The organism is Clostridium sp., from assembly GCF_050717535.1.
GTDB lineage: Bacteria > Bacillota > Clostridia > Clostridiales > Clostridiaceae > Clostridium_AD.
On the sequence record NZ_JBOITM010000028.1, the window covers coordinates 57672 to 173014 of the forward strand.

Sequence of the window (115343 nt, forward strand, 5' to 3'; positions counted from 1 at the left end):
CGAAACCTGTTACTATAGCTATACATGAAATTTATGAAGGAGCTATTGTGGCTATTACAACAAAAGAGGGAATAAAATAGTATGGAAAATACAAAGACAGTAGTTATTGGTGTAACAGGTGGAATAGCTGTTTATAAAGCTTTAGATGTTATTAGTAGATTAAGAAAAGAAGATGTTTGCGTACATGTTATCATGACTAAGGCAGCATTGGAGTTCGTAAATCCCATAAGCTTTCAAACATTAAGTCAAAATATTGTGATTCATGACATGTTTGATGAGCCTAAGGCCTGGGAGTTGCAACATATATCTCTTGCTAAAAAAGCTGATTTAATGGTTATAGTTCCAGCAACTGCTAATATAATTGGTAAGGTTGCAAATGGTATAGCGGATGATATGCTTACTACTACTATTATGGCAACAGTGGCACCGGTAATTTTTGCCCCAGCAATGAATGTGAAAATGTATAATAATCCTATAGTACAGGGTAATATTAATAAACTTATGGATTATGGCTATGAGTTTATTTCGCCTACTTCAGGAAGACTGGCCTGTGGTGACATCGGACAAGGCAAATTAGCACAAACTGAAGATATCTTTGAAATAATTATGAGTAATTTGTATCCTATAAAAGATATGATTGGTACTAGTGTTTTAGTTACAGCGGGACCAACTATAGCGCCTATTGACCCTGTAAGATTTATAACAAATAGATCAACAGGTAAAATGGGCTATGCAATAGCTAAAGAAGCTAGAGATAGGGGGGCTGTTGTAACTTTAATATCTGGTCCATGTAATGAAAAAGCGCCTTTTGGTGTAACTCTCATAAAGATAAATACTAATGAAGAGATGAGGACTGTTGTATTAAGTAAGTTTGAAGATAGTGATATAGTTATAAGTGCAGCAGCTGTAGCAGATTTTAAACCTAAAGTATACTCTAGTAGTAAAATTAAAAAAGGTGAAAATGGATTAACCTTAGAACTTATACGCGATAATGATATTTTAAAAGAATTAGGATTACATAAGAAGAATCAAATATTGGTAGGTTTTGCAGCTGAAAGTAATGATTTACTTCAAAATGCAAAAGCAAAACTTATGAATAAAAATTTAGATTATATAGTTGCTAATGATATAACAGCTGCAGATATTGGTTTTGGAACTGAGGATAATAGAGTGACTATTTTAAGCAAAGATAATGATCCAATTGCAATAGATAAAATGACAAAAAAACAAGTCGCTAGGGAATTGTTTAGTTTAATAAATAAAAAGCGCTAATGCGCTTTTTTATGTTATAGAAAATTACAAAATCAAAAGGGTGATTGTGTGTATCAGTATGCTGGAGTTGTGGTGAATAACGATTCGGTTCAAGTAGATAAAATTTTTACATATAAAATACCTGTTAGTTTAATAGGTAAAGTTCTTTTAGGATTCAGAGTTAAGGTACCATTTGGTAGGGGAAACAAGAAACTGGATGCTTTTGTATTGGAATTGTATAAGCAATGCGATAATGTTAATAATATTAAGGAGATAGCCAGTATTTGTGATGAAATGCCACTTCTTAAAATAACTGATATTGAACTTGTTAAGATTATGAAAAAAAAATATCTTTGCACTTATTTAGAATGCATAAAAGTTATTATTCCAAGAGGGATAACAAAAGGTATAAAGAGCAAAACTGCACAGGTGTTAACTATAGGTAAGGAACTAGAAGGCAAATTTTTAAAGAAACCTTATAAAGACATTTATGAGCAAGTACAAATAAATAATATGAAATACAACAAAAATGAATTTAGTATTACTTTCAGTAAGTCCTTGTCATCAATTAATACTATGATTAAACATGGATTCTTATTCACGCAAGAGATTGTAATTAATAGGTATAATGAAAAAAACTATGCTAGGTATGAAGAGCGAATACTAAATGAAAAGCAACAACAATCAGTGGATTTTATAATTAATTCTGGATATAAAAAATTTTTAATACATGGAGTTACGGGTAGTGGAAAGACTGAAATATATATGAATTTGGTTAGTTATATGTTAAAAGAAAATAAACAATCTATAATACTTATACCGGAAATATCGCTAACACCTCAAATGGTTGAAAGATTTAAAGGCCGTTTTGGACGTGATATAGCAGTTTTTCATAGTAGACTATCGGATGGAGAACGTTTTGATGAATGGATGAGGGTAAAATTTGGAAATGTTAAAATTGCCATAGGGGCCAGATCAGCTATATTTTTGCCTTTTGAAAATTTAGGCCTAATTGTTATAGATGAGGAGCAGGAAGCAAGTTATAAATCAGACAGTAATCCAAAATTTGATGCTAGAGAAATAGCCTACATTAAATGTGAACTGGAGGATTGTAAATTAGTACTTGGTTCGGCTACACCATCTATTGAAAGTTATTATAAAGCTTCAATGAAGGAGCTACAACTGATTACTATTAATGAAAGGGCGGATGGGGCGGCCATGCCCAGTGTAGAAATTGTTGACATGAGGGAAGAACTCATGAATAATAATCGTTCAATTTTTAGTAAATCACTGCATGAAGGCATTATAGAAGCTTTAGGTAAAAACGAGCAAGTAATATTATTTTTAAATAGAAGAGGATTTTCAACTTTCGTGTCTTGTAGGAAATGTGGCTATGTTTTTAAATGTAAAAAATGTGATATCTCATTAACCTATCACAATTCAAGTGAATACTTAACTTGCCATTACTGTGGGGAGAAGGAAAAAATAAGTAAAACATGCCCTAGATGTGGAAGTAGTTATGTGAAATATTTTGGTGTTGGGACAGAAAAAATTGAACAAGAAATCAACAGAATTTTTCCAAGTGCAAAAACTTTGAGAATGGATTTTGACACAACACGGAGAAAAAATTCTTATGAATACATATATAATACCTTTAAAAACAAACAAGCAGATATTTTGATTGGAACTCAAATGGTGGCTAAAGGATTAGATTTTGAAAATGTTACTCTAGTAGGTGTTATAGCTGCAGATTTATCATTGAATTTGCCTGATTTCAGAGCTTTTGAGAGGACATTTCAACTGTTAACTCAGGTCTCAGGAAGATCCGGTAGAGGTAAAAAAGAAGGCAAAGTAGTCATCCAAACTTATAGTGCGGATAATCTTACCATACAAAATGCTGCAGCTAATGATTATGATAGCTTTTATAAAAATGAAATTATGCTTAGAGAACTTATGGACTATCCACCTTTTACCAGTATTCTTGTTATATCTATGAGTTCTGAGGATGAAAATTTGTTAATAAAAAGTATACAAAATGTTGGCATAAATTTAAAATATAAACTTGGAGATAATGATAAAATTAAAGTACTAGGACCATGTCCCTCTGGAATTTCTAAAATTAAAAATTTTTATAGATGGCAAATTATCATTAAAGGAAATCTTAAAGGAACTATTGCGCAGGAGATAAAGGATTTAGTTTATGAATCGGTTAAAAATATTTATAATAGTGTAAGGGTTAGTATAGATATTAATCCTAGTAGTATGAGTTAAAAAGGAGGTTTTTTCAATGGCTATAAGAATCATTAGAACTTATGGAGATGACATTTTAAGAAAAAAAAGCAAAGTAGTAGATGAAATTAACCCAAGAATTTTATTGTTAATTAAAGATATGAAAGAAACTATGTATAATTCAAAGGGGATAGGTCTTGCTGGCCCTCAGGTTGGTATTTTAAAAAGAATAATAGTTATTGATATTGGAAATGGACCTATGGCACTTATTAATCCAGAGATAATAGAAACTAATGGCGCAAATATATCTAATGAAGGGTGTCTAAGCATACCAGGGGTACAAAAGAATGTAGAAAGGCCTAATAAAGTAACATTGAGGGCTTTGGATGAAAATGGAGAAACCATAGTTTTGAATGGAGAGGGTCTTCTTGCAAGAGCATTCTGCCATGAAATTGATCATTTAGATGGCATATTGTTTGTAGACAAAGCAATAGATGATGAGGAGAAATAATATGAATATAATTTTTATGGGTACACCAGAATTTTCGGTGCCATCCCTTGCTAGACTTATAAATGAATTTGAAGTTTCAGCTGTTTTTACTCAGCCTGATAGACCAAAAGGAAGAGGCAAAAATTTAGCAATGCCTGCTGTAAAACAATTAGCAATTTCATATAATATTCCAGTATATCAGCCAATAAAAATTAAGAAAAACGAAGAAATCATAGAAATAATTAAGAATTTAAAACCAGATTTTATTGTAGTAGTGGCTTTTGGGCAGATTCTTCCAAAGGAAGTATTAGAGATTCCTAAATATGGGTGCATAAATTTACATGCATCATTATTACCCCAATATAGAGGGGCCGCTCCTATTAATTGGTGCATAATTAATGGAGAGACTAAAAGTGGAAATACCACCATGCTTATGGATGTTGGTCTTGACACTGGAGACATACTTCTAAGGTCACAAGTAGAACTAACCAATACCATTACCGCGGGTGAATTGCATGATATTCTTAGCATCAGTGGTGGTGAACTTTTAGTTAAGACATTAAAGGGCATAGTTAATAATGAGATAGTGCCAGTAAAGCAAGGAAATGAGGCTAACTCATATGCGTCTATGCTAAATAAGGAAATGGCTAACATAAATTGGTCGGATAGCAATGTTAATATTCATAATTTTATAAGAGGATTAAACCCGACGCAAGTTGCATATACTCATTATGAAAATAGAGTGATGAAAATATATAAATCAAGAGTAATCCATGAAACATCAAATAAAAGCATTGGAAGTATTATAGAGGTTTCAAAAGAGGGATTAAGGGTATCAACTGGTAGTGGTGTTTTACTTATTGAAGAAATACAATTTCCAGGTAAAAAGCCATTAAAAGTTAAGGACTATATAATAGGAAATAAGATAGATGAAAGTGTTATTTTAAATTAAGAGAGGCGAATGAATATGTTTTTTTATGATAGTACTATGCTTATATTATTGCCAGCTATAATTATATCGGCACTCGCACAACTTAAAATTAAATCTTCTTTTAGTAAATATTCTAAGGTAAATAGTGCAAATGGTTACACTGGTGCAAAGGTAGCTAGAATGTTATTAGATGATGGTGGCCTTTTTGATATACCGGTGGAGTTAGTGCGTGGGAAACTTACTGATCATTACGATCCTTCAAAACGAGTTATGAGGCTCTCTCAGGAGGTTTATAATGGAACTTCAGTAGCATCTATAGGTGTTGCTGCTCATGAGACAGGGCATGCGCTTCAAGATAAAGAACATTATGCACCTTTAAAAATAAGGAACGCAATCGTGCCGGCAGTTAATTTTAGTTCAAATGCATCCTGGGTATTATTTTTAATAGGAATAATTTTAAGTATTCAGTCTTTAATATATGTTGGTATTATATTATTTTCAACAGTGGTAGTATTTCAGCTAATTACACTACCAGTTGAATTTAATGCATCTAGTAGAGCATTAAATATATTAGAATCTAGAAATATACTTTACGGAAATGAAATAAAAGGCGCTAAAGCAGTATTAAATGCTGCAGCTATGACGTACGTAGCGGGAACACTTATGGCCATTTCTCAGCTTATAAGACTTCTTCTATTAAGTCGCGATAGATAAAAATTAAATAGAAAATTGAGGTAATAACATGAATAATAGTAGACTAGTAGCAATTGTAGTTATAGAAAAAGTAATAAATGAAAATGCTTATTCTAATATAGTTTTAGGCCTGGAACTTAATAAATCCGATTTATCTGATAAAGATAAAGCGCTAGTTACAGAGATAGTTTATGGTACTTTAAAATATAAATATACTATAGACAAAATATTGAGCAGGTTTGTAAAAAAAGGTTTCGAAACTTTAGATAGTTTTGTTTTAAATATACTCCGAATATCGGTTTATCAAATTAGGTTTTTAGATAAAATTCCTAGCTTTGCTGTTGTTAGTGAGGCTGTAAACTTAACAAAAAAGATTAGTAATGTTGGAGCGGCACAACTTGTTAATGGAGTACTTAGAAACTATTTAAGAGAAGACAATGCACCCTACTATAATGAAAAAAATGATATTGAAAGATTATGTTTTGAGTATTCATTCTCTAAGTCTTTAGTTAAACTCTTTATAAAGCAATATGGACTTGTTACTGCTGAGGAAATTCTAAGGGGCTTAAATTATAGACCTGATGTTACGGTTAGAGTAAATACACTGAAATTAACTTATGAGGAGATATGGCAAAAACTTATAGAAAATGGTTATAATATAGAAAAAGGGTATGTATGTTCTGACGCAATAAGAATTATAAAAGGTAGAAATATAGAGAATAACCTTTTATTTAATGAGGGAAGTATAACAGTTCAGGATGAAAGTGCCATGCTTACAGCTCACTCTATGGATCTTTTGCCGGATTTAGAAGTATTAGATCTTTGTAGTGCACCAGGGGGAAAGACAACACACATTGCAGAAATTATGAGAAATACTGGACATATTTCAGCATTTGATTTACATGAAAATAAGTTATCATTAATAAACCAAAATTTAAATAGAATAGGAATTATAAATACAACTTGTAATGTTATGGATGCTACGATTTATGATTCGAATTTATTTAAGTCCGCAGATAGGGTACTTATTGATGTACCTTGCTCTGGTCTTGGAATTATTAGAAAAAAACCTGAGATAAAGTGGAGTAAGCATATAAAGGATATAGAAAATATAGTTATCACACAAAGAAAAATAATGGAGAATGCTTCTAAATACGTAAAGAGTGGTGGAGTGCTTGTATACTCAACCTGCACACTTAATAAGGAAGAAAATGAAGGCAATGTTGATTGGTTTATAGAAAATCATCCGGAGTTCAAGGTTCAGCCTGTATTTTATGGTAAGCGGAGTAATATAAACTATAGTGATGTAGGTTATGTAACTATATTGCCAAATGAGTACATGGATGGATTTTTTATAGCCAAAATCATAAAAGCGCGGTAGGTGTATAAAATGATAAATATTTTAGATTTAAATTTAGTAGAGCTAAAACAATGGATGAAAAATAATGGGGAAAGTGAGTTTAGAGCTAAACAAGTATCAGACTGGATTTATAAGGATATTTGGAAGTTTGAGAATATGAATAATATTCCACAAACTGTAAAAGAAAAGCTTCAAGATAATTTTTATATAGGAATACCTGAGTTAATTTCCGAGCACACTTCAAAACTAAATGATACAAGAAAATATCTGTTTGCGTTAAATGATGGTAATTTAATTGAATGTGTTGTTATGAAATATAAACATGGAAATTCAATATGTATATCCACTCAAGTTGGATGTAGGATGGGTTGTAAATTTTGTGCTTCTACCATCGGAGGAATGATTAGAAACCTAACACCTGGAGAAATGTTGTCTCAAATAATGAAATCACAACACCTAATTGGAGAGAGAATTTCTAATGTGGTACTAATGGGCAGTGGGGAACCTTTTGACAACTTTGAAAATGTAATGAAATTTTTAGAAGTTGTGAATTCAGAAAATGGGCTTAATATTGGTCAAAGACATATAACTTTATCTACTTGCGGAATTGTACCGAAAATCAAAGAGTTTGCTGATTTTCAGTTGCAAACAACACTAGCTATTTCACTTCATGCAGCTACAGATGAAATTAGAATGGTGAGTATGCCAATTGCAAACAAGTACTCTATTGCAGAAATTATTGATGCATGTAAGTACTACATAAGTAAAACCAATAGAAGAGTATCGTTTGAATATGCCCTGGTGGAGGGTCTTAATGATAGCAAGAGAGATGCAGAAAAGCTAAGTGTGTTATTAAATGATATGTTATGCCATGTTAATTTAATTCCAATTAATGAGATAGAAGAAAATGAGCTAAAAAGATCATCAAATGATAGTGTTAATGAGTTTAAGAGGGTACTAGAAAGTAATAATATTCAGACAACAATAAGACGTGAAATGGGCCTTGATATTAATGCGGCATGCGGACAATTAAGACGAAGCTACATTAAAGGAAATAACGTAAATGAGGGGGTGTAACAATGCTTGGGGTTTTATCTGATGTTGGAAATGTTAGAAAAACAAATGAAGACTCTGTAGGTTATTTTGAAGCCAGTGATTTTGATATTTATGCTGTAGCAGATGGTATGGGGGGACATAATGCAGGTGAGGTTGCAAGTGAACTCGCTATTAAAATTATTATAGAATATATAAAGCAGAATCATAAGGAAACAGATCTTAAAAAAGTACTTTCTGATGGAATTAAATCTGCAAACAAGAAAATTTATGATATGTCTATTGTAAGTGATTCCCTTAAAGGCATGGGCACAACTATAACAATTTGTTTTAAAAAGGGAGAAAAAATGGTTGTTGCAAATGTAGGAGATAGTAGTTGCTATGTTATTGATAACGAAAGAAAATTATCGAAAATTACAAGAGACCACTCTTTAGTACAACAGCTTTTAGATAATGGTACTATAACAGAAGAAAAAGCTAGAAATCATCCGAATAAAAATATTATTACAAGGGCACTTGGGACAAATGAGGAAGTGGAAGTTGATTTATTTGATGTTGATTTGACTAATATAATCAAATGTATTTTGTGTACAGATGGGCTTACTAATGATGTGACTTATTCAGAAATGTATGATATTATTATGGAAAATGACAATATCTCTAGCTGCAAAATGTTAGTTGATTTAAGCAAATCTAAGGGTGGACGCGATAACATATCAGTTATCGTATTTGAAGGAGAGTGCAGAGATGATAGGAACCATATTAGGGAGTAGATATGAACTCCTTGAAAAAATCGGGGAGGGGGGAATGGCAATAGTATATAAAGCTAAATGCCATTTGCTCAATCGGTACGTTGCTGTAAAAATACTAAAAGAAGAATTTTCAAATAATATAGATTTCATGGAAAAATTTAAAAAAGAAGCTGCATCTGCAGCTAGTCTTTCGTCAAATAATATAGTTAATATATATGATGTTGGACACGAAAAAGATATTAATTATATTGTAATGGAATATATAAAAGGTAAAACATTAAAGCAAGTTATACTTGATAATGGTAGCATGGATAATAATAAGGTAATAGATTATGGTATTCAAATTGCAAAAGCACTTGAGTGTGCCCATAAGAATAACATTATACATAGAGACATCAAACCTCATAATATTTTAGTTACTGAAGATGGAACTGTTAAAGTTACAGATTTTGGTATCGCGAAAGCTTCCAGTTCTGTAACTATAACTAATACTAGCACAGTGATGGGGTCAGCTCATTATTTTTCACCAGAACAAGCTAAAGCAAGTTTCGTAGACTTTAGAACGGATATTTATTCTTTTGGAATAGTACTTTATGAGATGTCTACTGGGAGAGTGCCTTATGATGCAGAAAGTCCAGTATCTGTAGCCTTAAAACATATACAAGAGCCAGTTGTGCCTCCTAAGGATATAAATGACAATATTCCTGAAAACCTAAATAAATTGATATTAAAAGCAATAGAGAAAGAACCTATAAAGAGATATCAAACTGCAAAAGATATGCGTATAGACTTGCAGAGAATACAAAACAATAGTGGGTATACTATTGCAGCAAGAGCTATGGATAATGAATATACTAGAGTAATGGAGGCTGTAAATGTAGATGATTATGAAAAAGAAGAAGTAACTGGAAAAAGTAGAAAGAAAAATGTAAATAAAAAAAATAAAACTAAGATAATAGTTTCGGTTGCAATAATTTTACTAATTGTTCTAGCTACTGTTTTAGGGCTGGTATATAAAAACAAACTGTTTGGTAATAGTAGCAAAGGCGATGCTTCCGGCAAGATAGTAGTGCCTAAAATTATCGGTTTAGATAAGAGTGATGCAAAAAAAATAGTTGAAGCTGAGGGCTTAACTTTTACAGAGGTTGCACAAGAAAATAGCACCCAAACGAAAGGCACTGTGACGGTATGTTTTCCTGAGGTGGGAACAGAAGTGAAAGCTAAGAGCGAAGTAAGAGTTAGAGTGAGCAAAGGGCCGGAGACTTTTGCAGTTCCTCTTGTTAAAGGCTCTGATAGAAATTCAGCGAAAACCCTTATTGTAGGAAGTGGCTTGGTACTAGGCGATGTTAAAGAGGAATTCAGTGATTCAATACCTAGTGGCATAGTAATAAGTCAAGATCCAAATGAAGAAAGTTTAGTTCAAAAGGGTGACAAAGTAAATTTAGTAATAAGTAAGGGAGCGGAAGTTAAAAATACATTAGTGCCAGATTTATCTGTATCATCAAAAGACGAAGCACAAGGCTTACTACAAAATTCAAATTTAAAAATAGGTGATACAAAAGAAGTAATAACTGATGATAAATCCCAAGGTGGCAAAATATTCAATCAAACAATTGCTCCCAACACTACTGTTAAAGAAGGTAGTTCAGTAGGGTTTAGTTATTATACCTATAAAGAATCTGTAAAAGGACAATTTACGGTTCCAGACTTTATAGGAAAAACAGTTAAAGAGGCAAAAGATAAAGCTGCAAAAGATAATATAACAATATCAACTTCTGGAAGTGACGAAGATATCATTGAATCTCAAGATAAGCAGGCAGGGACGGAGGCCAATGTTGGAGATACTATAACTTTAACATCCAAGGCTGTAGTAACACCTGACACACCAACATCTAATCAATAAAAACAAATGATAATAAGTTAATTATATGAGATGTGTCTAAAAGACATAAATTCAAATGTAAATTATGGAGGTTATATGCTAGGAGTAATTATAAAGGGTATAGGCGGATTATATTTTGTGAAAGTTGATGACAAGGTTATAGAATGCAAGGCAAGAGGTAAGTTCAGATATGCTGGACTTACCCCTGTTATTGGTGATAAAGTCGAAATAATGTTAGAAGTAGATGAAAGCAAAGGTGTAATAGAAAAAATATTTTCCCGCGATAATGAGATGATACGTCCTGCAGTTGCTAATGTTACTCAAGCTTTTGTGGTTTTTGCATTTAAACAACCTGATTTAAACATGGATCTCCTAAATAAATTTTTAGTGCTTTGTGAATTTTATAGGCTGAAAATAGTGCTTTGTTTGAATAAGTTGGATTTAGTCCAGGAAGTTAATGATGACCTTGTAAAAGAATTAAAGAGCATTGGTTGCGATTTAGTATTTTTAAAAGCAAAGGAAGGTCAAGGTCTAGATGAACTTAAGACAAGAATAAAAAATAACATTACTGTTTTTTGCGGTCCTTCTGGAGTGGGAAAATCAACAATTCTCAATAGTTTACTTGGAAGAGAAGCTATGAAAACCGGAGATATAAGTAAGAAATCTCAAAAGGGTAAGCATACAACTCGTCATAGTGAGCTTATTGAATATGAAGAGGGATTTTTGCTAGATACACCTGGATTTTCAGCATTGTGTTTAGATTTTATAGATAAAGAAGGGTTACAACATTGTTTTCCTGAATTTGAAAAGTACCAGGGTCAATGTAGGTTTTCTAATTGTATGCATTATAAGGAACCCAACTGTAGAGTTAAAGAAGCTGTAGAAAATAATGAGATTTATCAGGATAGGTATAAATTTTATATAAAAACATTAGAAGAAATTATTGCTAGGGGGAATAGAAAATGATAAAAATAGCACCATCCATATTGTCAGCAGATTTTTCAAGACTAGGACAGCATATAAAGCAGCTAGAAGCATGTGGTGCTGATATGATCCATATTGATGTAATGGATGGTATGTTCGTACCTAACATTTCTTTTGGTATTCCTATCATCAAAAGTATTAGAAAACTAACAAAATTACCATTTGATGTACATCTTATGATAGAAGAGCCCTCTAGATATGTAGAAGATTTTGCAAGGGCAGGTGCCGATATAATAACTGTTCATTACGAAACTGATAGACATATTGATAGAACTATTAATTACATAAAAAGTTTTGGTGTTAAAGCTGGAGTTGCATTAAATCCAGCTACTTCTGTAGATTGCATTAAATATTTAATAAGTAATCTTGATATGGTACTTATTATGTCTGTAAACCCTGGATTTGGGGGGCAAAAATATATTGACTATTGCTCGGATAAAATAAGTGAAGTTAGAGCCCTTGCAGATAGTCATAATAAAGACATTATGATTCAAGTAGATGGCGGAATTGATGAAACTAATATCAGAAGTGTAGTTAATAGTGGTGCTAATGTTATTGTAGCAGGGTCCGCTGTATTTAAAAATGATGAAATAGATAAAAACATAAAAGCATTAAGAGCTGGAATTTAGTATGAAGGTCATAATAATATCAGGTGGTAATCCGCCTTCCAAGGAATTGCTCACAAATGAAATTACAGAAGATACATTTTTAATTGCAGCAGATAGTGGTGCTAACTGCTTATATGATTATAATATAGAGCCTGATTTACTCTTAGGAGATTTTGACTCTATTGATATAGTGGTATTGGATTATTTTAAAAAGTGTAATTGTACCATAGATATTTATCCTACAGAAAAAGATTTTACGGATACTGAAATTGCAGTTAAAAAAGCTCTTTGCATGAAACCAAATGAAATAATATTCCTAGGGTGTACTGGAAGTAGGGTTGATCATCTGCTTGGGAATATTGGAATGCTTAAGATTTGCTTAGAAAATGGTGTCAATGCCTTTATAAAAGATGAAAACAATAGTATTAGGTTGACTAATGCCTCAATATCATTAAAGGGCACTGTGGGCCAAATATTCTCAGTACAATCATATGGCAATGAAATAATTGGGCTAACAATTGAGGGCGCTAAATATCCTTTAAACAATTATAATTTGAAAATTGGTGAGAGCATAACTATTTCTAATGAATTTGCTGGGCCCCAGGTAAAACTTAAATTTAAATCAGGGATGCTCCTATTAATATTGCCTTTGGATTAATATATAACAATTATTTAAATACAAACTATTTTTATTGATAAACTCAATAAAAATAGTTTGTATTTTTTTGGAACATTACTGAAAGTCATTCATATAATAATATTGGAATACTTTTGGGGGGGTAACTTATGAGAAGACATTTTAGGCATTTAGGAAACCAGCTTGGAGTAATTGTTACCTGTGTAGGCATTGGAATTTTATCAGTGGTAATACTTCCATTTTGGTGGTGGCTAATTGCTGCGGGAGGAGCAATTGTTTATTGCGGTTTTTATATAATGAATCACAACAATCATTGTTAGTGATATGAATATAGATATATGCTCTATAGCTTACGACTAGGAGGGGAGAAAAATGAAAATTGTGGCTATCAAATTACCGAGATTTATATCACGAATAATTAAATTTTTTCTTAGAAAATAACATAGAAAATAAAGAAATGCAGCTATGCAAGCTGCATTTCTTTATTCAATAATTATATAGCACGTTGTACTTTACCTGAACGAAGACATCTAGTACATACGTGTATAGATTTAGGTGTTCCGCTAACTATAGCTTTAACCTTTTGGATATTTGGAGCCCATTTTCTTTTTGACTGACGGTGTGAGTGACTATATTGAACACCAGAAATAACACCTTTATCACATATTTCGCATTTTCTTGACAATGAAAACACCTCCTTAAGACTACGAAGAACAAAATCTTCTCAATTGAAACACGCATTATTGTAACATAGAAACTACTACTTTTGCAAGTGCATTGCAAAAACATTCCTGTCTAAATTAATTATATAATAAATTTTCTTGAATAAATCAGTGTTATAATATAAAATAATCTATATAGCGTTTATAAGGAGGAATTACAATGAAAGGTAACATTACGAATAAGAATGGTATTATATATTATTCAGAAGAATCGTTAGCTAACATAGTTGGCATTTCTACAATGGAGTGTTATGGAGTTGTGGGCATGGCACTTAAAGATGCTAAAGATGGATTTTGGCAATTAATTAAAAGTGATGGTTTAAATAAAGGAGTTAAAATTCATTCTAAAGAAAACCAGCTATTTATTGAATTGTATATAATTGTGGAATATGGCACAAAAATTTCTGTAATTGCAAATAATATAATTCAAAAAATAAGATATAATGTTGAAAATTATACAGGACTAAAAGTGGAAGCAATAACAGTAAACGTACAAGGTGTAAGGGTTTAAGGGGGTTTAGACAGTGGAATACTTAAAAATTAACGGACAGCATTTCCGAAACATGGTAATAAATGCATCTAATAGATTAGAAGAAAAAAAAGAATACGTAAACTCGCTAAATGTATTTCCGGTTCCAGATGGAGATACAGGCACTAATATGTCGATGACATTTAAAGCGGCGGTGCAAGAAATTGAAAACGTGTCAACCAAGTCTATTAGTGAGATAGCGCAAAAGATAGCTAGAGGCGCGCTGATGGGTGCTAGAGGTAATTCAGGTGTTATATTATCACAGATATTTAGAGGCATTGGGAAAGGCCTAGAGGGCCACGATGAAGTTGATTCTAAAGAATTTGCTAAAAGTATTTTAGAAGGTGCCACTTTTGCATATAAGGCTGTTATGAGGCCAACTGAGGGAACAATTTTAACCATTATTAAGGCTGCAGGTGAAAGTGCAGTTAAAAGTAGTGCAACAAATTTAGTTACTCTTATGGAGGAAGTCTGTAATCAAAGTGAAATTATGTTAGATAAAACTCCAGATATGCTTCCAGCATTAAAAGAAGCAAAGGTAGTTGATGCAGGTGGCATGGGGCTTCTAATATTGTTTAAAGGGATGTATGAAGCTCTAAGTAATAATATGGAAGCTACAATTAGCAAAGCAGATAAGCAAAGTAATAAATCCGAAACAATATCACCGGATGCATTAAATAAGCCGGTAGACATAAAGTTTGGATATTGTACTGAATTATTAGTTGTTGTTAAAAGTGTAGATACTAATGAGTTAAAGAACTATTTAGAAAAAATTGGGGATTCCATGGTTGTGGTTTCACAAGATGAATTTCTTAAGATTCATATACACACAAATGATCCAGGTCTGGTGCTTTCAAAAGCAGTAACACTAGGAGAACTTTCTAAAGTTAAAATTGAAAACATGAGAGAACAACATAGAAGTTTACTTGGTATTGATGATGAAATAGCTCAAGAAATTACAAAAGAAGATATTATTGAAAATAAAAAATATGGATTTGTTTCTGTTGCTCTTGGAGAGGGTATTAAAAATATTTTTAAGGATTTAGGTGTGGACGTTGTAATAGAGGGCGGCCAAACTATGAATCCGAGTACACAGGATATATTGGATAGTGTTAATAAAATTAATGCAGATAATATATTTGTACTTCCTAATAATAAAAATATACTTATGGCAGCACTTCAAGCGGTGGAACTGACAGAAAAAAATGTAATAGTTATACCTTCTAAAACTATACCTCAAGGAATAACAGCTGTAACAATGTTTAATGTAGAAGCTAGTGTAGAAGAAAATGAGACTACGTTAAAAGAAGCAATTAAAAACGTTGCGACTGCTTCTGTAACATATGCAGTTAAAGATACTGAAACTGATGGCATTGTAATAAAACAAGGAAATATTTTAGGCTTAGTTGAGAACAAAATTAAAGAAGTTGGAACAGATATTTATAAAGTTTGCTCTGATATTATAGAGAGTATGATTACAGAAGGTAGTGAACTTGTTACAATTTTCTATGGTGAAGATTGTGTAACAAGCGAAGTAGAAGAGTTTATCTCTGGGTTAGAGAAAAAGTATCCAGATATAGACATTCAACATTATAATGGGAAACAACCATTATATTATTTCATTGCTTCAGTTGAATAAAAGCCCTAGGGCTTTTTTTCTTATGGTTACCTATTTAATGGTGTTTTAAGCCTCAAAATGAAATAAATTTTTTTAAAAAATTAGATTTGGAGTGGTATTAGTGGATATTTATAGTGATATAAAATATATAAAGGGTGTTGGACCTAAAATGGCAGAAACTTTGAATCTGTGTGGAATTTTTAACGTATTAGATCTATTGCTATATTTTCCACGAGATTATGAACAAATATCTGCTGGAAAAAGCATTCTAGAATGTGCAGAAGGTGAAAAGATTATTATAGAATGTAATGTTTTAAGTATATTAAGGGACCTTAGATTAAAGAATAATAAAACCCTTTCTACCATAGTCTTTTGCCAGGGTGAAACTGAATTTAAAGGTAAATGGTTTAATCAAACTTATGCAAAAAATAGCTTTAAAATTTCCAATAAATATATTATCACAGGCAAAGTTAATAAGTTTAAGGGTGAAATTACAATGATGAATCCTAAAATAGTAAAAAATACCTCCATGGATACTGAAGATTCGATTGACACAAATACATCAATGGATACAAACAAAATTATTGCAACCTATCCACTTAAAAATAATATTACAAATAATTTTTTTAATAAGATTATATCCGATGTGCTGTGTAATATTGAAATAACAGAGAATTTACCTAAATGGATCTTGGAAAAATACGGTTTTTGTTCTTTGAATGTTGCTATTCGAAATATACATAGTCCTAAAAATTTAGAACTTCTAAATGCATCAAAGAAGAGACTTAAATTTCAAGAGTTATTTACATATTCATTAAAAATACTAATGTTAAAAGAGTTTATAAAAGCTCATAATGAAGGTATTCAATTTAAAATAGCTCCAGAACTTACAACCTTAAAGGGAAAACTTCCCTATGAGCTTACAAAGGCACAAAGTAAAGTTGTAAGGGAAATTCTAATAGATCAAAAGAAAGATAAAGGTATGAATAGGTTACTACAAGGGGATGTTGGAAGCGGCAAAACTATAGTTGCTATAATTACAATGTTTAATGTGGTTAAAAATGGTTATCAAGCAGCCATGATGGCTCCAACTGAGATATTAGCAAAACAACATTATGAAGAAATACAAAAAGTATTAAAGGATTTTCCGCTTACAATACAACTATTGTGTGGAAGTACATCACTTAAAAACAAAGAATTAATTAAAAGGGAGTTAAAAGAAGGAACTATTGATATTATTATTGGGACTCATGCACTTATAGAAGATAATGTAGAATTTAAAAACGTAGGTATGATTGTTACTGACGAGCAGCATCGTTTTGGAGTGTCGCAAAGAAATAGATTTTCTAATAAAGGTAAAAATATTGATATTCTTGTAATGACTGCCACACCTATTCCAAGAACACTATCACTATATTTATATGGAGATTTAGACGTATCTATTATAGATGAATTGCCACCAGGAAGGCAGAATATTGACACAAGCTATGAAAATATGGACTCAAGTAAAAAAGTCTATGAATTTGCTTTGAATGAAATAAAAAAGGGAAGACAAGTTTACATAGTTTGCCCACTTGTGGAAGAAAATGAAGAAATGAATTTAACTTCAGTGCAGGAGCTTTATGAAAAATTGAAAGAAGAGCATTTTAGTTCCATAGAAATAGGAATGGTATATGGTAAAATGCCTAGTAAACAAAAAAATGAAATCATGGACAAATTTAAAGCAGGAGAAATTAAAGCGCTAATTGCAACTACAGTAATTGAAGTTGGTGTAAATGTACCTAATGCTACAGTTATGATAATTGAAAACTCTGAAAGGTTTGGACTTGCACAACTTCATCAACTTAGAGGAAGGGTCGGAAGAGGGGTTCATAAGTCTTATTGTATTCTACTTGCTAACATAACAAATAAGATAGTGAGAAAAAGATTAGAAGTACTGATAAAAAGCAACGATGGCTTTTTTATTGCTGAAGAGGATTTGAAAAATAGAGGTGCTGGAGAATTGTTCGGATTTAAGCAATCTGGGGAAACAGGTCTGCTTTTAGCGGATGTAATCGAAGATTTTAACATCCTAAAACTAGCAAATAGTGAAGCTAAGCAGTTAATAAAAAGTGATAATATTGAAGATGTAAAGGTAAAAAATGAAATATTAAAAAAAATAGATCAAAGTTCTAATTACATTTGTTTTAATTAGGAAAAAATATCTTTGTATATATTGCATTTATATGATAAAATATTATCGAAACTGGCTAGATGGAGGAATAAACATATGAGAATTATTGCAGGAAGTGCACGAGGAAGAAAGTTGTTGTCCCCTGTTGGGATGGGAACGCGGCCTACATTAGATAGAATAAAAGAATCAATATTTAATATAATACAAGACAGAACAAGAAATGCGGTAGTGGTAGATATGTTTTCAGGTACTGGTAGCTTAGGTCTTGAGGCAGCAAGTAGGGGAGCTACAGCATGTTATCTAATTGATATGGGCGATACTACCTTTGAGATGTTAGAAAAGAATGTAGAAAATTTAAAGTTTACTGATAAATGTAAATGCTTCAAAGGAGACACATATAAGTTTATGCAACAATTTGCAGATGAAAAAATTGTGTTTGATTTGATTTTTATAGATCCACCATATGCTAAAGATATGATCCCACCTGCTATTGAAATTATTGCAGCGAATAGACTTTTAAGAGAAGACGGAATGATTGTTTGTAAAATAGATACTTCAGAAGAGATATACGAAGGGAATTCTATTATTCAACTTTCTAATTCGAGAAAATATGGAAACACAACTGTATTGTTTTACGAATATAAGGGGACTAATAATTAAAAATTATTAGTTAGCCTAAAGAAAGACATGGAGGAGTATCATGGAGAGAGCAATCTGCCCTGGAAGTTTTGATCCAATAACAAATGGACATTTAGATATTATTGAGAGGGCTTCTAAAGTTTTTGACGAACTAGTTGTAGGAGTACTTGTTAACCCAGAGAAAGAAGGTCTCTTCACTGTAGATGAGAGAGTAGAACAAATAAGAAAAATAGTGAGAAATATGCCTAATGTAAAAGTTAAAAAGTTTAGTGGGCTACTTGTTGACCTAATGAATAAAGAGGGTGCTGGAGTCATTGTAAAAGGACTGAGAGCTGTTTCAGATTTTGAATATGAGTTTCAAATGGCCTCAATGAATAATAAATTGGATCCAAGTAAGGAAACAATGTTTATGATGACAAAAGCAGAGTATTGCTATCTTAGTTCATCATCAGTTAAGCAGGTGGCAATGTTTGGGGGTTGTATTAAAGGATTAGTACCTGAAGAGATTATTCCAGATATTATGAGTAAAATGAGGAAAATTAATTCTAAATAGGGGGGAAATATGGATATTATTAAGCTTTTAGAATATCTTCAAGAGATTATTGAAAGTTCATCTAAAATACCCGTTACAGGAAAGGCAGTTATAAATAAAAGAGAAATATTGGATATAATTGATCAAATTATAAATCATTTACCGGATGAGTTTAAAAAGGCTCAGTGGATTTGTGATGAGAAAGAACGAATTCTTGTTGATGCAAAAAAACAAGCTAAGATTTTTGAAGAAGAGACTATTGACAAAATAAGAAGAAGAGTTGAAAAGCAAGATCTAGTTAAAGAGGCACAAACAAGAGCTGAAGAAATTATAGCTTCAGCTCAGAGAGATTCTAAAATTATGAGACTAGGTGCTAAAGACTATGCTGATGAAATATTATCTCAATTAGATAAAGAGATTGAATTAAAAGGTCAACAAATGCTTCATAAGATTAAAAGTGATGTTCAAACATTCTTAATATCTCTACAAGAAGAGGTTAGTGATACTACAACTTCGATAAGAGAAAATGTAAAAGAATTAAGAAGTATGAAATAGCTTTATTATATTTGTAAAAAATATTGGAATAATTAAAATTATTAATATTGTAAGGTATAAATTATTGCTCTTATAGGAACTTGTGTTATTAAAGGTGAAGACGGAAGCGGTCTGCTCAAAAACATAATATAGAATTAATGTTAAAACTCCGGAAATTAAACCTTGAATAAATTTTCCAGTGATATACTTTTTTAAAGAAACTGCATATTTATAGGTATAGCTGTAAACTTGAGAAATTATAGATAAACCGCTAAAAGCAATTAAAAAGCTTAAAATTGGAAGTTTTACATATAAATTTGAATTGCTAGAAGCTATTAAGTAGCATCCATTAGTTACTTCTAGCATCCCCAGTAATAAACCCTCTATGAAGTTTATAGAAGGACCAATAATTAGAGAGAGCTTATCAAGGGCAATGTGAAATATCACATTGTCTTTAATTATTCCTGTTATTACAGAGAATATTACTACAAAGCCACCTATATTTAAGGAGTTTTTAAGAGCATCTTCAATACTGTTTTTTAATACTATACCAATATTGCTTGTGGAGGTTGTTTTTGAAGAAATTTCATTCTTTTTTTTTATTTTAAATGGAGGATTTTTAGCGGGAATAATAAATCCCATAAATAAGCAGGATAGCATATTAGATAGCAATAATATATAACCAATTTTAGCATCTGACATCATAGATGCACCTACTGCCCCTACAATAAACAGTGGACTAGAGTTAGAAGCTATATTTAACAATCTTTCGCAAGTATTTAAGTCAATTATGTTTTTTTCATACAATTCACAAGTATATTTTGCGCCCAAGGGATAACCGCATAGTAAACTGACTAACAATGCAAAGTTGCATTCTTTTGGCAGCTTTAAGGGTCTACAAATAAAATTGCCTAATAATTTAGAATAAATATTAATGCCATCGTAGCTAATTATAATATTTATTACAACTAAAAAAGGGAAAAGAGAAGGAAAAACAGAATTGAAAAATAATCTAGCGCCAGATAGAGTATATTGGATACACATATTTGGTGTTAATATTATTTGAAGAATAACTAGGGAACACAGTATTGTTATTCCGTAATTTATATTTAAAGATTTAAATAATTTAAATAGTAAGAAAATTATGAAAAACAATAATATAATTAATAGAAAATTCAATTTCAAACTCCTTTTAAAGTACTACTGTATTAATATATTTAAATATATTTAAACTTATGTATTGGAGGGGTTAATTATAAGTAAAATTAAAGCTATTATCTATATATGAGATACTAGCTTTTACTTTCACTTTACAATTATTGGGGATATCAAATGATCGCTATTTGGATTTATACTGCTATTTAGTATGCTATAAGCTCTTGTAGACTGGATATCTAATAGTAAGGTGTCATTGCACTCTTTAGGAAGTTTAGTAATAAGTGGGATACTGCTATTTGACTTTATAGATTTTAGAATTGACCTTCCATTAGAGTTAAATCCTAAAACATGAGCATACGGACAAGGCATTGCTCTTAAAGTCTTACTATCAAAGCTATCAAATCCTATAAAGTATTGACATAATATTCTACTAATTCGGGTATAGGTATATCTTTTGCTTTTAATAGCTTCCATTGTAGCGTTGTAGCTTAGATTATTTTGCACGGATTTAATAATTCTATTATCAAGACCCTCGGATACATCTGGTAAATTAACTAATGAGTTTTTTGATGTAATGGATTTATGTTTTATGTATGGAAACATTGAATCTTCAAAGGGAAATTCATAATTTTTTGAGTGTAAATTTAAGAGCTCAGTTAGAACAGAACTAGGAACGTGACCTTCTAGTTTCGCTATGGATCCATTTTCTTTGATGAATTTTCTTATAGCTGTGGCACTTGAAAATTTATTATGCAATATATCACTATTATACATTGCACCTTTTCTTTTTAATGTGTATGGTTTAATGGTGCTATTCAATTTAATTAAACTTTTACAATACTCAATACCCAATATATTATTAGAGGAATTCAAAAAATCATCTAATAATAAGTTTGATATGTTATTGTTTGAATTTATTAAATAATCATAAAGTGCTTTGGCTCTGGCAAGGGGGTAAACAATACCTTCCGATAAATAAGATTTTAATAGTGATTTAAATTCAATGGGTTCATTAACAAGTATTTTGGAAATATTATATATATCACTACTATCACCATGTTCGCTACCAAAACAAATATTATTTACTATTCCCAGGCTGTTTAAAAGACTAACAGCACCGGAGGAAAAAAATTCTGCCGATGATACACTGTAGATAGCTGGTAACTCTATTACTAAATCCACTCCACTACTTAAGGCCATTTTAGTTTTTGTCCATTTGTCTATAATAGATGGAATTCCACGTTGAGAAAAATTTCCGCTCATAACGCAAATTAAGGCATCGCAATTTGTGAGCTGCTTGGTTTTATTAATGTGATATAAGTGCCCGTTATGTAATGGGTTATATTCTACGATTATACCTGAAATATTCATTAAATCACCTCCTGATAGTTTATATAAATATAAATTTTTATTAAAAATTGATTAAAGTTTTGATTATTTAGATATATTATATAATATAAAGTAAATAAAAGCATATATATTTGTATGTTAAAAAGAAAAGAGTGAAAATTATGAATATATAATGTATAAGATTTATATCAGATTTTGCTGTTTTAGGTTGAAATGTATAGGGATAATGGAGTATATTGTTAGTGTGTATTATTAATGTGTATAAGTTGATAATAACTGAAAGGGGAAATAAAAATGAAATTCATAGAGAAAATATGTAAGATGGCACAAGCAGATAAAAAAACAATAGTACTTCCAGAAGGCGAAGAAGAAAGAACTATAAAAGCTAGTGAAATTATCAAAAATGATTCAATAGCTGAGGTAATATTATTAGGCGATAAAACTGTAATAAATGCAAAAGCAAAGAAACTTGGAGTTAATATTTCTGGAATAGAAATCGTGAATCCTAAAACTTCTGAAAAAACGGATAGCTATGCAAAGGCATTTTATGAACTAAGAAAGCACAAGGGAATGACACTAGAAAAAGCAGCAGAGACATTGCAAGATCCGCTTTATTTTGGAACAATGATGGTTAAAATGGAGGGCGCTGATGGTTTAGTATCAGGAGCAGTACATACTACAGGAGATTTATTAAGACCTGGAATGCAAATTATTAAAACAGCACCAGGAATTAAGGTTGTTTCAAGTTTCTTTATAATGGAATTGCCTACTAGTGAATATGGAGAAGACGGACTACTTTTATTTGCAGATTGTGCTGTTAATCCAAACCCTAATGCAGAGGAATTAGCATCGATAGCAATAAGCACTGCAGAAAATGCAAAAGCACTATGTAATTTTGAACCTAAGGTTGCAATGTTATCTTTTTCAACTATGGGAAGTGCAAAGCATGAATTAGTTGATAAAGTATCAAAAGCTACTGAAATTGCAAAAAATGCTAGACCAGATTTACAAATTGATGGAGAACTTCAACTAGACGCAGCTATAGTAGCATCTGTAGCGAAACAAAAGGCACCTAGCAGTACTGTAGCTGGAAAAGCAAATGTTTTAGTGTTCCCAGATTTGCAATCAGGAAATATTGGATATAAATTAGTACAAAGATTTGCTGGAGCTGAGGCTATTGGACCAGTATGTCAAGGATTCGCTAAGCCAATAAATGATTTATCAAGGGGTTGCAGCGTACAAGACATAGTTAATGTTGTTGCTGTAACTGCAGTTCAAGCTCAAATTCAAAAATAGAATTATATTTTAAGTATTAAAAGATAAAGTCTAGGGAGGCATATTTAATGAAAATATTAGTTATAAACTGTGGAAGTTCATCATTAAAGTATCAATTAATCAACATGGAAAATGAAGGGTGTTTAGCACTGGGACTGGTAGAAAGAATAGGAATAGAAGGATCAATATTAACTCAAAAGGTTAATGGAAATAAATATATTATTGAGCAGCCTATGAAAGACCACACAGATGCTATTAGATTAGTGCTTGGTGCACTTGTTGATGCTGAGCATGGTGTTATTGCGGATTTATCAGAAATAGGTGCTGTAGGGCATAGAATAGTTCATGGCGGAGAAAAATATGCTAGTTCAGTTATGATTAATGATGAAGTAATGAAGAACTTAGAAGAATGTGCAAAACTTGCACCATTACATAATCCTGCTAATATAATTGGAATTAATGCTTGTAAAGCATTAATGCCCAATACACCTATGGTAGCTGTATTTGATACTGCATTCCATCAAACAATGCCAGAGGTTGCGTATATATACCCACTTCCATATGAACTATATACTAATAATGGTGTAAGAAAATATGGATTCCATGGTACATCGCATAAATATGTTTCAGATAGAGCTGCAGAAATGATGGGTAAAGACATTAAAGATTTAAAATTAATAACTTGTCACCTAGGAAATGGGGCAAGTGTTACAGCAGTGCAAAATGGTAAATCAGTAGAAACAAGTATGGGATTTACTCCACTTGAAGGAATAGCTATGGGAACAAGATGCGGAAGTATAGACCCGGCTATATTAACGTATGTAATGAATGAATTAAACTTAACAATTGATGAAGTAAGTGATTTAATGAACAAGGAGTCAGGAGTACTTGGAATATCTGGAATTAGCAGTGACTTTAGAGATATAGAAAAAGCTGCATGGGAAGATGGAAATCATAGAGCTCAGTTGGCACTTGATATATTTACTTATAAGGTTAAAAAATTCATAGGATCCTATGCTGCAGTAATGGGTGGAGTAGATGCAATTGTATTTACTGCAGGACTTGGTGAAAACTCTCCAGAAACAAGAGAAGACATATGTAGTGGATTAGAATTTTTGGGAGCAGTTTTAGATAAATCAAAGAATAAAGTAAGAGGAAAAGCAGTAGAAATAAGTACAGATGAGTCTAAAACTAAAATATTTGTTATACCAACAAATGAGGAATTAGTAATCGCAAGAGACACGCAGGCCTTAGTAAAATAAAATTATTGCTAGTTTTTATGATAAATAATTCTGTCAAGCATTTTTGAAAATGTCCCAATAAAAGTTAAACATTAGCACCAGTTTTTCTGGTGCTTTTACTTTATAATCCACTTTATTTATGGGTTCAATTAATAAACCTCGAGTTATCTTTCAAGAATAAAAATTGTAATATTAATTTTTTAAGCCACTTGTTCTTTCCGGTGAGCCTGCTTTTTAAGAAATTTTTCGAAAGAAGCCTGTTTCCACGGATGGCTCATAGGTGGAATATATCGTTTTTTTGGTTTCTGCGGAGCAGCTGTGTAATCAAAGTTTTTTGATGATAATGCATGTTTTGGCAAAAGATCTAATCCATATATGGTCTCGTTCACACAGAAATATAATTCACTGTCTAAAGCTCGTATAACCGTTCCGCTAGTTCCTTTGCGATAATGAACGGGATATCCATTACTGTCAATTGGAAGATAGTAATTCTTATTAAATTTAATGCAACTTCCATTATCAACTTTTCTACTGGCTAATACAGCAAGTGTAAGATTGATTTTTTCAGAATCTGGTTGTGTTTCAAACACAGATTTGTTATTATCAATAGGTAAAGCAAATTGCTGATTGAATTTCTTTATGTAGGAGTTTAGAAATTCATTCGCTAGGGTAATCGTATTTACACCAGCTAGGCGCATTTCAAGGGGTAGGCGAGACTGTAAGGTTTGAAACATTCTTTCTACGCGTCCTTTGGCTTGTGCGACACTGCTGGTTTGTATTTCTATCCCAAGCTGTTTGCAAGCATAACCGAATTGAGTAAAAGTATCTTCTTCAACCGAAGGAGATTTCTTTTGCTTGTATTCAAATACGGTACGTCTGTCAGTTAAAAACATGTATGGGATACCATAATCAACAAGAACCTGTTGTAGAACATGATAATAGCCATTCAGAGTTTCCTGTTCGTCGAAGTATGCACCTACAATAGAACCCGTACAATCATCTACCGCGATATGTAGCTGGCTTTTCCCAGTACCAAACCAAGGATGAAGAGAAGCATCCATCTGAAGCATTTCACCAGCATAGGCACATCTGGGACGTCTTGGATGTGCATCTTCTGCATTAAGGATCGCTAATTGTATTTCATTTACTTTCTTTTTTAACTTAGTTGATTTAGCTAATTCTTTTAATTGAACTTTGACCCTTTTTCTAGTAGAACGGTTCGCCTTAGGAGACAGGATGAATTCCTGCATAAGGATAGAATGAACTGTGCTGGTTGATATATGAATGTTATCGTGTTCTGCCAAAAGTTCAGTAAAGTGAGTAAAGTTAGCTTCTGAGTTATACTTTGTGCGATACAAATCAATAATATTTTGCTTTGTATTTTCATCAAGTGTGTGGACTGGTTTTCTACCACGATTGCCATGTACAAAGAATGCCTTCCCTTCCTTCTTATAACCCGCTATCATACGGTTAACATGCCGTTTAGAGCAATTGATTGTGAGAGCAGCTCTTTTCTTATTTCCATTTGTATCAACTACCTTTTTAATGATTTCATATTTTTCGTTTTCTTCCATAGTTAAAATCACCTTTCTAATTATTCCCACCTCATTTCTTGTCATGAGGTATAGTATACTATAAATTTTGAAATTTGGGACATATTCAAATGTGGTTCACTAAGACATTATCATAAATCAATCATATTGCTAGTTTTTATGATAAATAATTCTTGACTTTTTACTGTATTGTTTATATAATAGTCTGTGTTTGATGTAAGTAAAAAACAATTTAGTTAGGAGGGACGCAGAAGCTTTGCTCGAGCTGTATAATTCTTTTTATACAAGGTATAAGGATCTTCTTTATATGAGGAAAATTGAATGAAATTTAGTTTTTCAGAGTGAATAGTATGGTAATAGATGTTTCAGAACTATTTAGCAATAAAAAAATGAGAAAAAAAATTCAATTAGATTTAGAGAAAGATAAGTTTTTCTATGATAATGAATTTATACAATTTTCAAAACCAGTTAAGTTAGATTTGATTTTAAAGCCCAGTGGTGATGAAGTAGATTTAATTGGAAGTATGGAGACAGAGCTATTACTTACTTGTTCTAGGTGTCTTGAGGTATTTCCACATTCAATAAATATTCAATTGAATGAAAAAATGTCGAAAACTCTAAAGAGTGAAGATGAGGATATTATTTTTATTAATAATGATAGATTAGATTTAGATGAGATTATTGAAAATAATATCATCTCTATGTTGCCTATAAAAAGAATTTGTAATGAAGATTGTAAAGGATTATGCCAACATTGTGGAATTAATCTAAATCAAAGTACATGTAAATGTGCTATTGATGATGTTGATCCAAGGTTGGCAAAATTAAAAGAAGTGTTTTTAACCGATTAAGGAGGTGTTACAATGGGAAATCCAGCTAGAAAATTTTCTAAAGGTAGAAGAGATTCTCGAAGAGCGCAAACATTTAAACTTGGTTTACCAGGAATAGTTGAGTGCCCTCAGTGCCACGATATGAAACTTGCTCACAGAGTATGTAAAAACTGTGGTTATTACAAAAATAGAGAAGTTATTGTTATGGAACCAAAATAAAAAGAAAGTCGAAAGACTTTCTTTTTATTTTTTAATGTAATAAAATAAAATTATATTCAATTCTAATATTAATAATACTAGAAATATTTGCTCTAAATAGTATATAATATAAATAAATATAAAAAGCATAGGCAAATTTAAAGTGAGGGTTTGAAATGGTAGTTGTTGTAGATGGTATGGGTGGAGATTTTTCTCCAAGTGCTGTGGTTGAAGGTTGTGTTGCTGCAATAAAAGAGTATGATATAGATATATTAATAACTGGTAATGAAGACTTGATTCGCCAGGAATTAAAGAAGTATACATATGATTCTAATAAAATAAAAATTGTTGATGCCAGTGAAGTGATTAGTACAAGTGAACATCCGGTAATGGCTATTAAGCGTAAAAAAGATTCAAGCCTTGTAAAAGCACTGAATCTTGTTAAAAGTGGAGATGCTGATGCAATAATTTCAGCTGGAAGTACAGGAGCTTTTTTAGCTGGCTGCACCCTTATAGTAGGCAGAATAAAAGGCATAGATAGACCAGCCTTGGCTCCTATAATGCCAGGTAAGAAAGGACCTTTTATGATAATTGACTGTGGAGCAAATGCAGAATGTAAGCCCCATTATTTAGTGCAATTTGGACTCATGGGGAAAACTTATTTTGAAAATATTTTAAAAGTAGATAATCCCACAGTTGGTCTTGTGAATATAGGGACTGAAGAGGAAAAGGGCAATGAACTTTCTAAAGCTGCTCATAAACTACTAAATCAAGCAAACTTAAATTTTGTGGGTAATGTGGAAGCTAGAGAAATTCCAAGTGGAGAAACAAACATTTTGGTATGTGACGGGTTTGTAGGAAATGTAATTTTAAAATTATATGAAGGGGCTGCTTTTAATATATTTGATATATTAAAAACTGGGATAATGAGCTCCTTTAGAACTAAACTGGGGGGAATACTACTAAAACCAGTGTTTAAAAAATTGAAAAGTGATTTTGATTATAAAGAGTATGGTGGAGCTGCTTTCCTAGGAGTAAATGGTATTTGTATAAAAGCTCATGGAAGTTCAGATGGTAAAGCTTTTAAAAATGCAATCAAACAGGCTACAATATTCTATGATAATAAGGTTGTAGAAAAATTAAAATTAGAAATTGAGAAATTATCACAGCAAGAAAAAAGAACAAATGACAATTAGACATAGTTGTTGTTGTTTAGCATAGAAAAATGTAAGGAGGTGAAGATATTATGTTTGAAAAAATAAGAGCTACTATAGCATCACAATTAAGTATAGATGAAGACGAAATAAAAATGGAATCATCTTTTATGAATAATTTAGGCGCTGACTCTCTTGATATTGTAGAGCTAATCATGGCACTAGAAGAAGAGTACGAAATAGAAATTCCTGATGAAGATGTTGAAAAAATTGTCACTGTTGCTGATGTAGTAGAATATATTAAAGCACACACTGAAGCATAATATAAGGCTCCGCATTACTGCGGGCCTTTAGCTTTTTCAAGCTTATTTTTGAATTTATTATAAAAAGTAGGATCTAAATACTAGTTCTAGCATTATTAAGTAAACTGAATAATAAACTTGAAATTTTATTACAAAGTAAATTTATAGACAATAATAAGTATAGCAAATGATAAAAATATTTAAATAAACATTCTAAAAGGAGTAATGATTATTATGTGTAATATAAAATTGCAGGAGCTTGAGAGTGAACTAGGACTTAATTTTAGTGATAAAGAACTATTAAAAACTGCAATAACCCACAGCTCCTATGCAAATCAGAAAAAGAAGGTTGAATTCAATGAGAGACTTGAGTTTTTAGGGGATGCTGTATTACAACTTGTAATATCGGAATATCTATATACAAATTTTATGCAGGAGTATGAGGGATTTTTAACTAAAATTAGATCTTTGATTGTGTGCGAAAATTCACTGTGTGATATTGCAAACGGTTGGAAACTTGGGAATTACATGAATATGAGTAAAGGTGAGGAAATAACTGGAGGCAGAAATAGAGTTTCAATATTAGCTGATTGTGTTGAAGCGGTAATTGCTGCTATATATTTGGATAAAGGAATAGAATATTCTAAGCTATTTATACTTGATAATTTTAAGGTAATCATTGAGAAAGCAATTAGTAATGAGATAATTTTGGATTATAAGACCAAATTTCAAGAAATATTGCAGCAAAATGGTGAAGTGCATATTTGCTATGAACTTGTGAAATTTGATGGCCCACCGCATAAAAGAAAATTTTTCGTTAATGTATTAATAGATGGTTCTGTAAAAGGTTCAGGGCATGGTTACAGTAAAAAAGAAGCAGAACAAAATGCAGCTAGAGAAGCTATAGTTAATCAGGAGGGTTTGCATGAGTAATTTGCATTATATTATTCCTATATTTGTTCCACATGAAGGTTGTCCACATGAGTGTGTGTTTTGCAATCAAAATAGTATAACAGGCACCAGCGAAAAAGTTAATGCCGGGTATGTGGAGACAACAGTAAATGAATATTTAAAAACAATAAATAATGATGAGGCTATTATTGAGGTATCATTTTTTGGAGGAACCTTCACAGCTATAAAAACAGAAAAACAGATAGAACTTTTAACTGTTGCTAAGAGGTTTAAAGATGAAAACAAAATAAAATTCATTAGGTTATCTACAAGGCCTGATTATATCGATGATAGTGTACTTATCAATCTTAAAAAATACTCTGTAGATATTATAGAACTAGGAGTTCAATCATTAGACAATGAGGTGTTATTAAAATCAGGAAGAGGTCATACTGCAAAGGATGTGGAAAAGGCTTCAAAGCTTATAAAGCGATATGGGTTTACCTTAGGACTTCAGGTTATGTTAGGGCTTCCGGGAGATAATATAAATAAAGATATAGAAACAGCTAAAGGTGTTATTGCTCTTAAGCCTGATAATTGTCGAATATATCCTGCTCTTGTAATTAAAGATACACCTATGGAGAAAATGTATGTAAATCAGCTATTCAAACCTTATTCATTAAATGAAGCAGTAAATATAAGCAAAGTTATTTACAGTATGATGGTAGCAAACAAAATAAATGTGATTAGAATAGGATTACAACCAACTGCTGAAATTTCAGAAGGACATGATTTAATTGCAGGACCATTTCATCCAGCATTTAGAGAATTAGTTGAAGGAAGTATATATAATGATTTATTATATGATCTTATCTTAAATGATTTTAAAAATGATATTAATAGCAAAAGGGCTTTAGTGAGATTAAATCCAAAAGATATTTCAAAACTTTATGCTAATGGAAAAAGCTTTTTTAATGACATGAAAAAACAAATTAATACAATTTCAATAGAAGTATTTCAAGACATTACAATTGAGCGTGGAAGCATTAGTGTATGCATAAGCGAAAAATGTATTATTATGACCATATATGAATATGTGTGTGCAAAATATAAAGAAGGAATTTAATTTACTATATAGAATATAGTGTCTATAGTATTTGTAATAACGAACGCAGTAGGGGGTAATAATAATGGACGTATTAAAAGTATCAGCAAATTCACAACCTAAATCCGTAGCGGGAGCATTAGCTGCAGCATTAAGAGGTAACTCAATTGCAGAATTACAAGCTGTAGGGGCAGGGGCTGTTAATCAAGCGGTAAAAGCTATTGCTATTACTAGAGGGTTTGTTGCACCGAATGGTATTGACTTAGTAGTAATTCCTGCTTTTGTGGAAATATCCATAGATGGTGAAAAAAGAACAGCTATTAAATTTATAGTTGAGCCAAGATAAAAAAACCGTGCATGCACGGTTTTCTTAATTAATTGATACTTTTATAATTAATTGATATTTTCATGTGAATGCTATAAACTATATAATAGAGAAAAATATACAATAGAGAAAAACAGATTATTATATAAACTAAAATATGAGGTGAATTATGAATAGGAAAAAGAGAGATAAAATGCAAATGATATTAATTTATGCAATAGTAGTGATTTTTACTTTAAGTTTTGTATTACCAATGTTATTCCGCTAAAATAGGAGAGTGTTTCCATGTTCTTAAAATCTATTGAAATAAGAGGCTTTAAATCCTTTGCAGATAAAACAGAGTTAACATTTAAAAAGGGTATTACAGCAGTAGTTGGACCTAATGGTAGTGGCAAAAGTAATATATCTGATGCTGTTAGATGGGTGCTTGGAGAGCAAAGTGTAAAAAATCTAAGAGGAGATAAGATGGAAGATGTTATATTTGCAGGCACGCAGTTCAGGAAACCAGTTAGCCTAGCACAGGTATCTTTAACTTTGGATAATAGTGATTGTGAATTAGATATTGATTATTCTAATGTGGCTATATCCAGAAGATTGTATAGGTCAGGAGAAAGTGAATATTTAATAAACAATACATCCTGTAGGTTAAAAGATGTTCAACAACTTTTTATGGATACAGGTATAGGTAAAGAGGGATACTCTATTATAGGACAAGGCAAAATTGATGCTATTTTAAGTGGAAAAACTGAAGAAAGAAGAAAATTATTTGAAGAAGCTGCAGGAATTGTAAAGTTTAAGAGTAGAAAAGAAGAAGCAGGTAAAAGATTAGATAGTACCCAGCAGAATCTTATTAGAATAGAAGATATTTTGAGCACTTATGAAGAACGATTGGAACCACTAATGAAAGAAAGTGAAAAGGCGAAGAAATTTTTAAAATATTTTGAAGAATTAAAGGGTAAAGAAGTTAGCCTTATTATTGATTCTATTAATAAAGTTGAAGAGAAAATTAAAACCACACATGAACAATGTGATAAATTAAATGTGGAAGTTGTAAGTGTTACTGAGGAAAAAAGGCAGTTGAAGAGTGCTGTTGAATATTGGAACAGTGAATTTGAAAAATTTGAAAATAAAAATCAAGAAGAGAAACAATTATATTATAATAATAAGATAATTTACCAAAAAAGTGTTTCAGAGATAAATATTCTAAATGAAAGAATAGAGAATTTAGTTAAACTCATAGATAAAACATCAAATGAGAGTCATACCACATATGAAAAACTATTAGAATTTAAAAATAATCGTCATGTATTAGAGAATTCACTAAGTAATACAAAAAATACACAAATAGAAATAGAAGAAAAAATCAATGCTGAAGAGTTAAAAATAGAAAAAATTCAAGAAAATGTAGCAGTTGAAAGTGATGAAGTTGAAACTCTTAAGGTTGAAGAACAAAAGAATATTGAGGGAACTAGTACAATTGCTAATAGATTATTAATTTTAAACAATAACATAGATGGTGCCAGTAAAAGAATAGATGCCTTAAAAGATACTATTGAAAACTATTCTAATTTAATGAAAAACAACATAATTAAAAAAACAGAATTTGAAAACAAAATGAGTGAGTTTAAAAATAAGATCTTTAATTGTGAAAGTGCTCTTAAAGAAAATAAAGAGAAAATTAATAAACTTCAAAAGGACTTAATTAGCAATGAAACAACCATGAGAAATTGTAATTATAAAATTAATAAAACTGAAGCTAATTTTAATGTGCTTACTAGTTTAGAAAGAAAACATGAAGGCTATAATAAATCAGTAAAAAATTTAATGCAACATATTAGTGAAGGTAAGGTAGGTAACATTAAAGAGTGTTTTGTACTTGGAGAAATTATAAAAGTTGAAAAGACACTAGAAGTAGCTATAGAAATTGCATTAGGTGGTACTATATCACACATAATAACGAAGAATGAAGCTGTAGCTAAAACACTAATTGTTTATTTGAAGGCAAATAGCTTAGGAAGAGCAACGTTTTTGCCATTAAATATTATTAAGGGGAAAAACATTTCAATTGACAATGGAACTAAAAATCATCCTGGATTTGTTGGAATTGCAAATGATCTAATAGGTTATGAGGATAAGTTTAAAGAAGTTATCTCATTTATTCTTGGTAGAACTATTATATGTAGGGATATGGATTCGGCTCTTCAAATTTCTAAAAGCAATAATTATAGATATAAAATTGTTACATTATCAGGAGAGGTTATAAACCTTGGTGGATCTTTAACTGGTGGAAGTATTTATTCAAAGACTTCAAGTATAATTGGGAGAAAAAGAGAAATTAAAGAATTGGGTATAGATTTGAATTCCTTAAAAAATGAATCACTTATTTACTTAGAAAAAATAAAACAAATTAAAACTGAAATTGCGTGTTTAGATCATAAAAACACAGAATTAGTGGAGGATGCTCATTTCCAAAACATTGAAAAGACGAAGATGGAAGCTAAAATAAGTGCAGTAGAGTATGAAACAAGTAGATTGAAAAATAATGTTACTACTTTAAGCGGTGAAAAATTGTCGGAAGAGATAAAACTTAAATTCGACAATAAGGAAATAGAGGAAAAAAATACATCCGTGGATAAATTAACATTGGAAAAAGAGAAAATACTGGCAACTCTTACTAAAGTTCAATTTAAATTAAAAGATAAATTACAAGAGATTGAGAATATAAAAGAATTAATTATTGATGCTAAGATAAAAAAAGCACAGATTGATGAAATTATAAATAATAAGGACTTTGAAATTCAAAGGATAGATGAAGAGATGACAGTGCAAGGCGAAAAAATCATCATATTTTCTAAAGAAATAGAAGAAGCTATGAATAATAAAAAAAGAAGCGCTGGCGAAATATTAATTCAGAAAGAAAAATCAAATGAAATAAAGAAAAGTTTAGAAAAAATGGAAAAGTGCTTTGAAGATAATGAAATTCAAAGAATTAAAATTAAACAAAAAATAAAAATTAGCATAGAAGGACTAGATAATGTTTCATTAATAGTAGAAAAAAGTGAAAAAGATTTGTATAAATATGAATTAGCCTTTGCAAAGGTAGGAATGGAAAAAGATACTTACTACCAAAAATTGAATGAGGACTTTGAATTAACATATGCAGAAGCATTGCAATTTAAAAATGAAATAGAGGATATTGATAAGCTGAAAAGTGAAATAGCAACTTTAAAAGGTGCTATATCAATGCTTGGTAAAGTTAATGTAGGTGCTATTGAAGAGTATAAAGAGGTCAAAGAAAAATTTACTTTTATGGATGATCAAAAGGAAGATTTAGTGTTAGCTAAAAATGAGTTAACAACAGTAATATCTGAAATGACTAAAAAAATGAAGGAGATATTTGCAGAAAACTTTGAAATATTAAGACGAAATTTTCACGAAACTTTCATAGAATTATTTAAAGGTGGAAGTGCGGATCTGATACTTACCGAAGGCGATGAACTTACATCTAAAATTGATATTAATGTACAACCACCAGGAAAAAAACTCCAAAATATAAGCCTTATGTCTGGAGGAGAAAAAGTTTTATCTGCAATCGCTTTATTATTTGCTATTTTAAAGATGAAACCAACTCCGTTTTGCATTTTAGACGAAATTGAGGCGGCCCTTGACGATGCGAATGTGGTTCGATATGCTGAATTCTTAAAAAAATTCTCTGATAATGTTCAGTTTATTATAATAACTCATAGAAAAGGAACTATGGAAGCTAGTGATGTTCTATATGGGGTTACCATGGAAGAAAAAGGAGTATCGAAAATAGTGTCTGTAGATTTTAATAAGTAAAAAAAGGAGAATTAGAAATGTTTGGAGAATTTTTTGATAAGTTAAAAGGCGGATTAGCAAAAACTAGGAATAGCATAACAGAAAAAGTTAGTGAAGTATTAAACTTAGCCATTACAATTGATGATGAATTATATGAGGAACTAGAAGAAATATTAATTACAGCAGATATAGGTGTAGGGACATCTATTGATGTCATTGAAAAACTCAAAATTGTGGTAAAGCAAAATAAAATAAAAGATCCAACAGAGATTAGACCTTGTTTAAAAGAAGTTCTCATTGACGTATTAGATTGCGATAAAAATCCAATGAAGCCTAATAGTTTACCAAAGGTGATTTTAATAATTGGAGTTAATGGAGTTGGTAAAACTACTTCTATTGGTAAAATTGCTGCAAATCTAAAATCAGAAAAATATAAAGTGCTAATTGCTGCAGCGGATACATTTAGAGCAGGAGCAATTGAACAGCTTGAGGTATGGAGCAGTAGAGCAGGTGTAGACCTTATAAAACATCAGGAGGGATCTGACCCTGCTGCAGTAGTTTTCGATGCTGTTCAAGCAGCAAAAGCAAGGAAAGCTGATGTCTTAATTTGTGATACGGCTGGTAGACTTCATAATAAAAAAAATCTTATGGAGGAACTTTCAAAGATAAATAGGGTAATTAATCGGGAATATAGTGAGGCTTATTTGGAGACTTTACTAGTGCTTGATGCTACAACAGGCCAGAATGGTGTAGAACAAGCTAAGCAATTTATGGCAATATGTCCTATAGACGGTATAATACTAACTAAATTAGACGGCACTGCAAAAGGTGGAGTTGTAATATCGATAAAAAAACAGTTAAATATACCAGTTAAATATATAGGCGTTGGAGAAGGAATAGATGATTTACAAGAGTTTAATGCAAGAGATTTTGTAGAGGCATTATTTTAAAATGTTTGCTTGGGATACTGGGTTATATAAAAAAATTAGCCTGTTAAGTAAAATTACTTGACACTGTATTCAAAGTCTGATATTATATGACTTGTGAGCAGGGTGATGAAATGGAAAAAAGATTTGAAATTTCCCTATTGTTTGATTTTTATGGTGAATTGCTTACTGAAAAACAAAGAAATATTATGGATTTGTATTTTAATAATGATTTGTCTTTATCAGAAATAGCAGAAATAAATAATACTAGTAGGCAAGCTACTTATGATACCATTAAAACATGCGAAAAAATGCTTTTAGTATATGAGGAAAAATTAAAATTATCAGAAAAAGACATTAAACTAAAAGGAACAATAAAAAAAATAATATTGGAATTAGATAACTTACAAACAAACGTAAAAGATGAAAAAATGAATCAACTTATATATGATATAAAGACTCAAATTATCGAAAAAATTTAGGAGGTTTATTATGGCTTTTGAAGGGTTATCTTCTAAGTTACAGGATACCATTAAAAAATTAAAAGGTAAGGGTAAGCTTTCTGAAAAAGATATTAAAGAGGCTATGAGAGAAGTAAAACTAGCATTACTGGAAGCCGATGTCAATTATAAAGTAGTTAAGGATTTTATAAAAAATGTTAGCGAAAAGTGTTTAGGCAATGGGGTATTAGAAAGCTTAACTCCAGGTCAACAGGTTATTAAAATTGTTAATGACGAGTTGACTAATTTAATGGGTAATTCAGAAAGTAAATTAGAGTTTTCAATAAAAGGATTAACGGTTATAATGCTGGTGGGTCTTCAAGGCGCTGGTAAAACTACAATGGGTGGAAAACTTGCACTAATGCTTAAAAAGAAAAATAAAAAACCGCTTTTAGTTGCTTGTGATGTATATAGGCCGGCTGCAATTAAACAATTGCAAGTAGTAGGAAAACAAATTGATATTCCGGTATTTACTATGGGAGACAAAGTGAGCCCTGTAGATATAGCAAAAGCATCTATAGCCTTTGCCAAGGAAAATGGTAACAATGTAGTAATAATAGATACAGCAGGAAGACTTCATATAGATGAAACACTAATGGAAGAACTTCAAAATATAAAATCTAGTGTGCAGCCAAGCGAAATAATGTTAGTTGTAGATTCAATGACAGGCCAAGATGCAGTTAATGTAGCTGATAGTTTTAATTCACAGCTAGATATAACTGGGGTAATATTGACTAAATTGGATGGAGATACAAGAGGTGGTGCTGCACTATCTATTAAAGCTATAACTGGCAAACCTATAAAATTTGTTGGTATTGGTGAAAAAATGAACGATTTAGAAGTCTTCTACCCAGAGAGAATGGCATCAAGAATACTTGGCATGGGTGATGTTCTTTCTTTGATTGAAAAAGCACAACAGTCTATAGATGAAAAAGAAGCAAAGGAACTTGGTAATAGAATGCTTTCTCAAGAATTTAATCTAGAAGACTATTTAGCAATGATTCAACAAATGAAAAAATTAGGACCCTTGGATAAATTAATTGAAATGATGCCAGGTGCTAATAAAAAAGAATTGCAGGGTGTAGACCTCTCTAAAAGTGAAAAAGATATGGGAAAAGTTGAAGCCATTATAAAATCAATGACAACTTCAGAAAGAAAACATCCTAGTATAATTGCTAACAATTCTTCTAGAAAAAAAAGAATTGCTAACGGTTCGGGTACTTTGGTACAGCAAGTAAATAAGCTTTTAAAAGATTTTGAGATGGCGAAGAAGTTCATGAAGCAAGCAAAAGGTTTCCAAAAACCTGGTAAAAAAGGTATGTTTGGTAAAATGCCTTTTTAATAAAAAAATTGATTATTAACTAAATTTAAGGAGGTGATATTACATGGCAGTTAAAATAAGATTAAAAAGAATGGGTGCTAAACATGCTCCATTTTATAGAGTAGTGGTTGCAGATTCAAGAGCGCCTAGAGACGGAAAGTTTATTGAAGAAATAGGATACTACAATCCAACAACAGAGCCAACAACTATTAAAATTGATGTTGAAAAAGCAGCTAGTTGGATAAAGAATGGTGCACAACCTTCTGATACAGTTAAAAGATTACTTAATAAAATAGCAGTCAACTAGAAAAGTTTGTAAGTAATGAATGGAGGAGTTTTCCATGAAACAATTACTTGAAGTATTGGCAAAGTCTTTAGTTGATAAACCGGAAATGGTAGTAGTAAATGAAGTAGCCCATGAGCATACTGTAGTTCTTGAATTATCAGTTGCCCATGAGGATATGGGAAAAGTTATAGGCAAACAAGGTAGAATAGCTAAAGCTATTAGAACTGTTGTAAAGGCAGCTGCTGTTAAAGAAAACAAAAAAGTAGTTGTTGAAATTAAGTAAGAGTTAGGCTTAACCTAGCTCTTATTTTAATTAAATATTGGGGCTTATTTTTAAGGCATATTCAAATAAATAATAGCTGTTCATATAAGCGATTTTGAAAGGAGAATTTTAAATGAAAGATTTTATGAGTGTAGGCCAGATCGGTAAGACACATGGTTTAAAGGGTGAAGTAAAAGTTTTTTCATTAACAGACTCATTGGAGAGATTTAAGGAATTAAAAAGTGTGTATATCGACGGGGAAATTAGAAAAGTCGAAGGATGTAAGCTTCAAGCAGATAGAGCGATACTAAAAATTGAAGGTATAGATACAATAGAACAAGCTGAATTATATAGAAACAAGTACATTATGGTTAGTCGTGAAGATGCTATTGAATTGCCTGAGGGTAGTTATTATGTAGCTGACTTGATAGATTGCAGTGTTTTCGAAGAAGGCGGAGAAGAACTGGGGAAAGTATTTGATGTTCTTAGTACACCAGGTAACGACGTATACTGGGTTAAAGGAAAAAAAGAAGTGCTTATTCCAGTACTTAAGGATATCGTGGTTAGTATAGATATTGATAAACGCGAGATAATAATTAAACCAGTGAATGAATGGTTAGAATGAAAATTGATATATTAACTCTATTTCCTGAAATGTTTGAAATTTTTAATCAAAGTATAATTGGAAGGGCCATAGAGAAAAACATATTGGAGATTTCACCTCGCAATATTAGGGATTATTCACTAAATAAGCATAAAAAAGTAGATGATTATCCTTATGGCGGTGGTGCCGGTATGGTAATGCTAGCTCAACCATTAGTGGACAGTATTAAGGATGTTAAATTACATAATAACGGAAAGGTAATATTTTTGGGACCGAGAGGGAAGACATTTACTCAGGAAATTGCAAAAGAGCTATGTAAGGAAAGTGAATTAATATTTATATGTGGTCATTATGAAGGCATTGATGAGAGAACCTATGATTATATAGATATGGAGATTTCGCTGGGTGATTATGTTTTGACTGGTGGAGAAATGGCATGTATTCCTATTGTGGATAGCATTTGTAGGTTAGTCCCAGGGGTTTTATCTTGTAGTGAGAGCTACACAGAGGAATCTTTTTATGATGGAGTATTAGAATATCCTCAATATACAAGGCCTGAATGTTTTGAGGGTAGCATGGTTCCTGAGGTATTGACATCAGGACATCATGAAAATGTAAGAAAGTGGAGGCGGTTACAGTCGCTTTTAATAACTAAAGCAAAAAGACCGGATATGTTTGAAAAACTTAGCCTTACTAAAGAAGATAAAAAACTATTAGTAAAAAATAATAAATAGGCTAACATATTGATTTGTTATTTATTTGAATGTGCCTTAAGCAAAAGTGCCAAAAAACAGGATATTGCCTTGAAAGTTATATAAAGTTAAGAAATATCTTATATATAAGCATAAAAGATATTTTTATGTTGATATATATATATATTTATGATAGAATGTAGCTTGTGCTAGTACGGGCGGTCCTCTGTCATATTACAATGAGTATGAACGTCACAATAAAATTTTAGGAGGGAATGCACATGTTAGAAATTATAAGAACAATAGAATCAGAACAAATTAGAAAAGACTTACCAGATTTTCACGTAGGTGATACTGTTAAAGTTCACATTAAAGTTAGTGAAGGTAACAAGGAAAGAATCCAAGTATTTGAAGGAACCGTTCTTAAAAGACAAAACGGCGGGTTAAGAGAAAGTTTCACAGTAAGAAGAGTAGCATCTGGTGTTGGTGTTGAAAAAACATTTCCAGTAAATGCTCCAGTTATTGAGAAAATTGAAATTGTAAGATTAGGTAAAGTTAGAAGAGCTAAACTATTTTACTTAAGAGATAGAGTTGGTAAGGCTGCAAAGGTTAAAGAAAGAATGAGATAAAAATATAAAATTGGGGCTGAGAAGTCCCTTTTTATATTTAAGCTGATTTTTATAAGGAAAAGCTTTTATAAGGCTTTATCCATTCGATAATATAGGAAGGATTAGATAAGTATGAGCATGACCATAAATTGGTTTCCAGGTCATATGGCGAAAACTAGAAGACAAATTCAAGAGAGTTTGAAACTTGTTGATGCTGTAATAGAAATTAGAGATGCAAGAATAGTTAAATCTAGTGCAAATCCACAAATTGATGAGATTTGCAAAGATAAGCCTAGAGTCATTTTATTAAACAAAAGTGATTTAGCAGAAGATAAAGTAACTAAAGAATGGATTATAAAACTTACAACAGATACTGTAAAACCGTTGTCTGTAAATAGTATTACAGGTGAAGGTCTAAAAAGTATAAAGCCTATTCTTGAGGAGTTATTGAAAGAAAAGCACGACAGACAAAGGAAAAAAGGATTAGTTAATATAGTTACAAGAGTTATGGTAGTTGGTATACCTAATGTTGGTAAATCCTCTTTTATTAATAAGTTAGCCAAAAACAATATTGCAAAAACAGGAGATAGGCCAGGGGTTACTAAAAGTAAGCAATGGATTAAAACTAGCTTAGGCATAGAACTAATGGATACTCCGGGTGTGTTATGGCCTAGATTTGAAGATGAAGAAGTTGGGCTTAATTTGGCATTTACAGGAGCTATAAAAGATGAAGTTATGGATATAGAAGAACTAGCCCTTAGATTGGTAGAAAGGCTTCAGACTAATAATGCGCAAAGACTTATGGAAAGATATAAACTTTCAGAAATTATGGAGAACCCTATAGACAATATGGACAATATAGGAAAGAAAAGAGGAGCGGTTATTTCTGGAGGTAATATTGATTATAATAGAGTAGCGGTGATGCTTCTAGATGAATTTAGAGGCGGGAAATTAGGGGCTATATCTCTTGAACGAGTATAATTCTAAATAATTATTTAAAGACAGTCCTGACTAATTTAAAATATATTAAATACACAACTTTATGTTTAAAATAGATGAAAAAATAATTAGTTAGTGGATTGTCTTTTTTATACTATTAATAAGGACAAGTTATAGTGAGATAAGGAGAAAATACCATGGAGTTTAATATTGATTTCTCAAATATGAACCATAAGCAAATATGTAATTATGTGTTAAAAATTGAAAACGATATCAGTTATATTAATAGAGATTCTATAATTAGAAAACTTTTACAAGACCATAGGAAAACTGTCCAAAAATTAGGAAGTAAAATGGTTAAAAATAGAGAGCTAAAAGAAAAAGAAATACAGAGAGTAAAGAAAATGTATGAGTTTGACAGAAACTTTGGAAACTATAAATATGTGGCTGGAGTTGATGAGGTAGGACGTGGGCCATTAGCGGGGCCAATAGTAGCAGCGGCTGTAATATTAGACCTAAATGTTTATGAGGAAAAAGATTTAATCCTAAGAGCAAACGATTCTAAAAAATTATCAATAGCTGTAAGGAAAGAATTATCTCTAATTATTAAAGAAAAAGCAATAGCTTATAAAATATGTGCTATTGATAATAATAAAATTGATGAAAAGGGGGTTGGTTTTTGCAATAATCAAGTATTTTTAGATTGCTGTGAGGAAATTTCTATTGTGCCAGATTTAGTTTTATCTGACGGATACAAAATAAAGAACTTTTCCAATTTAAATGAGTTTGTAATAAAGGGAGATACTAAAAGCATAAGTATAGCCTGTGCTTCCATAATTGCAAAGGTATACAGAGATGAACTTATGTTACAGTATCATTATAAATACCCGGATTATGGTTTTGATAGGAATGTCGGGTATGGCACGGAGGAACATGTGCTTGCAATAAAAAAATATGGAACTACTTTAATACATAGGAATAGTTTTCTAAGAAATATCCTTGAGAACAACAATAATTAACAAAAAATTTACAACTATATTTTACAACTTATAGTTGACATATGTATATTTATGTTTCCGTTTCACACACCTAAAAATTTACAATTGAAACGCATCCTGGATATGGTTAACTAAAAAATTATTATTAGCACTATTTAAAGTCACTTCCATAACATCAAATCTGAAATTAAAGTTAATAATATTTTTGTACATTATGTATACCTGAGCTGTTTTATAAATTTTCTTCTGCTTAGAAAAAACAACTGATTCAGCGGGTAATCCAAATTTTGTTCCATATCTAGTTTTCACTTCTATAAAGCAAATATAACCATCTTTTAATGCTATTATATCTATTTCACCGCATTTACATTTAAAATTCATTTCTAAAATTTTATATCCTAAATTTTTAAGGTAATTTTCTGATATTTGTTCACCAAGTGCTCCAATATCTTTATTGAAAGCCTTCATGTAAAAACCTCATTCCATAATTTTATTTTGTATTAATATTAAATTATAAAAATACAAAAAGCAATATATTGTTTATAAATAATGTTTTTCAAAAAAAATTTTAATAATAAAGTTTACTGTGAATTATTTTGTCAATAATTATGTAATGACAAATAATAAGGGGTAAGGTGATTTTATGGCAATACAAATTATGTCTGCAGCATTTACAGGAATTAAAGGGGTTATAGTTACGGTGGAAATTGATATAACTCGCGGTCTGCCAGCTTTGAATATTGTAGGGCTTGCAGATGTTTCTGTTAAAGAATCAAAAGAGAGGGTACGTTCTGCAATACTAAATTCTGGTTTTGATTTTCCAGTAAATAGAATAACTATAAATTTAGCACCAGCGGACTTAAAAAAAGAAGGATCTCTATTTGATTTGCCTATAGCTATAGGTATATTACTAGCAACTAAACAAATAATGGTTAATGATATTAATGACTATCTTTTTATAGGGGAATTATCACTTTCTGGTAAATTAAAAAAAGTAAGAGGCTCACTTCCTGTGGTCATAGAAGGAATAGAAAATAAAATCGAGAAGTTTATAGTTCCTACAAATAATGCAAAGGAATGTAGCCTTGTTAAATCTGCAAAGATATTTCCACTAGATGATTTAAATCAAGTAGTGAATTTTTTAAATTATAAAGACTTACTGCCTTATAAGCAAGATGCTGATGTAGAAATATTAATTAATGAAGAATTAGATTATGAGGACGTTATAGGACAAGAAAGCTCAAAACGTGCCATTGAAGTAGCAGCTGCAGGGGGGCATAATCTACTTATGTATGGTCCCCCTGGTTGCGGGAAATCCATGATGGCTAAGAGGATTCCAACTATATTGCCTTCTTTAAGCCATGAGGAATCCTTAGAGGTTACTAAAATTTATAGTGTTTCTGGAAAGCTTGGTGATAATGGCGGGATTATTTTGCAAAGACCCTTTAGAAGTCCACATCATACTATTTCAAGAATTGCTTTAGTTGGTGGTGGAAATAAAGTAGTACCTGGAGAAATCTCTTTAGCACATAAGGGGGTACTATTTTTAGATGAAATTTTAGAATTTAAAAAAGATGTAATTGAAATATTACGGCAGCCATTAGAAGAAAGAAAAATTAATATCTCAAGGATTAATGGATCGGTAGAATATCCATCTAACTTTATGTTTGTGAGTGCTCTAAATCCATGCCCTTGTGGATACTATGGATCTTATGAAAAGCAATGTAGTTGTAGTGATTATGAAAGACGAAGGTATTTAAGCAAATTATCGACTCCATTACTAAACCGGATAGATATTTTTACGGCAGTGAATTTATTGCCTTACAATAAGATAATTAATGGAGTAAATAGCGAAAAATCTGTGGTGATTAAAGCGCGAGTAGAAATAGCAAGAAATATTCAAGAAAAGAGATTTAGAAAAGAAAAAATTCATTGTAATGCAGAGATGAGTCAAAATCAAATCAAGAAATATTGTGGTTTAGATAAGGATGGTAGTAAAATTATGGAGATTATTTATGATAAATTCAATCTAAGCACAAGAGCTTATTCTAGGATTCTTAAGGTAGCTAGGACTATTGCAGATTTAGATGGAAATGAAAATATTTTAGATAAACATATAATTGAAGCTATGCAGTATAGAAAATTTATAGATGAAAATATAATTTAATAAAAAAATAAGATATTGGAGGTATAGTAAAAGCAATGAACGATTATGATATATGGTTTTCACTTGTAAAATTATCACCTAAAATAAAATTAAAGCTAATAAATGATTTCCATAGTACCGAGGAAATATGGTATTATGGTGTACGTAGTAAAAAAACAGAATATTTAAAAAAAACATTAATTGACGTTTTGACAACTGCATGGAATGAAAGTGAAATTGATAATGTAAAAAGGAATTTAGAAATTAATGAAATAAAATCTATTGCTTATTCTGAGGAAAAATATCCTAAGAAATTAAAAAACTATGATGATGCACCCTTTATATTATTTTATAAAGGGAACATAATGCCATTAAATCAGGGATATAATATCTCCATAGTAGGATCAAGAAAGTATTCAAACTATGGTAAGGATGTTACAAAAATTATATGCAGAGATCTATGTGCTAATAATATTAATATCATCAGCGGAATGGCTAAGGGTATTGATTCCTTTGCCCATGAGAGTTGCTTAGATAATAAAAGCTATACTTGTGCAGTTTTAGGTTCTGGGCTGGATATAGTATACCCTAAAGAAAACTTTAAAATGTTTCAAAAAATTGTGGGAAGTGGTTGCGTTATATCAGAATTTTTACCAGGAACACCACCATATGCTTATAACTTTCCTTTAAGAAATAGAATAATAAGTGCACTAAGTGATATTATTATTGTGATAGAGGCGGGAGAAAAAAGCGGATCCTTAATTACTGCAAATTTGGCACTTGAACAAGGAAAGGATGTAATGGCTGTTCCAGGTTCTATATTTTCTAATGAAAGCAAAGGAACAAATAAATTAATTAAAGATGGAGCCTTTCCCCTAACTTGCGTTAATGATATATTTAATTTAATGGGAGTAGAAATGAAAAATGAGAAAAAGGTAGTTATAAGCTCCTTTAATAGTGAGATTCATAAAGGTATATATAGCATTATAAATGATAGCCCAGTACATATTAATGATATTATTAGAGTAACTAACATTGACATAAAACAATTATATGAGGTATTATTTGAAATGCAGATTAAAAATGAAGTGTTATGTTTATCAGGAAACTATTATGTAAGAGTAAATGACAAAATATAAGTAAGATAGAAAATACATTGATGGAGGGGATAAGATGGGACAAAAACTTGTTATAGTTGAGTCACCAGCAAAAGCTAAAACTATAAAAAAATATTTAGGAAAAAATTTTGTAGTGGAAGCGTCCATGGGACATGTTAGAGATTTACCAAAAAGTCAATTGGGGGTTGATATAGAAAATAACTATCAACCTAAATATATAACTATCCGTGGTAAGGGTGAACTCCTTGATAAATTAAGAAAAGAAGCAAAAAAAAGCGATAAAGTTTATTTGGCAACTGACCCTGATAGAGAAGGGGAAGCTATAGCTTGGCATTTGGCGAAAGCCTTAAAAATAGATGAAAATGATAAGTGCAGGATAGAATTTAACGAGATAACTAAAACGGCTGTTAAAAATGCCATAAAATCTCCAAGAGTAATAAATGCACCTCTTGTGGATGCTCAACAAGCAAGACGTATACTTGATAGATTGGTAGGATATGAAATTAGTCCTATACTTTGGAGAAAAGTTAAATGGGGACTTAGTGCTGGAAGGGTTCAATCAGTTACACTTAAAATAATCTGCGACAGACAAAAGGAAATAGAAAAATTCATAACTAAAGAATACTGGACAGTAGAATGTGAGTTACACAAAGATGGAGATATACATAACTTAGATGTTAAATTAACTTCAAAGAATGGAAAAAAAATGGAGATAAATTCTAAAGAAGAAAGTGATGATATAATTAGTTCGCTTAATGAAAAAGAATTTATTGTAAGAAAAATAAAAAAAGCTTCTAAAAATAAAAATCCACTTCCACCATTTATAACAAGCACACTTCAGCAAGATGCTTATAGAAAACTTAATTTTGCAACTAAAAGAACTATGTCTATAGCACAACAATTGTATGAAGGTATAGAAATTGAGGGACATGGAGTAATAGGATTAATCACATATATGAGAACTGATTCTACTAGAATATCTGAAGAAGCGCAAACCAATGCAAAGGAATTTATTGTAAATAAGTATGGTGAGAAGTATTATCCTGAAACTCCTAGAATATTTAAAAGTAAAAAGAATATACAGGATGCTCATGAAGCTATTAGACCATCAAATGTTGAAATAACACCAGAGATAGCAAAAAAGACACTTAAAGCTCCACAACAAAAATTATATACCCTGATTTGGAATAGATACGTGGCTAGTCAAATGGAAACATGTTTACTTCACACTATATCTATGGATATAGAAAATGGGGACTATATACTTAAGGCATCTGGCTCTAAAGTAGTTTTCGACGGATTTAGAAAAATTTATAATGAAGACTTAGAAGAGGATGAAAACAATTTAAAACTTCCAGAACTTACTGAAGGCGATATTTTATGCAGTGAAAAAATTGAAGGGAAACAGCATTTTACGTTGCCACCTGCAAGATTTTCTGAGGCATCTCTTGTTAAAACTTTAGAAGAAAATGGAATAGGAAGACCTAGTACCTATGCACCAATTATTACAACACTTCTTAGTAGAAAATATGTAGAAAAAGACAATAAAACACTAGAAGTAACAGAACTTGGGAATATAGTAAATAATATTGTCAGTGAATACTTTAAACAGATAGTGGATATTGAGTTTACAGCACAAATGGAGAATAATTTAGATACTATAGAAGAAGGACAAGAAAAGTGGGAAAACATAGTAGATATTTTCTTTACACCCTTAAAAAAAGATATTGAAATTGCTGAGAAAGAGATAGCTAAAATTACAATTGAAGATGAAGTTACAGAAGTAGAATGCGATAAATGTGGTAAGTTCATGGTAATAAAACATGGTAGGTTTGGCGATTTTTTAGCATGCCCTGGATATCCAGAGTGTAAAAATACCAAAGCAATTACAAAAGAACTTGAAGTTCCTTGTCCTAAATGTGGAGGTAAAGTTTTAGAACGAAGAAGTAAAAAAGGTACGAAATTTTACGGCTGCAGTAATTATCCTGAATGTGATTTTGTAAGTTGGTTTGAACCCACTGAAATAAAGTGCTCTGTGTGTGGTACATATATGGTAAAAAGGTATAGTAAAACTAAAGGTGACTTTATGGAATGTTCTAATAAAGAATGTAAAAATAAAGAATATAAAGCAGAGGAAAACAAGGAAGAAAAGTAAAATTAGTATACTAATTAAAATAATTAGTTGAAGAATGATTGACTGAAGAATAATAAATAATATGTCGAAATTTATGAAAAAGATGTTGATATAGCATGAGTATTGTGATATCATTAATTCGAGAAGAAACGATTCTAAAAATTTGAAATATTTCGAATTTTATTTATTCTGAAGTGCTTCTTGAAAAAAGTTCTTTATGATTAGATTTAAATAATATAGATTGTGTTTTATAACATAAACGAGGAGGAGTATTGTGTCACTATTAGCTAAAACAAGAATGTTGAACAAAATATTACAAAAATCAGGAACAGAGCCTGTAGTTTTTGATGATATTTGTAATTTATTAAGTGAAGTATTGCAATGTAATGTGTACATTGTTAGCAGAAGAGGGAAAATATTAGGTTATAATTTATCAAGTGGGTTTGAATGCGATATCGTAAAAGATGAAATTATAAAGAATATGAGATTCCCAGAAGAATATAATAATAGTTTGCTTAATATTAATGAAACAAGGGAAAATCTTACTAATAAAAATATTTGTGTATTCCAAGACGATAAGGCTTGTGAAGTAGATAATAAAATAACTACTATAGTACCGATAAATGGAAATAGAGAAAGATTAGGCACATTAGTACTTGCAAGATTTGATAAAGATTTTACAGATGATGATTTAGTCTTAGTTGAATATAGTGCTACTATAGTGGGCCTTGAAATTTTAAGATCTAAAAATGATTTGATAGAAGAAGAAGCAAGAAAGAAAGCCGTAGTACAGCTTGCTATTGGTACATTATCTTATTCAGAACTTGAAGCAGTGCAACATATTTTCAATGAATTAGATGGTATTGAGGGATTGCTTGTAGCATCTAGAATAGCAGATAAAGTTGGAATAACAAGATCTGTTATAGTGAATGCACTTAGAAAATTTGAAAGTGCTGGAGTAATAGAATCAAGATCACTTGGCATGAAGGGTACTCATATTAAAATATTGAATGAGAAACTTCTTGATGAACTAAAAAAAATAAAATAAAATAGATTGAGTCAGAGAAAAGCTTCTCTGACTCAATTTTTTTTAAATTTATAAAGTATAAATATGTAATAAATGAGAATATTAATAAATGTATGATTATCAAATTTTTTAAAAAGACTTTAATTTATTAAAAATATTTATTAAAAATATTTAGTTTTACTGAAAATTTTTATTGAATACACGAGTATCATGTGATACAATAAATTCGTAAGAAAATACACACATTGCTTAATTATGGAAGGGTGCCAATATTGGTCTTCAATAAGATGATGGTAATGGAGGTAAAAACCAGGGAGGTTATTATTAATGGCAGTTATTTCAATGAAACAATTATTAGAAGCGGGTGTTCATTTTGGACATCAAACTAGAAGATGGAACCCTAAAATGGCTCCGTACATATTTACAGAAAGAAATGGTATATACATTATCGATTTACAAAAAACAGTTAGAAAAATCGATGAGGCATATGATTTTATTAAATCTGTATCTGAAGAAGGCAAGGACGTTTTATTTGTAGGAACAAAAAAACAAGCTCAAGAAGCTATTAAATTTGAAGCTGTAAGATCAGGTATGCATTTTGTAAACAATAGATGGCTCGGTGGAATGCTAACGAACTTTAAAACAATCAAAACAAGAATAGCAAGATTAGAATCATTATATAAGATGGAAGAAGATGGAACATTTGAAGTTCTTCCTAAAAAAGAAGTTAGTCACCTTCTAAATGAAAGAGAAAAACTAGAAAAGAATTTAGGCGGAATTAGAAGCATGGATGCAAATAAAATTGGAGCTCTATTTATTGTAGACCCAAGAAAAGAAAAAAATGCAATTTCTGAAGCTAAAATTCTTGGAATTCCTGTAGTAGCAATAGTTGATACAAACTGTGATCCAGATGAAGTTGATTATGTAATTCCAGGTAATGATGATGCTATAAGAGCAGTTAAATTAATAACTGAAAGATTAGCTGATGCTATTATAGAAGGAAGACAGGGCGAACAATTAGCTGAATAATAGTAACTATATTTATCTAATAAGAATAGTAACTAGATTTATCTAATAAGATAATTATTGATACAACAGTTGGGAGGTAGGTGGAAGTTAATTCTTTCATTTACCTTTTAAGTTAGATAGGAATAGGAGGAAATAATAATGATTACTGCAAGTATGGTTAAAGATTTAAGAGAAAGAACTGGAGCCGGAATGATGGATTGCAAAAGAGCTCTAAGTGAAACAGATGGTGATATAGATAAAGCAATTGAGCTTTTAAGAGAAAAAGGGTTGGCAGCAGCTGCTAAAAAATCTGGAAGAATAGCTGCAGAAGGATTAGTATGCACATATATTTCAGAAGATATGAAAGTTGGATCTCTTGTAGAAGTTAACTGCGAGACAGATTTTGTTGCTGATAACGAAGGTTTTGTTACACTGGCTAAAAACGTAGCGAAGCAAGGTGCACAAACGACTTCAACTACTATTGAAGAATTTGTTTCTGAGAAATACATAGCTAATAAGGATATTACTATTAGTGATGCTGTTACAGAACTTATAACTAAATTGGGTGAGAACATGTCTGTAAGAAGATTCCAAAAGTTCTCTATTGAAAATGGTATAGTTCAAAGCTATATTCATGGCGGTGGAAGAATAGGTGTTTTAGTTGAACTATCCTGTGCAAAACAAGATGATGTATTAGCTCAGATAGCTAAAGATGTTGCAATGCAAGTTGCAGCTGCTAGTCCGCTATTTTTAGATAACACATGTGTTGATAATGAAACTTTAGAAAAAGAAAAAGAAATATATAGAGTTCAAGCATTAAATGAAGGAAAACCAGAAAAAATTGTTGAAAAAATGGTTATGGGAAGAGTAAATAAATATTTCAAAGAAGTTTGTCTTCTTGAACAAATTTGGGTTAAAAACTCTGACTATACTATTACAAAATATCTTCAGGAAGAATCTACAAAACTTGGTGCTGAAATAAAGATAACAAGATTTGTAAGATTTGAAAGAGGAGAAGGCATAGAAAAGAAGGTAGAAGATTTTGCTGAAGAAGTTCGAAGACAAGTAGAAGGTAAATAAAAATTAGAGGGGACACTGCGTGTTCTCTTTTTTAAAATAAGTAATACTTTAAATTTGGAGGTATAATGTTTATGGAGGTTGCTAAATATAAAAGAATTATGTTAAAGATTTCCGGAGAAGCACTAGCTGGTGAGCAAGGATTTGGAATAGACTTTGAAACTACAAATGAGATAGCACTTCAAATAAAAGAATTGGTAAAACTCGGTGTTGAAATAGGAATAGTTGTTGGAGGCGGAAATATTTGGCGTGGTAGGAGTGGCGAAGGTATGGACAGGACTACTGCAGATTATATGGGAATGATGGCAACTTGTATTAATGCCTTAGCACTTCAAGATTCACTAGAAAATCTAGGTGTAAACACTAGAGTGCAAACTGCTATTGAAATGAAAGAAGTAGCAGAACCGTTTATAAGAAGAAGAGCCATGAGACATTTGGAAAAGGGAAGAGTTGTTATATTCGCAGCGGGAACTGGAAATCCATATTTTTCTACAGATACAACAGCAGCACTCAGGGCAGCAGAAATAGAGGCAGAAGTAATTCTGCTTGCTAAAAAGGTTGATGGGGTTTACGATAAAGATCCCCATAAGTACGATGATGCAGTGAAGTTTGATAAACTTAGTTATCTTAATGTACTTGAAAAAGGGTTACAAGTTATGGATTCAACTGCTACATCATTATGTATGGACAACAATATACCTATTTTAGTTTTTGGATTGGATAAACCAGAAAATATAAAAAAAGCAGTGTTAGGAGAAAAAATTGGGACATTAGTGTCTGCATGTACTAATTAACCACAATAATATGGAGGGAATTCTATGATGAAAGAAATTATTAGTATTGCTGATGAAAAAATGAATAAAACTATTGCTGTTTTAAAACACGAATTCGCAAGTCTGAAAGCAGGAAGAGCAAATCCTACAATGTTGGATAGAATTCGTGTTGAGTCATATGGTAGTCTTGTTCCGGTAAGTCAAGTAGCAAACGTATCATCACCAGAGCCTAGGGTGCTATTAATTCAACCTTGGGATAAAGCTTCTATGAAAGAAATAGAAAAAGCTATATTGAAATCTGATTTGGGGTTAAATCCATCAAATGATGGCTCAGTAATTAGATTGATTATTCCTGAATTAACTGAAGAGACAAGAAAAACACTGCTGAAAACTGTTAAGAAAACAGGAGAAGATGCTAAAGTGGCTATAAGAGCTATAAGGCGAGATGCTAATGATAAAATAAAAGGTTTGAAAAAAAACAGTGAAATTACTGAAGACGAAGTTAAACAATCAGAAGATACAATTCAAAAGGAAACAGATAAGTTTATTAAAGAAATAGATAAGATGACAGATGCTAAAGAAAAAGATATAATGGTAGTTTAGTATATAATTTCAAATAGAACCTGCATAACTGCAGGTTCTATTTGAAATTATACTATACAAATAAAAGGGAGAGAATTTTATTGAAAAAATTATTCGCTTTTTTTAATAAGAATAAAGATACAAGTGATAATTTAGAGTTAGATATGTCGAAAATACCAGAGCATATTGCAATTATAATGGATGGAAATGGAAGATGGGCAAAGGAACGTAATTTGCCTAGAGCTCTTGGACATAGAGCTGGTGTAGAAGCAATAAGGAAAGTTGTAAAAGAGTGCAATAATTTAGGAGTTAAATATTTAACATTATATGCATTTTCAACTGAAAATTGGAATAGGCCAATGCAAGAAATAGATTCTTTAATGAAATTGCTAGTAGAGTATTTAAAAAATGAATTCGAAGAATTAAATAATAATGATGTTGTTATTAATTCTATTGGGAACATATCAAAATTACCAAGGGTATGTAGAGTTGAATTGGATAAGGCTTATGAAAAAACAAAGAATAATAAGGGCCTTATTTTAAACCTAGCTTTAAACTATGGTGGAAGAAGTGAAATAGTAGACGCAGCAAAAAAAATTTCATTGGATTTAAAAAATAAAAAAATATCTGAGGATGAAATAACCGAAGATTTATTTTCAAAGTATTTATATACGGGGGAAATGCCAGACCCTGACCTTATAATAAGGCCCAGTGGGGAGTTAAGATTGAGTAATTTTTTACTTTGGCAAAGTGCTTACTCGGAACTTTGGTTCTCAGATATTAATTGGCCAGATTTCCATGAAGAAGAGTTAAAATCTGCTATAGTGGATTATCAAAAAAGAGACAGAAGATTTGGAAAGGTTAAATAGGGGAAAACTAATGAATAATAGATATATAGGTGCGCTTATTCTAGCACCACTAGTAATATTTTTATTTTTAGGGGGATATTACTTAAAATATGCGGTAATGGTGCTTTCGCTTTTTGGTATGTATGAGTTCTATAAAGTTTCTAGAAAAAAACACTACAAGCCAATTGGGCTTATAGGATATGGTTTATGTATAGTATATTACTTAAATATGGGTAATGATTTTGCAGTGAGTTTTAATATATATATTTTAATAGTAGCAATTTTTATATTGCTTTGTATACCGGTGCTTCATACAAATTATAATTTTGTAGATGTTGCTCTCACTATATTTGGATTTTTGTATGTAGCAGTATTTTTTAGTTTTATTGTATTTATTAATAATAAAGCCTACGGTGAATATTTAGTATGGATTATATTTATTTGTTCGTGGCTATGTGATACAGCAGCCTACTATTCTGGACGATTTTTAGGTAAAGGGGGCAAACATAAGTTATGTCCTAAAGTAAGCCCTAATAAAACAATCGAAGGATCAATAGGAGGATTACTGGGAAGTATTATAGGAAGCACGATTTATGGATACGTTATTTCAAAATATGGTGTACCTATTCAGTTATATCATTTTGTTATAATTGGTATTATTTGTGGTGTTTTTGGACAATTCGGGGATTTAATTGCTTCATCTATAAAAAGATATGTAGGAGCCAAAGATTACAGTAGTCTAATACCAGGACACGGTGGGATTTTAGATAGGTTTGACAGCATTTTATTTGTTTCAGTGGTAGCATTTTATTATATTACATTTGTACTAGGGCTATAATTCTTACAAAAATTAATATAATCATATATTTGCAGAATGCAGAACAATCTGTAGCTATTATTAACTCATTAGCTTAATTGGCATCCAAGGCGATATATGATTTTATTATTAATAAAGACATTTTCAAACAATCTGTTTTAATAGCTATGGTATGATCTATACTTAATATTTAAACGAATTATTTAATATAGTATTTTAAATCATTATAATGGCATGCATAGGAAAATAATGTTAACTGCTTTATTTTAGTAGGTAGATATGTTATATTAGATGCTGTAGAATAATTAATAATTAAAGAAAATATAGTATTTTCACAAAAGTCATAATAAAGTAAAATATTGTGTAATATAAATAATAGATATACAGAAATGGAGAGGGCTGCATGAAGAATGTTACTATATTAGGAGTTACGGGATCCATAGGAACTCAAACTTTAGATGTTATTCGGTGTGATATTGATAATTTCAATATTGTGGGAATTTCTGCTAACACAAATTGGGAAAAGATGATACCAATAATAGTGGAATTTAAACCAAAATATGTTGCTATGATGCAGGAAGAAGCTGCGGTAAAACTCAGAAAACATTGTAAACAGAAAAATTATTCAACGGAAATTTTGCAGGGATTAGAAGGCTTAAATTATATAAGTACACTACCAGAAATTCATGTTGTAGTAACCGCAGTTGTAGGTATGATAGGTCTTGTTCCTACTATAAAAGCTATACATGCTGGAAAAGACATTGCACTAGCTAATAAAGAAACACTAGTGGCAGCTGGGGGACTCGTAATGGAAGCTGCTAGAAAAAACAATGTAAATATCTTGCCAGTTGACTCAGAACATGGTGCGATTTTTCAATGTTTACAGGGCAACAAGTTAAAAGATGTTAACAAAATATTGTTAACCGCATCAGGTGGACCATTTAGAGGTAAAGGTAGGCAAGAAGTAAAGGATATAAAACCAGAAGAGGCCATTAAACATCCTAAATGGAATATGGGGAGAAAAATATCTATTGATTCTTCAACACTTATGAATAAGGGTTTAGAGGTTATAGAAGCACATTGGTTATTTGGTGTAGATTACGATAATATTCAAGTAGTAGTTCATCCTCAAAGTATAATACATTCTATGGTAGAGTACATAGATGGAAGTGTAATGGCACAACTTAGTTCTACTGATATGAGACTTCCTATTCAATATGCTATAAATTACCCTAAAAGAAATAGGGCTGTGATTGATAAATTGGATTTTTATAATATGGGTAATTTGACTTTTGAAAAGCCAGATATGGATACTTTTAAATGTCTTAAATTGGCTTATATAGCAGGGAAGGCGGGAGGTACTATGCCTGCTATCATGAATGCTGCAAATGAAATAGCTGTTGAGTTATTTTTAGATTATAAAATAAAGTATCTTCAAATAGAATATATTATAGAAAAATGCATGAATAAATTTAAGCACTGTATTAATCCGGATTTAGAAGATATCTTAGAAATTGATTTAAAGGTAAGAGAATATGTAAGAAATAATTATGATAAAGAATAGGGAGGAAAATTATTATGAGTAGTATTATATCAAACATACCATATTATATTATGGCTATATTAGCATTTAGTCTTTTGATTATAATACATGAATTAGGTCATTTTATGCTAGCTAAATTAAATGGAGTAAAAGTACATGAATTTTCGCTAGGAATGGGTCCTAAACTTTTTGGAATAAAGGGAAAAGAAACTGAGTACTTGATTAAAGCATTTCCTATTGGTGGATATGTTAAAATGGATGGGGAGAACGAAGAAAGTGATGACCCACGATCTTTCACAAGCAAAACTGCACTTCAAAAATTAAGCATAGTTTCTGCTGGTGCAATTATGAATATAATATTAGCAATAGTTTTATTTACTATTGTAGGCGCTGCCACAGGAAAAATAGTACCAATAATAGGGGAAGTAGTCCCTGGTGGTGCGGCTATGAAGGCGGGTATGCAAGTTGGAGATAAGATTACTAAGGTTAATAGTGTTAGTATAGAAAAATGGGAACAATTTATAAATGAAATTGGTGATTCTAAAGGTGAAAATATAAATATTGAAATAGTGAGGAATTCAAAGGTTAAAGCATTTTCTTTGAAGCCCATAAAAAATGTAGAGCAAAATAGATTTATGGTAGGAATAGGTGGTACACTAGAAAAAATGAATTTTGGCGAAGTTGTAGGTTATGGATTTACTCAAACTATTAGTACATCAAAACTCATTTTTGGATTTTTGGGGACCTTATTTCACGGGAAAGTTTCTGTTAATGATGTAGGAGGACCAATAAGCATAATAAGAATGTCAACAATGGTTGCGCAAACTGGAATAGTAAATTTAATGAACTTTACTGCACTATTTAGTGTGCAACTAGGAATATTGAATATATTACCTTTTCCAGCACTAGATGGAGGATGGATTTTTATGCTATTATTTGAAATTATTTCAGGTAAAAAATTAGATGATAATAAAGTTGGATTTGTAAATTATATCGGATTTATGATTTTAATGGCATTCATGGTATTTATAGTCATTAAGGACATAGTTAGTCCGATGAAATTCTAGGAGATGGAGATTATGAAGGATATTAGAGTAAGAAAAACAAAGAAGATTAAAGTAGGAAATATATATATAGGTGGAGATTCAAAAATATCAGTTCAATCAATGACATGTACAGATACAAGAGATGTAGAAGCCACGGTAAATCAGATTCTTCAGTTGGAAGAGGCAGGCTGTGATATCGTACGATGCGCAGTGCCAGATATGGTAGCAGCTGAGGCTATTAAAGAAATTGTGAAAAGAATTCACATACCCTTAGTTGCAGATATTCATTTTGACTATAAATTGGCTCTGAAGTCTATTGAGAATGGAATATCTAAACTCCGAATTAATCCAGGCAATATTGGAAGCATAGATAGAATAAAATTAGTGGCGAAAGCTGCTAGTGATAAGGGAATTCCAATTAGAATTGGTGTAAATTCTGGATCGCTAGAAAGTGATATTCTTGAGAAATACGGTCATGTTTGCGCACGAGCACTAGTGGAAAGCGCTCTAAGGCATGTTGCAATACTAGAAAGTCTAAACTTTTATGATATAGTTATTTCTATAAAATCTTCTGATGTAGTTATGATGATTGAAAGTTATAAATTGATATCGGGTAGGGTAGATTATCCATTGCACCTGGGTGTTACAGAGGCTGGAACTACATGGAGAGGGACAATAAAATCTAGTGTGGGTATTGGAGCTCTTTTAGCTTGCGGCATTGGAGATACTATAAGAGTATCATTAACTGGGGAAGTAGTAGATGAGGTTAAGGTTGGCAAGGAGATTCTAAAATCACTAGGGTATATAGAGGATGGAATTGAATTTGTATCATGCCCTACTTGTGGAAGAACTCAAATCAATCTTATTAAAATTGCAAATGAAGTAGAAGAAAGACTTGCAAATTGTAAAAAGAACATAAAAATTGCAATAATGGGATGCGTAGTTAATGGACCAGGAGAAGCAAGAGAAGCGGATATTGGGATAGCTGGTGGAAATGGTGTAGGTCTTATATTTAAAAAAGGCGAAATAATTAAAACCGTTAAGGAAGAAGATTTAGTGGAAGAACTTATTCGTGAGGTAGATAAATTATAAAATGTCACATCAGGGGGAATACTAATGGATGCAAGTTTAGCTAAAATGTTGAAAAATGATTTTGATTCAAATGAGGAAACATTAGTAGATGATATTAAGGTACTCCGAGTTCAATACCTTAAAAAAAGCAACAAATTAAGGGTTATAGTAAAATCTTTTGATAATGCAGACGACAATAAAAAACTGCTAATTAAAAATATTATTTCAAAAAGGTTATGCAGTTTTGAAGATATTCAGTTGATTTGTTACCAAGATGTATCAAATGCTACTATAGAGGATGTAAACGGTAAGTTTTGGTTGGATGTTGTGAACGTAATAGCTATCTCAGAGCCGTCCAGTAAGGATAGTTTATTAAAATCTTCAAGGACAATCGAGAATGGTATACTGAAAATACAGTGTGGTAATGATTTTATGTGTAAGATACTAAGAGATAAAAACATAGAGCTTCTTTTGAAAAACACTATTAATGATATGTTTGGGGTGAATTCTCTAGTTAAATTAGAACATAATAGTAATCTTTTAAAAGAAGTTGATTTTGTGAAGAAGGAAAAAGAAAATCAAACTATAATAAATGAAATTATTAAAAACATAAATACAGAAAATAAAGACAAACCTAAGAGTAATAGCAATAGTCAAAATAAAGATTTCGGTGGTGGCAATAAATCAAATAAGTATAGCAGACCAGGATATAAAAAAGAAGAGGCCCCAGATGAAAACACCATAATGGGAAGAAATATAAATGGTGAAAGCATAGAAATAAAGGATATAAATGAAACTTCAGGAATAGTATGTGTTTCTGGTGATATTTTTAAAGTGAATATAATTGAAACGAAAACTGGTAGAATAATTATTACATTTTTTATTACGGATTACACAAGTTCAATTACAGTAAAATGTTTTCCAAAGCCTAAAGATGTAGAAAAGATAATGGAAGAAATTAAAGTAGGACTTTTCTGTAAGCTTCGTGGAGAAGCAAGTTACGATACCTATGCAAGAGAAGTAGTTGTAATGGTTAGAGATATAGTAAAACTAAAGAAAATAGAAAGAATGGATACTGCAAGGGAGAAAAGAGTAGAACTACATATGCACACCCAAATGAGTGCTATGGATGGCATGACTCCTACGTCTAAGCTTGTTGCAAGAGCAGCTAAATGGGGTCACACGGCAGTAGCAATAACTGATCATGGTGTTGTTCAGGCTTTTCCGGAAGCTATGGACGCAGCTAAAAAAAATAAGATTAAGGTTATATATGGTGTAGAGGGTTATTTAGTAGATGATGGAGAGCCTATTGTCATTAATAATAAAAATGAAAATTTAGATGATAGTTTTGTAGTTTTTGATATAGAAACCACAGGGCTCTCCAGTGAAAATGATAGAATTACTGAAATAGGGGCAGTTAAAATTGAAAATGGGAAAATAGTAGATAGATTTAATGAATTTGTAAATCCAGAAATAGATATACCTTATAAGATTACAGACCTTACTGGAATCACAAATGACATGGTTTCTGATGCAGACTTAATTCGCGAAATACTTCCTAAGTTTTTAGAGTTTGCAAAGGACAGTGTGGTGGTAGCTCATAATGCTGCTTTTGACACTGGGTTTATTAAGAAAAATGCAGATAGATTAGGTCTTGTATTTGAAAGTACTATTATGGATACAATTCCACTAGCTAAGTTTTTACTTAAAGATCTTAAGACATTTAAGCTTAATGTAATAGCTAAGCATTTAGGAATTTCACTAGAAAATCATCATAGAGCTGTAGATGATGCTAAAGCTACTGCGGAAATACTACTACATTGTTTTGGACTGCTTAAAGAAAAAAATATTTTAGACTTGGCTACTTTAAACAGTGAATTTTTAGGTGACTTCGATATAAAAAAGGCAAATACCTATCATGTTATTATTTTGGCAAAAAACCAAATAGGCCTAAAAAACCTTTATAAACTTATATCATTTTCAAATTTAGATTATTTTCATAGAAGACCTAGACTTCCTAAAACATTAATTGAGAGTTATAGAGAAGGCCTTATAATTGGTTCTGCCTGTGAAGCTGGACAAGTATATAGGGAAGTGCTTTCAGGAAAATCTGAAGAGGATGTTAGGTCTATTGTGGAGTTTTATGATTATCTAGAAATACAGCCCCTACTAAATAACAAGTTTTTGATTAAAAACGGTATGGTAAAAGATGAAAATGAATTAATGGATATTAATAGAAAAATATGTGAACTCGGAGAAAAAAACAATTTGCCAGTAGTGGCTACAGGGGATGTGCATTTTTTAGAACCCTCCGATGAGGTGTTTAGGAAAATTTTAATGGCTGGTAAAGGTTTCTCAGATGCAGATGACCAACCACCACTATATTTTAAAACTACTAATGAGATGTTAAGAGAATTTGCGTATTTAGGTGAAAAAAAGTGTAGGGAAGTGGTAATTTATAATACCAATAAAATTGCCGATATGATAGAATTTGTAAAACCAATACCTGATGGAACTTTTACACCTAAAATACCAGGTGCAGAAGAGGACATTCGGAAGATGACATCCGATAAAGTTCATTCAATATATGGAGATATTCTTCCAGAGATAGTTGAAAAAAGATTGGACAAGGAACTAAACTCTATTATAGGTAATGGATATGCTGTACTTTATTTAATAGCTGAAAAATTAGTAGCAAAGTCACTTGCAGATGGTTATTTAGTAGGATCGAGAGGCTCAGTTGGATCATCTTTTGCAGCTAATATGTCTAATATAACAGAAGTAAATGGGTTGCCTCCTCATTATGTGTGTCCTAATTGCAAAAAGAGCGAATTTATTTTAGATGGATCTATTGGCTCAGGTGCAGATTTACCGGATAAAGTATGCCCTGATTGTGGTACACAATATAAAAAAGATGGTCATGATATTCCTTTTGAAACATTCTTAGGTTTTGAAGGCGATAAAGAACCGGATATAGATTTGAATTTTTCGGGGGATAATCAAGCAGACATACATAGATATACAGAAGTGCTGTTTGGAAAAGGTCATACTTTCAAGGCGGGAACTATTGGAACAATCGCTGACAAGACTGCTTATGGTTATGTGAAAAAATATTTAGGTGAAAAAGATATTATGGTACCTCAAGCTGAAATAGAACGATTAGTCATGGGGTGTACTGGAGTTAAAAGAACATCAGGACAACATCCAGGTGGGATAATGGTTGTTCCAAGTGACAATGAGATATATAATTTTTGCCCAGTGCAACACCCAGCGGATGACCCAAATTCAGATATTATTACAACACATTTTGATTACCATTCCATAAGTGGAAGACTTCTTAAACTTGACATACTTGGTCATGATGATCCTACAATGCTTAAAATGCTTCAAGATTTAACTGGTCTTGACCCTTTAACTATTCCGCTAGCTGATCCTAAAGTCTTAAGTTTGTTTACTTCCCCTGAGGCATTGGGGCTTACAGCTAAACAATTGGGATGTGAAGTGGGAAGTTATGGTGTACCAGAATTTGGTACAAAATTTGTTAAACAAATGCTTTTAGATACACAGCCAAAATCTTTTTCAGACCTTGTTAGAATTTCAGGGTTATCTCATGGTACGGATGTATGGATTAATAATGCACAATTTTATATTAAAGAAGGCTTTACAACACTTAAAGATTGCATTTCTACAAGAGATGATATAATGGTGTACCTGTTGCAAAAAAATCTTCCACCTAAGACTGCCTTTACTATCATGGAGAAGGTAAGAAAAGGTAAGGGACTTACTGAAGATGATGAGAAAATAATGAGAGAAAATGATGTGCCGGATTGGTATATAGGTTCATGTAAAAAGATAAAGTATATGTTCCCTAAAGGACATGCAGTAGCATATGTAATGATGGCTGTAAGAATAGCATATTATAAGGTTTATTACCCAAAAGAATATTATGCTACTTTCTTTACTATAAGAGCCGATGATTTTGATGCCGATTTGATTTCAAAAGGTGAGAGTGCTATAAGAGTCAAAATGGATGAGCTAGAGTCTATGGGCAAGGATATAGGTATGAAAGAAAAAGGACTTCTTACGGCTCTTGAGCTATCTTATGAAATGTTTAAAAGAGGCATAAAATTATTAAATGTAGATCTTTATAAGTCTGAGGCAGTTAAATTTACAATTGAAGAGGATTCATTAAGACCTCCATTAAGTGGATTAGAAGGTGTCGGTGAAAATGCCGCTAAAAGCATAGTTTTGGAAAGAGTTAACGGTGAGTTTATATCAAAAGAAGAACTCAGAATTCGTTGCAAAATATCCAAAACAGTTATTCAATCCTTAGATAACCATGGGTGTTTAAAAGATCTTCCAGATACAAATCAGCTGTCGTTTTTTTAAGGAAATGTAATTAACCCTTGAAATAGCAAATTTTATATGATAGAATGATATATATTGGTTATCGCTGATAATTTTATTGTAAGAGAGTAGGCCCGCCTACTCTCTATTTATTGAAACGCAACTAATGGTTGCGTTTTAATTATAATATTATGATTAATTATGTTAATAATTGTAGAAAATATTAGTAAAAGGAGGGTGTTAAAATGAAAAATGATACCTTGATACAAAAACTCATAAAAATAACCAAACCAATAGTAGAAGAAAATAATTGTGAATTATATCATTTGGAATATGTAAAAGAATCAGGAGAAAATTTTCTTAGAATTTATATAGATAATGAAAGTGGAATATCTTTAGAAGATTGTGAAAAAATAAGTAGAGCCACAAGCGAAATATTAGATGTTCAAGATCCAATAACTGATAGTTACTGTTTAGAAGTATCTTCTCCAGGAATTGAGAGAATTTTATATGATGATAATCATATGGAAAAATATGTTGGCCAAAATGTACTAGTTAATTTAAATAGTCTATATGAGGGCACTAAAAAGTTTGAGGGTAATTTACTAGGATTTTCTGATATACAAATAGAAATTCAATATGATGGGAATAATATATCTATCCCTAGAGAAAAAATTTCCATTGTGAATCTGAAACCGGCGCTGTAAGGAGGAAGTTAAAATGAATCAGGAATTTATTGAAGCATTGAGAGAAATTGTAGATCAAAAGGGAATTAGTGAAGATTTACTTTTTCAAACTATTGAAGATGCATTAGTTGCCGCATATAAGAAAAATTATGCTACACTATCTAGCAATAGCCAAAATGTAAAAGTATCAATGAATAGAGAAACAGGTGAAATACATGTTTATGGTCAAAAGACAGTTGTAGAAGAAGTGGTTGAAGAAGTTACAGAAATATCACTTGAGGAAGCTAAAGAATATAGTCCTAAATATGAAATTGATGATATTGTTGATATTGAAGTTACTCCAAGAAAATTTGGGAGAATAGCTGCACAAGCTGCAAAACAAGTAGTTATTCAAAGAATTAAAGAAGCTGAAAGAAACATTATTTACAATGAATTTATAACCAAAGAATTTGATATTATTACGGGAAGTGTTATAAGAAAAGATAGGGGTAATGTATTTATAGATTTGGGTAAAATTGAAGCTGTGCTTGGAGCTACTGAACAAATGCCTGGCGAGGAATATAATTTCAATGAAAAACTAAAACTATATATTGTTGAGGTTAAGAATACTACTAAGGGTGCTCAAATAGGGGTATCAAGAACTCATCCAGGTCTTGTGAAACGCTTATTTGAACTTGAGGTGCCAGAAGTTTTTGGTGGAGTTGTTGAAATAAAAAGTATTTCAAGAGAGGCAGGCTCAAGAACTAAAATTGCAGTCTATTCAAATGATGAAAATGTTGATGCAATGGGAGCTTGTGTTGGACCAAAAGGTTCTAGAGTTCAAAGTATAGTTAATGAATTAAGAAATGAAAAAATTGATATCATTAAGTGGAGTAAAAAATCTGAAGAATATATCTCAAACGCATTAAGTCCTGCAAAGGTATTGAATGTAGTGGTTGATGAACCATCTAAATCTGCAAAGGTAATAGTCGAAGATAATCAATTATCATTGGCCATTGGAAAAGAAGGTCAAAATGTACGACTAGCTGCAAGACTTACTGGGTGGAAAATTGATATTAAAAGTAGAACTCAAGCCCAATATAAAATGGAAGATAGTGAAGCTATCGAAAATAAAGTAATTGAAACCATTACTCAGGAGTAGGTGATAGGTTTATGAAAGTTAAAAAAATTCCTCAGCGCATGTGTACAGGATGTATGGAAATGAAATGCAAAAAAGAATTACTGCGTATAGTTCGTAGTAAAGAGGGCGAAATTTCTATAGATTTAATAGGGAAAAAGCCAGGTAGAGGTGCATATATTTGTAAAAATATTGAGTGCTTTGAAAAATCTTATAAAACAAAGAGACTCGAGAGAAATTTAGGCGGAAAAATAAGTGAAGAAATCTATGAAACTTTGAAACAGCAGATAGATCCTAAGGATGCGATAAATGATGAACAATAAATTTTTCCAGTTTTTGGGTTTAACTAAGAAAGCAGGCAAACTTATTGAAGGTTACAATCAATGTGAAGATGCGTTATCGCATGGAAGAGGAACCCTAATAATTTTGTCGGAAGAAAGTGCTACAAACACTAAGGATAAATTTAAAAGATTTAGCATTAAATATAATATACCATTTATAGAAGGTGTATCCAATGAAATTCTAGGCAAGTGCCTTGGAAGAGCAGAAATTAATGTTTTGTGTGTTAATGATAAAAGAATGAGTAGTAAATTACTCAGCTTATGGAATGAAGCAAATGGAGCGAATGAAGAAAACATAGAAAATATAGAAAATATAGAAAATATAGAAAATATAGAAAGCCAAGAAAATGAATAAACTAAATTTCGGGGGTGAATGATTTGGCAAAAGTCAGAATATATGAATTAGCAAAAGAGTTAGAGGTGTCAAGTAAAGAATTAATTAATGTACTATTTGAAGAGTTTAGTATAAAGGCCAAAAATCATATGAGTGTGATTGAGGAAGAGGATGCTGAATTAATAAAGGAACTTTATAGTGATGAAAATTCAGGACTTAAAGATGAAAAAAATGAAACAGTAGAGCATTATGAAAATATAGCCAATGAAGATGCTAATAAAGTCGTTATTAGAAAAAGAGGTAGAAAAGGTAGAGATGAACTTGGAAATGGTAACAATAGTGTTGAAGCTATAGATGATGAAGTTGTAGTAATCGATGCTTGTATTACAGTTAAAGACTTAGCTGATAAGTTAAAGAGGCCTTATGTTGAAGTAATAAAACAACTTATTTTTATAGGCGTTATGGCGGGAATGAATCAAGAAATTGATTTTGCTACAGCTGAAAAGGTAATAGAAAAATATGGTGCACTTGCAGTACTAAAAGATGTAGAAGAAGGTAAACTTGCTGATGAAATAGAACTAGAAGAATTTGATGATGATTTAGCTACAGCTAAAAAACCAGCTGTTGTAACAGTTATGGGTCATGTTGATCATGGTAAGACTTCATTACTTGATTGTATTAGAAAATCTAAGGTTACTGAAACAGAAGCAGGCGGAATAACACAACATATAGGTGCTTATACTGTTAATATTAATGGAGAAAAAATTACATTTTTAGATACACCTGGTCATGAAGCATTTACAGCAATGAGAGCTAGAGGTGCCCAAATAACAGATATAGTTATACTTGTTGTAGCTGCAGATGATGGAATTATGCCACAAACTACAGAAGCAATAAATCACTGTAAGGCTGCTAAGGTTCCAATGATAGTAGCTATAAACAAGATGGATAGACCAGGAGCTAATGTTGATAAAGTTAAGCAAGAATTAACAGAATATGGACTTGTAGCTGAAGATTGGGGTGGAGATACAATATGTGTTCCAGTATCTGCTCATACTAAAGAGGGTATAGATACACTACTTGAAATGGTATTAATTACAGCAGAAATGTTAGAACTTAAAGCAAATCCTAAGAGAAGTGCAAGAGGAACTGTAATAGAAGCAAAACTTGACAAAGGTAGAGGCCCTCTTGCTACATTACTTGTACAGAACGGTACATTAAACACTGGAGATTCTATAATAGTTGGTTCAACATATGGTAGAATAAGAGCAATGTTTGATGATAAGGGTAAAAAGATAAAAACTGCAGGACCTTCTATACCAGTAGAGATACTTGGGTTATCTGAAGTGCCAGAAGCTGGAGATAGATTTAATGTAGTTAAAGATGAGAAAACTGCAAGAAATATGGCTGAAACTAGAAAATCAAAATCAAGAGAAGAACATTTTAAGGCAAGCAATAGAGTTTCCATGGAAAATTTATATAGCCAAATACAAGAAGGATCTGTTAAGGAACTTGGTGTTATTGTAAAAGCTGACGTTCAAGGATCTGTTGAGGCTGTACGTCAATCTCTTGAAAAATTATCTACTGATAATGTTAAAGTAAGAGTTATACATTCTGGAGTTGGAGCTATTACAGAAACAGATGTTACACTTGCAGCTGCTTCAAATGCAATAATTATAGGGTTTAATGTAAGACCAGATAATAATGCTGCTGTAGTAGGTGAAAAAGAAAAAGTGGAAATTAAAACTTATAGAGTGATTTATGATGCTCTTGATGATATAAAAGCTGCAATGGTTGGAATGCTTGATCCTGTATATAAAGAAGTTGTTTTAGGTAGAGTTGAGATAAGACAAATATACAAAGTATCTAATGTAGGAACTATTGCAGGATCTTATGTATTAACTGGTAAGATTACAAGAAATAGTAGTGTACGTGTACTTAGAAATGGAATAGTAATAACTGAATCAACTCTAGCATCATTAAAGAGATTTAAAGACGATGCAAAAGAAGTAGCTGCTGGATATGAATGTGGATTAAGTGTAGAAAAATTCAATGACATTAAGGAAGGCGACATTTTAGAAGCATTTATAATGGAAGAAGTAAAACCAAAATTAGCATAATATAAGGAGTAGTGGGTTGTATGGTTAATTATAGAAATGGTAGAATTAATGAAGAAATTAAAAAAGATGTGAGCAATACAATTCAAAACAAAATAAAAGATCCAAGAAAAAGTGCTATGGTAAGTGTTACAAAAGTAGACACAACAAAAGACCTAAGCTATACAAAAATTTATGTTAGTGTCTTTGGTAGTGAAATTTCTAAGAAAGAAACAATTCAAGCTCTTAAAAGTTCCACTGGTCTTATGAGAAAAGAAATAGGGGCTCATGTTAAACTAAGACATGTTCCTCAAGTTATCATAGAGGTTGATGAGACTATTGAACGTGCTATACATTTAGAAGGTATTTTTCATCAAATAAAAGAAAAAGAAAAAATTGATGAAAAAAATAGTGGAGATAATATAAGTGAAGAAGATTTAGATGACAAGGGTAACAATGAAAATTAATGATGTTGTTAATAGAATAAAGTTATTTAAAAAAATTGCTATAACTTTCCATACGTCTCCAGATGGTGATTCAATAGGTAGTGCACTGGCTTTACTTATTGGTCTTAGAAAACTGAATAAGGATGTGTATATAATCTCAAAAGAGGTTATTCCACAGACTTTTCTGTTCTTGCCATATTCAAATGAAATTAGTGGTGAAATAATAGAACCATCTGTTGATACAGAATGTGTGATTGTCTTAGATTGTGGAGATTTCAAGAGAATTAATTCGAATTTATCTATGAAGAACAGAAAATATGAATTAATTAATATGGATCATCATTTATCTAATGATTTATATGGAGATTTGAATTTTGTTGATACCGATGCTTCTGCTGCTGGTGAGATTGTGTTTGAGGTACTTAGACTTCTTAATGTAGAGTTGGATAAAGAAATAGCTGCTTGCTTGTACACTTCATTACTTACAGATACAGGATCATTTAGGCATTCCAGTACTACGGCAGTAACTCATGCTATAGCAGGAGAACTTATTAATACTGGTATAGATTTTAGTAACATACATAGATTGATTTTTGAAAATAAAAAGTTCGAAAATATTAAATTCTATGGTGAAGTAATTGGTAATATGACTTCCGAACTTAACAGTAAAGTATGCATTATGTATATATCTAAAAGTATGCTTGAAAAATATAGTTCTGTTTCCTCAGATACATCGGATGTTATAACTTTTGGAGCTTCAATAGATACTGTTGAGGTTACCATTCTTATAAAAGAAACTGACAATGGAGTTAAAGTAAGTTTAAGATCTAAATCACTAGTGGATGTTAGCAAAATTGCAGAAGTTTTTCATGGTGGCGGTCACATTAGAGCTGCAGGTTTTTTCACAGAAGCGAATTTTGATGATACTAAAGTAAAACTTTTGGAAATTTTAGAAAAAGAGTTGATAAAATGAACGGTATATTAAACATATTTAAACCTACAGGAATGACATCTTTTGATGTAGTTCGTATAATTAAAAAAATTACTCATATAAAAAAAGTAGGCCACGCTGGCACTCTAGACCCTGAGGCTAGCGGGGTTTTACCTGTTTGTATAGGAAAAGCAACAAAGGCAATTGATTATATAATGGGTGACTTTAAAATTTATGAAACTGAATTGAAATTGGGCATTATCACAGATACCTATGATAGAGAAGGTAAAATTTTAGCAGAAAGTGAAGTTAAGGCAAGTTGCGAGGAAATTATACAGGCAATTAATTCATTTGTAGGAGAAATAAAACAAGTTCCTCCTATGTACTCAGCTTTAAAAGTTAATGGGAAAAAACTTTATGAACTGGCAAGGGCTGGGATAGAAATAGAAAGAGAAGCAAGGCCTATAACAATTTATGACATAGAAATTACAGACATTAAAATACCTTACGTAAAATTTAGGGTAAAATGCTCTAAAGGTACATATATTAGAAGCTTATGTTATGATATTGGAGAACTATTAGAATGTGGTGGTATGATGTGGAATCTGCAAAGAACTGCTACAGGACAATTTCACATTGAAGATGCTATAAATATTTTGGATTTAAATGAAGAAAATATAAATGGGCATATTATGCCTATAGAAACCATTTTTAAAAATAATACTAAAATTGTAATAGAAGATAGATTTGTTAAGTTTTTACTTAATGGTGTTGTAGTAAAAGATAGAGCATTAATTTGTAAATTCGAAGAAGATATTATGTATAGCATCTATAATAAGGACAATGATTTTATTGGCATTGCAGATAAAAGTAATGAGGGTGTTAGATTAATAAAATCATTTATATAGGAGTATATTAAAAATGTTAATTATAAAAGATAATTTTAAAACTAAACTTAAATATCCGACATATATAGCTCTCGGAAGTTTTGATGGACTTCATTTAGGGCATATGCATCTTATAAATAGAACTGTTGAATTATCAGAAGAGAATAATGTTAAAAGTATGATTTGTACTTTTAAAAATCACCCACTATCAGTTATTAACAAAGAGATTTGTCCAAAGCTAATAATGGATAATGAAACTAAAATAGATTTACTTAAGAGCACTGGTATTGATATTGTTAATTTAGTTAACTTTGATAAAAATTTCATGAAAATAACTCCAGAAGAATTTATAAAAAATATGGTGAATTTCTATAATGCAAAAGGAATAGTTGTTGGGTTTAATTATAGATTTGGGTATAAAAATTTAGGTGATATAGAGATGCTACAAAAATATAGCATTAAACTAGGATATAAATTATATATTTGTGAAGCCGTTAGTAAGGACCATGAAATTGTAAGTAGTTCTAGCATTCGTCATCTAATAGCTGAGGGTGATATCACTAAAGTAAATGAGCTACTAGGAAGGCCTCACATTATTATCGGAAAAGTAGTTAAGGGAAAGCAACTTGGTAGAACCATTGGATTTCCAACTATAAATTTGGATTACAATAAGGAATATATTCTTCCTAAGGGTGGGGTATACTATACTTTAGTTAAGTATGATAATAATATTTATAAAGCTATAACCAATATAGGCTATAATCCTACTGTAGAAGGTGGAAAGCTATCAGTAGAAACCTATATTTTAAATTTTGATAAGCAAATTTATGGTGAAGCAGTTAAAATTAATTTTATAAACAGAATAAGAGACGAAGTTAAATTTGATACAGTTGAGGAATTAAGGCAACAACTTATTAAGGACAAAGAATATGCTTTTGATCAAAAAATAGAAAAAGAAGTGATAAGTTGTAAAAATTAATTTACAATTTAAGCACAGTTTGTTATAATTGATTTGAACCTTATGCTAAGTTCACCGAATCGCCAACGGTGTACTTGGAATATGGGGATAATTTTCGGAGGTGTTATTAAAATGCAAAAGGCTAAAAAGCAAGAAATAATGATTAAACATGCAAGACATGAGGGAGATACTGGTTCCCCAGAGGTGCAAATTGCACTACTTACTGAAAGAATTTTAGAGTTAACAGAGCATTTGAAAATTCATAAAAAAGACCACCATTCAAGAAGAGGTCTATTAATGATGGTTGGACAAAGAAAAGGTATGTTAGGTTACTTAAAGAACCAAGATATCGAAAGATATCGTGCAATTCTTGCAGAACTTGGACTAAGAAAGTAATTTAGAGCGGCTTAGCCGCTCTATTATTTTAATTATTAGTAACAAAATATATAATTAGATTTTAAAAACACGTATATTAGCTAATAATATTAGTGTAAATTGAAGGGAGGCAAATATATGATTCATATTATAGAAACCACTGTAGCAGGTAGAAATCTTAAAGTTGAATACGGTAAGGTTGGAATGCTATCAAATTGTGCAATATTCATGAGCTATGGTGAGACAGTAGTTATGGTTAATGCAAATGCATCAGAAAAACCAAGGGATGGTATTGATTTTTTCCCACTAAGTGTAGAATATGAAGAAAAACTTTATGCCGTTGGTAAAATTCCTGGCGGGTTCATAAAAAGAGAGGCAAGACCATCAGAAAGAGCAATTTTAACAGCAAGAGGGATTGATAGACCTCTTAGGCCACTATTTCCTAAGGGCTATAAAAATGATGTGCAAATTGTTTGTACAGTACTTTCAGTTGAACAAGATAATTCACCTGAGATACTTGCAATGAATGCTGCATCATTAGCATTATGTTTGTCAAGTATACCTTTTACAGATGCTGTTGCAACAGTTTCAGTGGGCCTTGTTGATGATAAGTTCATATTGAGCCCTACTGTGGAAGAGAGAAATGCTAGTTCTATGAATCTTACAGTTTGTGCTACAAAAGACAATGTAACAATGATAGAAGCTAGTGGAAATGAAATACCAGAAGATGTAATGATAAATGCTATTGATTTTGCTTTTGAAGCTTGTAAAAAAATTGTAGCTTTCCAAGAAGAAGCTGTAGCTAAATTTGGAAAAGAAAAAATCATTCCTGAAATAAGTAAAATAGATGAAACTCTCCAAAGTGAAGTTAGAGATTTCTCATTTGACATGTTTAAGACAGCAATGTACATAATGGATAAAGATGAGAGAAATGCAAAAGTAGATGAAATAAAACAAAAGATAAGCCTTGAATTTAATGAAAAATATGCTGATAAGAAATCAGATATAGGTGAAGTTACATATGGCATCCAAAAGGAAATAGTTAGAAATATGATGCTAAATGAAAATAGAAGACCTGATGGAAGGGCTTTTGATGAGGTTAGACCAATAAGTTGTGAAGTAGGAATACTTCCTAGAACTCATGGAACAGGATTATTTACAAGAGGCCTTACTCAAGTAATGGGTGTTGCAACTCTTGGGGCATTAAAAGAAGCTCAGATGTTAGATGGAATAGGTGATGAAGATACTAAAAGATACATGCATCATTATAATTTTCCAGCTTATAGTGTAGGAGAAACTAAGCCAATGCGTGGACCTGGAAGACGAGAAATTGGTCATGGAGCACTAGCAGAAAAAGCTGTAGAACCACTTTTACCATCTATAGAAGATTTTCCATATGCTATACGAGTAGTATCAGAGGTATTAAGTTCTAATGGTTCAACATCTCAAGCGAGTGTAAGTGCAAGTGTTTTAGCATTACTTGATGCAGGTGTTCCACTTAAAAGACCGGCAGCAGGTATTGCAATGGGATTAATTACAAATGCTGACTTATCTAAAGAAAAAGTAATAACAGATATTCAAGGTATAGAAGATTTCTTTGGCGACATGGACTTTAAAGTAGCTGGAACTGAAAAAGGGATTACAGCTATACAAGTTGATACAAAGCTTCATGGACTATCTAAATATTGCATTAAAACTGCAATTATAGATGCAAAAGTTGCTAGACTTCATATATTAGGAAAAATGAATGCATGTATTCCAGAAGCAAGAAGTGAAATGTCAAAATATGCTCCTAGAATGTATATATTAAATGTAGCGCCTGACAAGATTAGAGATGTAATAGGAAAAGGCGGAGTAACTATAAAGAAAATTATAGCAGAAACTGGAGTTAAAATAGACACTAATGACGATGGAAAAATTGTAATTATGTCGAGTGACGGAGATAGTGCAAATAGAGCTGTAAAAATCATTGAAGAGTTAACTAAATCAGTTAAAGTAGGCGAAATATATTTAGGAAAAGTAACAAAAATTGCTGCTTTTGGATGTTTTGTTGAAATACTCCCTAATAAAGAAGGATTAGTTCATATATCTAAACTTGATTTTGCTAGAGTAAATAAAGTAGAAGATATTGTTTCCGTTGGTGATGAAATATTAGTAAAAGTAATGGAAATAGATAATCAAGGAAGAGTAAATCTTTCAAGAAGAGATGCTATCAAAGATAGTGAAAATGAAAAAAAAGAGAATGAATAATAATAGAAGGGCTTAGATGCCTTTTTATTTTTTTTAATATTATCACCCTAATATGCACATATTAAATATAAATTCTCAATAAGGAGAGGCGCATATGTACAATTTGTTTAAGTTAAATAATGGTTTAAGGGTTGTAGTTGAATCTATTGAATATGTAAATTCAGTAAGTGTTGGTTTATGGGTAGAAAATGGTTCAAGAAATGAAAATGCAAGCAATAACGGGATATCACATTTTATTGAGCATATGCTTTTTAAGGGAACAGTGGATAGAACCGCAAAGCAAATTGCTGAAGCTATTGAAGATGTGGGTGGTCAATTAAATGCATTTACGGGTAAGGAAGTTACGTGTTTTTATATAAAGGCATTAGATACACATTTGGAATTGTCCCTGGATATTTTGTCAGATATGCTTTTCAATAGTAATTTTTCAGAAGATGAGATTGAAAAAGAAAAAGGTGTAATTGTTGAAGAAATTAATATGAGCGAAGATTCACCGGAAGATGTTTTAATGGAGTTACATACAAAAGCAATTTGGAATAAGGATTCTATATCGTTACCTATTTTAGGAACTTTGAATAGTATAAAAACATTAAATAAGAAAATGATAGTTGATTATGTTGATTCATATTATATACCAGAAAACTCAGTTATATCAATTTCAGGTAAATTTGATATGAAAAATATCGAAAAGTTGCTTGAAAAATATTTTGGAAAATGGCACACTAAAAATAAAAATATTACTAAATATAGTAGTCCCGAGCTATTAAATAACCATTATTTCAGAAAAAAAGATATTGAACAACTTCATATAAGCCTTGGTATTCCTGGTGTAGAAATTGGCAATGACGATACATACCCTCTAATATTACTAAGCAATATATTAGGTGGAGGAGCCTCATCACTGCTGTTTCAAAAGATTCGTGAAGAATTAGGTGCGTGCTACTCAATCTATTCATATATATCGGCATTTAAAAATACAGGAATTGTGAGCATTTATGCTGGACTTAATCCCTCTAATGCTGAAAGTGCTATTGATGCAATTAAAGAAGAAATTAGTAAATTTGCAAAATCAGGAATTGATAATGAAAGATTACGCAAGGCTAAAGAACAATTAAAAGGTAGCTATATTTTAGGACTTGAAAGCACAAGCAGTAGAATGTTTAGTAATGGAAAATCAGTCATGTTTTTGAATAAGATAAATACACCTAAAGACGTACTTAGAAAAATTGATGAAATAAATATGTCAAGGGTGAAGTCTGTAATGGAAAAGACTTTTAAAAAGGGTATAATAAATTCAGCCTTTGTAGGTAAAGAAAAACAAATGGTGGAAAAACTTTTTAAAGGCAACATTATTTCACTAGACAAGTAAATTAATTTGTAATAACATAGAAATTATGCATAACTCCACAAGATATTCCATAGTATTTTAGGGGTATGAAATTAAATGAAATGTGCTTATTATTTATTTTAGTACCCCTTTAGAGAATTGGTGAGGAGGATTTTTTATATGGAAGATAATATAAAAATGTATAGTGAAATGGAAAGATATGAAATTATAAACATTAATGATGGTGATAAATATAGCAATTTAGGCAGCAATGATGTAGTCATTGATGAAAACGGTCTTTTAAAATTTTTAATTATTAATGGAGGCAGTTCTAAATTTAGTTTTTTTAAAAGTAATGATATTATTGAAGTGCCTTGGGACTATGTTAAAAAAATCGGTTCTCGTACTATAATAATTGATGTTGATAATGAATTTTTAAAAAAATCTCATATTTAACGACAATTCAGAAGGAGTGTCTCCCATATTCATAAGTTGTAGTTACCCGCTAGAGTAAAGACAAAACTTTAATGGGAGTATAATCTCCTTCTGAAGTCGTTAATATTGCAGCTTCGAAGAAGATGATCGCAGCTTTGAAAAGATGATTACAGCTTTGAAAAAGATGATTACAGCTTTGAAAAAGATGATTACAGCTTTGAAAAAGATGATTAATTTGGGAGGATATAAATGAAGATATTAGTGCAAAAGTTTGGAGGAACATCCGTTTTAACTAAGGAAAAAAGAAGACTTGTAGTGCACAAAGTAATAAATGCAAAGGCAGAAGGCTATTTGCCCGTGGTAGTAGTATCTGCTATGGGAAGAAAAGGTGAGCCTTATGCTACAGATACACTACTATCTTTGGTAGATGATAATTTTAAAGTAATAAATCCCTTAGCAATAGATTTACTAATGAGTTGTGGTGAGACTATAAGTACTGTAATAATGTGCAATGAGTTAAACAATAGTAATATTGATGCTGTACCATTAACTGGTGGACAAGCAGGTATAATTACGGATTGTAATTATAACAATGCAGCAATAATAAATGTTGACACAAAAAAAATATTAAGTATATTACAAAGCGGGAAAATTCCTGTAGTAGCTGGGTTTCAAGGAAGAGATGGGAATGATTATATTACAACTATAGGTAGAGGTGGAAGTGACGTTACTGCGGCAATACTCGGTGCGGCACTTAATGCAGTAGAGACGCAAATATACACTGATGTAGATGGAATTATGACAGCAGATCCAAGAATAGTTTCTGAAGCAACTTTAATAAAAAAGATAAGTTATGATGAAATTTTTCAGTTTGCAGAGCAAGGAGCAAAGGTTATACATCCGAGAGCTGTTGAAATATCTAGAAAGTATAATATACCACTGGTAATAAAGAATACTATGAATGACTGTGATGGAACTGTAATTAGCAATTTGGGCAGTCAAGCTTTTGAAAATATAATTACAGGTATTACACATATGAATAACAGAGTTCAAATAAAAATATGCAAAAATTCAGATCCTAGTTATGATGATCTTTTTGATATTTTAGCTGAAAATTTTATAAGTATAGATCTTATAAATGTGTTTCCTAAAGAAAAAATATTTACTATTGATGATAAGGATTTTATAAAATTTGAGAATTTAATTAAACAAATTAATATGTCCTATTCTTTTGTTAAGGATTGTAGCAAGATTTCAATTATAGGTTCTAAAATGAGAGGTATACCTGGTGTTATGGCCAGAATACTTAAGGCATTGACTAGAGAAAAAATTGAAGTATTGCAAACAGCAGATTCTCATATGACTATATGGTGTCTTGTAGAAACAGGATATGCTGAAAAAGCAATTAATGCATTGCATAGGGAATTTAAATTAGGATAAAAAATGTATATAGTTTCTCTTAATGCACAAAATATAGATGGATTAGGAGGAATGCAAATGTCAAAAGCTGAAAAAAACAAAGAAGATAAGAAAAATAAAATTATTGTGGAAACTTCAAATGAGCAGGTTGAAAATATCAAAGAACTGGGATTAACTAATATTCCTACTCAAACGGATAAAATTCAAATTTTATCTATTATTGGCCAAATAGAAGGACATATGATGTTATCGCCTCAAACTAAAACTACTAAATATGAACATGTTATTCCAGAGTTAATTGCTATGGAAAGAGATGAAAAAGTAAAAGGTATTCTTATAGTTCTAAATACGGTGGGAGGAGATGTGGAAGCAGGTCTTGCCATAGCAGAGATGATTAGAAGTGTTAGCAAACCAACTGTATCACTAGTGGTTGGAGGAGGCCATTCAATAGGTATCCCGCTGGCAACCGCTGCTGTATATTCATTTATCTCTCCATCTGCAACTATGATAATTCATCCTATAAGAATGAATGGACTTATAATAGGTGTACCTCAGACTTTTGAATATTTTAATAAAATGCAAGAACGAATAACTGAATTTATTATTAGAACTTCCAAGATTGATAAGGAAACTGTAAACAGATTAATGCATCAAACTGATGAACTTTTAAATGATATGGGGACTATACTTATTGGTAAACAGGCAGTTGATAACGGATTGATAGATGAAGTTGGTGGAATTAGTGCAGCATTATCAAAATTAAATCAAATGATAGACGAAGCATAACAATAGATATAAATAGGTTGAAATGGCCTATTTATATCTATTTTATTGACCTGTTACAATAAGAAGTGGAGGTAGTATAGATATTTTATGAATATAGTTTAAATTCATATATAAATCTAATTAAAGTTAAAGGAGATTTATAAAATTTGTAGAAATATTAAGAATGGAGGTGATACTTTGGCTAGAAAGAAAACTAAATCTAAAGTTACCAAGGGAATAGATGCCGATAGTGAAATTTTTGGAATCATTTTAATTACAGTGGGCATATTAATTTTATTTAGTATATTCTCTACTATTTTTTCGAGTTCTGGTTCTATATCGGGTACAATAGGTGATTTTGTTAATCATTTGCTTTTTGCAATCTTAGGAGTGGGGGCATATCTTTCTCCATTTTTGATAATATTTATTGGTATTTGTAAAATTGTTAAGAAAGGTAAGATAAACTTCAGCAAGAAGTTTTATGGAATAATACTTTTTATAATAAATACTTTGCTATGTATACAAATGTTATCTTTAAGTAAGTATTATACTAGAGGAAAATTTTCAGCCGGAATAAGTAAAATATACAATTCTGAAAGTGCAATGCATGGTGGTATTATTAGCTATTTTATTGATGTAATAATGCATACACTATTTGGGGCTGTAGGAAGTTTTATAATTTTTATTGGTATTTATGTTATATGTTTAATTTTAATATTAAATATATCCTTGAATGATGTCTTCTTTAATTTGAAGGATAGCTTTATGATCAAAAGGACTAAAAGGATAAATGATAGTAAGGCGAGCAATGAACGTAAGGAGTTACATATAGAGAATTATGAAAAACAAGAAGAATTAGTAGTTCCAAGTGAAGATAAAAATGAATTTATTAAAGGAATTAACAATAAAATTAAAATATTCGATTTTTTAAGGACAAATGAAGTTGCTACAGAGGGAGAAGTCGAAGTTGAAGATAAAGAGAAAATTGTCAATAATATTAAACAAAGGAGTATTGGAGGTCCTAAAGATAATCACTTAGATAATTCTATCAAACAAGAATTAGAAAAAGAAATTCAATTAAATAGTGTGAACTTAAAGCCAAACTTTAAATATGAATTTCCAACAGTAGACTTATTAAATGAAAATACTACTTGTAAAATGAATAAAAATGATAAAAGAGAATTACTCAGCAGTGCAAATAAATTACAGGAGACATTAAGTAGCTTCGGAGTTGAAGCAAAAGTTATTCAAGTAACAAAAGGACCATCAGTAACGAGATTTGAGCTTCAACCAAATGCAGGTGTTAAAGTAAGTAAAATTGTGAACTTAGCAGATGATATTGCACTAAATTTAGCTTCCTCTGGTGTAAGAATTGAAGCACCCATACCTGGTAAGGCAGCTGTAGGAATTGAAGTTCCAAATAAAGAACTAAGTGCAGTATATTTAAGGGAAGTAATTGAGTCTAATGAATTTTTAGCTGCAAACAAAAATTTATCCTTTAGTTTGGGAAAAGATATAGGTGGTAATTGTGTTGTTTCAGATTTAACGAAAATGCCGCATTTGCTGGTAGCTGGAGCTACAGGTTCTGGAAAGAGTGTTTGTATAAATTCATTAATTATAAGTTTACTTTATAAATATTCTCCAGATGAAGTTAAGCTCCTATTAATTGATCCTAAGGTAGTTGAATTAAATATTTATAATGGAATACCTCATTTATTGATACCAGTTGTAACAGACCCTAAAAAATCTGCAGGTGCTTTAAATTGGGCTGTAAATGAAATGACAAGAAGGTACAAGCTTTTTGCTGAAAACAATGTACGCAATATTGAAGGATATAATGAATTAGCTACTAAAGGCATTGTGGAAAATAGATTACCTTGGATAGTAATTATAATAGATGAACTCGCAGATCTTATGACGGTTTGTGCCAGTGATGTAGAAGAGTACATAGGAAGACTTGCACAAATGGCAAGAGCAGCGGGTATGCATTTAGTAATAGCAACGCAACGGCCTTCAGTGGATGTTATTACAGGGGTGATAAAGGCTAATATACCCTCAAGAATATCTTTTGCAGTTTCAAGTCAAATAGATTCAAGAACAATTTTAGATTCTGCTGGTGCAGAGAAATTACTAGGTAAAGGCGATATGCTTTTTTACCCTGTAGGAGAGGCTAAACCAGTTAGAATTCAAGGCGCTTTTGTATCAGAAGAAGAAATTGAGCGAGTAGTTGATTTTATAAAGAGCCAGAAAACAGAATTAAACTATGAAAAAGAAATAATAGATGAAATAGAGGGCACTTTAAATAATAAAGTTCAGGAGGAATCTGTTGATGAATTATTAAATGAAGCTATTAGAATAGTAGTTGAAAATGATCAAGCTTCAACTTCCTTATTGCAACGTAAGCTTAAAATAGGGTATAATAGAGCAGCAAGAATTATAGAACAAATGGAGGAACAAGAAATTATTTCAAGTAGAAATGGAAGCAAACCAAGAGAAATATTATTAGGACATATTGAATTAAAAGATTAATTTAATAAATTTTTGTAAAAAAAATTGTAAATACACTTGTTTTATTTGTAAATCACATTTACAATAATTTATGTGTACAAATGTAAGTGAATAGTTCTAAAAAAAAATATGTATATGAAAAATCAAACAACGAGGATAATATTTAATAAATATTATCTACCCCGGGAGACAACCAAGGAGGATGACTGGTGGAAAAATTAAAAGTTGGAGTTATAAATTTAGGTTGCGATAAAAATAGAATTGATAGTGAGATTATAATAGGCAGTTTAAGTGAAAAATATGATATGACAAATGATCCTAAACTTGCGAATATTATTTTAGTGAATACTTGTGGATTTATAGAATCTTCAAAACAAGAATCAATAGACACTATTCTAGAAATGTCAGAATACAAAAAGAAATATAAGTGTACAGTATTAATTGCGACGGGTTGCTTAACTCAGCGTTATGGTGCGGAACTGTTTGAGCTTATGCCAGAACTTGATATAATGCTTGGAGTTAACGATTATAACAAGTTATTAAGTAGTGTAGAAGAGGTGCTTTTGAAAAATAACAAAGTACAACATTGTAGTTATAGTGATGAGAATATTAATGAAGGTAAAAGGGTTTTAACTACCGGAGCCTATTCTGCTTATATTAGAATATCTGAGGGCTGTGATAATGCTTGTGCGTATTGTGCAATTCCAATTATAAGAGGAAAATATAGAAGTAGAAAGATGGAAAATATATTACAAGAGGCTAAGGGACTAGGTCAGCAGGGTTGTAAGGAAATCATTTTAGTTGCACAAGATACTACTAGATATGGAATTGATTTATATGGTGAAAAAACCCTGCACAAGTTGATAAGAGAAATTTCTAAAATAAATGGAATCCAGTGGATTAGAGTGCTTTATTGTTATGCAGAAGAAATGACGGATGAAATTATTAATGAAATATCAACAAATGATAAAGTTTGCAAATATGTAGATATACCAATTCAACATATAAGTGATGATATTCTTAAATCCATGAGAAGAAAAGGAAGAAAGAATATTATAACAGAAAATATAAATAAGATGAGAACAAGCATTGTGGGATTAAACCTTAGAACTACATTGATTGTTGGGTTTCCAGGGGAAACAGATGAGAATTTTGAAGAATTAAAGCAGTTTATTGTGGAAACTAAGTTTGATAAGTTGGGAGTATTTAAGTACTCAATGGAAGAGGGTACTGTAGCTGCAGAAATGACAAATCAAATTCCTCAAGAAATAAAAGTAAAACGTGAAGAAGAATTGATGATTATACAACAAGGTATATCAAAAGAACTGAACAGTAAAAAAATAGGAAAGATATACAAGATTTTAGTAGAAGGTGTTGACAATAAAACATATTTTGGTAGAAGTTATGAAATGGCACCAGAAGTTGATGGAACTATTTTCTTCGAATCTGATGAGGTTTATAATAAGGGAGAATTTGTTATGGTGAAGGTTATTAAAGCTTTAGAATATGATTTAATAGGAGTTGTGTGCAATGAATCTTGCGAATAAACTTACAATGATCCGAATTTTTCTAGTTCCAATATTTTTAGTGTTTATGGTAGTTAAAGGAATCCCTTATGGAAAAGAACTGGCTACTGTTATATTTATATTGGCTTCTCTTACAGATAAATTGGATGGTTATATAGCTAGAAGTAGAAACCAAGTAACTAATTTCGGTAAATTTATGGATCCACTAGCGGATAAACTATTGGTAACTGCTGCACTTGTTTCATTGGTAGAACTTCACATTATACCTAGTTGGATAGCTATGATTATAATTGCTAGAGAATTTGCAGTTTCTGGTCTTAGAACAATAGCGGCTGCAGAAGGAAAAGTAATTGCGGCTAGCTGGTGGGGTAAAATAAAAACTGTTATTCAAATAATAGCAATAATTATAGCCTTGTTATATAATTTAAAAGATTTGAGTCCAACTTTAAATCCAATTCTAAGCAATTTAACTAATATATTTATGGCAGCAGCCGTAATTATTACTATAATATCAGGTGTTGACTATTTTGTGAAAAATAAAGATTCAATTAGAGTTGATAGGTGATTAAATTATTATAGTTTGTTAATAATACAAATAAAAGGGTTTCTGCCAAAATATTTCCTGGCATAATATTTTAGGAGCAACATTCCAAGAGAAGGAAAAGGTGGGATCCTTTATTTTGTGTGTTGACCATGCAAAATAAATAGTGTATACTTAATATAGAACAAATGTTCGTAACTAAAAGGATGGTGAACCCAAAGGGGAAATTTATGAATAATGAAAAATTAAAAGCACTAGAAGCAGCTATGGGTCAAATAGAGAAGCAATTTGGTAAAGGTTCTATAATGAAACTTGGAGATAATAGTACATTAAATATAGATGCTATATCTACGGGATGTTTAGGACTAGACATAGGACTTGGTATAGGTGGTGTGCCAAGGGGAAGAATGATGGAAATTTTTGGACCAGAATCTTCAGGTAAAACTACAGTTGCACTGCATATAGTTGCAGAAGCACAGAAAGAAGGGGGCACAGCTGCATTTATAGATGTAGAACATGCACTGGATCCTATTTATGCTAAAGCACTAGGAATTAATATAGATGATTTAATAGTTTCCCAACCAGATACTGGCGAGCAGGCTTTAGAGATTACAGAGGCCTTAGTTCGCTCAGGAGCCATTGATGTTATTGTTGTGGATTCAGTAGCTGCATTGGTACCTAAAGCTGAAATTGAAGGCGAAATGGGAGACTCTCATGTAGGACTACAAGCAAGACTTATGTCACAAGCACTAAGAAAACTTGCTGGATCTATAAATAAATCAAAATGTGTTCTTGTGTTCATAAACCAATTAAGAGAAAAAGTTGGAATAATGTTCGGAAATCCAGAAGTAACTCCTGGTGGTAGAGCATTGAAATTCTATGCTTCTGTTAGATTGGACATTAGAAAAATTGATACAATTAAACAAGGTGATCAATTTATGGGTAATAGAACAAGAATAAAAATAGTTAAAAATAAAGTTGCGCCCCCATTTAAGCAAGCTGAATTTGATATTATGTACGGTGAAGGAATATCTACAGAGGGAGATGTTTTGGATATTGGTGTTAAAGAAGAGATTGTACAAAAGAGTGGAGCATGGTTTGCATATGGCGATATACGTCTTGGACAAGGAAGAGAAAATGCAAAACAGTATTTTAAAGATAATCCTCTAGTTATGGTAGAAATAGAAAATAAAATTAGGGCAAAATATAATCTGCCATTATCCAAAGTTCCAATAATTGATAAAAAAGAAGCAAAACAAGCAAAAGAAATAAAAGAAGCAAAAGAAGCAAATAAAAAAGAAGCATAAAAGCAAGTTCATACTTGCTTTTATCTTTAATTAATTATTAATTTTATGAGATTTTGTAGGTAAAACTGTATATTATAAGTTTAACTAAGATATATTATTAATATAGTGTGAAATAGATACATTTATACTGGAATATACTAGGAACTAGAGCAATCATTATGTAATAATAAAAGGTAAATTGCACATTTAAATGTTAAAATCTTGACATTAATTGAAAAGTAATATAAGATAAATACAAATACTGGTTTAGCATATTCAAATTGCTACCAATTGAATAAAAATTACACCTTCTCTAGCTTTCATGTTTACTCTTAAATAGATTTGAAATAAGCAAGGGAGGTGTTGATAATCAATGGATAAAAATAGTTTGGTAATGATCTTAGTAGTTTGCGCTATTTTGGTTGTTATTATCGTGGGTATTTTTGTTGCAATTTATAGTAGGAAAAATAGATCTCAAGCAAATATTTCTGAGGCAGAAAAAGAAGCTAAAAGAATTCTTGATGAAAGTTCAAAAGAAGCGGAATCAAAAAAGAAAGAAGCTATTTTAGAAGCTAAAGAAGAGGTTCACAGACTTAGAACTGATTTAGAAAAAGAATCAAGAGAAAGACGTAATGAAGTTCAAAGGTTAGAGCGAAGAAATATCCAAAGAGAAGAATCTTTAGATAAAAAAAGTGACGTGCTAGAGAGAAAAGAAGAAAATATTACTAAAAAACAACAAGAAATTGAGATGCTAGAAGCAAGTGTTCAAGATTTACACACAAAACAAAGGGAAGAATTGGAAAGACTGTCAGGACTTACAGCTGACGAAGCGAAACAAGTTTTGTTAGATGAAATTAGAAAAGAAATTAAACACGATGCAGCAATTATGATAAAAGAAATTGAAACCAAGGCTAAAGAAGAAGCCGATAAAAAAGCAAGAGAAATTATTACTTATGCTATTCAAAGGTGTGCAGCTGATCATGTTGCAGAAACAACAGTTCATGTGGTTTCTCTTCCTAATGATGAGATGAAAGGAAGAATAATAGGTAGAGAGGGTAGAAATATTCGTACTCTAGAAACACTTACAGGAGTAGATTTAATAATAGATGATACACCTGAAGCAGTAATTCTTTCAGCATTTGATCCTATAAGGCGAGAAGTTGCTAGAATAGCACTTGAAAAACTAATAGTGGATGGAAGAATTCATCCTGCTAGAATCGAAGAAATGGTAGAAAAAGCTAAAAAAGAAGTTGAAAGCGATATAAGAGAAGAAGGAGAACAAGCTACTTTTGAAACAGGAGTGCATGGTCTTCATTCAGAAATTATTAGATTGCTTGGAAGACTTAAATACAGAACAAGTTATGGTCAAAATGTATTAAAGCATTCTATAGAAGTTTCATATTTAGCTGGACTTATGGCCTCAGAACTTGGAATTGATCCAACCCTGGCTAAGAGGTGCGGATTGCTCCATGATATAGGTAAAGCTGTAGATCATGAGGTTGAAGGACCACATGCACTTATAGGCGCAGAAATAGCTAAGAAGCACCATGAATCAACTATAGTAGTAAATGCTATTGCAGCACATCATGGCGACGTTGAACTGCAATCTCTAGAAGCGATACTAGTTCAAGCGGCAGATGCTATATCTGCTGCAAGACCAGGTGCAAGAAGAGAGACTTTGGAAGCTTATATTAAAAGATTAGAAAAATTAGAAGAAATTGCAAATTCATATGAAGGTGTGGAAAAGTCATATGCTATTCAAGCTGGAAGAGAAGTTCGAATTATGATTAAACCAGAAATAATTGATGATGCAGGAGCTATTGAGATGGCTAGAAACCTAGTTAAAAGAATCGAAAATGAACTAGAATATCCAGGTCAAATTAAAGTGAATGTAATCAGAGAAACAAGGGCTATAGATTATGCTAAATAAACCAACATAATATTAAATCTTCTTAAAATTTAGAGAATATCCAAATTTTAAGAAGATTTTTTTTATTTATAGCAAAACACCGGGTATTTACATTATAAAAAAAAAATGATATATTGGTAACATCTGAAATATAGACATCATTTTTGATAAAAATGAAGGCTATAGATCAATTGAATTAGATAAATTAGATTCATATTAAATATAAAATAATAAAGACATTGGGGGTAAAACAATGATATTATCTGAAAAAGCGAAACAAATATCACCATCTTTAACACTAGATATAACTGCAAAAGCGAAAAAGATGAAAGCTGATGGAATAGATGTTATAGGATTTGGGGCTGGTGAACCTGATTTTAATACACCCAAAAATATTCAAGATGCTGCCGTAAGAGCTATTCAAGAAGGAAAGACTAAATATACAGCTTCATCAGGAATTATAGAGTTAAAACAGGCAATAATTCATAAATTAGACAGCGAAAATAACTTGAATTACATACCATCGCAAATTATAGTTTCAACTGGAGCAAAACAATGTTTAGCTAACGTTTTTCAAGCTATCTTAAATTCAGGAGATGAGGTTTTAATTGGAGTCCCATATTGGGTTAGTTATCCAGAACTCGTTAAATTGGCAGATGGAGAACCAGTATATGTACAAACCGAAGAAATACATAAATTCAAATTGACAATTGAAAACCTTAATAAAGCATTAACATCCAAATGCAAAGCCATAGTATTAAATAGTCCAAATAACCCTACAGGAACGGTGTATACAAAGAAAGAACTTATGGAAATTGCAAGTTTTGCGAAAATAAACAATTTAATAATAATCTCAGATGAAATATATGAGAAATTATTATATGGAAGTAATGCTCATATTAGTATAGCAAGTCTTTCAGAGGATGCTTATAATAGAACTATTGTGATTAATGGTGTTTCTAAAGCTTATGCTATGACTGGATGGAGAATAGGGTATGCGGCTGGTAGCATAGAAATAGTATCACTAATGTCTAACATCCAGAGCCATACTACATCAAATCCTAGTTCAATTGCTCAATATGCCTCAGTTGAAGCTTTAAATGGGCAGCAGGATGATGTACGCAAAATGGTCCAACAATTTAAGCTAAGGCGAGATTATATGGTAGAAAGAATTAATAACATTAATAATTTATCTTGCGTGAAACCTGAAGGCGCTTTTTATGTTATGGTAAATATATCTAAGGTTTTAAATAAATCAATCCAGGGAGAAGTTATAAAAGGTTCAATTAACTTTTCAGATTTGTTACTTAAAAATGAAAAAGTTGCAGTCATACCGGGCATTGCATTCGGAGTAGATAACTTTATCAGACTATCCTATGCTACTTCAATGGAAAATATAAAAAATGGAATTGATAGAATAGCAAGGTTTGTTGAAACCATATAAAATTGATTTACATAGTTTTTAATGATATTATATTAGAATGAGTTAATAGAAAATTTTTGCATGTTAATTCATTCTAATATTAAACTATTGAGGTGAGGGAATTGGTATCAAAAGAGGTTATGGTTAATAATTCTAAGGGACTGCATGCAAGACCAGCTACATTATTAGTAAGAAAGGCAGCTTCTTTCAAATCAGATATAGGTATAGAGTATATGGGTAAAAGGGCAAATGTTAAAAGCTTAATAGGTATTTTATCTCTAGGAGTTGGTTCTAATAGCATTGTAAACGTTACAGTTAATGGCGACGATGAAAAATTAGCCTTAGAAGGAATAGTAAACCTTATTAATTCTTTAGAAGAATAATTGTTCATCTAAAAAAATAACAAGTCAAAGATTTTATGGATATTTATGAAGAGGTCTTGTAGCCTGTAAATTTTAAAAAGCTGCTAACTTAAGGTTTGCAGCTTTTTAAAATTTACATGAATTGAAATTATTAAAGGAGATTATATGTTAAATAAACTTATAGAATTCAACTCTAATTCAAATGTGATTTTAAATGATAAAAACTTTATAAGGTATTTTCTTGAGATTAAATCTAGAAAAAGTATTTATACTGCTAAAAGTTATGAATGTGATATAAAAGATTTTTTTTGTGTTAACTCTATTTCTGATATTACTCTAGAAGATATCAAGAAGGTATCTATATTACATTCGCAAAACTATATAATAAGATTAATGGATAAGAATATGTCCTCTGCGACTATAAATAGAAAAATATCCTCATTAAGTGCACTTTATAGGTGGTTATTAAAATACCAAGATAATTCTACAGATATTCATATAATTAAATATAATCCTTTTGGAAATCTAAAAGAAGAGAAACCAGTTATAAATAACAAAGAAACTGAGTTTTTAACAAAAGAAGAGTGTGTGGTTTTATTAAAAAGCATAGACACATCAACGATACTAGGACATAGAAATAAGACTATATTGGCACTTGCTTTAACCACTGCTTTAAGAAAATCAGAAATCATAAATATTAAGATAAAACATATTACTACATACACTGGTTATGATGTTGTAAAAGTAAGGAGAAAAGGTGGTAAAGAGGATATAGTAAAACTTCAAAAAGAGGTTCTGGCTATGATTAATAAATATATAGTGATTACTAAAAGGAATAAGCTAACTAGTGGAGAGGAATATTTATTTATTGGACATTCAACCAATGGAAATAATAAAGAAAAACTAAATGCAAGTACATTAAATTATATGATAAAAAAGGTATGTAAAAATGCAGGTATAGATAAAAACCTGCAAGTTCATTCTACTAGGCATACAGCTATTACACTTGCAATACTGGCAGGGGCCACTGTGGAGAAAGTGAGAGATTTTGCTGCACATAAAAATTTAGCTACTACAAATAGATATATTCATTCAGTGGAAAAGTTGAAAGACAATGCTGGAGATCTAATAGATGTACTCTAAACGTTATTGAATCTTAAAATCTAAAAAATAGATTTTATATACATGGTAGATTTTCAGATGGTTTAGTTATAGTTAGCATTATGCTAAATATGGCTATATGGATAACCAATAACATTGGGTGGCCATTATACCTGTTAATCAGTTTTGGATGATTAAGAAGGTCTAATAGCTGTTAAAATGGATACTAAGTAGTGACTATTAGATGAAGAATATATAGGAGCAGGAGGAAAATATGAAAATTGGATATGCATGTATACCACTTACTGTAAATGCAAGAACAAATAGAAGGCTGACTCTAAAAAATTTTTCTGAAAAAATGTTTTTAGAAGTTGTGGAGCAAAATTTAATAGATTTAAGGGAAATACTCGAAAATAATGAGAAATATAGCATAAAATTGTTTAGGATAAGCTCAGACATAATTCCACTGGGAAGTCATAGCATTAATGAAGTTAACTGGCATAAATATTTTGAGAGTGAATTAAAAGAGATAGGAGAATTTATAAAAAAATGTAGTATGAGGGTTTCTATGCACCCAGGACAATATACAGTCCTAAATGCAGAAAAAGAAGATATTGTTGAAAAAGCAATTAAGGATCTAGAATATCATTCTAGATTCCTTGATGATTTGGGTGTAGATTCAAGCAATAAGATAATACTCCATATTGGTGGCGGTTATGGAGATAAGGATCTTGCTATGAATAGGTTTATTGAAAATTTCAAAAGATTATCAGCTTCAGTAAAGAATAGGCTTGTAATTGAAAATGATGATAGAACATTCAATATTAATGATTTACTTTTTATAAGTGGTAAAATTAATATACCAGTGATATTTGATAACCTTCACCATGAGTGTAATCATGAAATAGAGATGTCTATAAAAAAAATAATGAGTAAGGTAGTTAAAACATGGAAAAAAGAAGATGGCAGTCCAAAAGTCCATTATAGTCAACAAGATTTATGTAAACATTTAGGAGCTCACTCAAAGACTATAATGGTTAAAGAATTTCTAAAATACTATGAAGAAGTTAAAGAATTTAATCTTGATATTATGTTAGAAGTAAAAGATAAGGATATATCGGCTATAAAATGCAATCTTATAGTTAGTAACATGAATAAAATATTAAAACATGTAATTGTAGAAAGGCAGTGGGCAAAATATAAATATCTACTAATGGAAATAAATTATAAATATTATAAAGAGTGTAGTAGAATGGTAAAAGAGAAATGCAGTATTCAGTATTTCTATGAGTACATAGATGAAATAATGAATCTTGGTGTAGAAGATGGAAGTTTTATAAATACGGCAGAACATGTTTGGGGTTATGTGAAAAATAATGCTACGGATAGAGAACAAATGCATTTTAAAAAACTTCTCTTGGATATGGAACATAAAGAAAAGGTTAAGCTTTATTTGAAAAAATTATGTGACAAGTATAGTGCTGAGTATATACTTAGTTCGTATTATTTTTACTATTAATCTATAATATTTAATCTTTAGGGGGGCATATAAATGTCTTATAATATTAAAATAATTAAAGAAAATCAACATAAAACAAGTGAATGGTCTGGGGGTACAACAACACAGCTCTATATTTACCCTGAGAATTCACTATATAGTGAACGTAAATTCAAATGGAGACTTAGTTCTGCAAAGGTTGAAGTAGAAAAATCTATATTTACTTCTTTACCAGGAATTTCTAGGCACATTATGGTACTTGAGGGAGAACTGTTTCTTGAACATGAAGGACATCACAAGGCTGCGTTAAAAGCATTGCAGCAGGATACTTTTAGTGGAGACTGGACGACAACAAGCTTTGGTAAAGTTACAGATTTTAATTTGATGCTGGCACAAGGTTACAAGGGTGAATTAGAAGCTATTTCTTTTAATAGTGGAGAGCACAAAGATATATTATTATACAGTAATGCGAACGATGCTAAAGCGTTTTCTCAAATCACAGAAGCATTTTATATTGTTCAAGGTTATATAGAGATAGATACTGGATTAAAGAAAAAAACAGGGTTGAGTAAAGGTGACTTAATAATGGTAACTAGAACAGGGAAAGAAACTACTTCAGAGTTTAAAATTAATAGTAGATGTAAAGAAGAATCTAAAATGGTAAAGGCTTCAATATTTTATTATGAAAATTCATAAATAATTTAAAGTAAAGTATTATACATATTAGATTAAATTCAAAGGGAGACAAACATGAAGAAATCCGATTGGCGTGTGAAATTTGCTATATTATTAATACTTTCATCAGTATTATTATATTCTTTTCACTATTTTATTTTTAGAGATGCACATCATATATTTATATATCTTGTAGGGGACTTGGCATTTATACCTATTGAAGTTTTATTGGTATCATTAGTTGTTGATGGAGTTATTAAAATAAGAGAACGGCAAGGCCTAATAGAAAAACTTAATTTAATAATAGGGGTATATTTTAATGAAGTAGGAACTAATATTTTAAAATATTGTACATTAATTGATCCATACTTAGATGAAATAGCAAACTTTCTTATTGTTAAGCGGAATTGGGAAGAAAAAGATTTTAAAAAAGCATTAGAAAAGTGCAAAAATTATAATTATGAAATTGAATTCCACAAAATTGATTTGGAGAAAATGAATGAGTTTCTATTAAGCAAAAGAGGGTTTTTACTTAGATTATTAGAAAATCCGAATTTATTGGAACATGAAACATTTACTCATTTATTAACGGCAGTTTTTCATTTAGAAGATGAGTTATCTTCAAGGAATTTATCAGAACTACGTGATGATGAAAAAGAACATTTAGAAATTGATATAAAAAGAGTATACAATGCAAGTGTAAGTCAGTGGGTTTTGTATATGAAGCACTTAAAAAATACTTTTCCATATTTATTTGTAACGGCAATGTCAAATAATCCGTTTGACACGCGAAGTAAAGAAGCCATAGAAAAACATATTATGACTACATATTATAGAAAATAATTATTTTGTAAAAAGTAAACTCTCGCCTTATTAGATGTATTTTAATATAGCGAGAGTTTTTATTGTCAACAAAAATAAATTTAAAAGCAAACATTTGTTTGTATAAAAGTTATTTTTGGTGGCAATAATTAAAAATGCAATCAAATAAAAAGGAGAGATATTATGAATAATGTATCACTAATAGGAAGAATAACAAGAGATTTAGAACTAAAAGATTTTAACGATGGGAAAGGGTTTTATACTAAATTCACATTAGCAATTGACAGAGCACCACGTAAGGATTCGCAACCAGAAGCAGATTTTATAAGTATTTTGGTATGGAATGCATTAGCTGAAACTATGTGTAAGTATTTAGGTAAAGGAAGCCAAATTGGTTTAACTGGTAGACTTTGTAGTAGTAGTTATATAGATAAAGATGGAAACAAAAAATATAGTACAGAAGTTGTGGCAGAGGAATTTAAATTTCTAGATAAAAAGAAAGAAATCGTATAATTTCTATAAAACTACCAACATGATGAACTTATTATAAATAACTTTTTACAATTAGTTAGAAAAGAAAATGCATTTGTAGTAATATATAGATACTAGTTTATATAATATGGAGGTGCGTTTATGAAGACTATTGTTGTAGCAGGAGGATGTTTTTGGGGTGTAGAAGCTTATATGTCAAGAATAAATGGTATTACTGAAACTGTGGTTGGATATGCAAATGGAACAAAGAAGAACCCCACTTACGATGAGGTATGTGCTGGCAACACCGGGCATGCGGAGGCTTGTTTAATAAGATATGATGAGGATATTGTATCCCTTGAAAAAATATTAAATAAATTTTGGGGAATAATAGATCCCACAGTTTCTAATAGACAAGGACCTGATATAGGGACTCAATATAGAAGTGGTATTTTTTACTCCCATAGTAAGGATTTAGATGTTATATTAAAAACAGTGGATGAAATCCAAAATAAATATCAAAAACCAATACTTACAGAAATAAAACCTCTTTCTTGTTTTTATGATGCTGAAGATTATCATCAAAAATACTTGCAAAAAAATCCGGGAGGTTACTGCCACATTAATTTAAATACTGATTAACTTATAGTTGTTAAACTATAAGTTTATTTGACACTTGAAACTTCTTGGTTTTGCCAAGAGGTTTTTTATGTTTTATAGTATTAGACAAAATAAAAAGTAATAGGTATAATTAAATAAATATAATTACATCATAATTCTATTGAAGGGGAGGATTTATTTGCCAAATAAAAAGCTGCTAGATAATGATGAAGATATTATAAAAAAATGGCAATTATTTGTTTCAAAGGGAATTTTAAAACAAAATGGACTTCGTGATATTATTTCAGAGTCTTGGGAAAGAAGTAAATTATATGGTATAGATCCCTTTAAACAGGATTTTCCCGTTGAACTTACTGAAGATGATTTAAAAAAGAAGTATAAGGAATTTTTACCCCTACTCGAGACAGCTAAATCATTTATGCAAACATTGTATAACTTAATACAAAATTCTGGTTTTATGATTCGTTTAACTGACCGAGATGGATATGTATTAGATCATATCGGAGAGGATAGCTTACTACGAAAACATAGATTTCAAATATTACAAGATGGATATAATATAAAAGAAGAAGTAATAGGTACTAATGCCATAGGGCTTTCATTAATATATGGTGAGCCAATACAAGTACTTGGTGGGGAACATTATTTACACGAATACCATAATTGGACTTCATCTGCTTGTCCTATAAAAGATGAAAAGGGTGAGATTTTAGGGGTATTAAGTATAACAGGTAACAATGAATTTGTACATCCACATACGCTAGGTATGGTAGTAGCTGCAGCAAAAGCCATAGAAAAAGAAATGAAGCTCGAGCATTCCAATAAAAAGTTGAAAATAGTCAATGAACAATTTTATCAAATTACAGAATCAATTTCTGAGGGAATTATTAGAATTGATAATAAAGGACATATAACTAGTATGAATAGATTTGCAAGAAATTTATTAGGATATAGTGAAAAAAATATTCGTAATATGCACATAGATGATGTTTTATCTACTAATAGTGGGAAGGGTATTGTAAATGCTGTAAATAAGGGAATAGAGTATCAGGAGGAAGAGGCAGACTTTACTACAAAAATGGGTAGAAGTAAAACATGTATAGTCAATGTTACCCCTATAAGGTTTTTTAGGTCGACGGATTTGGGTGGGGTGGTAATAACCTTTAAAGAAAATAAAGTTGTTTTAAGTATGATTAATAGAATTGTTGGAGCTAATGCAAGATTTACATTTGCTGATATATTTGGGAAAAGTGAAAATATAACTCATTCAATTAAACTTGCTGGAATTGCTGCGAAAACTGATGATACTATACTTCTTCAAGGGGAGAGCGGCACCGGTAAAGAAATGTTTACACAAGCTATACATAATGCTAGTAAAAGAAAAGATAGGCCCTTTGTGTTTTTAAATTGTGGTGCTATTCCTCGTGATCTAGTTTCTAGTGAACTTTTTGGGTATGTAGAAGGTGCTTTTACTGGAGCTAAAAGAGGAGGACATCCAGGAAAATTTGAACTTGCAGATGGAGGAACGATATTCCTTGATGAGATAGGAGATATGCCTTTAGATGTTCAGATAAGTTTGCTTAGGGTTTTAGAGGAACGTGTGGTAGTAAGAGTTGGAGGACATGAGGTTATACCAATTAATGTTAGAGTCATAGCTGCCACAAACAAAGATTTAAAAAAAGAAGTGGAACTCGGAAAATTTCGAAGTGATTTGTTTTATAGAATAAATGTTATGCCAATTTATATTTCTTCACTTAGAGAAAGAAAAGAGGATATTAAGATATTTATTGATTATTTTTGTGAAAAATTTTGCGAATCCAATGATAAACATATAAAAAAACTAAGTGAAAGTTTTTATGGAGGTATGATTAATTATAATTGGCCAGGAAATGTCCGCGAACTACAGAATGTTATGCAACTTGTATTAAATGTAGCTGAAAATAATAGTGTGCTTACAAGTAAGAACTTACCAAGCTATATAAACGAAATGGAAAATATTGGAGAACTAAGTGGCGCGAAGCAAATATATACATTAGAGCAAATTGAGAAAAATGCTATTATGCAAACCTTGATGGATGTAAATGATAATATAGCAGCAGCTGCTAGGGTATTGGGTATAGGGAGAAGCACTTTGTATAGGAAAATGGAAAAATATAAGATTAGTTAATAAATATGTTAACTTTTTACTCAAATAACGATTAACGCAAAATACAGTATGCAATACCATCTTATATAATTATAAGAAACGTATTAATATGATACACATGTTTCAAAATGGAGCATATAACCAATGCTGAAAACGATTTTATGTATTATTTTGATACGATTCATGTAAAAATTTATATTTTGTATGAATTTATTATTTTAAATAAAAAAAGCAAGTTTGTGAACCGTTGAAAATCAACGGCTTATAAACTTGCTTTTTTTATAAAGAAATGATGGCATGATTATTGCTATTAAATATATAACAAAGAAAGTGCAGAATATTTAGGAGGATTTTAAATATGTATTATTGGATTATATATCTATATCTATTATTTTGGGTTGTTATTTCAGGAAATGCAAAAGTTGAAACTATTTGCATTGGTATAATAATAAGTTTGTTGGTTTCAAGATTAAATAAGGATTTAATGTGTAGCAATACAAAAATAAATTTCAGGAAAAATATAATGCCATGGATAGTTTATACCATTATATTGATAAAAGAAATATTAGTTTCAAATTTTAATGTAGCGAAAATAGTTTTGAGTCCTAAACTAGTAATATCGCCACAGATAGTGACAATTAATACAAAAATAAAGACTGATTTTCATAAAACAATTTTTGCAAATTCAATAACATTAACACCTGGAACATTAACTATTTCAATGGATAGAGATAATATTACTGTACATTGTTTGAAAGAGGAATTTGCAAAGGGTCTAATTAATTCAGACTTTGAAAAAATAATTTTGAAAGTTGAGGAAGATATGAATGAGTAAATTATTGACTTTTTCTATATTGTTTTTATCAGCTACAATTTTTATATGTATGTTTAGAGCAATCAAGGGACCCACCGCTGCAGATAGACTAATCGCTGTAAATGTTATAGGGACTAAAACTATCGTACTTATTTTAATAGTATCATTCTTACTAAATGAAACTTATTTTGTAGATGTAGCTATAGTATATGCACTAATTAGTTTTTTATCTTCTGTTTTAGTGTCAAAATTCATTGAAAATTCAGGAGGAAAAAAAATATGAAAGATATTATTGTAACTATATTTCTCTTTGGAGGATTATTCTTTTTCATGGTTGGAACAATAGGCATTATAAGATTTCCAGATTTGTTTACAAGGGCTCATAGCGCTGCAAAATGTGATACCTTAGGGATTGCACTATGCCTGTCATCGTTAGTAGTATTGGAAGGTTTAAACATGGTTAGTTTGAAAATTATATTGATTATTGTATTTGTGTGGATAGCAAATCCAACAGCTACACACTTAATTGCAAAGGCTGAGTTTGTAAGGGAAACATCCCTTTCAAAATTAAATGGGGTGAAAAAATATGAAGATATTTAGTATGATAATGATTATGTTTTTAATAGGATCTTCTGTAGCCGTTTCTACTATGAAAAGTTTACTTGGTGCAATAATAGTATTTATGGTTTATAGCCTTATAATGACAATTTTATGGCAACAGCTAAATGCTCCAGATTTAGCAATAACTGAGGCTGCAGTAGGAGCGGGTATTACTACAATTTTATTTGTACTTGCACTAAAGAGAATTAAAGGAGTAAGAAAATGAAAAAAATTTTATCTGTTGGAATTACAGTAATGCTAATCATGATTCTACTTTTGGGGGTTAATGAACTTCCGAAATTTGGACAATTCAATAATCCTGCCAATAATGAAGTTGCACATTATTATGTAGAAAAAGCAACAAAGGAAACTGGGGCAATGAATATTGTTACAGGTATTATTTTAGATTACCGTGCCTTTGACACATTTGTTGAGTCAAGTGTACTGTTTACTGCTTCAATTTTAGTTTTATTGCTTTTAAAAGAGGAAAAGCACTCGCGAGATATAGAAACTTATGAAACTATTTTAAAAAGTACTATTTTAAAACAAGTAAGTAAAGTGTTAATACCTTGTATTCAGATTTTTGGAATTTATATAATTCTTTATGGACATTTAAGCCCGGGTGGTGGGTTTGCAGGAGGAACAATAATAGGTACAAGTTTCATCTTATATAGAATAATTTATGGAAAAAAATTTACAGATAAATTATTGCCATACTCAAAATTAATAATATATCTCTGTGGTTCAATTATGTTTTATGGGGTACTAAAAGGATATAGTTTTATAACTGGTGGAAATCATTTAAACTTGCCACAACCAAGTTTGGGAACTCCCGGCGATATACTCAGTGGTGGTTTTCTATTGCCATTAAACATATTAGTAGGACTTATTGTTGCAATAACTATATACTTTTTTTTCACTTTATTTGACGGAGGAGAAATTTAATTATGGAAGGATTAATAAATAATTATTATGAGACGGGTGCAATTGTTTTGTTTGGAATTGGTTTTGCAATACTACTACTTAACAATAATTTAATAAAAAAAATAATTGGCATGAATATAATGGATACAGCTGTTTTCTTGTTTTTTATAGCTAAAGGATATGTTTTAGGACTGGATGCCCCAATTATAATAGGGGCGCATAAAGGAGTTCAAAGCTATATCAATCCTGTTCCTTCTGCTCTAATGCTTACTGGTATAGTTGTAGCAGTTAGTACAACAGCATTTGCACTTGCACTAACCCTAAAACTCTATGAAGGATACGGTAGCATTGAACTAGATGAAATTATGAAAATGAGGAGTGATTAAATTGAGATTCATTGAAAGCTTTCCACTTGTTATTATATTGGTTTTGTTTATTACAGCCTTTGTAATGCCTTTGATTAAAAAGACAAAGGTTGTTAAGCTTATTAGTCTGGTATCAATGGCAATAGTCATGGTATTAGCCTTAGTAAATTTAATTTTTGTTATTAATGAGGGAGAATATTGGTATAGAATTGGACATTTTACGGCGCCATATGGAATTGAATTTCGAATCGGAATAATAGAGGCTATGATGGGACTCCTTTTTACCTTTGTTGCACTTATGATAATTTGGTATTCAGTTTATAGTATAGAAAAAGAAATTAAACAGTCCAAGGTAAGTTTATATTATTTACTTATAAACATTTTAATAGGGTCATTACTTGGAGTTGTATATTCTAATGATTTATTTAACTGTTTTGTATTTATAGAAGTAGGAACACTAGCTTCTTGTGGAACTATTATTGTTAAAGACAAAAAAGAAAATATAAGAGCAACATTAAAATATTTAATTATGAGTTGTCTAGGGTCTGGACTTGTGCTTATGGGAATTGCTTATTTGTACTCAATGACAGGACATTTAAATATAGACTTCATTCATAAAGTATTAATTAATTGCTACTTGAATTATCCAAATGCAGTACTTATTTCTATAGTATTATTTATTATGGGCCTGGGAGTTAAGAGTGCCATGTTTCCACTTCATAATTGGCTTCCAGATGCACATTCCAGTGCACCTACATCCTCAAGTGCAATTCTATCATCTTTAGTTTTAAAGGCATTTGTGTTGCTTTTAATTAAGATTTTATATAGAGTTTTTGGAATGGAAATACTTAAATATTATTCAGTCCTAAATATTGTATTGATATTAGGTAGTTTAGGTATGATAATGGGCTCGGTTTTTGCTATATTTCAAAAAAATATAAAAAGAGTTATAGCTTACTCTACTGTGGCACAAATGGGGTATATATTTTTAGGAATAGGTCTTGGAACAGATATAGGAGTATCTATTGCTATATTTCATATTATTGGACATGCCGTAACTAAATCAGCACTATTTTTATTAGTTGGATCAATGATAGAGCAAACTGGCCATAAAACCTTAGAACATTTAAAGGGAATTGGCAGAGAAATGCCCTTAACCCTAGGATTGTTTTCTCTAGGTGCACTATCTATGATAGGAATTCCTGTACTTCCTGGATTTATAAGTAAGTGGCACTTATCTTTAGCCTCCATAGCAGCTGGGAATATGATTTTAATCCTAGTTATCTTGCTTAGTAGTTTATTAAATGCAGTATATTATTTCCCAATTATTATAAATGGTTTTTTTGGAGAAGAAAATTTAAAAGGTAAAGTATATAAATCTAAAAGCAAGCCCTTAAAAGAGATGATGCCTGTAATTTTTCTAGTGATTTCTATGGTTTTTGTTGGACTCACATCTAGTGGAATTATAAATTTAATTACTTTAGGGCTTGAGTAGAGGGGTGATTGTAAATTGAAGAATTTCACAATAATAATTCCTATTTTGTTTCCATTTATATTGGCTATAATTATGGCAACTATAAAACTAGATGAAAAGAAAAGAAATATTTTTGTCTGCATTGGTGTTATATTAAATTTGTTTTTTTTAGTTGGTATATTTTATATGTTTGGTAAAAGTACAGTTCATATATTAAAGATAAATGAATTTTTAGATATCTATTTTAGAATAGATAAGTTAAGTATATTGTTTTCACTATTAGTTGCAATTTTGTGGATTTTCACTGCCTTTTATGCAATGGAATATATGAAACATGAGGGCAAGGAAAGAAGGTTTTACACTTTTTTTCTTGCAACACTAGGAGTAACAATGGGAATTGCTTTTTCAGGAAATCTTATAACACTTTATGCTTTTTATGAGTTCCTTACACTATCAACCTTCCCTTTAGTAATACATACTGATTCAAAACAGGCTCTAAAAAGTGGGAAAAAATATCTAATATACTCATTTGTAGGTGCTACAATGGTTTTGCTTGGAATGGTCTTATTATTCAGTGTTACGAAAGATACAACATTTAATGCTCATGGCATTTTGCCTGCATTGACAGATGCTAATAGAAATAGATATATAGTTAGCTATATTGCTATGTTTTTGGGTTTTGGAGTTAAAGCGGCCCTGGTGCCATTTCATTCATGGTTACCTGCAGCAATGGTTGCACCCACACCAGTTAGTGCACTACTCCATGCAGTTGCAGTTGTAAAATCAGGGATCTTTGCTATTATGCGTTTGAGCTATTTTATATTTGGAACGGAAATAATTAAGGCACTTCATGTAAATATATTTTTAAGCATTCTGATAGTAATTTCAATTTTACTGGGTTCGTTCTTAGCATTACATCAAGAAAATTTAAAAAAAAGATTGGCTTACTCAACAATTAGTCAATTAGGATATGTTTTATTAGGAGTAGTACTCTTAAATGAAGATGCGTTTGTTGGAAGTCTGCTTCATTTAATTAATCATGCAGTAAATAAGATTGTTCTTTTTTTCTGTGTGGGAGCGATAATGTATACTACGGGAAAAACAGATATTAATCAGATTAGAGGTATTGGAAAACAGATGCCAATAACAATGGGTTGTTTTGGTATAGCAGCTATATCATTAATTGGAATTCCTCCTACAAACGGGTTTGTTAGTAAGTGGTATTTGGCTCAAGGCGGACTTAAAGAGGGAAAGATGATTTTTCCTGCAATATTACTTATTAGTGCATTATTAACGGCACTATACCTTCTACCAATTATAACTGAAGCCTTCTTCAAAAAAGGTGAGAACACTATAGTTAAAGAAGCACCAATGAAAATGTTAATACCCATAGTTATGATAACAGTGATAATTGTTTTGCTTGGGATATTTCCTAATATGCTTATAACATTTGTTCAAAAGATTGCAAGAGAGGTAATTTAAGAAAGGAGGGTATCGCATTGAAACCGACTACGTATTTACTATTCATTTTGGTATTCCCATTGATTGGCTCTTTTATAGGTTATGCTATAGGAAGGATTAATGAAAAATATAGGGATATCTTTAATATTGTAATGACAGCTATTGTATTATTGGTTACAACTATATTATATAAATATGTTGTAGTACAATCAATAGAAATATCTATACCTAATATTATGGGTACAGGTCTTCATTTGAAATTAGATATGTTTAGATATATTTTCGTTTGTCTTACAGCTATGATATGGTTTTTAACTACACTTTATTCAACACAGTATTTAATTAATCATAAAAATAGAAATAGATATTATTTATTTTTTATGCTAACACTAGCAAGTACTATTGGAATTTTCATATCAGAGAACTTTTTGAATTTATTTACTTTCTTCGAAATCATGTCATTTACATCATATGCATTAATAATTAACGATGAGGATGATTATTCTCATGATGCAGGTAATACATACATTATAATGGCAGTGACTGGCGGTCTTATTTTACTTATGGGATTATTTTTGTTGTATAATTCTACTCAAACATTAGATATTAGTGAGTTAAGAGTTAAAGTAAGCATCTTAGGCAATATAAAGTACCTTATTGTAACTTTAATCATTATAGGTTTTGGTGTAAAAGCAGGAATGGTACCACTACATATATGGCTTCCTAAGGCATACACTGCAGCACCGACACCAGCTACGGTTGTTTTATCAGCGGTTTTAGCTAAAACAGGTATATTCGGGATTATATTAACTATTGAAGTAATTATGAGTGGAGACTTCATAATATCTATTATTATTCTTGTGATAGGTTTTCTTAATATGTTCATTGGTGGGATTCTTGCCATGATGCAGAGAAATGTTAAAAGAATACTTGCATATAGTAGCATGAGTCAAATTGGCTATATTCTTGTTGGAATAGGACTCATAGGAATTTTAAAAGAAAATAGAATTATAGCTATTTATGGCACGTTGTATCATGTTATTAATCATGGAATTTTTAAAGCCTTATTATTTATGGGCATAGGAACCATATATTTGAGGCTAAATGAGCTAAGCATAAATAAAATTGGTGGCTTTGGAATTGATAAGAATGTATTAAAGATATTATTTTTAATAGGTATGTTATCAATTATAGGTATGCCTGGCTTCAATGGATTCACTAGTAAATCTATGTTGCATGAGGCAATTATTGAAGCAGAGCACATGTATGGTGGAGTATTTTTTAAAATATGTGAAATTGTGTTTATAGTGAGTAGTAGTTTTACTGTAGCCTATCTACTGAAGATATTTGTAGCTGTCTTTATAGAAAAAAGTAATCAGGATATTGAAAAAATAAAGGCAAGGATAAGTAAGAGGGCACTTTTACCAATGGTTGCACTTAGTTTAATGAGTATTTATATTGGACTGAGTCCCAATGTGATTTTGCATGTATTAGATAAAACGTTAAAGCCCTTTGGAAATCCAAATCCAATAGCTGTGAATTTATATACTTTTGACAATATTAAAAGTTCTATGGTTGTAATATTAATTGGCATAGTAATTTATATGGGATTTATAAGAAAAGTGTTAAAAAAGGGTGAAGGGACTAATTGGTATTATGTGAATCCAACTTTAAATTGGATTAGTTTAGAAAAAAATATATATAAACCACTAGGTAAAAGTATCATCTTTATTAGTTCATTTGTTTTTGACATTATAGATGGGGCAGTAGTTAATAGTGTAACTTTTGTAGGTAATGGCATTGAAGCAATTAGCAAAGTGGAAATTAATTATGGAAAATCTATTGTAAAAAGAATGAGAAATAAATTTTTTGAGTTATTTAGAACTAAAGCTAATATATGTAAAATTGGTGTTGAAGGAGAAAAGTCAGAACTGATAAATATCAAAAAGAAAATAGAAGACATTGGGTATAACATGAATAGTTTAACTTATTCATTATTTATATTTGGAATTGTACTCGTAGTGTGTTTACTATATTTAATGTCTTAAATAAGGAATCTTGAACTAAAGGTGATAAAGGGTAAATTGCAAAAGAATAAGCACTAGTAATCCTAATTTATTACTTTAGAATTACTAATGCCTATTCTTTTTTTAGAAATCTAGAAATATATGTTTCTACTATTTAGACTTTTAAACTAGCCTTATATATGTTTAGTATATCTTCTCTTTTTACAGGTGAAGGGTGATTTTTTAATTTATCCTTGTTTAAAGCTACAACGTTTGCATAAGAACAAATTTCTTCATAACTTACTGTAGTTACGTATCCAAGCATAGTATTTAAAAAATCACCAAGATCATTTAAATTTTCTAGGGTTAATAGATATAAAATTTTTCTAACCTTATTTTCATCATTACAAAAGTTTAAATACGAATTTAAGAGTATTCCATTTGCTTTCCCATGCGGAATATTATGAAAATATGTAAGAGAATAGCCCATAGCATGAGGAATGGATGTTCCAGCTTGAGCTATTACCATGCCAGCTATTGTAGAGGCTAACACTAATTTTTCTCTTACTATATAAGTAAAATCTCTTTCTTTTATCATAGTTAAACACTCTCCAAATAATTTTAATCCTTTTTCAGCCAATGTATCACTGAATATATTTGCTTTTGATGACATGTATCCTTCTATTAAATGGGATAGTGCATCTATTGTGGTATTAATAGTTATTTGCTCTGGTAAGAACATTAGGTATTTTACATCTAGTAGAGCATATTCAGGAAATACTTTTTGACAGATGCCATGCTTTGTTTGTAATTCACTATCTGTAAGTATGGAATAAGGTGTTGTCTCAGTTCCGGTTCCGGCTGTGGTGGGTACGGCAATTATAGGCATAGACTTTAATAGTGGACTATCAAACAAATTATATCTTGTAGCATTTGGATTTCGTATTAATATACCTGCTGCTTTTGAAGCGTCAATGGGAGAACCACCTCCTATACCAATAATGAAATCAGATTTTTGATTTCTACCAAATTCTGAAATTTTTTCTATTGTTTCTAAAGAAGGATTTTCTTCTACTTTATTGAAAAGGTCGTATATAATTCCTTCTTTTGTTAATGCATTGGTAACATCATTTAAAGAACCATTTATGATTGAAGAGGTTTTACCAGTTACAATTAAAGCTCTTTTCCCATAATTTTTAAATATGTTGCTGTTTTTCAATATTACTTCTTCACCAAGTAATATTTTTGTTGGCATGTAGTAATTAATAAAATCCATAATATATCCTCCTCGCAATTCTATTGTTTGAATCTTTATGTATATGTTATAGCATTATATACATTATAATAAAAAAGATTGGAATATACTAGCATAATGATCGATTAATATTTTCATGTAATTTAAGGAAAGTTATTTTTGGATAATGTAATAATTTATAATAAGCATGCAATGTATTTCCTTGGAAATATATTGAAATAATTTACTTTGAAGATAGCATTAAACCTAAGAAAAATTATTAAGCAATTGATTTTTTATTAATATACTTATATAATTCTTAATGAAGACTTATTTATATATGTTAATTTAAATTTTAAATCAAGTTTATATTTGATAATAAAAGATTTATATTTATGTAGTAATAAAAATAATATTAGGAAGTGTTATAGTGGAAGAACGTTTACAAAAATTTATGGCAAGATGTGGTGTTGCTTCAAGAAGAAAGTGTGAGGAAGTAATTACACAAGGAAGAGTAAAAGTAAATGATATTTTAGTGACAGAACTTGGACAAAAGGTTGACCCTGATAAGGATAGTGTATATGTAGATGATAAAATTATACATATAGAAGAGAATAAGGTTTATATTGCATTAAATAAACCAGAGGGCATAGTATCTACAGTAAAAGATGAAAAAGACAGAAAAACCATTTTAGATTTAGTGAAGACCAAAGAAAGAATATACCCAATAGGGCGATTGGATTATGATACATCTGGTTTAATTATATTAACTAATGATGGGGATATCTATAATAAAGTGATTCACCCAAGACAAGCAATTAATAAAGTTTATATAGCTTTATTAGAAGGGTGTGCAAATGAAGAGGAAGTAGCTAAGTTCTGTAATGGAATTGATATTGATGGATATATTACAGCTGGGGCAAATTTTGAAATGAATAAGAGAATTGGTTTTAACAGCAAGGTTACAATTACTATTCATGAAGGGAAAAATCGTCAAATAAGAAAAATGTGTGATGCCATAGATCATCCAGTTATAGCATTAAAAAGAGTTTCAGTTGGGGAAATTAAACTGGGCAATATGGAAAAAGGCGAATGGAGAAACTTAACTGAAGATGAAATAAAATATTTAAAGAATTTATAATTATAGAAGTTTGTTATATTTTGAAGAAATATTGAAAATATAAAGCATATTTTAGCTGCTTAAAATCAAAAACATAAATATTTTACAAAAAAATGAATAATTCGTTGAAACTATGTTCAATAAATGATAAAATGAAGTAAATAATTCACTTTATTATTTATTGAAATTTTTATTTCATTTATTATTTAATAACATAGAAAGGATTGAGTTTATTATGGAAAATAACAAGCAGGACTTGATGAGATCTATTCAAGTCAAGTTTCCACGTTTAAGTAAAGGACAAAAATTAATAGCAGAATATATTTTAAAACACTATGATAAGGCTGCATTTATGACGGCAGCAAAGTTAGGATCTAGTGTAGGGGTAAGTGAATCGACTGTTGTAAGATTTGCTAACGAGCTTGGGTTTAGTGGTTATCCAAAACTACAAAAGTCACTCCAAGAATTAATTAAAAACAAGTTGACTACTGTACAAAGGATTGAGTTATCTAATGACTTTATTACACAAGAAAATGCATTAAAGGGTGTATTAAAAGCTGATATGGAAAACATTCGCGCTACTCTTGAAAAGATTAATCACAAGACTTTTGAGGATGTAGTAAATTCACTTTTTAAAGCTAAAAAGATATATATAATTGGTCTTAGAAGTTCATCAGCACTTGCAGAGTTTTTAGGCTTTTATTTAAATCTAATTTTAGATAATGTTATGGTTGTAGCCTATGGTGTTAGTGATATATTTGAACAAATGCTTAATGTTTCTGAAGAAGATGTAGTTATTGGGATAGGGTTTCCAAGGTATGCTACAAGGACAATTGAAGTTTTAGCTTTTGCTAAAAGCAGAAATGCTGATGTTGTAGCAATTACAGATAGTTTATTATCTCCACTTGCAGCTAGAGCTGACTATACATTAATAGCTCAAAGCAATATGGCTTCTTTTGTTGATTCCCTAGTAGCTCCACTTAGTGTAATAAATGCATTAATTATTGCAGTGGGACTTCGAGAAAAAGAAAAGATTTCCAAAACATTTTCTACTTTGGAGGATATATGGGAAGAGTATCAAGTTTATTCTTATAAAGATAAGAATGAGAAATAATTTCTTTAGAATCAGTATATGTAAATGTTTACTTCTGTTTTCAAAAAAAAAATTTTTTTTTCTAAAATAAAGAAGGAATAGAGAAAAAAATATAGAATATACTATACATAAAGCAGTTTAGTATGCATAAGAATATTAAATTGACATTAAACATTCATTTTTAGGAGGGATTAGGTTATGGAGACAAAAACTTATATTCAACAGGTAATAGAAAATGTTAAAAAGAGGAATTCTAATGAGCCTGAATTTTTACAAACAGTTGAAGAGGTATTAGGATCTTTAGGCCCAGTTTTAGAAAAACATCCAGAATATATTGAAGCTAACCTTTTAGAAAGATTTTGTGAACCAGAAAGACAAATTATGTTTAGAGTACCATGGGTAGATGATGCAGGTGTTACACAGGTAAATCGTGGTATTAAAGTACAGTTTAATGGTAGTATAGGACCTTTTAAAGGTGGATTAAGATTTCATCCCTCAGTTTATATAGGAATTATTAAATTCTTAGCATTTGAACAAACATTGAAGAACTCATTAACTGGACTTCCAATGGGTGGCGGTAAAGGTGGATCTGATTTTGACCCAAGAGGCAAATCAGATGCTGAAGTAATGAGATTCTGTCAAAGCTTTATGACTGAGCTTTACAGACACATAGGACCAGATGTTGGTGTTCCAGCTGGAGATCTTGGTGTTGGTGGAAGAGAAATCGGTTACTTATTTGGACAATATAGAAGAATTAAAGGAACTTTCGAAAATGGAGTTATTACAGGAAAAGGCTTATCCTATGGTGGAAGTTTAGGAAGACCAACTGCTACAGGTTTTGGTATTGCTTATTTCTGTGAAGAAATGCTTAAGCATGAAGGAACAGATTTTAAGGGTAAAACAGTAGCTGCTTCTGGTTTTGGTAACGTTTGTTGGGGTCTTTGCACAAAAGTTGCTGAGCTTGGTGGTAAAGTAGTGACTCTTTCTGGCCCAGATGGATACATATATGATCCTGCTGGAGTAACAGGAGACAAAATAGATTATATGGCTGAAATGTTACGTTTAAATAAAGGATCAAGAGTTAAAGACTATGCTGATAAGTATGGTTGTGAATTTCATGCTGGAGAAAAGCCATGGAATGTAAAAGTTGATATAGTAATACCATGTGCAACGCAAAATGATATTCATATTGAGCATGCTAAACAAATTGTTGCAAATGGAATAAAGATGGTTTGTGAAGGTGCTAATATGCCATGTACAAACGAAGCTGTTGATTACTTCATAGAAATGGGACTTAAGGTAGGACCATCTAAGGCTGCAAATGCTGGTGGTGTTGCTACATCGGGACTTGAAATGAGCCAAAACAGCATGAGATTATCATGGACAGCAGAAGAGGTTGATGCGAAATTGCATGCAATCATGTTGAATATATATAAAAATTGTAAAGATTCAGCAGAAGAATATGGATTTGGTTATAATTTAGTTAAAGGTGCTAACATTGCAGGATTTGTTAAAGTTGCAGAAGCAATGCATGCGCAAGGAAATTATTAATTTACAAATAAACATTTCAAAAGAATTCCTTTATTGGGATTCTTTTTTTTGTTATTTTCTTATTTTTACTGTTATAGAAAAAGTTACAATGTTACAATGAAAAAACATTCTTATATATATTATTTTATTTATTTTTAAATAAGGGTAATAGATTAATATATTATATTAAGTTATAATGTAAGTATTATAAGGGAGTGATTAAGTGTCAAAAATAATTATTATTGGAGGAGGACCAGCAGGAATGATGGCGGCTGTTACAGCTTCATCAAAAAATCAGGTGGTGCTCATTGAAAAGAACGAAAAATTAGGAAGAAAACTTTATATAACTGGTAAGGGTAGATGCAATATTACAAATGCTAAGGATATTGGTGATTATTTTGAAAATATACCATGTAATCCTCATTTTTTATATAGTTCATTATACTCATTTACTAACGAAGATACTATGAATTTCTTCAAGGAACTGGGAGTTAACCTTAAAGTCGAAAGAGGAGATAGAGTATTCCCGGAGTCAGATAAGTCTTCAGATATTATAAAAGCTTTTAGTAATGAATTAAAAAACAAAAAGGTTGAAGTGATGTTAAACACAAAAGTGAAAAAATTAATTAGAGATAATCAACATATTGCTGGGGTTGAACTTGCAGATGGAAGTATTATAAATGGGGATTACATTATCTTATGTACTGGTGGTTTATCATATCCACAAACAGGTTCATCTGGAGAAGGATTAACTTATGCTCGTTTTTTAGGACATAATATAATTAAACCTAGACCATCACTTGTACCAATAGAGGTTGAAGAGGAGTGGATTCCGGATGTACAGGGTCTTTCTTTAAAAAATGTAGAATTAAGGATTACTGATATTAAGAATAAAAGTATATATAGTGAATTTGGAGAAATGCTTTTTACTCATTATGGTATTTCAGGACCTATAGTTTTAAGTGGCAGTAGTTTTGTGAAAGAAGGAATGAAATTAAAAGCTTTCATAAATCTAAAACCAGCTTTAACTGAGGTTGAGCTTGATAAGCGAATTCAAAGTGATTTCTTAAAATATGCAAATAAAGATTTTAAAAATTCACTAAATGATTTACTTCCAAGTAAACTAATTAATACAATAATTAAATTGTCTAATATTAATGAAGACAAAAAGGTAAACTCTATTACTAAAGAAGAAAGAAAAAACCTAGTGAATTTACTTCAAAATTTGCCACTTCATATAAAAGGGCTTCGTCCAATAGAAGAAGCAATTATAACTAGTGGTGGAGTAGACACACTACAAATAGATGCTTCTACTATGAAATCAAAAATAATTGATAATCTTTATTTTGCAGGCGAAATGATTGATGTAGATGCTTATACAGGCGGTTATAATCTTCAAATAGCATTATCAACTGGTTATTTAGCTGGGGATAACGTAGGAAAAGAATAAATATATAAATAGCACCATGTTTATAAATGGGAGGTGGAGTATAATGGGAATTTCTGTTGCCATAGATGGACCTGCAGGTGCAGGAAAAAGTACTATTGCTAAAATAATAGGTGAAAAATTCAATCTTATGTATATTAACACAGGATCAATGTATAGAGCTGTTGCACTTAAGGCTATGAATGAAAATGTCTCAGAATATAATGTAGATGATTTGGTTAAAATAGTGGAATCTTTAGAAATGCACTTTGAAGAGGATCATTTATTTGTCAATAATGAAGATTTAACAGATATGATTAATATGCCTATCATAAGCAATAATGTTTCAAAGTATGCGGCAATACCTGAAATTAGAGAAATTCTGGTTAAGTTACAACAAAACATAGCAAAAAAATTTGATGTTATTATGGATGGAAGAGATATTGGTACTGTTGTTCTTAAGGATGCTACTTTTAAATTCTATTTAACTGCTAGTAGTGAAGAAAGAGCGAAAAGGAGATATGAAGAATTAATTTCTAAGGATATAGAAGTTGATTATGATACTATCTTAAAGGATATTATAAAAAGGGATTACATTGATACCCATAGAGAAGTTAGCCCGCTTAAAAAGGCCAAGGATGCTATAGAAATTGATTCTAATGACTTAAGCATTAATGGAGTAGCTGAAAAAATTGTAGAGTATATTAATTCAAACATTAAAAATAATTAATTTTACATATTTGGAGATACCTTATATAAGGAGGTGGCAGGATGAAAAAGGTAACACTTGCAGATTCAGCTGGTTTTTGTTTCGGAGTTAAGAGAGCAGTAGACACAGCTTTGAAAATGAAGGAAAAGTATAAAAATGATATATATACACTAGGGCCACTTATTCATAATAATGATGTTGTGAATTTTTTGAAAGAAAATTCTATATTCCCCATAGAACTTGATAATATTAATAGTTTAAGTGAAAATGATACAATTATTATTAGGTCACATGGGGTATCTGAAGCTACATTAAATATTTTAAAGAAAAATAAACTGAATTTAATAGATGCAACATGTCCTTATGTAGAAAACATTCATAAAAAGGTGAAAAAATATTATGATTTAGGATACAGTATAATTATTGTAGGAGATGAAAATCATCCTGAAGTTATTGGAATCAATGGATGGTGTAACGATTTAGGGTGTATAGTTAAGAGTGGTGCGTCTCTTGGAAATATATCCAAAAAAGTATGCGTGGTATCTCAAACAACTGAGAGGCAATCTACTTGGGAGGATGTATTATCTGAAGTTATAAAAATCAGTAAAGAAATAGTTGCATTTAATACTATTTGCAGTGCAACAGAAGTGCGTCAAGAATCTGCAGAAGAACTTTCCAAAAGGGTTGATGCCATGGTTGTTATTGGAGGATTTAATAGTTCCAATACTACAAAGCTCTATGAAATATGTAAAAAAAACTGCGAAAACACAGTACATGTAGAAAATTTGTTAGGAATCCCAGAAAAATTTCTAAAAGATAATGTTTTCAAAAATATAGGCGTTACAGCTGGAGCTTCAACACCAGATTGGATTATTGAAGAGGCAATTAAAAAATTGAATTCATAGTGTTTATGTAAATGAGAATGAAATATAAAATATACCCTAGAGAGTAGAAACTTTTTATCAAAAACTACCCTATAGGGTTTTTCTATGTTTAATTTGAAAATTATTGAATACTAAATAAAATTAATTAATATAATTTAATAATACTATTATGGGGGAGAGAAATATTGAGGGGTAATACAAGAATGCTTCAGCATTCGAATATAATTACTAATAAAGAGATTCATATATTAACAACTGTAATTCGTATGTATAATTTCGAATTAGTAAGTGCAGAAAAAGTTAGAAGTGTTTATATGATTATAACAGACCGTGGGAAGTTCTGTATTAGGAAAATAAAACATGGAAGAACTAAGGTTAAAAATGGCTGTATATTAACGGAAGAGTTATTATCGAATAATTTTACCAATGTAGCTAAATATTTTAGAACAATAGATGGGGATTTTTCTGTAAGATATAAAAAAAACACATTTTACTTAACAGAATGGATAGAAGGTGAAAAATGTGATTTAACTAATATTGATGAAGCTGTAAATTGTATAAAGATTTTAGCGCAATTTCATAGCATATCAAATAAAATTGATCACAAAAAACTTCATGTACACATTAACCTAAGTAATTGGCCAAAGATTTTTGCTAGTAATTTAAATTATCTTGAAAAGTTCAAGAGAATAATTGTTAACAAAAGAATAAAAAATGAATTTGATGTGCTTTTTCTTGAAAATATTGATAGCTTTTATAATAGAGGAGTATCAGCTATTGACATGCTAAATAGGTCAGCTTATTATAATTTGTCAAAATTAGCTAATGATGACGAGACAATATGTTACAATCGTTTTTATTATCAAAATATAGTCAAAAGGGGTGGAGAGTACTTCATATGTGACTTTGATAGGATTATGATTGATTTACAAATAAGTGATTTGGGAAAGCTTATTAGGCAATTAATGTTTAAAAAAAATTATGGATGGAATTTCGATTTTGCTAAAATTTTAATTGAAGCATATAATTCTATAAATAGATTAACCAAAGAAGAATTAGAGATAATGTTTGCATTAATAATCTTTCCTAATAAATTTTGGAAGTTAGGACAGAGAAGGTATGTAAAACAAAAAAAATGGTCAGAGACTAAATATTTGCATAAACTAAATAGAATAATAGCTTACAATGAGACTCAAGAGAAATTTTTTAGTGATTATTTAATTTTTTTAGAGGAATATTCTTAAATTATAAAAATTCATTGTAAAAACAATGTTAGTAGATTTATAATTAGTAATGTATTGATATCCTATCAAAAGTATATATTTAAAAATAAAATAAATGGAGTAAAGCTAAATGTATAAGTCAATAAATCTAACTTTAAAAAACATTAATAATTTTAGAAAAATCAATCGATTTAATAGTAATTTTAATTTATCAAATAAAGATTTCTTTGAGCTATATGACAATAGTAATATTATTCAAAAATTATTTTTAAGGAAAAATGTAAAATTGTTATTGGAAAAAGAGAACTTTATAGGATATATTTGGTTTGAAAAACATAATATACACCATAGTTCAATTAATTCAATAAACGTAATAGAGTCTAGTAACTTAGTTCGCCATTATGAAACACTAATTAGTCCACTTATAAATAACAGTTTAATAACTTATGAATGTGAAGATAATGAAATAAATATAGATGTTTTGAGTAAGCTTGGGTTTAAGAGGTCTAAGGGATTTATGGAATTAGAAAAACAGTGTACAGAATATTTTAATATCACTATCCCTAAAAATATTACTTTTTCTATGGTAGAAAAGGACAAAGATGAAAAGGAACGCTGCTTATTACAAAATGAAATATTTAAAAACGATGATAGAATTCCCATAAACATCGACGATATATTTTATGATGAAGCACAGGAATATTACTTTGAAAAGGGCGCAATATTTATTGAGCTCGATAATATACCAATTGGTTATGGGCAAATTATTATAGAAGATAAAAAAGCGATTATAGTAAATTTTGGAATTACACATGAGTATAGAAGTGGTGGATATGGAAAAATATTTTTAAGCTATTTGCTTAATTTAGCTATGGATAATGACTTTTCAAAAGTCTCACTTAAGGTAGATTCTAACAATGAGGTTGCTTATAAGTTATACCTTTCATTAGGGTTTAATATTAAAAGGGAGTTTTATACTTGGCAAAGGACTAAAATTTGAAAGAAGGTAGATAACATTCCATCTACCTTCTTTTATATTTTATTTGTTTTTTAGTTCCATGTATTTTTTAAGAGCTATGCCTAAAATTTCCATAGAATCTTTTAATGCAGTTGTATTTAAACAGTAAGATAATCTAATTTCATTTATTCCCAGACCCGTAGTTGAATAGAAACCTTCTGCGGGTGCCACCATTACTGTCTTGTTATTGTGATTGAAGTCTGTTAATAACCATTTAGCAAAATCTTCACCACTTTCTATGGGCAGCTTAGCTATTACATAAAATGCGCCGGTAGGTTTTACGCAAACTACTCCTGGTATTTTTGATAAGTATTCATATAGAATATTTCTTCTTTCTTCATATTCCTTTTTAACTTCTATAAAATATGATTTAGGAGTGTTGATTAAATTTGCTGCAGCTAATTGCTCAAGAGTAGGGACACAAAGCCTAGTTTGTCCCAGTTTAAGAATCTGGTTCATAAGATCCTTATTTTTTGATGCAACTAAACCAATTCTGGCACCACAGGCACTATAACGTTTGGATATACTATCAATTAATATTACTTTATCTTGGACATCCTTCATATATAAGGCAGAAGTATATTTTAAACCATCATAAACGAATTCTCTATATACCTCATCAGCAATTAGAAACAAATCGTTTTCATTTGCTATATCAGCAAGCATTCTCACTTCAGCTTCAGTATATACTACACCAGTAGGGTTTCCAGGATTTGAAACCATTATTGCTTTAGTTTTGCTTGTGATTTTGCTTGTAATCTCTTCTTTGGGGGGTAAATGGAAGCCTTCTTCTGCTTTTGTAATAAATGGAACAATCCTAACTGAAGCTACATCTGTAAATCCAGTATAGTTTGTGTAAAATGGTTCAGGAACTATAATTTCATCACCTTGGTCACAAATAGCCATAAGTGCAAACAGTATAGCCTCTGATCCTCCATTAGTTACCATGATTTCATCTTTTTCAAACTCTATATCCCATTCTTTATAGTATTTTATAAAACTCTCGATTAATGTACTTACTCCTTGAGATTCAGCATATTTAAGAACTTTGTCAGTGTATTGGTTTATCCCTTCTATAAATGATTCAGGAGTATGAATATCTGGTTGACCAATGTTAAGGTGATGTACACTAACCCCTCTTTTTTTTGCATCATTAGCAAAAGGAACTAGCTTGCGAATAGGTGAAAATTGCATTGCTTCAATTCTGTTAGATAATTTCATAATATACCCCCCATTTTAAATTTAAAACCTACTTGAATTCTCTTATTATGATCTCAGCAGGTACATAGGGTACTTTTATAGTTACCATATTGCTATGGGAACACATATAAAAATAACTTCTGTCACCTATACAATTATATTGTAATTGTCTATCTTTAATAGTTTCTTCTTTTTTTGCATCATACATATAAAATCACTCCTTTTAGGTAGCTTACCCAAAAGATAAAAAATTAATGCAAATACTAAACAAGTGAAAAAATGTAAGAGATAAATAAAGAATAAAAAACCTATTTATTCATAAATTTCTTATTAATTACAATACAAAAGTAATTAATAATATTATAATCTAACTTGGATATATATTTCAAGATAATTAATTAAATGATAAAATATATTGAATTAGCAAAAATGACTTTAAAAAAACCTTTAAATTATATATAATAGACAGATGGTAATACTTTTTTTATAAAGGAGAATGCACTAATGAATGAAATACTTAAGTACTATATAGAAACATGGGGTTGTCAAATGAATGACGAGGATTCAGAAAAATTATCCGGTATGTTAATAAATATGGGATATAAGAAAACTGCGGATAAAGAAGCAGCTGACATAATTATTTTTAATACTTGTTGTGTTAGAGAGAATGCCGAGCAAAAGGCAGATGGAAATATAGGTGCTTTAAAGACTATGAAAAAGGAGAATCCAAACCTTATAATAGCAGTAACTGGATGTATGATGCAGCAAGAAGGTATGGCAAAACATATAATCACTAAGTTCCCATTTGTAGATATTATTATTGGAACACATAATACTTATAAGTTTCCGGAGTACTTAAGAAGAGTACAAGGCGGTGAAACACCAATTGTAGAAATTTGGGATAAGGAAGAAGATATCGTAGAAGGACTTCCAATAGATAGGGAAAGTAGTATAAAAGGATTTGTTACTATTATGTATGGGTGCAATAATTTTTGTACTTATTGTATAGTTCCTTATGTAAGAGGAAGAGAGAGAAGTAGAAATCCAGAAGATATTATAAGTGAAATAGAAGATATGATTGTGAAAGGTTACAAAGAAATAACTCTACTTGGTCAAAATGTTAATTCTTATGGCACGGGGCTAGAACCTAAAATAAATTTTGCACAGCTTCTTAGAAAAATTAACAAAATTGAGAATTTAGAGAGAGTAAGATTTATGACATCTCATCCCAAGGATTTAACCCAAGAGGTAATAGATGTTATTGCTGAATCAGATAAGCTCTGCGAACAAGTTCATTTGCCGGCGCAATCAGGTTCAAGTGCAGTTTTAAAAAAAATGAATAGACATTATGATAGGAAGCAATATATGGATTTAGTTAAAAGCATTAGAGAGGCAATACCCAATGTGGGGTTAAGTACAGATATTATAGTTGGGTTTCCAGGAGAAACGGATGAGGATTTTGAAGAGACCTTAAGTTTAATGGAAGAGGTAAAATATGATTCAGCATATATGTATCTTTATTCTAAAAGAAAAGGAACTCCTGCTGATGAAATGAGTGGCCAAATACCAGAGGATGTTAAGCATGAAAGATTTAATAGATTAATGGAAGTTGTTAATAGAAATTCTGCAGAAAAAAATAAAGAATACGTAGGAAAAATTGTAGAGGTGCTAGTTGAAGGTTATAGTAAAAATGATAAAAGTAAATTAACTGGTAGGACTAGAACTGGAAAATTAGTTAATTTTGAAGGTAATTATAAGGCTATTGGAGATCTAGTATCAGTTCAAATAACCGATGCACGCTCATTTTCACTTAATGGTGAAGAAATTTAAGGTGCAATGACAAGCAAGGGGGCAACACAATTGGCATTAACTCCAATGATGATACAATATTTTGAAATAAAAGAAACCTGTAAGGATTGTATAATGTTTTTTAGATTAGGGGACTTTTATGAAATGTTTTTTACAGATGCACAGGTTGCAGCAAAAGAATTAGAACTGGTCCTTACAGGACGTGACTGTGGACTGGAAAAAAAAGCACCTATGTGTGGGATTCCTCACCACGCAGCTAACGCCTATATAGGTAGGCTAATAGCAAAAGGATATAAGGTTGCTATATGTGAACAAGTAGAAGATCCAGCACTTGCAAAGGGCATAGTTAAAAGAGATATTATTAAAATAATTACGCCAGGTACTTATACTGATTCTGGGTTTTTAGAAGAAAGTAAAAACAATTATGTTATGAGCATTTACGTTGATAAAAAAGATGATTTTTGTGGATTGTGTTTTTGCGATGTATCAACTGGTGAATTTAGTTGCACAGACACTAGACTTAATCTTGTTAACATATTAGATGAAATATCAAAGTTTAGTCCAAAAGAAATTATAGTATCAGAAGATATATCTTTTGAGATGCTAGGCGCCATAAAAGAAAGATTTAATGTGTCTTATTCCTCTTACCCAAATGATTTTTTTATTATGAAAGATGATACACTATTAAAAAAACAGTTTCATAATTATTCGGAAATAATATTGTCGCAAACCTTACTTAGAAGTATAGCAGGACTTCTTAGTTATATTATAGACACACAAAAAAATTCGCTTTCTCACATAGATACTATAGAATATTATGATATTTTAGATTATGTAAGTTTAGATGCAAATTCTAGGAGAAACTTAGAGCTTACGGAAACTTTAAGGGATAAAACTAAGAAAGGTTCACTCCTTTGGGTATTAGATAGAACGAATACTGCTATGGGAGCTAGAAGACTTCGTAAATGGTTAGATCAACCTCTAATAAACAAAAGTTTAATAGAAGAAAGATTAGAGGCTGTAGAAGAACTGAAAAATAATATATCCGCTCACGAAGATTTAAAAGATGTGCTAACGGATATATATGATATAGAGAGACTTGTAGGAAAAATTTCTTCGAAAAATGTTAATGCGAAGGAATTAATATCTCTTAAAAATTCTATAGAAAAGATACCAAAGCTTAAATCCATTTTATCAGGGCTTAATAGTAAATTAATGAGAAAAATATATTTAGAATTAGATGACTTAAAAGATATATATGATACCTTAGATAAGTCTATTATCGAAAGCCCAGCTATTTCTATTAAAGAAGGAAATATTATTAAAGCAGGGCTAAATAGTGAAATAGATGAGCTAAGGCTAGCTAAGGCTCATGGCAAAGAGTGGATTGCTACATTAGAAAATGATGAGAAGAGTATAACTGGTATAAGATCTTTAAAAGTAGGATATAACAGGGTATTTGGTTATTATATAGAAATAACCAAAGCAAATATTGCGTTAATTCCTGAGGGAAGGTATATAAGAAAACAAACACTATCTAACGCAGAAAGATATATTACTCCTGAACTTAAGGAAATGGAAGAAAAGATTTTAGGAGCAGAAGAAAAATTAGTAAATATCGAATATGAGGTATTTACTGGCATAAGAGAAGATATTGAAAAGCATGTAGAAAGAATGAAAAATACTGCTAAGTTAATATCTGAAAT

At 30.8% G+C, this 115343-nt stretch carries 108 protein-coding genes and 2 pseudogenes (2 of these 110 cut by a window edge); 102 read left to right on the top strand and 8 right to left on the bottom strand.

All coding sequences use genetic code 11. The annotated features are described in order from the left end of the window. From rpoZ to ACREVU_RS05170, 14 genes are all read left to right on the top strand, one after another. A protein-coding gene (gene rpoZ / locus ACREVU_RS05105) for a DNA-directed RNA polymerase subunit omega (protein ID WP_431550541.1) crosses the window boundary here: on the top strand, window positions 1-80 show its end. The gene continues 139 nt to the left of window position 1, outside the view; only the last 80 of its 219 coding nucleotides appear in the window; its start codon lies beyond the left edge, outside the window; it ends in the stop codon at window positions 78-80. Window position 81: 1 nt separating this feature from the next. Next, complete coding sequence (gene coaBC / locus ACREVU_RS05110; RefSeq protein ID WP_431550542.1) at window positions 82-1272, top strand: bifunctional phosphopantothenoylcysteine decarboxylase/phosphopantothenate--cysteine ligase CoaBC; 1191 nt, start codon at window positions 82-84, stop codon at window positions 1270-1272. A gap of 48 nt (window positions 1273-1320) precedes the next feature. Beyond that, window positions 1321-3522 carry a primosomal protein N' gene (gene priA, locus ACREVU_RS05115; RefSeq protein WP_431550543.1) on the top strand — a complete coding sequence of 734 codons (2202 nt, stop codon included), beginning with the start codon at window positions 1321-1323 and terminating at the stop codon, window positions 3520-3522. A 16-nt stretch (window positions 3523-3538) separates the two neighbouring features. Further along, window positions 3539-3991, top strand: coding sequence for a peptide deformylase (gene def, locus ACREVU_RS05120; RefSeq protein WP_431550544.1), 453 nt, complete (start codon window positions 3539-3541; stop codon window positions 3989-3991). 1 nt (window position 3992) lies between these two features. Continuing rightward, window positions 3993-4922: a methionyl-tRNA formyltransferase gene (gene fmt / locus ACREVU_RS05125; RefSeq protein ID WP_431550545.1), complete on the top strand. Its 930-nt coding sequence runs from the start codon at window positions 3993-3995 to the stop codon at window positions 4920-4922. Window positions 4923-4937: 15 nt separating this feature from the next. Beyond that, window positions 4938-5615, top strand: a complete 678-nt coding sequence (locus ACREVU_RS05130) for a zinc metallopeptidase (protein WP_431550546.1) — start codon at window positions 4938-4940, stop codon at window positions 5613-5615. Between the two features lie 28 nt (window positions 5616-5643). After that, window positions 5644-6975, top strand: coding sequence for a 16S rRNA (cytosine(967)-C(5))-methyltransferase RsmB (gene rsmB, locus ACREVU_RS05135; RefSeq protein ID WP_431550547.1), 1332 nt, complete (start codon window positions 5644-5646; stop codon window positions 6973-6975). A gap of 9 nt (window positions 6976-6984) precedes the next feature. Then, window positions 6985-8031: a dual-specificity RNA methyltransferase RlmN gene (rlmN, locus tag ACREVU_RS05140; RefSeq protein ID WP_431550548.1), complete on the top strand. Its 1047-nt coding sequence runs from the start codon at window positions 6985-6987 to the stop codon at window positions 8029-8031. A gap of 2 nt (window positions 8032-8033) precedes the next feature. After that, a complete protein-coding gene (locus ACREVU_RS05145; RefSeq protein ID WP_431550549.1) occupies window positions 8034-8780 on the top strand; it encodes a Stp1/IreP family PP2C-type Ser/Thr phosphatase in 747 nt (248 codons plus the stop codon). Then, entirely contained in the window at window positions 8755-10662 is a 1908-nt protein-coding gene (gene pknB, locus ACREVU_RS05150; RefSeq protein WP_431550550.1) for a Stk1 family PASTA domain-containing Ser/Thr kinase, read from the top strand. The genes ACREVU_RS05145 and pknB overlap by 26 nt, the downstream gene beginning before the upstream one ends. Before the next feature lie 75 nt (window positions 10663-10737). Further along, window positions 10738-11607 carry a ribosome small subunit-dependent GTPase A gene (gene rsgA / locus ACREVU_RS05155; protein ID WP_431550551.1) on the top strand — a complete coding sequence of 290 codons (870 nt, stop codon included), beginning with the start codon at window positions 10738-10740 and terminating at the stop codon, window positions 11605-11607. Continuing rightward, complete coding sequence (gene rpe, locus ACREVU_RS05160) at window positions 11604-12254, top strand: ribulose-phosphate 3-epimerase (RefSeq protein WP_431550552.1); 651 nt, start codon at window positions 11604-11606, stop codon at window positions 12252-12254. Before rsgA ends, rpe begins: the two co-directional genes overlap by 4 nt. 1 nt (window position 12255) lies before the next feature. Beyond that, window positions 12256-12891 carry a thiamine diphosphokinase gene (locus ACREVU_RS05165; RefSeq protein WP_431550553.1) on the top strand — a complete coding sequence of 212 codons (636 nt, stop codon included), beginning with the start codon at window positions 12256-12258 and terminating at the stop codon, window positions 12889-12891. Window positions 12892-13019: 128 nt separating this feature from the next. After that, entirely contained in the window at window positions 13020-13190 is a 171-nt protein-coding gene (locus tag ACREVU_RS05170; RefSeq protein WP_431550554.1) for a hypothetical protein, read from the top strand. 173 nt (window positions 13191-13363) lie between these two features. On the opposite strand, the gene rpmB is transcribed toward ACREVU_RS05170, so the two are convergent. Continuing rightward, window positions 13364-13555, bottom strand: a complete 192-nt coding sequence (rpmB, locus tag ACREVU_RS05175; RefSeq protein ID WP_164955744.1) for a 50S ribosomal protein L28 — start codon at window positions 13553-13555, stop codon at window positions 13364-13366. A gap of 197 nt (window positions 13556-13752) precedes the next feature. On the opposite strand from rpmB, the gene ACREVU_RS05180 reads away from it, so the two are divergent. The 6 genes from ACREVU_RS05180 to ACREVU_RS05205 all read left to right on the top strand — a co-directional run bounded on the left by ACREVU_RS05180 (window position 13753) and on the right by ACREVU_RS05205 (window position 19638). Beyond that, a complete protein-coding gene (locus ACREVU_RS05180; protein WP_431550555.1) occupies window positions 13753-14103 on the top strand; it encodes an Asp23/Gls24 family envelope stress response protein in 351 nt (116 codons plus the stop codon). A gap of 13 nt (window positions 14104-14116) precedes the next feature. Continuing rightward, the gene (locus tag ACREVU_RS05185) at window positions 14117-15760 is read left to right on the top strand and encodes a DAK2 domain-containing protein (protein ID WP_431550556.1); all 1644 of its coding nucleotides are present in this window, start codon (window positions 14117-14119) and stop codon (window positions 15758-15760) included. Window positions 15761-15860: 100 nt separating this feature from the next. Next, window positions 15861-17933: an ATP-dependent DNA helicase RecG gene (recG, locus tag ACREVU_RS05190; RefSeq protein WP_431550557.1), complete on the top strand. Its 2073-nt coding sequence runs from the start codon at window positions 15861-15863 to the stop codon at window positions 17931-17933. 75 nt (window positions 17934-18008) lie between these two features. Then, a complete protein-coding gene (gene rsmD / locus ACREVU_RS05195; RefSeq protein WP_431550558.1) occupies window positions 18009-18572 on the top strand; it encodes a 16S rRNA (guanine(966)-N(2))-methyltransferase RsmD in 564 nt (187 codons plus the stop codon). Window positions 18573-18612: 40 nt separating this feature from the next. Beyond that, a complete protein-coding gene (coaD, locus tag ACREVU_RS05200) occupies window positions 18613-19104 on the top strand; it encodes a pantetheine-phosphate adenylyltransferase (RefSeq protein ID WP_431550559.1) in 492 nt (163 codons plus the stop codon). Window positions 19105-19113: 9 nt separating this feature from the next. Further along, a complete protein-coding gene (locus ACREVU_RS05205; protein ID WP_431550560.1) occupies window positions 19114-19638 on the top strand; it encodes an ATPase in 525 nt (174 codons plus the stop codon). On the opposite strand, the gene spoVV is transcribed toward ACREVU_RS05205, so the two are convergent. Together spoVV and ACREVU_RS05215 are read right to left on the bottom strand one after the other, a co-directional pair. Beyond that, the gene (gene spoVV, locus ACREVU_RS05210) at window positions 19621-20796 is read right to left on the bottom strand and encodes a dipicolinic acid transporter SpoVV (RefSeq protein WP_431550561.1); all 1176 of its coding nucleotides are present in this window, start codon (window positions 20794-20796) and stop codon (window positions 19621-19623) included. The genes ACREVU_RS05205 and spoVV overlap by 18 nt on opposite strands. Window positions 20797-20922: 126 nt before the next feature. After that, a complete protein-coding gene (locus ACREVU_RS05215) occupies window positions 20923-22146 on the bottom strand; it encodes a nucleotidyltransferase (RefSeq protein ID WP_431550562.1) in 1224 nt (407 codons plus the stop codon). A gap of 273 nt (window positions 22147-22419) precedes the next feature. Between ACREVU_RS05215 and pta the strand changes: the two genes are divergently transcribed. Next, window positions 22420-23421 (top strand): phosphate acetyltransferase, encoded by a 1002-nt coding sequence (pta, locus tag ACREVU_RS05220; protein ID WP_431550563.1) that lies wholly within the window; start codon window positions 22420-22422, stop codon window positions 23419-23421. A 47-nt stretch (window positions 23422-23468) separates the two neighbouring features. Continuing rightward, complete coding sequence (locus tag ACREVU_RS05225; protein ID WP_431550564.1) at window positions 23469-24662, top strand: acetate/propionate family kinase; 1194 nt, start codon at window positions 23469-23471, stop codon at window positions 24660-24662. 179 nt (window positions 24663-24841) lie between these two features. On the opposite strand, the gene ACREVU_RS05230 is transcribed toward ACREVU_RS05225, so the two are convergent. Further along, the gene (locus tag ACREVU_RS05230) at window positions 24842-26215 is read right to left on the bottom strand and encodes an ISNCY family transposase (RefSeq protein WP_431550565.1); all 1374 of its coding nucleotides are present in this window, start codon (window positions 26213-26215) and stop codon (window positions 24842-24844) included. A gap of 329 nt (window positions 26216-26544) precedes the next feature. On the opposite strand from ACREVU_RS05230, the gene ACREVU_RS05235 reads away from it, so the two are divergent. The 18 genes from ACREVU_RS05235 (at window position 26545) to rnhB (ending at window position 41975) form a co-directional block, all read left to right on the top strand. Then, a complete protein-coding gene (locus ACREVU_RS05235; RefSeq protein ID WP_431550664.1) occupies window positions 26545-27045 on the top strand; it encodes a YceD family protein in 501 nt (166 codons plus the stop codon). Between the two features lie 12 nt (window positions 27046-27057). Beyond that, window positions 27058-27243 carry a 50S ribosomal protein L32 gene (gene rpmF, locus ACREVU_RS05240; RefSeq protein WP_164955732.1) on the top strand — a complete coding sequence of 62 codons (186 nt, stop codon included), beginning with the start codon at window positions 27058-27060 and terminating at the stop codon, window positions 27241-27243. A 155-nt stretch (window positions 27244-27398) separates the two neighbouring features. Next, window positions 27399-28418 carry a phosphate acyltransferase PlsX gene (gene plsX / locus ACREVU_RS05245; RefSeq protein ID WP_431550566.1) on the top strand — a complete coding sequence of 340 codons (1020 nt, stop codon included), beginning with the start codon at window positions 27399-27401 and terminating at the stop codon, window positions 28416-28418. A gap of 47 nt (window positions 28419-28465) precedes the next feature. Continuing rightward, the gene (gene acpP / locus ACREVU_RS05250; RefSeq protein ID WP_431550665.1) at window positions 28466-28699 is read left to right on the top strand and encodes an acyl carrier protein; all 234 of its coding nucleotides are present in this window, start codon (window positions 28466-28468) and stop codon (window positions 28697-28699) included. 213 nt (window positions 28700-28912) lie between these two features. After that, window positions 28913-29611, top strand: a complete 699-nt coding sequence (gene rnc, locus ACREVU_RS05255) for a ribonuclease III (RefSeq protein WP_431550567.1) — start codon at window positions 28913-28915, stop codon at window positions 29609-29611. Then, window positions 29604-30695 carry an elongator complex protein 3 gene (locus ACREVU_RS05260; protein ID WP_431550568.1) on the top strand — a complete coding sequence of 364 codons (1092 nt, stop codon included), beginning with the start codon at window positions 29604-29606 and terminating at the stop codon, window positions 30693-30695. Before rnc ends, ACREVU_RS05260 begins: the two co-directional genes overlap by 8 nt. Before the next feature lie 64 nt (window positions 30696-30759). Further along, window positions 30760-31020 carry a stage V sporulation protein S gene (locus tag ACREVU_RS05265; protein WP_216158700.1) on the top strand — a complete coding sequence of 87 codons (261 nt, stop codon included), beginning with the start codon at window positions 30760-30762 and terminating at the stop codon, window positions 31018-31020. Window positions 31021-31284: 264 nt separating this feature from the next. Further along, window positions 31285-34839 carry a chromosome segregation protein SMC gene (gene smc / locus ACREVU_RS05270; protein ID WP_431550569.1) on the top strand — a complete coding sequence of 1185 codons (3555 nt, stop codon included), beginning with the start codon at window positions 31285-31287 and terminating at the stop codon, window positions 34837-34839. Window positions 34840-34856: 17 nt separating this feature from the next. After that, window positions 34857-35768, top strand: coding sequence for a signal recognition particle-docking protein FtsY (ftsY, locus tag ACREVU_RS05275; protein WP_431550570.1), 912 nt, complete (start codon window positions 34857-34859; stop codon window positions 35766-35768). A 110-nt stretch (window positions 35769-35878) separates the two neighbouring features. After that, window positions 35879-36226 (top strand): putative DNA-binding protein, encoded by a 348-nt coding sequence (locus tag ACREVU_RS05280; protein ID WP_431550571.1) that lies wholly within the window; start codon window positions 35879-35881, stop codon window positions 36224-36226. A gap of 10 nt (window positions 36227-36236) precedes the next feature. Then, the gene (ffh, locus tag ACREVU_RS05285; protein ID WP_431550572.1) at window positions 36237-37586 is read left to right on the top strand and encodes a signal recognition particle protein; all 1350 of its coding nucleotides are present in this window, start codon (window positions 36237-36239) and stop codon (window positions 37584-37586) included. Between the two features lie 43 nt (window positions 37587-37629). Beyond that, a complete protein-coding gene (gene rpsP, locus ACREVU_RS05290) occupies window positions 37630-37872 on the top strand; it encodes a 30S ribosomal protein S16 (protein WP_216158710.1) in 243 nt (80 codons plus the stop codon). 34 nt (window positions 37873-37906) lie between these two features. Next, window positions 37907-38134: a KH domain-containing protein gene (locus tag ACREVU_RS05295; RefSeq protein ID WP_124999039.1), complete on the top strand. Its 228-nt coding sequence runs from the start codon at window positions 37907-37909 to the stop codon at window positions 38132-38134. A gap of 112 nt (window positions 38135-38246) precedes the next feature. Next, on the top strand, window positions 38247-38738 hold the full coding sequence (rimM, locus tag ACREVU_RS05300; RefSeq protein WP_431550573.1) for a ribosome maturation factor RimM: 492 nt from the start codon (window positions 38247-38249) through the stop codon (window positions 38736-38738). Continuing rightward, window positions 38735-39451: a tRNA (guanosine(37)-N1)-methyltransferase TrmD gene (gene trmD, locus ACREVU_RS05305; RefSeq protein WP_431550574.1), complete on the top strand. Its 717-nt coding sequence runs from the start codon at window positions 38735-38737 to the stop codon at window positions 39449-39451. Before rimM ends, trmD begins: the two co-directional genes overlap by 4 nt. Before the next feature lie 239 nt (window positions 39452-39690). Beyond that, the gene (gene rplS / locus ACREVU_RS05310) at window positions 39691-40038 is read left to right on the top strand and encodes a 50S ribosomal protein L19 (RefSeq protein WP_431550575.1); all 348 of its coding nucleotides are present in this window, start codon (window positions 39691-39693) and stop codon (window positions 40036-40038) included. Window positions 40039-40155: 117 nt separating this feature from the next. Further along, the gene (gene ylqF, locus ACREVU_RS05315) at window positions 40156-40998 is read left to right on the top strand and encodes a ribosome biogenesis GTPase YlqF (protein WP_431550666.1); all 843 of its coding nucleotides are present in this window, start codon (window positions 40156-40158) and stop codon (window positions 40996-40998) included. 155 nt (window positions 40999-41153) lie between these two features. Continuing rightward, window positions 41154-41975, top strand: coding sequence for a ribonuclease HII (gene rnhB / locus ACREVU_RS05320; RefSeq protein ID WP_431550576.1), 822 nt, complete (start codon window positions 41154-41156; stop codon window positions 41973-41975). A 78-nt stretch (window positions 41976-42053) separates the two neighbouring features. Here rnhB and ACREVU_RS05325 read toward each other — a convergent pair whose 3' ends face one another. Beyond that, the gene (locus ACREVU_RS05325) at window positions 42054-42422 is read right to left on the bottom strand and encodes a YraN family protein (RefSeq protein ID WP_431550577.1); all 369 of its coding nucleotides are present in this window, start codon (window positions 42420-42422) and stop codon (window positions 42054-42056) included. A 175-nt stretch (window positions 42423-42597) separates the two neighbouring features. Between ACREVU_RS05325 and ACREVU_RS05330 the strand changes: the two genes are divergently transcribed. The 52 genes and pseudogenes from ACREVU_RS05330 to ACREVU_RS05585 all read left to right on the top strand — a co-directional run bounded on the left by ACREVU_RS05330 (window position 42598) and on the right by ACREVU_RS05585 (window position 100433). Then, window positions 42598-44121: a YifB family Mg chelatase-like AAA ATPase gene (locus tag ACREVU_RS05330; RefSeq protein WP_431550578.1), complete on the top strand. Its 1524-nt coding sequence runs from the start codon at window positions 42598-42600 to the stop codon at window positions 44119-44121. 35 nt (window positions 44122-44156) lie between these two features. After that, window positions 44157-45239, top strand: a complete 1083-nt coding sequence (dprA, locus tag ACREVU_RS05335; RefSeq protein WP_431550579.1) for a DNA-processing protein DprA — start codon at window positions 44157-44159, stop codon at window positions 45237-45239. A gap of 34 nt (window positions 45240-45273) precedes the next feature. Beyond that, entirely contained in the window at window positions 45274-47373 is a 2100-nt protein-coding gene (gene topA / locus ACREVU_RS05340; protein ID WP_431550580.1) for a type I DNA topoisomerase, read from the top strand. A gap of 250 nt (window positions 47374-47623) precedes the next feature. Beyond that, window positions 47624-48400, top strand: a complete 777-nt coding sequence (codY, locus tag ACREVU_RS05345; protein ID WP_431550667.1) for a GTP-sensing pleiotropic transcriptional regulator CodY — start codon at window positions 47624-47626, stop codon at window positions 48398-48400. Between the two features lie 306 nt (window positions 48401-48706). Further along, the gene (gene rpsB / locus ACREVU_RS05350) at window positions 48707-49408 is read left to right on the top strand and encodes a 30S ribosomal protein S2 (protein ID WP_431550581.1); all 702 of its coding nucleotides are present in this window, start codon (window positions 48707-48709) and stop codon (window positions 49406-49408) included. Between the two features lie 138 nt (window positions 49409-49546). Next, window positions 49547-50467, top strand: a complete 921-nt coding sequence (tsf, locus tag ACREVU_RS05355; RefSeq protein ID WP_431550582.1) for a translation elongation factor Ts — start codon at window positions 49547-49549, stop codon at window positions 50465-50467. A gap of 71 nt (window positions 50468-50538) precedes the next feature. After that, complete coding sequence (gene pyrH, locus ACREVU_RS05360) at window positions 50539-51258, top strand: UMP kinase (protein ID WP_431550583.1); 720 nt, start codon at window positions 50539-50541, stop codon at window positions 51256-51258. 24 nt (window positions 51259-51282) lie between these two features. Further along, a complete protein-coding gene (frr, locus tag ACREVU_RS05365) occupies window positions 51283-51840 on the top strand; it encodes a ribosome recycling factor (protein ID WP_431550584.1) in 558 nt (185 codons plus the stop codon). Window positions 51841-51983: 143 nt separating this feature from the next. Continuing rightward, window positions 51984-52688, top strand: coding sequence for an undecaprenyl pyrophosphate synthase (gene uppS, locus ACREVU_RS05370; protein WP_431550668.1), 705 nt, complete (start codon window positions 51984-51986; stop codon window positions 52686-52688). A 10-nt stretch (window positions 52689-52698) separates the two neighbouring features. Continuing rightward, window positions 52699-53505: a phosphatidate cytidylyltransferase gene (locus ACREVU_RS05375; protein ID WP_431550585.1), complete on the top strand. Its 807-nt coding sequence runs from the start codon at window positions 52699-52701 to the stop codon at window positions 53503-53505. A gap of 382 nt (window positions 53506-53887) precedes the next feature. Beyond that, complete coding sequence (locus tag ACREVU_RS05380) at window positions 53888-55048, top strand: 1-deoxy-D-xylulose-5-phosphate reductoisomerase (protein WP_431550586.1); 1161 nt, start codon at window positions 53888-53890, stop codon at window positions 55046-55048. A 14-nt stretch (window positions 55049-55062) separates the two neighbouring features. Continuing rightward, on the top strand, window positions 55063-56094 hold the full coding sequence (rseP, locus tag ACREVU_RS05385; protein ID WP_431550587.1) for an RIP metalloprotease RseP: 1032 nt from the start codon (window positions 55063-55065) through the stop codon (window positions 56092-56094). Between the two features lie 12 nt (window positions 56095-56106). After that, on the top strand, window positions 56107-57165 hold the full coding sequence (gene ispG, locus ACREVU_RS05390; RefSeq protein WP_431550588.1) for a flavodoxin-dependent (E)-4-hydroxy-3-methylbut-2-enyl-diphosphate synthase: 1059 nt from the start codon (window positions 56107-56109) through the stop codon (window positions 57163-57165). 24 nt (window positions 57166-57189) lie between these two features. Continuing rightward, complete coding sequence (locus tag ACREVU_RS05395; RefSeq protein ID WP_431550589.1) at window positions 57190-61533, top strand: PolC-type DNA polymerase III; 4344 nt, start codon at window positions 57190-57192, stop codon at window positions 61531-61533. A 203-nt stretch (window positions 61534-61736) separates the two neighbouring features. Continuing rightward, window positions 61737-62198 carry a ribosome maturation factor RimP gene (gene rimP / locus ACREVU_RS05400; protein WP_431550590.1) on the top strand — a complete coding sequence of 154 codons (462 nt, stop codon included), beginning with the start codon at window positions 61737-61739 and terminating at the stop codon, window positions 62196-62198. A 13-nt stretch (window positions 62199-62211) separates the two neighbouring features. Next, on the top strand, window positions 62212-63318 hold the full coding sequence (nusA, locus tag ACREVU_RS05405) for a transcription termination factor NusA (protein ID WP_431550591.1): 1107 nt from the start codon (window positions 62212-62214) through the stop codon (window positions 63316-63318). A gap of 11 nt (window positions 63319-63329) precedes the next feature. Then, window positions 63330-63617 (top strand): RNase P modulator RnpM, encoded by a 288-nt coding sequence (rnpM, locus tag ACREVU_RS05410; RefSeq protein WP_431550592.1) that lies wholly within the window; start codon window positions 63330-63332, stop codon window positions 63615-63617. Further along, window positions 63604-63990 carry a ribosomal L7Ae/L30e/S12e/Gadd45 family protein gene (locus ACREVU_RS05415; protein ID WP_431550593.1) on the top strand — a complete coding sequence of 129 codons (387 nt, stop codon included), beginning with the start codon at window positions 63604-63606 and terminating at the stop codon, window positions 63988-63990. The genes rnpM and ACREVU_RS05415 overlap by 14 nt, the downstream gene beginning before the upstream one ends. Window positions 63991-64013: 23 nt before the next feature. After that, window positions 64014-66089 carry a translation initiation factor IF-2 gene (gene infB / locus ACREVU_RS05420; protein ID WP_431550594.1) on the top strand — a complete coding sequence of 692 codons (2076 nt, stop codon included), beginning with the start codon at window positions 64014-64016 and terminating at the stop codon, window positions 66087-66089. Between the two features lie 20 nt (window positions 66090-66109). After that, a pseudogene (rbfA, locus tag ACREVU_RS05425) lies at window positions 66110-66472 on the top strand (30S ribosome-binding factor RbfA); the annotation flags it as partial. A 49-nt stretch (window positions 66473-66521) separates the two neighbouring features. Further along, on the top strand, window positions 66522-67484 hold the full coding sequence (locus tag ACREVU_RS05430) for a DHH family phosphoesterase (RefSeq protein WP_431550595.1): 963 nt from the start codon (window positions 66522-66524) through the stop codon (window positions 67482-67484). Then, complete coding sequence (gene truB, locus ACREVU_RS05435) at window positions 67481-68350, top strand: tRNA pseudouridine(55) synthase TruB (RefSeq protein ID WP_431550596.1); 870 nt, start codon at window positions 67481-67483, stop codon at window positions 68348-68350. The genes ACREVU_RS05430 and truB overlap by 4 nt, the downstream gene beginning before the upstream one ends. Window positions 68351-68363: 13 nt before the next feature. Next, entirely contained in the window at window positions 68364-69308 is a 945-nt protein-coding gene (locus ACREVU_RS05440; protein ID WP_431550597.1) for a bifunctional riboflavin kinase/FAD synthetase, read from the top strand. 111 nt (window positions 69309-69419) lie between these two features. Further along, a complete protein-coding gene (gene rpsO, locus ACREVU_RS05445; protein ID WP_431550598.1) occupies window positions 69420-69683 on the top strand; it encodes a 30S ribosomal protein S15 in 264 nt (87 codons plus the stop codon). A gap of 117 nt (window positions 69684-69800) precedes the next feature. Further along, entirely contained in the window at window positions 69801-71912 is a 2112-nt protein-coding gene (locus ACREVU_RS05450; protein WP_431550599.1) for a polyribonucleotide nucleotidyltransferase, read from the top strand. A 94-nt stretch (window positions 71913-72006) separates the two neighbouring features. After that, on the top strand, window positions 72007-73281 hold the full coding sequence (locus ACREVU_RS05455) for a M16 family metallopeptidase (protein WP_431550600.1): 1275 nt from the start codon (window positions 72007-72009) through the stop codon (window positions 73279-73281). Window positions 73282-73419: 138 nt separating this feature from the next. After that, window positions 73420-73695, top strand: a complete 276-nt coding sequence (locus ACREVU_RS05460) for a YlmC/YmxH family sporulation protein (protein WP_431550601.1) — start codon at window positions 73420-73422, stop codon at window positions 73693-73695. A gap of 228 nt (window positions 73696-73923) precedes the next feature. Continuing rightward, the gene (dapG, locus tag ACREVU_RS05465) at window positions 73924-75114 is read left to right on the top strand and encodes an aspartate kinase (RefSeq protein ID WP_431550602.1); all 1191 of its coding nucleotides are present in this window, start codon (window positions 73924-73926) and stop codon (window positions 75112-75114) included. Window positions 75115-75171: 57 nt separating this feature from the next. Further along, complete coding sequence (locus ACREVU_RS05470; protein WP_431550603.1) at window positions 75172-75879, top strand: ClpP family protease; 708 nt, start codon at window positions 75172-75174, stop codon at window positions 75877-75879. Window positions 75880-76056: 177 nt separating this feature from the next. Further along, a complete protein-coding gene (locus ACREVU_RS05475) occupies window positions 76057-78387 on the top strand; it encodes an FtsK/SpoIIIE family DNA translocase (protein WP_431550604.1) in 2331 nt (776 codons plus the stop codon). 188 nt (window positions 78388-78575) lie between these two features. After that, complete coding sequence (rimO, locus tag ACREVU_RS05480; protein ID WP_431550605.1) at window positions 78576-79913, top strand: 30S ribosomal protein S12 methylthiotransferase RimO; 1338 nt, start codon at window positions 78576-78578, stop codon at window positions 79911-79913. Continuing rightward, window positions 79897-80457 carry a CDP-diacylglycerol--glycerol-3-phosphate 3-phosphatidyltransferase gene (gene pgsA / locus ACREVU_RS05485; protein ID WP_431550606.1) on the top strand — a complete coding sequence of 187 codons (561 nt, stop codon included), beginning with the start codon at window positions 79897-79899 and terminating at the stop codon, window positions 80455-80457. The genes rimO and pgsA overlap by 17 nt, the downstream gene beginning before the upstream one ends. Window positions 80458-80663: 206 nt before the next feature. Further along, the gene (gene recA, locus ACREVU_RS05490) at window positions 80664-81740 is read left to right on the top strand and encodes a recombinase RecA (RefSeq protein ID WP_431550607.1); all 1077 of its coding nucleotides are present in this window, start codon (window positions 80664-80666) and stop codon (window positions 81738-81740) included. Between the two features lie 373 nt (window positions 81741-82113). Then, on the top strand, window positions 82114-83649 hold the full coding sequence (gene rny, locus ACREVU_RS05495; protein ID WP_431550669.1) for a ribonuclease Y: 1536 nt from the start codon (window positions 82114-82116) through the stop codon (window positions 83647-83649). 232 nt (window positions 83650-83881) lie between these two features. Further along, window positions 83882-85072, top strand: a complete 1191-nt coding sequence (locus ACREVU_RS05500) for a pyridoxal phosphate-dependent aminotransferase (protein ID WP_431550608.1) — start codon at window positions 83882-83884, stop codon at window positions 85070-85072. Window positions 85073-85173: 101 nt separating this feature from the next. Beyond that, entirely contained in the window at window positions 85174-85434 is a 261-nt protein-coding gene (locus tag ACREVU_RS05505; RefSeq protein ID WP_431550609.1) for an HPr family phosphocarrier protein, read from the top strand. Window positions 85435-85578: 144 nt separating this feature from the next. Beyond that, on the top strand, window positions 85579-86556 hold the full coding sequence (locus ACREVU_RS05510) for a tyrosine-type recombinase/integrase (RefSeq protein ID WP_431550610.1): 978 nt from the start codon (window positions 85579-85581) through the stop codon (window positions 86554-86556). 232 nt (window positions 86557-86788) lie between these two features. After that, complete coding sequence (gene uvsE / locus ACREVU_RS05515) at window positions 86789-88033, top strand: UV DNA damage repair endonuclease UvsE (RefSeq protein ID WP_431550611.1); 1245 nt, start codon at window positions 86789-86791, stop codon at window positions 88031-88033. A gap of 33 nt (window positions 88034-88066) precedes the next feature. Then, a complete protein-coding gene (locus tag ACREVU_RS05520; protein ID WP_431550612.1) occupies window positions 88067-88708 on the top strand; it encodes a HutD/Ves family protein in 642 nt (213 codons plus the stop codon). Between the two features lie 54 nt (window positions 88709-88762). After that, window positions 88763-89530 (top strand): MJ1433 family protein, encoded by a 768-nt coding sequence (locus ACREVU_RS05525; RefSeq protein ID WP_431550613.1) that lies wholly within the window; start codon window positions 88763-88765, stop codon window positions 89528-89530. 162 nt (window positions 89531-89692) lie between these two features. After that, complete coding sequence (locus tag ACREVU_RS05530; RefSeq protein WP_431550614.1) at window positions 89693-90022, top strand: single-stranded DNA-binding protein; 330 nt, start codon at window positions 89693-89695, stop codon at window positions 90020-90022. 120 nt (window positions 90023-90142) lie between these two features. Next, complete coding sequence (gene msrA, locus ACREVU_RS05535) at window positions 90143-90622, top strand: peptide-methionine (S)-S-oxide reductase MsrA (protein ID WP_431550615.1); 480 nt, start codon at window positions 90143-90145, stop codon at window positions 90620-90622. 157 nt (window positions 90623-90779) lie between these two features. After that, the gene (locus ACREVU_RS05540) at window positions 90780-92768 is read left to right on the top strand and encodes a sigma-54-dependent Fis family transcriptional regulator (RefSeq protein ID WP_431550616.1); all 1989 of its coding nucleotides are present in this window, start codon (window positions 90780-90782) and stop codon (window positions 92766-92768) included. A 337-nt stretch (window positions 92769-93105) separates the two neighbouring features. Next, on the top strand, window positions 93106-93582 hold the full coding sequence (locus ACREVU_RS05545; RefSeq protein ID WP_431550617.1) for a Na+/H+ antiporter subunit E: 477 nt from the start codon (window positions 93106-93108) through the stop codon (window positions 93580-93582). Further along, on the top strand, window positions 93575-93844 hold the full coding sequence (locus ACREVU_RS05550; protein ID WP_431550618.1) for an MrpF/PhaF family protein: 270 nt from the start codon (window positions 93575-93577) through the stop codon (window positions 93842-93844). Before ACREVU_RS05545 ends, ACREVU_RS05550 begins: the two co-directional genes overlap by 8 nt. Next, on the top strand, window positions 93841-94161 hold the full coding sequence (gene mnhG / locus ACREVU_RS05555; RefSeq protein WP_431550619.1) for a monovalent cation/H(+) antiporter subunit G: 321 nt from the start codon (window positions 93841-93843) through the stop codon (window positions 94159-94161). The genes ACREVU_RS05550 and mnhG overlap by 4 nt, the downstream gene beginning before the upstream one ends. Beyond that, a complete protein-coding gene (locus tag ACREVU_RS05560; protein ID WP_431550620.1) occupies window positions 94148-94387 on the top strand; it encodes a hydrogenase subunit MbhD domain-containing protein in 240 nt (79 codons plus the stop codon). Before mnhG ends, ACREVU_RS05560 begins: the two co-directional genes overlap by 14 nt. Next, window positions 94384-95106, top strand: coding sequence for a hydrogen gas-evolving membrane-bound hydrogenase subunit E (gene mbhE, locus ACREVU_RS05565; RefSeq protein ID WP_431550621.1), 723 nt, complete (start codon window positions 94384-94386; stop codon window positions 95104-95106). Before ACREVU_RS05560 ends, mbhE begins: the two co-directional genes overlap by 4 nt. Before the next feature lie 2 nt (window positions 95107-95108). After that, window positions 95109-95471 carry a sodium:proton antiporter gene (locus tag ACREVU_RS05570; protein ID WP_431550622.1) on the top strand — a complete coding sequence of 121 codons (363 nt, stop codon included), beginning with the start codon at window positions 95109-95111 and terminating at the stop codon, window positions 95469-95471. Window position 95472: 1 nt separating this feature from the next. Next, window positions 95473-96945, top strand: coding sequence for a complex I subunit 5 family protein (locus tag ACREVU_RS05575; protein WP_431550623.1), 1473 nt, complete (start codon window positions 95473-95475; stop codon window positions 96943-96945). Window positions 96946-96960: 15 nt separating this feature from the next. Further along, window positions 96961-98406: a proton-conducting transporter transmembrane domain-containing protein gene (locus ACREVU_RS05580; protein WP_431550624.1), complete on the top strand. Its 1446-nt coding sequence runs from the start codon at window positions 96961-96963 to the stop codon at window positions 98404-98406. 17 nt (window positions 98407-98423) lie between these two features. After that, window positions 98424-100433: a complex I subunit 5 family protein gene (locus ACREVU_RS05585; protein WP_431550625.1), complete on the top strand. Its 2010-nt coding sequence runs from the start codon at window positions 98424-98426 to the stop codon at window positions 100431-100433. Window positions 100434-100566: 133 nt separating this feature from the next. Here the strand turns inward: ACREVU_RS05585 and ACREVU_RS05590 are convergent, their stop codons facing one another. Further along, on the bottom strand, window positions 100567-101667 hold the full coding sequence (locus ACREVU_RS05590; protein WP_431550626.1) for an iron-containing alcohol dehydrogenase family protein: 1101 nt from the start codon (window positions 101665-101667) through the stop codon (window positions 100567-100569). Window positions 101668-102055: 388 nt separating this feature from the next. Between ACREVU_RS05590 and ACREVU_RS05595 the strand changes: the two genes are divergently transcribed. The 8 genes and pseudogenes from ACREVU_RS05595 to ACREVU_RS05630 all read left to right on the top strand — a co-directional run bounded on the left by ACREVU_RS05595 (window position 102056) and on the right by ACREVU_RS05630 (window position 110610). Then, window positions 102056-102766: a pseudouridine synthase gene (locus ACREVU_RS05595; RefSeq protein ID WP_431550627.1), complete on the top strand. Its 711-nt coding sequence runs from the start codon at window positions 102056-102058 to the stop codon at window positions 102764-102766. A 214-nt stretch (window positions 102767-102980) separates the two neighbouring features. After that, complete coding sequence (locus ACREVU_RS05600; RefSeq protein ID WP_431550628.1) at window positions 102981-103859, top strand: MurR/RpiR family transcriptional regulator; 879 nt, start codon at window positions 102981-102983, stop codon at window positions 103857-103859. 177 nt (window positions 103860-104036) lie between these two features. Next, window positions 104037-105389 (top strand): NADP-specific glutamate dehydrogenase, encoded by a 1353-nt coding sequence (gdhA, locus tag ACREVU_RS05605; RefSeq protein WP_431550629.1) that lies wholly within the window; start codon window positions 104037-104039, stop codon window positions 105387-105389. A 202-nt stretch (window positions 105390-105591) separates the two neighbouring features. Beyond that, a complete protein-coding gene (locus ACREVU_RS05610) occupies window positions 105592-106818 on the top strand; it encodes a BaiN/RdsA family NAD(P)/FAD-dependent oxidoreductase (protein WP_431550630.1) in 1227 nt (408 codons plus the stop codon). 43 nt (window positions 106819-106861) lie between these two features. Beyond that, window positions 106862-107524 (top strand): (d)CMP kinase, encoded by a 663-nt coding sequence (gene cmk / locus ACREVU_RS05615; RefSeq protein WP_431550631.1) that lies wholly within the window; start codon window positions 106862-106864, stop codon window positions 107522-107524. 41 nt (window positions 107525-107565) lie between these two features. Beyond that, window positions 107566-108405, top strand: a pseudogene (locus ACREVU_RS05620) (4-hydroxy-3-methylbut-2-enyl diphosphate reductase); the annotation flags it as partial. A 167-nt stretch (window positions 108406-108572) separates the two neighbouring features. Beyond that, a complete protein-coding gene (locus ACREVU_RS05625) occupies window positions 108573-109631 on the top strand; it encodes a CotS family spore coat protein (RefSeq protein ID WP_431550632.1) in 1059 nt (352 codons plus the stop codon). A 109-nt stretch (window positions 109632-109740) separates the two neighbouring features. Continuing rightward, the gene (locus tag ACREVU_RS05630; RefSeq protein WP_431550633.1) at window positions 109741-110610 is read left to right on the top strand and encodes a GNAT family N-acetyltransferase; all 870 of its coding nucleotides are present in this window, start codon (window positions 109741-109743) and stop codon (window positions 110608-110610) included. Between the two features lie 39 nt (window positions 110611-110649). Here ACREVU_RS05630 and ACREVU_RS05635 read toward each other — a convergent pair whose 3' ends face one another. Continuing rightward, window positions 110650-111849 carry a pyridoxal phosphate-dependent aminotransferase gene (locus ACREVU_RS05635; RefSeq protein WP_431550634.1) on the bottom strand — a complete coding sequence of 400 codons (1200 nt, stop codon included), beginning with the start codon at window positions 111847-111849 and terminating at the stop codon, window positions 110650-110652. 28 nt (window positions 111850-111877) lie between these two features. Continuing rightward, a complete protein-coding gene (locus tag ACREVU_RS05640) occupies window positions 111878-112036 on the bottom strand; it encodes a hypothetical protein (RefSeq protein WP_431550635.1) in 159 nt (52 codons plus the stop codon). A gap of 296 nt (window positions 112037-112332) precedes the next feature. On the opposite strand from ACREVU_RS05640, the gene miaB reads away from it, so the two are divergent. Both miaB and mutS read left to right on the top strand, forming a co-directional pair. Next, window positions 112333-113658: a tRNA (N6-isopentenyl adenosine(37)-C2)-methylthiotransferase MiaB gene (miaB, locus tag ACREVU_RS05645; RefSeq protein WP_431550636.1), complete on the top strand. Its 1326-nt coding sequence runs from the start codon at window positions 112333-112335 to the stop codon at window positions 113656-113658. Window positions 113659-113688: 30 nt separating this feature from the next. Then, window positions 113689-115343: the 5' portion of a DNA mismatch repair protein MutS gene (gene mutS / locus ACREVU_RS05650; RefSeq protein ID WP_431550637.1), read on the top strand. Its footprint extends 1045 nt past the window's final position; 1655 of the gene's 2700 nt are visible here — the first part of the coding sequence; its start codon is at window positions 113689-113691; the stop codon falls past the right edge of the window.

Coding starts and splice junctions, on each gene's coding strand:
- coaBC (WP_431550542.1), top strand. CDS start 82: ATGGAAAATACAAAGACAGTAGTTATTGGTGTAACAGGTGGAATAGCT.
- def (WP_431550544.1), top strand. CDS start 3,539: ATGGCTATAAGAATCATTAGAACTTATGGAGATGACATTTTAAGAAAA.
- fmt (WP_431550545.1), top strand. CDS start 3,993: ATGAATATAATTTTTATGGGTACACCAGAATTTTCGGTGCCATCCCTT.
- ACREVU_RS05130 (WP_431550546.1), top strand. CDS start 4,938: ATGTTTTTTTATGATAGTACTATGCTTATATTATTGCCAGCTATAATT.
- rsmB (WP_431550547.1), top strand. CDS start 5,644: ATGAATAATAGTAGACTAGTAGCAATTGTAGTTATAGAAAAAGTAATA.
- rlmN (WP_431550548.1), top strand. CDS start 6,985: ATGATAAATATTTTAGATTTAAATTTAGTAGAGCTAAAACAATGGATG.
- ACREVU_RS05145 (WP_431550549.1), top strand. CDS start 8,034: ATGCTTGGGGTTTTATCTGATGTTGGAAATGTTAGAAAAACAAATGAA.
- pknB (WP_431550550.1), top strand. CDS start 8,755: ATGATAGGAACCATATTAGGGAGTAGATATGAACTCCTTGAAAAAATC.
- rsgA (WP_431550551.1), top strand. CDS start 10,738: ATGCTAGGAGTAATTATAAAGGGTATAGGCGGATTATATTTTGTGAAA.
- rpe (WP_431550552.1), top strand. CDS start 11,604: ATGATAAAAATAGCACCATCCATATTGTCAGCAGATTTTTCAAGACTA.
- ACREVU_RS05165 (WP_431550553.1), top strand. CDS start 12,256: ATGAAGGTCATAATAATATCAGGTGGTAATCCGCCTTCCAAGGAATTG.
- ACREVU_RS05170 (WP_431550554.1), top strand. CDS start 13,020: ATGAGAAGACATTTTAGGCATTTAGGAAACCAGCTTGGAGTAATTGTT.
- ACREVU_RS05180 (WP_431550555.1), top strand. CDS start 13,753: ATGAAAGGTAACATTACGAATAAGAATGGTATTATATATTATTCAGAA.
- rsmD (WP_431550558.1), top strand. CDS start 18,009: ATGAGAATTATTGCAGGAAGTGCACGAGGAAGAAAGTTGTTGTCCCCT.
- coaD (WP_431550559.1), top strand. CDS start 18,613: ATGGAGAGAGCAATCTGCCCTGGAAGTTTTGATCCAATAACAAATGGA.
- ACREVU_RS05205 (WP_431550560.1), top strand. CDS start 19,114: ATGGATATTATTAAGCTTTTAGAATATCTTCAAGAGATTATTGAAAGT.
- ACREVU_RS05215 (WP_431550562.1), bottom strand. CDS start 22,146: ATGAATATTTCAGGTATAATCGTAGAATATAACCCATTACATAACGGG.
- pta (WP_431550563.1), top strand. CDS start 22,420: ATGAAATTCATAGAGAAAATATGTAAGATGGCACAAGCAGATAAAAAA.
- ACREVU_RS05225 (WP_431550564.1), top strand. CDS start 23,469: ATGAAAATATTAGTTATAAACTGTGGAAGTTCATCATTAAAGTATCAA.
- ACREVU_RS05230 (WP_431550565.1), bottom strand. CDS start 26,215: ATGGAAGAAAACGAAAAATATGAAATCATTAAAAAGGTAGTTGATACA.
- ACREVU_RS05235 (WP_431550664.1), top strand. CDS start 26,545: ATGGTAATAGATGTTTCAGAACTATTTAGCAATAAAAAAATGAGAAAA.
- rpmF (WP_164955732.1), top strand. CDS start 27,058: ATGGGAAATCCAGCTAGAAAATTTTCTAAAGGTAGAAGAGATTCTCGA.
- plsX (WP_431550566.1), top strand. CDS start 27,399: ATGGTAGTTGTTGTAGATGGTATGGGTGGAGATTTTTCTCCAAGTGCT.
- rnc (WP_431550567.1), top strand. CDS start 28,913: ATGTGTAATATAAAATTGCAGGAGCTTGAGAGTGAACTAGGACTTAAT.
- ACREVU_RS05260 (WP_431550568.1), top strand. CDS start 29,604: ATGAGTAATTTGCATTATATTATTCCTATATTTGTTCCACATGAAGGT.
- ACREVU_RS05265 (WP_216158700.1), top strand. CDS start 30,760: ATGGACGTATTAAAAGTATCAGCAAATTCACAACCTAAATCCGTAGCG.
- smc (WP_431550569.1), top strand. CDS start 31,285: ATGTTCTTAAAATCTATTGAAATAAGAGGCTTTAAATCCTTTGCAGAT.
- ftsY (WP_431550570.1), top strand. CDS start 34,857: ATGTTTGGAGAATTTTTTGATAAGTTAAAAGGCGGATTAGCAAAAACT.
- ACREVU_RS05280 (WP_431550571.1), top strand. CDS start 35,879: ATGGAAAAAAGATTTGAAATTTCCCTATTGTTTGATTTTTATGGTGAA.
- ffh (WP_431550572.1), top strand. CDS start 36,237: ATGGCTTTTGAAGGGTTATCTTCTAAGTTACAGGATACCATTAAAAAA.
- rpsP (WP_216158710.1), top strand. CDS start 37,630: ATGGCAGTTAAAATAAGATTAAAAAGAATGGGTGCTAAACATGCTCCA.
- ACREVU_RS05295 (WP_124999039.1), top strand. CDS start 37,907: ATGAAACAATTACTTGAAGTATTGGCAAAGTCTTTAGTTGATAAACCG.
- rimM (WP_431550573.1), top strand. CDS start 38,247: ATGAAAGATTTTATGAGTGTAGGCCAGATCGGTAAGACACATGGTTTA.
- trmD (WP_431550574.1), top strand. CDS start 38,735: ATGAAAATTGATATATTAACTCTATTTCCTGAAATGTTTGAAATTTTT.
- rplS (WP_431550575.1), top strand. CDS start 39,691: ATGTTAGAAATTATAAGAACAATAGAATCAGAACAAATTAGAAAAGAC.
- ylqF (WP_431550666.1), top strand. CDS start 40,156: ATGACCATAAATTGGTTTCCAGGTCATATGGCGAAAACTAGAAGACAA.
- rnhB (WP_431550576.1), top strand. CDS start 41,154: ATGGAGTTTAATATTGATTTCTCAAATATGAACCATAAGCAAATATGT.
- ACREVU_RS05325 (WP_431550577.1), bottom strand. CDS start 42,422: ATGAAGGCTTTCAATAAAGATATTGGAGCACTTGGTGAACAAATATCA.
- ACREVU_RS05330 (WP_431550578.1), top strand. CDS start 42,598: ATGGCAATACAAATTATGTCTGCAGCATTTACAGGAATTAAAGGGGTT.
- dprA (WP_431550579.1), top strand. CDS start 44,157: ATGAACGATTATGATATATGGTTTTCACTTGTAAAATTATCACCTAAA.
- topA (WP_431550580.1), top strand. CDS start 45,274: ATGGGACAAAAACTTGTTATAGTTGAGTCACCAGCAAAAGCTAAAACT.
- rpsB (WP_431550581.1), top strand. CDS start 48,707: ATGGCAGTTATTTCAATGAAACAATTATTAGAAGCGGGTGTTCATTTT.
- tsf (WP_431550582.1), top strand. CDS start 49,547: ATGATTACTGCAAGTATGGTTAAAGATTTAAGAGAAAGAACTGGAGCC.
- pyrH (WP_431550583.1), top strand. CDS start 50,539: ATGGAGGTTGCTAAATATAAAAGAATTATGTTAAAGATTTCCGGAGAA.
- frr (WP_431550584.1), top strand. CDS start 51,283: ATGATGAAAGAAATTATTAGTATTGCTGATGAAAAAATGAATAAAACT.
- uppS (WP_431550668.1), top strand. CDS start 51,984: ATGTCGAAAATACCAGAGCATATTGCAATTATAATGGATGGAAATGGA.
- ACREVU_RS05375 (WP_431550585.1), top strand. CDS start 52,699: ATGAATAATAGATATATAGGTGCGCTTATTCTAGCACCACTAGTAATA.
- ACREVU_RS05380 (WP_431550586.1), top strand. CDS start 53,888: ATGAAGAATGTTACTATATTAGGAGTTACGGGATCCATAGGAACTCAA.
- rseP (WP_431550587.1), top strand. CDS start 55,063: ATGAGTAGTATTATATCAAACATACCATATTATATTATGGCTATATTA.
- ispG (WP_431550588.1), top strand. CDS start 56,107: ATGAAGGATATTAGAGTAAGAAAAACAAAGAAGATTAAAGTAGGAAAT.
- ACREVU_RS05395 (WP_431550589.1), top strand. CDS start 57,190: ATGGATGCAAGTTTAGCTAAAATGTTGAAAAATGATTTTGATTCAAAT.
- rimP (WP_431550590.1), top strand. CDS start 61,737: ATGAAAAATGATACCTTGATACAAAAACTCATAAAAATAACCAAACCA.
- nusA (WP_431550591.1), top strand. CDS start 62,212: ATGAATCAGGAATTTATTGAAGCATTGAGAGAAATTGTAGATCAAAAG.
- rnpM (WP_431550592.1), top strand. CDS start 63,330: ATGAAAGTTAAAAAAATTCCTCAGCGCATGTGTACAGGATGTATGGAA.
- ACREVU_RS05415 (WP_431550593.1), top strand. CDS start 63,604: ATGATGAACAATAAATTTTTCCAGTTTTTGGGTTTAACTAAGAAAGCA.
- ACREVU_RS05430 (WP_431550595.1), top strand. CDS start 66,522: ATGAAAATTAATGATGTTGTTAATAGAATAAAGTTATTTAAAAAAATT.
- truB (WP_431550596.1), top strand. CDS start 67,481: ATGAACGGTATATTAAACATATTTAAACCTACAGGAATGACATCTTTT.
- ACREVU_RS05440 (WP_431550597.1), top strand. CDS start 68,364: ATGTTAATTATAAAAGATAATTTTAAAACTAAACTTAAATATCCGACA.
- rpsO (WP_431550598.1), top strand. CDS start 69,420: ATGCAAAAGGCTAAAAAGCAAGAAATAATGATTAAACATGCAAGACAT.
- ACREVU_RS05450 (WP_431550599.1), top strand. CDS start 69,801: ATGATTCATATTATAGAAACCACTGTAGCAGGTAGAAATCTTAAAGTT.
- ACREVU_RS05455 (WP_431550600.1), top strand. CDS start 72,007: ATGTACAATTTGTTTAAGTTAAATAATGGTTTAAGGGTTGTAGTTGAA.
- ACREVU_RS05460 (WP_431550601.1), top strand. CDS start 73,420: ATGGAAGATAATATAAAAATGTATAGTGAAATGGAAAGATATGAAATT.
- dapG (WP_431550602.1), top strand. CDS start 73,924: ATGAAGATATTAGTGCAAAAGTTTGGAGGAACATCCGTTTTAACTAAG.
- ACREVU_RS05470 (WP_431550603.1), top strand. CDS start 75,172: ATGTCAAAAGCTGAAAAAAACAAAGAAGATAAGAAAAATAAAATTATT.
- pgsA (WP_431550606.1), top strand. CDS start 79,897: ATGAATCTTGCGAATAAACTTACAATGATCCGAATTTTTCTAGTTCCA.
- recA (WP_431550607.1), top strand. CDS start 80,664: ATGAATAATGAAAAATTAAAAGCACTAGAAGCAGCTATGGGTCAAATA.
- rny (WP_431550669.1), top strand. CDS start 82,114: ATGATCTTAGTAGTTTGCGCTATTTTGGTTGTTATTATCGTGGGTATT.
- ACREVU_RS05500 (WP_431550608.1), top strand. CDS start 83,882: ATGATATTATCTGAAAAAGCGAAACAAATATCACCATCTTTAACACTA.
- ACREVU_RS05510 (WP_431550610.1), top strand. CDS start 85,579: ATGTTAAATAAACTTATAGAATTCAACTCTAATTCAAATGTGATTTTA.
- uvsE (WP_431550611.1), top strand. CDS start 86,789: ATGAAAATTGGATATGCATGTATACCACTTACTGTAAATGCAAGAACA.
- ACREVU_RS05520 (WP_431550612.1), top strand. CDS start 88,067: ATGTCTTATAATATTAAAATAATTAAAGAAAATCAACATAAAACAAGT.
- ACREVU_RS05525 (WP_431550613.1), top strand. CDS start 88,763: ATGAAGAAATCCGATTGGCGTGTGAAATTTGCTATATTATTAATACTT.
- ACREVU_RS05530 (WP_431550614.1), top strand. CDS start 89,693: ATGAATAATGTATCACTAATAGGAAGAATAACAAGAGATTTAGAACTA.
- msrA (WP_431550615.1), top strand. CDS start 90,143: ATGAAGACTATTGTTGTAGCAGGAGGATGTTTTTGGGGTGTAGAAGCT.
- ACREVU_RS05545 (WP_431550617.1), top strand. CDS start 93,106: ATGTATTATTGGATTATATATCTATATCTATTATTTTGGGTTGTTATT.
- ACREVU_RS05550 (WP_431550618.1), top strand. CDS start 93,575: ATGAGTAAATTATTGACTTTTTCTATATTGTTTTTATCAGCTACAATT.
- mnhG (WP_431550619.1), top strand. CDS start 93,841: ATGAAAGATATTATTGTAACTATATTTCTCTTTGGAGGATTATTCTTT.
- ACREVU_RS05560 (WP_431550620.1), top strand. CDS start 94,148: ATGAAGATATTTAGTATGATAATGATTATGTTTTTAATAGGATCTTCT.
- mbhE (WP_431550621.1), top strand. CDS start 94,384: ATGAAAAAAATTTTATCTGTTGGAATTACAGTAATGCTAATCATGATT.
- ACREVU_RS05570 (WP_431550622.1), top strand. CDS start 95,109: ATGGAAGGATTAATAAATAATTATTATGAGACGGGTGCAATTGTTTTG.
- ACREVU_RS05590 (WP_431550626.1), bottom strand. CDS start 101,667: ATGGATTTTATTAATTACTACATGCCAACAAAAATATTACTTGGTGAA.
- ACREVU_RS05600 (WP_431550628.1), top strand. CDS start 102,981: ATGGAAAATAACAAGCAGGACTTGATGAGATCTATTCAAGTCAAGTTT.
- gdhA (WP_431550629.1), top strand. CDS start 104,037: ATGGAGACAAAAACTTATATTCAACAGGTAATAGAAAATGTTAAAAAG.
- cmk (WP_431550631.1), top strand. CDS start 106,862: ATGGGAATTTCTGTTGCCATAGATGGACCTGCAGGTGCAGGAAAAAGT.
- ACREVU_RS05630 (WP_431550633.1), top strand. CDS start 109,741: ATGTATAAGTCAATAAATCTAACTTTAAAAAACATTAATAATTTTAGA.
- ACREVU_RS05635 (WP_431550634.1), bottom strand. CDS start 111,849: ATGAAATTATCTAACAGAATTGAAGCAATGCAATTTTCACCTATTCGC.
- ACREVU_RS05640 (WP_431550635.1), bottom strand. CDS start 112,036: ATGTATGATGCAAAAAAAGAAGAAACTATTAAAGATAGACAATTACAA.
- miaB (WP_431550636.1), top strand. CDS start 112,333: ATGAATGAAATACTTAAGTACTATATAGAAACATGGGGTTGTCAAATG.